This is a genomic window from Marinifilum sp. N1E240, assembly GCF_009295825.1.
Classification (GTDB): Bacteria; Bacteroidota; Bacteroidia; order Bacteroidales; family Marinifilaceae; genus Marinifilum_A; species Marinifilum_A sediminis.
This window is the reverse complement of record NZ_WHKF01000008.1, coordinates 1-115,343: the sequence shown is the minus strand read 5'-3', so window position 1 is coordinate 115,343 and position 115,343 is coordinate 1. Positions and strand designations below refer to the sequence as shown.

Sequence of the window (115,343 nt, the reverse complement as noted above, 5' to 3'; positions counted from 1 at the left end):
GCTGCTTTTTGCTGAGCCTCTTTCTTTGATGTTCCTATTCCTTTGCCCATTTTTACTTCCTCAACTTCAACTTCAGAGATAAATAATGGCAATCGTAAGGCTTTGTCTACACCATCTTCCTGAGTGTCGAAGAAAACATCTTTTTTGTTCTTTTGAGCCCACTCAATTAATTTACTCTTGAAATTGGTTTCAATTGTAACCACTTCTTCAAGATTTATATGCTTTTTAAATACACGATCTTCAATAAAGATACGAGTATTAGCATATCCCTGATCCAGATATATGGCTCCAATTAATGCTTCGAAAGCATCACCATAAATGTGCTTGTTGTTGTTCAAATTTACATTCGAAACAACATGCTTATCTAGGTCAATTTTGCGAGCAAGCTTATTTAAGGATTCTCGACTCACAATTTTAGATCGTATTTGAGTAAGAAATCCTTCGTCCTTATTGGGAAAATATTTGTATAGGATATCTGCAATAATGGCACCTAAAATCGCATCTCCAAGATATTCGAGACGTTCATTATTCATACCATAACCATCTTTTTGAATGGTAGCAGATTTGTGTATGAAAGCTAATTCATACAAGTCAGGTTTGTTTGGATCAAACCCCAAAAAATCTGATAACAATCCATAAAACTCCCTTCTAGGAAAGAATAAAAGTTTTATGGATTGAAATATAGACTTTATCACAAATTATTCAGTGAATGATTTGAAAATTACCGAAGCATTATGACCACCAAACCCAAAAGTATTACTCAAGGCAGCACGAATCTCGCGCTTCTGAGCTTTGTGAAGTGTAAGGTTTAGTTTTTCATCGATGTTAGGATCGTTCTCGCCGTGATTAATTGTAGGAGGAACTGTTTGATTGTTCAATGCCAAAATACAGGCAATTGCTTCAACAGATCCTGCTGCACCTAGCAAGTGACCAGTCATCGATTTAGTTGCACTAATGTTCAGTTTATAGGCGTGTTCGCCAAATACTGTTTGAACTGCTTTTGTCTCTGGAATATCTCCAACAGGTGTAGATGTTCCATGAACATTGATATAATCAATATCTTCAGGAGTCAAACTAGCGTCATTTAACGCCATATTCATAGCGTTAATTGCACCTCTTCCTTCCGGATGAGTTGCTGTTAGGTGATAAGCATCACCAGACATTCCACCACCAACAATTTCAGCGTAAATTTTAGCACCACGTGCTTTAGCATGCTCATATTCTTCAAGAATTAAGCAGCCACCTCCTTCACCCATAACGAAACCGTCACGTGTGTTACAGAAAGGACGAGATGCAGTTTTATACTCTTCATTGTTTGTAGACAATGCCTGCATAGAATTAAATCCACCCAAACCTGCTTCATTAATAGATGCTTCAGAACCTCCGGTGATAAAGATATTAGCTTTACCTAAACGAATGTAATTCATCGCATCAATCATAGCATGTGAAGCCGAAGCGCATGCAGAAACAGTACCATAATTTGGTCCCTGGAATCCATATTTCATAGAAATATGACCGGCGGCAATATCAGAAATCATCTTAGGAATGAAAAAAGGAGAGAAACGAGGAGTTCCATCCCCGTTTGCATATCCTGTTACTTCATCTAAGAAGGTTTTAATTCCGCCAATACCAGAACCCCAGATTACTCCAGCTTTCGTTAAATCTTCCGATTCAAGATCAAGTTTTGAATCCTCAATAGCTTGTTTGGTCGCAACCAAAGCATATTGCGCATACAAATCTAATTTTCTCGCTTCCTTACGATCAAAATGATCACCAGGTACGAAATTTTTAACCTCGCAAGCGAACTGTGTCTTGAACTTTGAAGCATCAAAATGAGTGATTTTATCTGCACCACTCACTCCATTTTCCAAATTTTCCCAAAACTCGGCAATACTATTACCAATAGGGTTAATTGTTCCTAGACCAGTTACTACTACTCTTCTAAATTCCATAAAAAAGGGTCTGGTTAATAATTACTTAGCGTTTTCTTCGATGTAAGAAACAGCGTCACCTACTGTACCGATGTTTTCTGCTTGATCATCTGGAATCGCGATGTTAAATTCTTTTTCGAATTCCATGATTAGCTCAACTGTATCCAATGAGTCAGCTCCTAGATCGTTAGTGAAACTAGCCTCTGGAGTTACTTCAGTTTCGTCTACACCCAACTTATCAACAATGATAGCTTTTACTCTAGATGCAATATCAGACATAACTTTAAATTTTAAATGATTAATATTAAACTAATTAATTTTCAACGGTGCAAAGAAATACATTTACTTGAAATAATTCAAATATTTTTTACAAAGTTGCGCTCAAAGGTAATTCTTTTTCCTTTTCCTGCGAAATTATTTTCCTTGGAATTGCCTTTTGTATACCTTTGAGCAAACTATTTTATAATAAAACACACAAATGAAGAGAGTTGCTGTATTTGCATCAGGATCAGGGAGTAATGCTGAGAATATTGTTCGATATTTTATGGATAAGCCAAATATAGAGGTTTCCATCATATTAACTAATAATCCCAATGCTTTTGTGCTTGACAGAGCTAAAAGCTTAAATATCCCAAGTTTAGTATTTAATAGGGCAGATTTTAGCAAAACAGACAAAATTGTGGATGTTTTAATCGAAAAAAAGATCGATTTAATCGTTTTAGCAGGCTTTTTATTGCTACTTCCACCTCGTCTGATTGATGCTTTTCCGAATAAAATTGTAAATATTCACCCAGCTTTACTCCCTAAATTTGGAGGCAAAGGAATGTATGGAATGAATGTTCACAATGCAGTTGTAGAAAATAAGGAGAAGGAGAGTGGAATTACGATTCACATGGTGAATGAAAAGTTTGATGATGGAAAAATCGTTTTTCAGGCTAAATGTGTAGTAGAGGAGAGTGATACTGCTGAAGATGTTGCGGAAAAAATTCATAAATTAGAATATGAACATTTCCCGAAAATAGTAGAGCAATTACTTTAAAGTAATTGCTCATTATTTATGTGTTGATTTTTATTTATTTGAAACCATAGTATTGGAAATAGAATCCTGTAATAAAGTATTCTGAATTTCATCCTGATCATTCAGTTCTACTAGCAATTTGTTTTTAAGAGCATCAAACTGAGCTAGATTTTCTTTTTTTACCGGAGCTACTGGCGGAGATTTCATCTTTAATGGATTTATAGGAGATCCATTCTTATGAACTCTAAAATCGAGATGAGGTCCTGTTGATAATCCGGATGAGCCAACATAGGCAATAGTTTGCCCTTGTTTCACTCGGACTCCTGAATTCATTCCTTTAGCAAATCTGGAGAGATGCATGTAAGTTGTTGTATAAACACTGTTGTGCTTGATTTTTAGATATCTTCCACCACCATTTTTTTGATAGCCTTTTTTTATAATTACACCATCTCCAATGGTGTGAACCGGTGTTCCTGTTGGAGCCGCATAATCTATACCGTGGTGTGCTCTATATCTTTTTAAAACCGGATGGTATCTTCTATTGGAAAATCGAGAACTGATTCTTGAAAATCGTAAAGGGGCTTTTAAAAAGGCTTTTTGTAAGCTATTTCCTTTTTCATCGAAAAATCCTGGCTTTTCACCTTCTTTAAATGCAAAAGCATAGTTATCGGAATTGTGGTGAATAAAATTTGCAGCTATTACTTTTATATCATGAATTGGCTTATCATCGACAAATGCTTCTTCATATATAATATTAAATTCGTCTCCTTTACCTATTCCAAAAAAATCTATAGTCCAGGCGTAAATTTCCGATAGTTCAATGGATAGAAGGGGATCTGCTTGAGCTTCTACCATGGCATTCCATAAAGATGACTCAACACTTCCTGTGATCTGTTTTCTTCTGAATTCAATTTCTTTTTCCCCCTTATATACGTGTAAAGTATCGCGTAAATCAAAAACAATGTATTCTACCGGTGTATTTTCATAGATAAAATACTCAGGATTCTTTATGCTATCATTTGTGAAAAGTACCGAGTATTCTTTTCCGGATTTTATTTTTCTAACATTGAATACTTTTTTTGCTTTGCGTGCGATTTTATCAATGGATGCAAAGGAAATTTCGTATTGGCGTAAAATGGTAGATAAACTTTGATTTCGCTTGACCTTTTTCGTTTCTACTTTAAAATCGTCAATTGGAAAGCCATATTTTAAATTAACAGGTGCTAATTCAGTTGAATCTATTTCTTGATGTGCTTCAGTTTTAACTTCTTCCGGAATATCTTTGCTTAGAAAATTTAATGCATATACACCTGCAAAAACTAGGACTGCAATTATAAGAGTTTTGTAATTAAAGTACTTTTTCATTGTATGATTTTAATTTAACGACTTAAAGGTATAACTATTTTTATAGTCATACAACATGCAGCTACCGTAAATTCAGTAATTAAGCTTTTTTAATACTTAGGATTTGATTTTGTCGAAACCTTTACCGTAAACACCCATTACGCTTCCCATCGAAATAAATGCATCAGGATCTACCAGTTTAATCATTCTTAGTATTGCTTGAGATTCACGCTTTTTTGCCAACACCATTAAAACCTGAACATCTTTTTTACTATATCCTCCAGAACCATTTAAAACAGTTAATCCCTGATCTAAAGTTCCAATAATTTCATTTCTAATCTCTTCTGGTTTTTGTGTGAAAATAAAGATTTGTACAGACTGCTTACTTCCTTCAATTATCATATCAACACAAAAAGCACTTACTCCCATGGTAACGAATCCATATACAACTTGCTCAATTGAATTTTCAAGAAAATACGAAGATGAAATAATGATAACGTCAATGGTTAGTAATAATTGTCCAGGGCTGTAATTTTTGTATTTGTTAATCATCATGGCAAGAATGTCGGTACCTCCAGTACTCCCACCTCTTGATAATATCATACCAGCACTGGCACCAGCCATTATTCCACCAATAATTGAACACATAAATTTGTCTGATACCAAAGGTTCGGTTATTATGGATTGGAACAGCCAAAGGAAAAAGGAGATTACAAAAATTCCGTATAGTGTTTTAACACCAAAACCAAAACCTAATATTCTTAATGATACCAATAGGAATACGGTATTAATAAGGAATACACTATATCCAACTTTAATGCCAGTCACAAAATATATAATGGTTGCAATTCCACTTACTCCTGAACCTACAATTCCTGATGGAATAATAAATCCAGTCCAGGCAAGTGAACCTATTAACAATCCTAAAGTAATTATCACATAGGAATGGATTGTCGCTTTTAAATCTGTTGTTTGAAATATTTTTTTCATGTTTATGCTCTTATTTCTTCGAATCCTAACCCGTAAACTCCCATAACCGATCCCATTGAAATGAATGCTTTAGGATCAACTTCCTTTATAACTTTAAAAATGTGTTGCGTTTCATGTTTACGTACTACAATCATTAACATTTTATTTTCTTCGCGGGTATACCAACCTGTACTATGCAGCATTGAAATTCCTCTACCTGTTTCTTCACTTACTCGCTCGGCAACTTCCTCGTATTTTGTTGACATGATAAAAAGCTGTGCTGACTGTTTTGAACCAGATATCATCATATCTATGGTATATGCAGCAACTCCCATTTCAACGTATCCATATACAATGGTTGAAATATCCTCAAAGATAATATAGGATGAAGCGATAATGAATATATCGATATAAAGAATGATGCGTCCAGGACTAATATTTTTGTATTTGTTGATCATCATCGCTACAATATCGGTACCTCCGGTACTTCCTCCCTGAGTAATTGTAATTCCAATTCCAACACCAGCCAAAATTCCACCAATAATACTTGCCATGAATTTGTCATCAACTAATGGTTCTGTGATCCATTCTTGTTGGAATGATAAAAGAACGGAACCAACCACAATTCCGAATATGGTTTTAATACCAAATCGACTACCTAATAAACGAAGTGCAATTAATATCAGAAATATATTAATCACAAAAAACGAATAACCAACAGGAATTGATTTACCGGTGGCATAATAAATTAGAGTTCCGATACCTCCAACGCCTCCAGGTACAATTTCAGAAGGAATTAAGAAAGCGGTCCAACCAAGACTGTAAATGCACAATCCTAAGGTGATAATTAAATAGGATTTTGCTTCAGTAATAGAAAATTTCATCTGTAAAATTAGAATTTGATGCATTAAAAAAGGCTTCATTTTCACTGAGAAAACGAAGCCTTTTATTTAAACTTATGTGTTTTCCTTTATACTACTATGTTGATAATTTTTTTAGGAACGATAATCACTTTTTTAGGTGATTTTCCATCTATCCATTTTTGAGCTTGTTCACAATTCAGGACTTCCTGTTCAATTTCATCTTTACTTAGGCTTAATGATAATTCTAATTTAAATCTCATTTTACCATTAAATGATACAGGGTATGAATGTGTATTTTCTGCAACAAAACTTTCATTGAATTCTGGGAAACTTGCTTTGGTAATACTGTTTGTATTTCCACACTTGTTCCACAATTCTTCTGAAATGTGAGGGGCAAAGGGAGCAAGAAGTTTTAATAAATCTTCTAAAACAGCTTTATTATTACATTTTAATGAGCTCAATTCATTCACACAAATCATAAATGCAGAAATAGAGGTGTTGAAAGAGAATCTTTCAATATCATCCTGAATTTTCTTTATGGTTTTGTGAAGAACTTTTAATTCATCTTTACTTCCATTTCCTTCAGAAACTTCAAAAGTTTCACCATTATGGAAAAGTCTCCAAAGTTTTTTCAAGAATTTGTGAACTCCATCGATACCGTTCGTATCCCAAGGTTTGTGAGCTTCCAATGGTCCAAGGAACATTTCGTATAAACGAAGTGTATCCGCTCCATATTCTTCAACAATCACATCAGGATTTACAACGTTAAACATCGATTTCGACATTTTTTCAACAGCCCAACCACAGTTGTATTTACCGTCTTCTAATACGAATTTGGCATCATTAAATTCTGGTCTCCAGGCTTTGAAAGCTTCTGTATCTAAAACATCATTTTTAACAATGTTCACGTCAACATGAATTGTTGTTGTGTCGTATTCTTTTCTTAATCCGTAAGAAACGAATTGGTTTGTATTTTTTACTCTATATACAAAGTTAGAGCGACCTTGAATCATTCCCTGGTTGATCAACTTCTTGAATGGCTCATCTTTACAAACTTCGTTGATATCGAATAAAAACTTATTCCAGAATCTTGAATAGATCAAGTGACCTGTTGCATGCTCAGTTCCTCCGATGTATAAATCAACATCTTGCCAATATTCGTTTGCTTCTTTAGATACCAAAGCATTGTTATTGCGAGGATCCATATAACGTAAGTAATAAGCTGATGATCCGGCAAAGCCAGGCATTGTATTCAATTCAATTTGATGTCCTTCAGAAGTCTTCCAATCCGTTGCACGTCCCAATGGAGGTTCGCCACTTTCAGTTGGTAAATACTTGTCAATTTCAGGTAATTCCAAAGGCAATTGATCCATATCCATCATATATGGCATGTTTTCTTTGAAATATACAGGGAAAGGTTCTCCCCAATATCTTTGACGAGAGAAAATTGCGTCTCTCAATCTATAATTGATTTTTTTCTTACCTAAACCTCTTGCTTCAACTTCTTCGTTGGCTTTTACAATTGCATCTTTCACGTCTAATCCGTTCAAGAAATCCGAATTCATCGATTTTCCTTCTTTTGCATCGTAAGATTCCTCAGAAATATCACCACCAGAAACTACCTGGATAATTGGCAATTCGAATTTTTTAGCAAATGCGTAATCGCGACTATCGTGAGCAGGAACAGCCATAATAGCACCAGTACCATACCCAGCCAAAACGTAATCACTTACCCAAACAGGTATTTCTTCTCCTGTAAATGGATGGATTGCGTAAGCCCCGGTAAATTCACCGCTAACGGTTTTAACATCTGCTAAACGTTCACGTTCCGTTCGTTTCTTGGTAGCCTCAATATAAGCATCAATTTTTTCTCGGCACTCAGGAGTAGTTAACTCATCAACCAAATCACTTTCCGGAGCTAATACCATAAAAGTAACTCCATAGATCGTGTCAGGGCGAGTGGTAAAGATTTCTATTTTGATATCCGAATCTTTAACGCCGAAGTTTACTTCAGCTCCAACAGAACGACCAATCCAGTTTTTCTGAATTTCTTTTAATGAATCTGTCCACTCTAAAGTTTCCATTCCTTCTAAAAGACGTTTTGCATAAGCAGATACACGAAGTGACCATTGGCGCATTTTCTTTTGCTTAACAGGATGACCTCCTCGTTCGGAGAAACCGTCTTTAACTTCATCGTTCGCTAAAACTGTACCTAATTCAGGACACCAGTTTACCATCGTATCGGCTAAATAAGCCAATCGGTAGTTCAAAAGAATTTCTTGTTGTTCGGTATTTGATAATGCTTTCCATTCTTCTGCTGAAAAGGGTTCAGTTTCTGAACAAGCGGCATTAATTTTTGTATTTCCATCTACTTCAAACTCTTTTACCAAATTAGAAATTGGCTGAGCTTTTTCTGTTTCATTATCGAAATAGTGATTGAACATTTGAATAAATGCCCACTGAGTCCATTTGTAATAATCAGGATTGCAAGTACGAACTTCACGATCCCAATCGTAAGAGAAACCAATTTTATCTAATTGTTCTCTGTAACGAGTGATATTTTGTTCTGTTGTAATTGCAGGGTGTTGACCAGTTTGAATGGCATATTGCTCTGCAGGTAAACCATATGCATCGTATCCCATTGGGTGGAGTACGTTAAAACCTTTGAGGGTTTTATAACGAGAATAGATGTCTGAAGCGATATACCCGAGTGGGTGACCAACATGTAGTCCCGCTCCTGATGGATAAGGGAACATATCAAGTACATAAAATTTTGGCTTGTCTGCGTCAACATCCACCTTATAGGTTTTATTGTCGTTCCAGTACTGTTGCCATTTCTGTTCTATTTCTTTAAACGTGTACTCCATTGTAATATTTGATAATATATGGTTATTTCAATGTGTTTAGTTCGCAAAATTAGTAAAAGTTTAGAAATATAACATTGGTTTTCTATTGATCTGAAAATTTATTAAAAATTGGCTTATAGTTCTTTAGCATGAGTTGTATTATTCTGTTGTATATAGAGTAGAAGGGAAGACCTATAGAACCAAATAATTTTTTAAATTTGTGCTCAAAATGGTTCCGTAGTTCAGCTGAATAGAACGTCAGATTCCGGTTCTGAAGGTCGCGGGTTTGAATCCCGCCGGAATCACAAAAGCTTGAAATTTATTTCAAGCTTTTTTTTATGCTCTAAATTTAGAGCATAAAAAAAGGAGTCCTTTTGGACTCCTTTCTATATAATAAACTCGGATTTTTTATTATTCCGCAGCTTGAAGAGCTGAATAGTTCAGTTTTAATGAACTTGCTTTTCTTAGTTCTTGCTTAATGTCAACGATAATACCCATTTTAGTATATCTGTCAACTTTAAGGTTTGTTGTCAACTTGTTACGTAACTCTTCTCTTCTTGCTTCTCTTTCTGAAGCAATAAATTGTTGAATATCATCAACAGTTGCAAACTGGTCGTTCAATTGAATTCTTGGTTCAGTACCAAAAGTTTTTTGAAATTTTCTTAAAGGAACACCAACGTGGATGTTACTTACTAAATCTTTCTTTTCCAACTTTACAATTTCCGTTGCAGTAGGCTGAATATAAGTTACACTTAATTCTGTATCACGCATAGTTGTACTAACCATGAAGAAGAATAGTAGCATAAATACGATATCAGGAAGAGATGCCGTTGAAATTGCAGGAAGTTCTTTCCCACCGTCTTTTCTAAATTTTGACATTATTTTCGTCCTCCCACATTTTTAGGTTCAGCTTCAGAAATCGCCATAGGAACATATTTTCTAATAGCTTTTTGTTGATCTTCATCAAGCTCGCTAAATTTTTTGTTCCATTTCTGCATTGCTTTCGCATCTTTTAGTTCGCGAGAAGCAATAGCTAGCTCATCCTGCACTCTAATATATGTTTCGTAACTAGTACCACGGTCATTTTGTAATGAAACTAATCCTTTTGAAACTGGCACATCACCAAAATATGGGATGGTTTTAATTTCTTTTTCAGGAAGATTTTCATCATTTGTTGGATTTAGAATAAACTCTTTGGTTTTTTCACGCAATTGTGAAATATCCATTAGTTCACCATTTACCAACAACTCGTTGTTGCGGTTCACCAAAATAGCTAATACATTACGTTTGTTAACTTTTGGTGGTTTTACATCTGTTTCTTCTGGAATAGGAGGTAATTTTTTATAAATACCTGTATCCACATCCATTGTTGTAGAAACCAAGAAGAAAATTAACAACAAGAACGCAATATCGGCCATCGAACTAGAATTAATCTCTGGTGTTTTTCTTGCCATAATAATTGTATTGCGATCCAGATTTTTACATCTGGATCATATTGTTAACGGAATCTTCTAAGAATTTCAGTAGCTAATATTGCAACAACAGTACCAACACCTAAAATATACATAGTGTACAATACAGTGTCTGCAAATTGCAATGAAGCAGGATTATTGTCAGTACCTGTATATCCTGGTAGGTCTAGTAATGTTGCATCAGACATACTGTATGATATAAGGATAATCAATCCAAGTACTACCAATCCCATTAAGCCTTTGATTGCACCTTTTGGGTTAACAACCAACTGAATGATTGGGAAAACAATTGCTAATGCAGCAGAAGCAATGAATAGCACTTTAGCCCAGTTGATCAAAAGATCAGTATAAACAGGCGTTGGATGCGCTTGATTTGGGATTTCTCCACCTATGTAAAACATGATCACAAAAATAGCTGTAAGACCAATCATTACATAGGTAAGAATATTTAAATATTTACTCAATGTATTTGACATAGTCTTCAATTATTTTTTCATGTTGTATTTTACAAGGATATCTAATAGAGAGATAGAAGCATCTTCCATATTGTTTACGATGCTATCGATCTTAGCAGTACAGTAGTTATAGAATACCTGAAGGATCATAGCTACGATCAAACCAGATACAGTAGTAATCAAGGCAATTTTAATACCACCTGCTACAGCTGCTGGAGAAATAGTACCCATTGACTGAATTGAATCAAATGCATCAATCATACCGATTACAGTACCCATAAATCCTAACATAGGAGCCAAACCAATCATCAAAGAAATCCAAGAAAGACCTTTTTCTAAAAGACCCATCTGTACAGATCCGTAAGAAACAACAGATTTTTCTACCACTTCGATACCTTCATCGATACGGTCAAGACCTTGATAGAAAATGCTTGCGATAGGACCGCGAGTATTTCTACAAACTTCTTTAGCCGCTTCAACACCACCGTTGTTCAATGCATCTTCAAGATTAGCAATTAACTTTCTAGTGTTGGTTGTTGACATGTTTAAGTAAATGATTCTTTCAATAGAAAGAGCCAAACCTAAGATAAGAGCTAACAATACAAAGCTCATAAACATAGCACCACCTTGGATGAACTGTTTCTTAACCACTTTGTGGAAAGAAGTACTTTCGATAACTTCTTCTTCCATTACTGGAGCAGCTTCCTCTACAACTTCTTCAGTAACTTCTTCAGCAACTTGAGTAGTATCAGTAGTTGTCTCATCCTGAGCAACTGCATAAGATGATGCTCCTAAAGTTAGCATCCCGATAACTGCTATAAATGCAAATAACTTTTTCATAGTCTGTTTTTCAAATTTTAATTAACGAAATTATTTTACAAATTTAAACGATTGCGATCTCATAAACAACTAATTACTTAGTTGTTTCTTTATTATTATTTAAAAAGCCTTTCTTTATCTGTATTTCAAGTACCCTTGCATTAGGGTTTTATGTAATATAGAACGCTTTAAACAGTGCACCAAATTACAAAAAAAATGTGAAAAACAAATATTCTATTGGCTTAATTCGCCCTTTAAGGATTTATTTAAAAGCAATTTGGTTTGTTCTTGGTTTACCTTTTTGCCAAGAATAAACATTAGTTTGGTAATTGCAGCCTCGGTAGTAATATCTCTCCCGCTTACAACTCCCACATTTAGAAGCTCTAAGCTTGTTTCATAAAGCCCCATTTTTACACTTCCTGCAGCACACTGAGTAATGTTGTATATAATAATACCTTTATCGATTGCTTCTTTAATTGTGTTGATAAACCATGGGTCGGTTGGCGCATTTCCTGCTCCATAACTTTCCATTACTACACCTTTTAAGCCTTCAGTATTTAATATTGCATCTACCACCTGTTTGGTAATTCCTGGGAATAGTTTTAGAATAGCAATATTTGGATTCATTTGGGTAGATATCTCCAAATTTCTTGGTTGACTTGGGTAATGTATTGCGGAGTAGTTGTAATTGATATTTATACCGATTTTAGCTAAATCAGGATAATTATACGAGTAGAAGGCATTAAAGTGTTCTGCATTGTGCTTTGTTGTTCGATTTCCTCGGAATAGTTGATTTTCGAATACAATGCATACTTCTGGTACCATTGCTTGTCCATTTTTATAAGCAGCGGCAATTTCTATTGCGGTAATCAAATTTTCTTTCCCATCGGTTCTTAATGTACCAATAGGAAGTTGCGATCCCGTTAAAATGACTGGCTTTTGTAAGTTATCAAGCATGAAACTTAAAGCTGATGCTGAAAAAGACATTGTGTCTGTTCCGTGTAGAACCACAAAACCATCATACCTTTCATAGTTCTCTTTAATTAATTCAGCAATTTTTACCCAAACTTCAGGATTAAGGTTTGAAGAATCAATTAATGGATCGAAGGCAATTGAATTTAATTCGTAACCAAATTCATTTAGCTCTGGTACTTGCTTAATGATATGGTCGAAATCAAATGGAATTAATGATCCTGAAACAGGATCGTTTACCATACCAATTGTACCACCAGTGTAAATTAAGAGTATAGAAGTGTTATTAGTTGTCATTTTTAGAAAGAGTTACAGTTTGAATAAATTTTCTGCATTTCTACCTGTTATTTCAGCTATTTCTGTAATATCCTTTTGAAAGATATCTGCTATTTTTTGTGCTGTATACAATACGTATGAACTTTCGTTTCTTTTTCCTCGTTTAGGAACAGGAGAAAGATAGGGAGCATCGGTTTCCAATAGTAATTTTTCTAAAGGAAGTTGACCAACGGTTTTATCTAAACCTGCATTTTTAAAAGTTACAATTCCATTTATGCCAAGCAAATATCCTAAATCAATTGCTTTCTGTGCTTGTTCAATATTGCCAGTGAAACTGTGGAAAACACCTTTTAATTCTGAGTTTTTGAAATTGTCAAGAACTTCGAATATCTTGTCGAATGAATCTCTTGCGTGAATTACAATGGGTAAATTGTAATGTAATGCCCAATTGATTTGTGTTTCGAAACTTTCTTGTTGTTCTTTTAGGAAGGTTTTGTCCCAATATAAATCAATTCCAATTTCACCTATGGCACAATAATTTACTTTGTCTAGCCAACTTTTACATGTTGCTAATTCTTCTTTAAAGTTTTCTTTTACTGAAGTGGGATGCAATCCCATCATTGGAATACAATAGTTAGGGTATGCTTTTACTAAAGCATGCATTACCTCTATTGATTCAGAATCGATATTGGGTAAAAGAATCTTTTCAATTCCAGCATCTTTTGATCTCTGGATTACTTCATTTATATCTTCCTTAAACTCTTTTGAGTAGATGTGAGAATGTGTATCTATCAATTTCATGTTGATTCTAATTTGATGAACAAACATAGAGAAAGGAAAAAGTATTGGCAAGACTTTTATCCCCCAAAATGATATAAAAAAAGCCGGCATAGCCGGCTTTTCTATATTTAGGCGTGATTGTATATATTATACGCAACCTTGAGCTAGCATAGCTTCAGCAACTTTAACGAATCCACCAACATTAGCACCTTTGATGTAGTTGATGTGACCGTTTTCTTTTCCAAAACGTACACAAGTATCGTGAATATCTTTCATGATACGACCCAATTTCTCGTCAACCTCTTCAGCAGACCAGTTGTAACGCATAGAGTTCTGAGACATCTCTAATCCTGATACCGCAACACCACCAGCGTTAGCAGCTTTACCAGGAGCGAAAGCAGAATTTACAACAAGGTAGTTACATGCATCAGCAGTACAACCCATGTTTGAAGTTTCTACAACATACTTACATCCGTTTTCAACTAATTGCTTAGCATCTTCAAGATTTAATTCGTTCTGAATTGCACAAGGGAATGCTAGGTCAACTTTAGCTTCCCAAGGTTTCTTTCCAGGGAAGAATTCAGCACCATACTTTTCAGCATAAGGAGCTACAACATCGTTGTTAGAAGCACGAAGATCCAATAAGTAGTCAATCTTCTCTGCATCTAAACCTTCTTTATCGTAAACATATCCGTCAGGACCTGAAATAGTAACAACTTTAGCACCAAGCTCAACTAATTTTAGAGCAGCACCCCAAGTTACGTTACCGAATCCTGAAAGAGCAACAGTTTTTCCAGTAAATTCTTCGTTATTTTCAGCTAACATGTGTTGTGCGAAATAAACAGCACCAAAACCTGTAGCTTCAGGACGAATTAGAGATCCACCAAACTCAAGACCTTTACCAGTTAAAACACCAGTAAACTCGTTACGGATTCTCTTGTATTGTCCAAACATGTATCCAATCTCACGACCACCAACTCCGATATCACCAGCAGGTACATCAGTGTTAGGACCAATATGCTTGCAAAGCTCAGTCATGAAACTTTGACAAAAACGCATAATTTCGTTATCTGATCTTCCTTTTGCATTGAAGTCAGAACCACCTTTACCACCACCCATTGGAAGAGTAGTCAAAGAGTTTTTGAAAGTTTGTTCGAAACCTAAGAATTTCAACGCACTTAAGGTTACCGAAGGGTGAAAACGTAATCCACCTTTATATGGTCCTATAGCACTGTTGAATTCAACACGGTAACCGCGATTGATTTCTACTTCACCATTGTCGTTAATCCATGGTACACGAAACATGATTACACGCTCAGGCTCACACATTTTTTCAAGAATCTTAGCAGCTTTGTACTTAGGGTTTGAGTCATAAGTTTCCCAAACTGTTTCTACTACTTCTTGTACTGCCTGATGGAATTCAGCTTCACCTGCAGTTTTAGCCTTAAGGCTATCCATGAATTCATTTATCTTTGCTTCCATATCCAAACTGTTATGAAATTAAAATTGTTTGTTGTGTTTTATTATTAGTTCTTGGTGTCAAATGTATATAAATTTTCATAATCACAAATGAAAAGTCAAAAAATTTTACAACGTTTTCGAAAAACGCAAACCGCTAAAGGTGAGCGCCTTAATAGAGTGTGATTTCTGCTCTACAACATGAACTCTCAAAAAATGATAAAATTCATGAATTTAGGGCGTAGATTTTTCCCGGAAGTGACTTAACGATGCCATCAAATTCTAATTTGAGGAGTAAAGTTGAGACCTTACTCATGGGTAAGGATGTTTTAATGCAGATGATATCGATAGCTGTATTTTTTTCCTTTTTTAAAGAATTAACAATTATCTCCTCTTCTGTTGATAATTCAACAAATAATTTGGGTTGAATTTCTTTAGGAGTTTTGCATGCTTCATCCCAGCCTAAAATATATTCCAAATCTTTAACGCTTTCGATTAAATGTGCCTGATTGGTTTTGATAAGATGGTTGCATCCCATTGAGAATTTGTCTGTTACTCTTCCTGGGAACGCAAAAACATCACGATTGTATGAATTAGCGATATTTGCAGTAACTAATGATCCGCCTTTTTTAGCCGACTCAATTACTATTGTAGCGTCCGACATTCCTGCAATAATTCTATTTCTTCTTACGAAATGTTTGGGATCAAAATTGCTGTTTGAAGTAAATTCACTAATTAATGCTCCATTTTGTGCTATTTCTGAAGCATATTGTTTGTGTTGAGCAGGATACATTTGATGAAAACCATGACCTAAAGCTGCAACGGTTGGTAAATTGTTTCGCAAAGCTGCTTTGTGAGCACAAATATCAACCCCGTAGGCTAAGCCGCTGATAATAGTGGTTTTAATTTTCTTTTCAGCAAGATTTGTAATTAGTTTATTGCAGGTTTCCCGACCATTATCACTTGCATTACGGGTTCCAACTATGCTAATGCTGCGATCAGAATTGAAGTCAATATTTCCCTTATAATATAAGGTACAAGGAGAATCAGAACAATTCAATAATCGTTGCGGATAATCAGGATCTAAATAGGAAGTAAAACGAATGTTGTTATCGGAGATAAAATGCAATTCTTCTTCTGCAGATTTTAAGGCAGATTCTCGATTTAGTTTTTTTGTGAATACTTCGCCAATTCCTGGAATTTTTTGAAGATGATGTGTCTTTTCCTTAAAGAAACCCTCCATACCACCAGTGTAGGCTATGGCTTTTTTAATATTTACAGGACCAAATCCGTTAATAAAACTAAGTGCAACTTTATAAATTTCTTCCATACATTATAAGCTGTTATAATGTATGGAATTTACAAAATATTTATAAAGTAAACGTTGTACCGATTGTAAAAAATCCAGCATTTCCCCATCCAAGTTCAGAGAAAATTCCAAATTGATTTGAAAAATGATATCTGGTGCCTAATAATATGCCTAAATCAACAAGGAGATCATTTGAGCTCTTACTGAAATAAACAGGATTTGAACTGCCATCTAATTTTGATGATTCAGTTTTCTTATTTTCAAGTGAAAGACCTGTTTTTATGCTTGTATACATTTCAATATCGTTTCCCGGAGAAAGATTCATTTCTAATAGCCAGTCGTTTAATTCATATGTAAGAGACGTTCCGAATCTGTAATAATTGTATTTCACTTCCTCGAATCCTAAATTGTATTCATGTTTTTGTCCGGTATAGCCAATATATGCTCCTATGCTTAAATTTTCTTTCCAGGCTTTTTCTAATTGTATGATTACAGAAGGATGATTTGTAGCATCTGCACCAGCAAAACTGTGATCGAATTTTCCATAGTTACCCAATGGAATACCAATATTTAACCTTAGATCGTTATTTTGTGAAAATAAATTTGGCGATAAACTTATTAGAAATAGAAGTAGTATTGAGGTTGTTTTGAAATTCATATTTTTTTATTTTTAATCGAAGAGGTAACGAGAACTTTCTATTGAAAAGTGTGTAGGTTGTATTATTTTTTTAGTTTTCCAAACTTCTTTAAAGAGAGTATTACTTTTTCTCTATCGTTTTTCGAAAGTGCCGAAAGGCAAACACTAGGGTATTTAGCTATTCCTTTTTCGGTTTGCAAATATAGTGTGATTACTGGTTTTAATCCAAATACTTTATTATCCAATTCAAAATAAGCCAAACTTCGTTTTTGTATTTCAATAGATTTAAAATTGTCATGAAAAGGATGCAATGGATAGTATCTGAGAATTAATTTTTCATCGGTCTCTTTAAAGATGATAAAATTAAAATTTAAGGAAAGTGTAAATATGATTACAGATAAGAATACTGCACTCATTATTCCTATTATAAGGTATGGTTTATCTACATTTAAATAAAGTAGTAGAACCATAGTAGCCAAGTAAAGGAAAATAAACAAATAGTATGATAGTTTGATCCAGGCTGATCGGTTTTGATTGTTGATTGTCATATTTTGAATAGTTTGTTGGATCAAAGGTAAAAACTAATGCAGATTTGACCAACCAATCTTGTATATCAATGCATGATAAGGTTTTTATTCGTGTTATTTATATAAAGAATTGAGTGATCAGTAAAAAGAGAGATATATTTTTCCAATTCATAATTGTTATTTGTTCGGACTTTTCTATTTTTACCCGGAATTATCCCACACTTTATCCGTAAATATTTTTTGAATAATTAAGTGACGAGGGGGTGAGTGTTCCACTTCTTCCGGTTTATTGCGTTTTTTAGGCAATAGCGGAGGGTGAAAATATATCACTCGAAAAATTAAAATAAGATGGAAGCAAGACTTCAAGAAGCAAAAGATTCAATTAGAGATGTAATCGATTTTCCTAAAGAAGGAATCGTTTTTAAAGATATTACAACCATGTTAATGAGCGATAAGCATCTGAATACATTGGTTGAAACGTTATACGAGCAGTATAAAGACAGAGGAATTACAAAAATTGTTGGTTTGGAGAGCCGTGGTTTCATTTTAGGAACCGTATTGGCTTACAAATTAGGAGCAGGTTTTGTACCTGTTAGAAAACCTGGGAAATTACCTGCGCCAACTTATTCTGAAAAATATGCCTTGGAGTATGGTGAGGATGAGATTTTCATTCATCAGGATGCCTTAAATAGCGAGGATGTTGTTTTGTTACACGACGATTTGTTGGCAACAGGAGGAACAGCAGCTGCATCTATTAAATTATTAGATCGATTCAATTTAAAGAATGTATATTTAAATTTCTTAGTTGAACTTGATTTCTTAAATGGTCGCGAGAAGTTAGCTACTAATTACGAAATAGATTCTCTTTTTCACTTTTAGATAGACGTTAAATTACAATATTAAGGACCAACAATAGTTTATCTTTTTGTTGGTCTGATTTTTTATACCCGGAAACGATTATCAATATGCAATATTCAGTATCAAAATCGAATACAATTTTGGGAGGAAGAGTAGTTCTTCCAGCATCGAAAAGTATTTCGAACAGAGTACAGATAATAAATGCACTTGCTTATAGTTTTGAACCCATCAAGAATCTTTCAGATTGTGATGATTCGAAAGCAATGCAGAGTATTTTATTTTCGAATACCAACACTTTTGACGTTGGTCATGCTGGAACTACCATGCGATTTTTGACTGCATACCTTGCTAAAGTTGTTGGAGAATGGACTCTTACAGGATCGGATCGAATGAAAGAACGTCCGATTGGAGTGTTGGTTGATGCCTTAAATTCATTAGGAGCACAGATTTCTTATCTTGAAAAAGAGGGATATCCACCTTTAAAGATTTTTGGATCGAATCTTACAGGAGAGGAAGTGGAACTGCAAGGTGATACTAGCTCTCAGTATATTTCAGCTTTGCTTTTAATTGCACCTACACTTGAAAATGGCTTGCGAATTAAGCTAAAAGGAAAAATTGTTTCTCGTTCATATATAGAAATGACTCTTAATATTATGGAGGAATTTGGTGTTAAAGCTGAATTTAAGGGACAGGAAATATTTGTTGCTAATCAGCCTTATAACAGAATTCCATATACAGTAGAGGGAGATTGGTCTGGAGCTTCGTACTGGTGGTCGTTTATGGCTTTGGCTGACGAAGGGAAATTGTACTTGGATGGATTGAAAAAGAATAGTTTTCAGGGAGATTCAGGTTTGGTTCCTGTTTTTGAAAAGTTGGGAGTTAAAACTCAGTTTTCGAAACGTGGAATGTTTATCGAGAAAGTGGCAACTTATTGTAAAAAACTTAAATTTGATTTCAATCAAATGCCAGATTTAGCACAGACCTTTGCAGTTTGCTCTTGTCTTAAGAATATTCCATTTCACTTTAAAGGATTAGAAACTTTAAAAATTAAAGAGACAGATAGAATATTTGCCTTAATAAAAGAGTTGGGAAAGTTGGGCTATGTATTAACAGAGCCAGCCGAAGGTGAGTTAGCTTGGGAAGGTGAGCGTAATGAGGAAGAAGATAATATTGTGATTGAAACGTATCATGATCATAGAATGGCTATGGCATTTGCACCAATAGCAATGCTTCGTTCAAATATTGTCATTGATTCTCCAGATGTGGTAAAGAAATCATATCCTAACTTTTGGGAACAGTTGAAAGAAATAGGCTTTTCGGTAGAAAAGAAATAAGATAAAATTATATTCTAAAACTAGTATCACATTAGATACGAGTTTTTTTGTGCAAATAGCAGTGGTAATTGTAATCAATTTAATTGTTATGTAACTAATTGAAAAGGACAGGCGTCTAACAGGAAAATCATAAAAAATAATAATATGAGAAGAAATTTAGTACTCCCAATCTTGTTACTCTGTATTTTTAGTTTGAGTGTGAATGCACAGAATGATTCAATTGTAATTTCGGGTATCGTATCGGACTTTGAAGGAAATCCTGCTGATAGCGCATTTGTTGAATTGAAAGGAAAGAACTTTGGAAGAGAATCAAAATATGAAACCCATACAGATAATAATGGAAGATACTCTTTGAGAGTGAAAAAAGGTAGATATCTTGCTTTGGCTTCAATGAAAATGTGTGAGTATCCCAAATCCAATACTCAGTTAGCACCAGAAGATCAACGATTAGAATTTTGGGCATGGAATGTTATTGCCGATGTCGATCAGGAAATAAATATTCATTATCACAGGTTAGAGGTGTACGGGTTAAATGTGTTTAGAATAGAAGGAGCGACTCCCGGTTATACCATCTATTGCAGACCAATGAGTCTATCCAAATATTATGCGAATCCTGATAAGCCTGTTAGCGAAACTGATATTTGTACAGATCCCGATCAACTTAAAGTTGAAGTTGAGATAAATGGTGTTCCTACAAAAGTGAATATGAAACAAAAGGTTAAGGAGTATGTTTCAAGCGGAAATTGCAATGGATATTTGTTGCACGTAAATCTACCTAAGAATAAAAGTTCAAAGCCTTACGATATTTTTCGCGTGGTAATGACTGATCTTGAAAATGGAGATAAAGGGGAGGCGATGTATTATCTTGAAAAAAAGCAATACGAATAAAAGGAGTTTTACTAATGTATGGATAAAAAGAAAGAGGAACCTCTGAAAGTTCCTCCATCCCATACATAAATGTATCTGATCTAAATTATTGCCTAATTGCAGTTTCCAAACCAATCTCTATCATTGTGTTTAAAGTGGTTTGGCGTTCTTCAGCACTTGTTTCTTCACCTGTAAGAATGTGATCGCTTACAGTCATAATAGCTAGTGCTTTTGCGTTGTGGCGAGCAGCTAATGTATATAATGCAGTAGCTTCCATTTCTACAGCTAATACGCCATAGTCAGCCCAAAGTTTGAATGGTTCTGGATTGTTTTCAAGGTCGTGATAGAAAATGTCAGAAGTTAAAGTACCACCAACTTTTACGTTTACACCTTTTTCAACAGCAGCTTTATGTGCATCGCTTAGTAAACCAAAATCAGCACAAGGAGCGTAATCCATTCCTTTAAATAAATTCTTATTAATAGCAGAATCAGTATTGGAAGTCATTGCTAAAATAACGTCGCGTACATGAACATCTTTATTAAAAGATCCACAAGTTCCGATTCTGATTAAGTTTTTCACACCATACTGGTTGATCAACTCATGAGCATAGATAGAAATTGAAGGAACACCCATTCCTGTACCTTGAACCGAAATACGTTTCCCTTTATAGGTACCGGTAAAACCTAGCATGTTTCTTACTTTGTTGTAACATACAACATCTTCTAAGAAGTTGTCAGCAATGTATTTTGCTCTTAAAGGATCACCTGGTAAAAGAATAGTTTCGGCGATGTCGCCCATTTTGGCTTCGTTATGTGCGCTCATGATATATTTAATTTTATAATTTACTAATAAAGATAATGTAATTCTGTCGAACTAAATCGCAGAAAATGCATTACGCATTACATGTTTCCAAAAAAGAGAATGGATTATAAAATTGGTTGGATGGTAGTTCTTATACTTACCTGTTAATCAGATGAAACTAGTTTGACAAAAAAGCCAATATTCCTTCTGATCGTCGGCAAAAGTAATAATTTTTTCTAAATCAATAACTTTAAAAGTATATTTTTTTAATTGTTGATAATAGTTATGCTGTAGTGTTTTCCTCTTGCTTATTTTCTTTTTTTTGCAAAAAAACTTTGAATTAAATCCGCACTTTCTTCCTTCATAATTCCAGAAATCAATTCAGTTCTCGGATGAAGCGGACTTGGCGTAAAACGGCTGAATCCTCTTTTGTCGTCGCTTGCAGCATAAACAATTTTAGTGATTTGCGACCAGGCTAAGGCACCCGCGCACATATTACAGGGCTCTAGAGTAACATATAAAGTACAATCTTTCAGGTATTTTCCTCCAAGATAATTTGCGGCAGCTGTTATTGCCTGCATTTCTGCATGTGCGGTCACATCGTTTAATCGTTCTGTAAGATTGTGTGCTCGTGCAATAATTCTGTTGTTGCTTACAATAATAGCACCTACAGGTATTTCATCAGCCTCAAAAGCCTTATGTGCTTCCTGCATGGCTTGTTTCATAAAATATTCATCGGAAAAAGGTGATATTGGAGACTCTTGATTCATGTAATATCTTTTTTATAAATCTGTTAAAGAAACGTTATTCTGTTTCACAAATTGTTAGTATTTTCGCAAAGTTAAGAAAACCAGTAATAAGAGCTAATAATTCAGGTTCAGCTTTGTAATCTGTAGTAACCTAGATACTGGAAGAAGAGGATATTTTAAAAGCCATAGGCTTGTTAAATCATTAATTTGGTAAAAGATGTACAGAACTCATACTTGTGGAGAATTAAGAATTGAGAATGTAAACAATACAGTAACACTGAGCGGTTGGGTGCAAAAAGCACGCGATTTGGGTGGAATGACTTTCGTCGATCTTCGAGATCGTTACGGAATTACTCAATTTGTTTTCGATATGGAAAACAATGCTGAACTTTGCGAAAAGGCTAGGAAATTAGGTCGCGAGTTTGTGGTTGCTATTACAGGTAAAGTTGCTGAACGACAAAGTAAAAATGGCAAAATACCTACAGGTGATGTGGAGATTATTGCTGAAAAACTAGAGATCTTAAGTCAATCGGCTTTGCCTCCTTTTACCATTGAAGATAACACAGATGGTGGTGATGAGCTGAGAATGAAGTATCGTTACCTTGATTTACGACGTTCTTGCGTTCGTGAAAATTTGGTGATGCGTCACAAAATGGGTATTGAAGTTCGTAATTATTTGGATCAACTTGATTTTATCGAGACAGAAACTCCTGTGTTGATTAAGTCTACTCCGGAAGGAGCTCGTGACTTTATCGTTCCATCACGAATGAATCCGGGTGAGTTTTATGCTTTGCCTCAATCTCCTCAGGTTTTTAAACAATTGTTGATGATTTCTGGTTTCGACCGTTACTATCAAATTGTAAAATGTTTTCGTGATGAAGATTTACGTGCCGATCGTCAGCCTGAGTTTACTCAGATTGATTGCGAGATGTCATTTGTAGAGCAAGATGATATTCTGGATACTTTTGAAGGATTGACTAAGCATTTGTTCAAGAAATTGAAGAATGTTGATATCGATTATAAGTTCCCAAGAATGGATTATGCTGATGCTATGGAATTCTATGGTAACGATAAGCCTGATATCCGTTTTGATATGAAATTTGTTGATCTTAGCGTAGTAGCTAAAGGAAACGATTTTAAAGTTTTTGATGAAGCTGAATACATTGGTGCAATTTGCGCTGAAGGATGTGCAACTTATACTCGTAAACAATTAGATGCTCTTACCAACTTTGTGAAGAAACCACAAATTGGAGCAAAAGGTTTGGTTTACGTGAAATACAACGAGGATGGTTCATTTAAATCATCGGTTGATAAATTTTATGGAGCAGAACAATTGCAGAAATGGGCTGAGGCTTGTAATGCAAAACCAGGTGATTTGATTTTAGTGTTGGTAGGTGAAAAAGCTAAAACTTTACCTCAACTAAGCGAATTGCGATTGGAAATGGGGTCTCAGTTAGGCTTACGCGATAACGATAAGTTCTCTCCGATGTGGGTAGTTGACTTCCCATTATTAGAGTGGGACGAAGATTCAGAACGTTTCCATGCTATGCACCACCCGTTTACTTCTCCTAAAGCTGAAGATTTCCACATGTTGGAAACAGAGCCAGGAAAAGTTCGTGCTAACGCTTACGATTTGGTTATTAATGGTGTTGAAATTGGGGGTGGTTCTATTCGTATTCACGATACAGAATTGCAGGCACAAATGTTCAAGCATCTTGGATTTACCGACGAAGAAGCACAAGCTCAGTTTGGTTTCTTAATGAATGCATTTAAGTATGGAGCACCTCCTCATGGCGGTATAGCTTTTGGATTTGACCGATTGGCATCTCTTTTTGCAGGAATTGAATCAATTCGCGACGTAATCGCATTCCCTAAGAATAATTCAGGACGCGATGTAATGATTGACTCACCTTCAGCTATTGCTGATGAGCAAATGGTTGAGTTAGGTCTTGATTACAGAAAAGAAGAAAAATAAGAAAATACCTTATATAGAAAAACCCGATCATTTGATCGGGTTTTTTTGTTTTATATCGACTCCTTATTTTGTTTCGTCTTTCTCTTCATTTGGTACAGAAGCTTCGCGTTTGATCATGTCTTTATACATGCCTCTCATGTATTTAGTTCCAAATCGAACGGCTTCATCCTTGCTTCTAAAATTGGCTTTAATAAGCTGGTGAACTGTGAATTCATCATCCGGATCTCCGGTGTAGTAATAGATACTTACATTTGGTGAGCCACCTTTTTTCTTAATGTCCATTCCGAACCAGGTTTCGAATACCTGATCATCAACTTTAATATGACGCTTAAACTTTATCATTTTCTGTAATTTTTTCAGCTGTGAAGGTAAGCTAATTTTTTGAAATTGAATAGAGTCGTGTATTCGATTTTAAAAGCACAAAAAAAGAGGATCGTAAAATGATCCTCATTATTTAATGTATTTTAATAGTTAAAATGATAATTGAGGTCTAATTACCTCTGTTACGATTTCGTCATATTTCCCTGAAAAATTTTCGCTACACCAATTTTTTAGAGAAATAATTTCCGAAGGCTGTAGCCACTTGATAGCTTTCACGAGTTCTTTTCTAAAAAGGCCTAAGTCAAAACTGACGTTAGATAAGACGATTTTTGTTTGTTCAAGCATGAGTTTTTGTTTTATTTATTTTAGAGCTTGTGATACGAATCTACCAAAATCTTTCATTAATGTTTAGGAAATTAACAAGCCTTAACATTATTTACGAAATCGTCGGTGTGAATGTTTTAGTTTTTCTTAAACTTATATCTGAATCGAATGCATAAAAAAAGGAGCTATTATAGCTCCTGATCTTGATTCTTTTCTAATTCTTTCATCTTTTTTTCAACGTTATTTAGCAGAACCATTGATAATGTAAGAATGAACATTACAACAAGTTCAATGTAAATTCCGGTTCTGTCTGGAGTTTCTCCATTGGAATTTAAAAGATTAAAAATAGCTGCCACCATTATTAGAAAAGTGGACATGACCAAAAGGAACTTTATTAGCTTCATGATTCTTGTTTTTTCGTTGATTGAAATTATTAAAAAATCGGATGAATAAAAAATTTCAATAAAAAAAGGCTTTCGTAAAAGAAAGCCCTTGAATATATTATTCTTGAATAAAATCTGGTTTTGTTAATTCCAATCTGTTTTTAACCGGATTGGCATAAATTTCAAAAAAGATCTGATTTAACCTTTCTTTATCACCTCTATCTTCAACAGTGGCAATCTTTTTTTCCATATGTTTTAGGAAGAGTTCCTTTTCTTCCATAGTATATTTGTCTAAAAATTCTTTGCTTTTGTTTACAATATCGTAAGCAATATAATTATCGGGCCAAAGTTTATAATTTTTATGAATTCTATAGTCAATTAAATCGGCTAAAGCCTTGTATTTATCTCGACTTTCATCCATTTCTTCAATAATGTTAAGCATGCTGTCAATTGGTTTTCCAATTCGGAAATGAACACGACCTTTTTCGTTAATCATTCCTCTAATCATGCTTCTTAAATCATCCTTTGCCGTTTTCTGATAACCATCTTCAGTTTCTTTTAAATGAACTTCCAGGGTTTTCATAGCATCGCAAGGCTCATACTCGTACGATATAGCAACGGGAACAATTCTCAAATTTTTAAAGTGGTTGGCAAAATCTTTTCCTCCACCCATTTGCAACATCTTTAGCAAACTTTGTTGAGTTCTGTCATCACCATCCTTTGTTCTTCCTTCGCGTTGAGCAATCCAAATCGACGATTTTTTTTCATTCAATGCAAAGTTAATATAGGAAGAGAGTTGCTTAGAACTTGCTAGCATTTGACGAACGGTAACGCTTCTGTTTACAACGAAACTTTTGTTCAGTTTTACCAAATCAGCAATCCAAGGTTGAATCAATAAATTACTTCCAATTGCAATTTCTGTGGTTTCAAATCCATTATCATGCAGCATTACATTAAGTAATGCAGAGTCTAAAATAATATCACGATGGTCAGATATAAAAAGATAGCTTTGTTTAGGATCAAGATTCTCTAGACCTTCTATAGTAATTCCCTTGGTAGTATTAGCAATAATATGCTTTGCCAGGCGAACAATAAAGTTACTTTGAAATTCTTTAATGCTATTTACTTTGCTTAAAGCAACTTCAATCATTTCCCTAGTAAAATCAGGAAATAATTGTTGCGCAAAGCGAATAAATGAGTCTTCTTTTAACAAGCGACCAATAACTTCAACTACTTCAGAATCGTTGTATGGTCGTATGTCATTAAAATCTGATTCGGTGATCATTATTTGGTTGAATTAGTTTTTAAGGAGTGGCAAAAATAAGCAAATTATATGGAAAGTCTAAGAAAATGGCTTTACTTTTTGATTTTGACTTAGGCTAATCTGTCTGAAATTCAAATATTTGGATTTGTCGTTGCTTTCTTTAGAGGTGTGATACTTATTGCGATAGGAGTTACTTGCAATCAATTTAACTGACAAATCGACACGTAAATAAACAAATATCTAGGTTGGCAAAGATTTTGAGAATCTCATTGCAATGCTGTTGAAAAGGCTTGAATATTAATTAAAAGTTAGAAAAGATGAGTATTTGGATCATATTTATAGGTTTTACTGCATTAAGTTGGTTGGTAAGTAGTCAATTAAAATCAAGATTTAAAAAATATTCCCAGATTCCAACCTCGGGTGGGGAAACAGGAAAGGATGTAGCTGAAAGGATGTTGAGAGATAACGGAATTACCGGAGTTAGAATTGGATCAGTTGGTGGGCAACTTTCGGATCATTACAATCCTTCGGAAAAAACCATTAATTTAAGTCAGGAAGTATATCATGGAAGAAATGTTGCCGCAGCTGCTGTGGCTGCTCACGAAACAGGTCATGCAATTCAGCATGCTCAAGCATATTCGTGGTTGCAAATGAGATCGGCATTGGTTCCTGTGGTAAGTTTTAGTTCTAAATGGGTTCAGTGGATATTGCTAGCTGGAATTGTAATGGTGAATTCTTTTCCACAGTTGTTGTTAGCAGGCATTGTAATGTTTGCAGCAACTACTCTTTTTAGTATTGTTACATTACCGGTTGAAATAGATGCTAGTAACAGAGCATTGAAATGGTTAAAGACAACAGGAATTACTACTTACGAAACTCAGAAAAATGCAGATGATGCATTAAGATGGGCAGCCTACACATATATAGTAGCTGCATTATCATCTTTAGCTACATTACTTTATTATGTGATGATGTATATGGGTAGACGTGACTAATAAACTAAGAAACATTTGCAATGAGCTTCTCTATAAGGGAAGCTTATTTTATTTTTAGCATACCGTATTTAAGAATACAATAAATGGCTCGAACTCCATCTTTCCAACTAATTTTTTTACCATCATCATATGTTCGTCCGTAATATGAGATGCCGACTTCGTATAATTTAAGGTTTTTAAATTTTGATATTTTCGCTGTTATTTCAGGTTCGAAACCAAATCTGTTTTCTCTGAGAGGTATTTTTTTTATAATATCAGATCGAAACAATTTGTAACAGGTTTCCATATCTGTTAGGTTGAAATCTGTGAACAAGTTTGATAGTATGGTTAAGAATTTATTTCCTATCGAATGCCAAAAGAATAAAATTCTATGCGGATTTCCACCCATAAATCTTGAGCCATAAACTACATCAGCATCGGCTTTAAAAACCGGTTTAAGCAAATCATTGTATTCTTCTGGATCATACTCTAGATCTGCATCTTGGATTATTAAATATTCTCCGGTAGCTAGTTCAATTCCTTTTCTTATTGCTGCTCCCTTACCTTTATTAACATCTTGTTGATAAAGTGTAATTTCTATTTCGGGATGATTTTTTGCAAAAGTATTGACTACTTGAATGGTATTATCAGTTGATTTGTCATCAATAAAAATGACTTCTTTTGTAATGGAATTGATTAATGAAACGGCATTTATTCTGCTTAGAATTTGATAAACTTGATCGGCTTCATTATAGGCTGGAATAAGTATGCTTAATTTTTTTAGAGTCATATTTTATTTGATTTCCTGAATTAAAGAATCATCTCTCCATATTCCTTGGATACTATCTCCGTTCAATAAAAAGTAGATTCCTTTACCGTTTCGTTTGTTATTTTGCCATTCACCAGAGAAACTTTCTCCATTGTCATAAACAAAGGTACCATTTCCATTTTTCATGTCATTTTTCCATTCACCAGTATATCCCATTTCATTTTTAAATTCAAATAGATAGGTGTCGGGTTTTGTTTGGTGATTTATTGTGATGAATTTTTCTTGATGACGTTGAATGGCAGGATACAAATATCTGGGTGTTGATAGAAATCCCAATTGGTCTAAAACAACATGACTCACTTTTTTAGTGTTTAGATTTTTAATTAATTCCTCTTTGTCCAATGTATTTTTATATCGCACTGTCTTTCGGTTCGAAAAAAGATAAAATAACTGATCTTTTCGACAGCATATTACTGCATCTTCAGGTGTATTGGTTTTTGCCCATTTTGCAATGAATAAATAGTTGTTGTAATTCATTGGATAGGGCAAGTCAGCCATTATTTTAGTAATTCTTAGTTGTGGATATATAATGAATCCAATGATAAGAAAAAATATATAGGGCGAAAAACTTGTTATTCTTTTATTGCTCCATTTCTGATTTTCAAGAATTTTGATCATTGCTATTCCTGTAAAAAGAATTAGAAATGGTATAAGAGGCAATAGAAATCTTACTCCATACCATACTTCTGGCCAAAGCAATAGTATACCAAAATTACCTAGTAAATAACCAATCATTAAAACTTTGTGTCTTTTGATTTTCATTATTCCAAAAATCATTATTGAAATCAATGCCAAACCAATGATCCAATCCGTGGCATGTATTTTACTTTGGTAATCAATTATATTTCTTGGAAATGTGCCGTTAGGAATTTCGTGAACAATGTATCGTTTTATATTGAGGAAAAATCTTTCAAACCAATCGGTGATATCCATTCTTCCCATTTCGGGACGATAAGGATTTTTTTGGAATAGTTGATTTAAATAAGAGTTACCACCCAATAAAAATCCTCTTATTTGCCACGGTAAGATTAGAATAAGGAAACCAGAAATACTGGCAAAAGTAAGTTTGTAATTTTTCTCTAATAGTAATGCCAAAACAACTCCAGAAACTAATGCAATTCCTGCTGTTCTGATATAAAATGAACTTACTAAAAGAACAATGAAAAGGTAAAAGTTTTTGTTTTTGTAGGCAGTTTTTTGTTTGTCAAGTTTTATAAATACCAATAAGCTTAGCGATGAAAATAATAGAAAAGGAATCTCGCTCATTATTAAAGTGGAAAACCGAAGTAAATATGGGTTTAGCAATGTTAATACAGTAATCACAAAGGAGAGATTTCGATTACCTGAAAGTATTTTAAATAAGGAAAATAGTGTTAGCAGACTTAAAAAGAAAAGAACACCATTTACAATTTTTATGGTGTTAATATCAGATCCAATTGTGAGAAAAACGGTACTTATAATAGCAGGATATCCTGGAGGTAGATGATTTGCAGCTTGATATTCAGGGCGATGTATGTTGGTATATCCTTGTCCTGTTGCCAAAGATTTTGCTAAAATGTAATATCCGGCATTGTCTCCATTGGTATCAATTTTACTATCGAATATTGTGCTGTAGACAAATGCAAAAGCAATTGCAAGTATTAGAATATGGAGTATATCACTTTTTAGAGTGATCTTTGATAATAGTTTTTTGATTGTCATGTGTAAGAACTCTTTGGTGCAAATTTAATCTTATCGGTCAATTAATGTCAAGTCAGCTTGAATTTTTTAAGATTAGAGGAAAAAGAGTAGTGAGCTAATTTATCTTTTCCTATTTTTAATGATTCAAAATAAAAAGAGTAATATGAGTAGATTTATAAAATACGGATTTGTTATCACGTTTATCTGGGTAGGATTTATACTTGCCATTAGTTTTATGGAAGCATGGATTAAATTTCGTGCTGAATCATTAGACGTTCCGACAGGATTGGATGTAGGAATGCATGTGTTTGGAGCGCTAAATTTTGTTGAGCGTATTTTTACAACAATTATGCTTGTGTATGTATTTATTCATTACACAGACAGAGTTGTTGTGGTAAGTGCTTTAACCATTTTTACTTTTATTGTAGCGCAATCGGGTTATTTATTGCCCGAATTGAATGAACATGCACAATTGATCATGCAAGGAATGCAACCTGAAAAAAGTTCAGTTCATATAATGTATGTTGTGATAGAGTTTGTTAAACTAATCTGTTTATTCGTACTAGGATTAAGGCAAGTTAAGATTTATAATGCTTAGAGAAATATATATATGAAGTAAAAACACCATAGCTGAAACATTGTTTCAAGCTGTGGTGTTTTTTATTTACGGATTTAAATATTTTATCTTTTTAGAGAATTCTTCTTGGGAGATTTATCAGTTAATTTTTCATCTGTTTCTTCCTTTGTGTAATATCCTTCGCGGGAAAGGAGGTGATTAAGGTTTGCTATTCCATATATTACTACTGCGGTTACTATTGATGAGTGTTCTTGATATTCAGCAATACTCATATTGTAAAGATCTCTTTCGGTATGCCAAATTTCTCGATAGCTAAAATCATATCCAAAATGATCTGTTTTACCAAATTCCATTGTAGGTACACCTGCTACAGCAAATGGTCCGCTATCAGTACCCCATGCTTTTTTAGGTTGTTTTATTGATTTGCGTTTTTTAAGTGTAAATGGGATATCAGGATTAATTGTTTCAAGTGGTTTGCATATTTTCTGCATGTCGCTCCACATTGCTTCTGTTACACTTAGGCTTGTTGTTGCCGTAGGACCACTGTCGCGATTGAACATGTTGGCTATTTTGCCAAGTTTATCTTCATTCCTTTTTATCCAACTTTTTGAGCCAAGTAAGCCAAATTCTTCTCCAGCCCAAAGACAAACAAGAATAGTTCGCTTCGGTTTTCCTCCAGCTTTCATTATCAAACGGGCAGCTTCCATTGCAGGGCTAACTCCCGAACCATTATCAACACCACCTGTTGCAATATCGAATGCATCCAAGTGTCCGCCCATTATTACATACTCATCAGGATATTTGCTTCCACGTATTACTCCAATTACATTGTGATATTTAACTGGTCCCATTCTAAAGTGGTTGCGAATATCAAATTCAAGCTCAAATCGTTGTCTCTCTTTTGTCATTTGAGCTATGATTTTGAATTGATGTTCATTAAGTTTAATGTCAGGAACTTCTGATAAAGTTTCGAATGTCATTTGCATTAGATTTTTACGATCGTACATTGCGACAATAGGAAGTTTAGCAGATTGAATAATGCCTAAAATGCCTGCATCTACCATTTGTTTGTAGAATAATGCAGGTTTTTCATTTAGTGGAATAAGTTCTTCTTGTTTACCATGTCTATTTTTCCAGTTAATTCTCCTAATGCTGTCATTTTTCTTCTCAATTGCTGCATTTTCGATTCGAATTTTTGCTCTTTTTTCTTCGGCATCTTCAGAATAATCAATAGGCCATCCTTTGTTTTCACCACCAATAAGAACCCAGGCACCTTTTAATTTACCTTTCATGCGGTCAAACTGACGTTGAGTTTTCGGTTCTAAAACAACATGTCCCTTTTGGACTCCTTTTGTTCCAGATGTATAGGACGGGGTTGCAAAATGAAGATGCATGTTATTGCCACCTAGCATTCTTCCAAACCAAGGTCCGCGGTTAAATCCTACAGGAATACTTCCTGCTTCATCCATAATAACTTCCATACCCCATTCTGTAAATTTACTTGCGACCCATTCTGCGGAGTTGTCATATGCGTTTGAACCAATTAACCTGCCACCGAAGCGATTACTAAGAATGTCAAGATGGTGCATGCTTCGATTATCAGTTTTCCCAAGTTCAATTATTTTCTTAACAATAGGATCGGTTTGCCCCAAAGAATTACGAATTGAAAGTGATTGGATGGCAATAAAAGCCAGTAATAAGATTCGATACATAAGCGTGTTGTTAGGTTGTTTATTGTGTGTTAAGGTTGATTTAATGAGCTTTAAAAATAATGAAATTAGGAGAGCTTATGTGTTCTTAAAATATGTTGAATAACAATTTGATAATGCTTCAAATACCTTTTGAAAAAATGAGTTTATTAATTGAAATATTAAGCACGTTCATTTTTTTTTTTTTTTAATCAGGGGAGAAGTGTGGAATCTATTCAAGTAAACTATGTTTGTGTAGTTCTGTTCTATAACATGTGTATAGAATGATTCTGTATTGTATGTTTTGCAGCAGGTTCATATTTCGTGTGAATTGCATAGAAAGTATAAAAACCAATCCAAATGTTTAAAAATTCACACGTGATTATGGGTTTTTAACTCAATATTGATCGTTTTTACGACTATTTAGAATTATTTTAAGCAAGTTGAAATCTAGTGATGTCATGTTTAGATTCAGTCTTAATAGACATATTTGCAATCGTTTTCATCAATCGATTATTCAGTTATCTTTGTTTTTGAAAATAAAGTATAAAGCTTCTAATTTTATCTAAATCAGAGGTGTTGGAGTAAAACAGTAAAAATTTTTTCAATGGACAAGATAATCTCAATAGAAGAGGCAGTAGCAAAAGTTAAAGATGGAATGACCATCATGATCGGAGGATTTCTTTCGGTTGGAACTGCAAATAATATTGTTGATCGGGTGGTTGAATCCGGTGTTAAAAATTTAACTATCATTTGTAACGACACTGCTTTTGCAGATAAAGGTCTTGGTAAGCTGATCGCGAATAAGCAAGTGGATAAGGTGATTACATCTCATATCGGAACTAATTCTGCTACTATAGAGCAAATGAATAATGGTGAAATTCAAGTGGAATTTAGCCCACAAGGAACCTTGGCTGAACGAGTACGTTCGGGTGGATATGGCTTGGGTGGAGTATTAACTCCAACAGGTTTGGGAACAATGGTTGCCGAAGGAAAAGAAATTATTACTGTTGATGGTAAAGAATTTTTGTTGGAGAAGCCATTGCGAGCTGACGTAGCTTTAATTGGAGCTAGTAAAAGTGATGCTATGGGGAACCTTATTTATAAAGGAACAACTCAAAATTTTAATCCTTTGATGGCAGCAGCTGCAGATCTTGTAATTGTTGAAACCCAGGAAATGGTTGAGGCTGGAGTTCTTCGTCCTGAAGAAATAAAAACTCCTTCGATTTTCGTAGATTTTATTGTAAACAACTAAACTAATATAGACAAATGGAAAAGGCAATGATTAGAATGCGTATGAGTTCTCATGACGCTCATTATGGTGGAAATCTTGTTGATGGTGCTAAAATGCTTCAGTTATTTGGTGATGTAGCAACTGAGTTGTTGATCCGTCGCGATGGTGATGAAGGCTTATTCGCCGGATACGAAAATGTTGAATTCTTGGCTCCGGTATTTGCAGGTGATTACATCGAAGCAGTTGGGGAAATTGTAAAAGAAGGAAACTCAAGCCGAAAAATGACTTTCGAAGCTCGTAAAGTGATTATTCCTAGAACTGATATTTCAGAGTCAGCTGCTGATTTTCTTGAAGAACCAGTTGTTGTTTGTAGAGCAACAGGAACATGTGTTACACCTAAAGCTAGTCAACGTAAATAAATAGAAGCATGGAAAAATTGATCATCACAGCTGCTATTAGCGGCGCCGAAGTTACCAAAGAGCATAACCCAAATGTTCCTTATACTATTGAAGAATGTGTTCGTGAAGCTGGTTTAGCTTACGAAGCTGGTGCAAGTATTATTCACCTTCATGTTCGTGAAGATGATGGAACACCAACTCAAGATAAAGATCGTTTTAAGGCAGTAATGGATGCAATCCATGCTAAATATCCTGATGTAATTATTCAACCATCAACTGGTGGTGCTGTTGGAATGACCAATGATGAAAGATTACAGCCAACAGAGTTGAATCCTGAAATGGCAACTTTAGATTGCGGAACCTTGAATTTTGGTGGAGATGAGATTTTCGAAAATACCGAAAATACCATCAAATACTTTGGTGAAAAGATGATCGAAAGAGATATCAAACCTGAATTAGAAGTGTTTGATAAATCTATGATTGACATGGCTCTTCGTTTGCACAAAAAAGGATTCATTAAATCTCCTATGCATTTTGATTTTGTAATGGGAGTGAATGGAGGAATTTCTGGTACTCTTCGTGATTTTGTATTCTTAAGAGAGAGTATTCCTGCTGATGCAACTTATACTGTTGCAGGTATTGGTCGTTTCGAATTCCCATTGGCAACAGCTGCTATTATCGATGGTGGTCACGTTCGTGTAGGATTCGAAGATAATACTATGATCGCAAGAGGTGTTGTAGCAGAATCAAATGGTCAGTTGGTAGAGAAAGTAGTTCGTTTGGCTAAAGAATTGGGTCGCGAGATTGCTAATCCTGCTGAGGCAAGAGAAATTTTAGGATTAAAACAAAAATAAGATCAGATAAGGAAAAGAGATCTTACATCTCAAATCTATTATCTCATATCTATATAGAAAATGAATAAAGGAAATAAATACGGAACTCATAGAGTACTTGAACCAAAAGGGACTCTTCCACAGCCAGCTCAAAAGTTGGATAATACAATGTCGATTTACGACAACGAATTGTTGATTGATGTTCAAACTTTGAATATTGATTCGGCGAGTTTTACTCAGATTAAAGGTGCTTGCAATGCTGATACTGCTAAAATGGAAGAAATGATTCTTTCAATTGTTGGCGAAAGAGGTAAAATGCAAAATCCTGTAACTGGTTCTGGTGGAATGTTGATTGGTACCATCAAAGAAGTTGGTCCAAATTTCCCAAATCAAGATTTAAAGGTTGGTGATAAGATTGCAACTTTGGTTTCTTTATCATTAACTCCTTTAAAAATTAATAAGATTAAAAACATCAATACTTCAAACGATCAGGTTGATGTTGATGCAGAAGCAATCTTATTTGAAAGTGGTTTGTATGCAGTTCTTCCTACTGATATTCCTGAAAAATTGGCTTTGGCAGCTTTAGATGTTGCTGGTGCTCCTGCTCAGGTTGATCGTTTGGTAAAAGAAGGCGACACTGTTTGTATCATCGGTGGTGGTGGTAAATCAGGTGTTCTTTGCTGCTACCAGGCAATGGAAAAAGTTGGACCTAAAGGAAAAGTAATCGTTGTAGAATACTCTGAAGAGAATGCGAAGCGTATTTTGGATCTTGGTTTGGCTCACGAAGTACTAATTGGCGATGCTACTGACGTAATGGATGTTTACACTAGAGTGACTGAAATTACTGGTGAAGAAGGTTGCGATGTTGTAATCAACAACGTAAATGTTGCTTCTACTGAAATGTCATCAATTTTGATAACAAAAGATAGAGGATGCGTTTATTTCTTCTCTATGGCAACTTCATTTACCAAAGCAGCTCTTGGAGCTGAAGGTGTTGGTAAAGATGTTGACATGATTGTAGGTAACGGATATGCAATTGGACATGCCGACCTAACTTTAGATATTATTAGAAAATCAGAAGGAATTAGAGAATTGTTCGAAAAACTATACGTGTAATGGTTACTAACAACAGAAGAAAAGAATTATTTCCAGAGGTAACTGACATTCAGTGGAACGATTGGAAATGGCAGGTGAGAAACCGTATTGAAACTATAGATCAGTTAAAAAAATACATTCACCTAACAGCGGAAGAGGAAGAAGGAGTTAAGAAATCATTGGCAACTTTGCGTATGGCAATTACTCCATACTATTTGACATTGATCGATCCTGAAAATGAAAACTGTCCTGTTCGTAAGCAGGCGATTCCTACTGCAGCAGAGGTACATCAAGCAGATGCTGATTTGTTGGACCCATTGCACGAGGATGAGGATTCTCCTGTTCCAGGGCTAACTCACCGTTATCCGGATCGTGTATTGTTTTTGATTACTGATATGTGTTCTATGTATTGTCGTCACTGTACTCGTCGTCGTTTTGCCGGTCAGTCTGATGCTTCAACTCCACAGGATAATATTGAGAAAGCTATCGAGTACATTGCAAATACACCTCAGGTTCGCGACGTTGTTCTTTCTGGTGGTGATGCTTTATTAATCAGTGATGATAAATTAGAGTATATCATTAGCCGATTGAGAGATATTCCTCACGTTGAGATTATTCGTATTGGTAGCCGTACTCCGGTTGTATTGCCACAGCGTATCACTGATAACTTGGTGAATATGCTGAAAAAATATCATCCAGTTTGGTTGAATACTCACTTCAATCACTCTGATGAGATTACTCCTGAGGCTAAAGTTGCTTTAGCTCGTTTGGCTAATGCAGGTGTACCTTTAGGAAACCAGTCAGTATTATTGAAAGGTGTTAACGACTGCGTTCACATCATGAAAAAGTTGATGCACAACTTGGTATTGAACCGAGTTCGTCCTTACTATATTTATCAGTGTGATCTTTCTATGGGTCTTGAGCACTTTAGAACTCCAGTTTCAAAAGGTATTGAGATCATTGAGAATTTACGTGGTCATACTTCTGGTTTTGCAGTTCCAACTTTTGTTGTTGACGCTCCAGGTGGAGGAGGTAAAACTCCGGTTATGCCTCAGTATGTTGTTTCACAAAGCCCGGGGAAAGTGGTGTTGAGAAACTTCGAAGGTGTAATTACAACTTATACAGAGCCTAAGCATTACGATAATAACTGTACTTGTCCTGATTGTACAATGAATGAAAAACACGAAGGTGTTGCTTCATTGTTGAATGGTGAGAAATTATCTATCGAGCCTGATCACTTGGCAAGAAAAGAAAGAAATAAAAAGACGGATGCCCTTTCTTAAGGACATAGAAAAATATAAAAGTCTTTCTATTGTAGGACTTGAAAAGAATACCGGGAAAACCGAGTGTTTGAATTATGTGCTGTCCCGATTAAGGGACAGCCATAAACAAATTGCTTTAACTTCTATTGGTATCGACGGAGAAAACCGTGATCAAGTCACACATACTCATAAACCTGAAATTGAATTGAGTGAAGGAATGATGTTCGTGACTTCGGAAATTCATTATGCGAAACGCAGATTGTTTTCAGAAGTAATTGATGTTTCTTCTCAATCGACCAGCTTAGGACGATTGGTAACAGCAAAAACAATTCATTCAGGAAAAGTAATGTTATCAGGACCTGCAAATAATGCTGAAATTATCAGGTTAATTGCCGATTTAAAAACAAAAGGTGTCGACCTTACCATTGTAGACGGAGCATTGTCGCGTAAGAGTTTGGGATCACCTGCAGTAACTGAAGCCATGATATTGGCAACAGGAGCGGCTTTATCGGCAAACATTCCTCAATTGGTGTTCAAAACACAATATGTGTTTGATTTGATTCAGTTACCAGAAATCGATTTGGAATTGAAAACCAAATTTAGAGGAATAGAAAAAGGAATTTGGGCTATTGATGAGTCAGGAGAAATAAAAGATACAGGTATTGCTTCTGTATTGATGATCAAAAATAAAAAGGACCAACTCTTTCAGTTTGGAACCGATTTTTTTGTGAGTGGAGCAATAACCGATCAGTTTTTAGATTTTCTGAAGAATCAAAAGCAGGTTAATAAAATAAGATTAATCATCAGAGATTTTACAAGAGTCTTTGCAAATCCTGAAACCTATTATGCCTTTATAAAAAGAGGTGGTAGAATTCAGGTATTAGATAAAACCAATTTGTTGGCGATTACCATTAATCCGGTTTCGCCCGATGGTTACAGATTAAATTCAGATGAATTAAAACTGGCTTTGGAAACAAAATTACAAGTGCCGGTTTACGATGTGAAAAGAATTGAGAATGCAGTTTCGTAAAGCTATATCAGAAATAAATGGATTGCAATATCTAACCGAAGAGTTGGATTTGAAATCTCCAATGGGAAAAAGATTCCTGTTGGATACTGAGATGTTTTACTCCGAAACGGAATTGAATATTGAGTATGGTTTGTTGGCGCAGCTTATTCAGTCTGTTAAAACCAATGAAAAGACAATTTCAGATATTCAGAATAAACTTTCTCACTTAAAAGAAATTCGAGGCAGCGTAGACAATTTGAAAGCTAGCTTGGTTTTGGATGATGTAGAGTTATTCGAAATCAAATTTTTTGCGATGAATTGCCAGGGGATTTTAAATCTGCAAAAAGAATTAAAGCAGGTAGTAATTCAATTACCAAATTTAAGTTCTTTGATTGAAATTCTTGATCCTCAAAATTCTGGGATTCCATCTTTTTACATTTACGATGATTATTCATTGGAATTGGCTGAAGCAAGAAAGAATTTGAAAATTGCCAAATCAACGAACGGAGATTCAGAAGAGAAGTTAGAAGACTTGTTCTGCAAAGCTCAGGAAATTGAGTCGAAAGTTCGTGAAGAGATCTGTACCAAGATCCGAAGCTTTGCAAGCGATCTGGCTGTTGCAATAAAGAAACTTGCACATTTGGATTTGTTGATTGCAAAGGCAATGCAGGCAGTTCAATTGAATTTAGTTCAGCCACAATTAACAAAGGTTGATATCAGTTACAAAGGGATGTTCAACCCTTTTATTAAAAATGAACTGGAGAAACAGAAGAAGCAATATCAAGCAATTGATATCGAGCTGCAAAAATCTGTTTGTTTGATTACAGGTGCGAATATGGCAGGCAAAACCGTAGTGTTAAAAACTTTGGCTCTTTGTCAGTATCTGTGTCAATTTGGATTTTATGTTCCAGCTACATCGGCTCAAATTTCTTTGGTTGATAGAATCATGCTTTCTGTGGGCGATGAGCAATCAGAATTGAATGGCTTATCATCCTTTGCATCAGAAATGATGAATGTGAGCAAGATGGTTGAAGAATCGAAAAAGCACAGCAATGTGTTGATTTTGGTTGATGAGTTGGCAAGAACAACAAATCCGGTAGAAGGCTTGGCAATAGTGAATGCTGTTGCAGATATTTTCTATCAAAACAATATCAGAAGTGTTATTACCACTCATTACAGTGGATTAAATTCTTATTTCAGAAAACTACGGGTGAAAGGTCTGGATAAGGATTTGGGTGATAAAATCATTACCCAAAAGAATATAAACAGTTATATGGATTATTCGTTGGTTGAGGACAACACAGGGGAAGTTCCTCACGAAGCACTTCGAATTGCATCTTTATTGGGAATCAATAAGGAGATTGTAGAAGGTGCACAAAACCAATTGAATAAAAAAGCTAGTAAGGAAGAAATTTAATAATGGATAAATTGAATATGCAAAGGAGTAAACTAGGTCTTGACTTTGAAAAAGTTGGACACGCCAAAGAGGTGTCGAAGCGAATTGCAGACGATGTTCAGAAATTCGTAGACAACTACTCAACCGTTGCTGTTGAGCGTACTTTGTGTCGTCTTTTAGGAATCGACGGAGTTGATAACAACGAAGTGCCACTTCCGAATGTTGTGGTTGATGAATTGAAAGACAAAGGAGTATTGAGTGAAGGTGTAATGTTTTTTTTGGGAAATGCTGTTATTGAAACAGGGTTGAACCCACAGCAAATTGCTGAAAAGATTGCTGCTGGTGAATTGGATATCACTACACTCCCTGTTCATACTGCTGAAGAAATTCAGAACGCAATGCAGCCTTTTGTCGAGAAGAGCATTCAGGTAATCAGAGATCGCAAAGCGAAAAGAGACAATTATATTGATACGATAGGTGAAGGACCAAAGCCTTATTTGTACGTGATTGTAGCAACTGGTAACATCTACGAAGATGTTGTTCAAGCTGAAGCTGCTGCTCGTCAGGGTGCTGATATTATTGCTGTAATTCGTACTACTGGTCAGAGTTTGCTTGACTATGTTCCTTACGGAGCAACTACTGAAGGTTTTGGTGGAACCGTTGCTACTCAGGAAAACTTCCGCATTATGCGTACAGCCTTAGATAAGGTTGGCGAAGAAGAAGGTAAATACGTTCGTTTGTGTAATTACTGTTCGGGTCTATGTATGCCAGAAATTGCTGCTATGGGAGCAATTGAAGGATTGGACGTAATGTTGAACGATGCATTGTATGGAATTCTTTTCCGTGATATTAACATGCAACGTACTATTGTTGACCAGTACTTCTCAAGATTATTAAATGGATTTGCTGGTGTAATTATTAACACCGGAGAAGATAACTACCTAACTACGGCTGATGCTTTTGATGAGGCTCACACTGTATTGGCTTCTGATTTTATTAACGAACAGTTGGCTGTGGTAGCAGGTTTACCTGAAGAACAAATGGGATTAGGTCACGCTTTTGAGATGACTCCTGATTTGGAAAATGGTTTCCTTTTTGAACTTGGTCAAGCTCAAATGATTAGAGAGATTTTCCCTAAGGCTCCATTAAAATATATGCCTCCAACAAAATTTATGACAGGTAACATTTTCAAAGGAAATGTTCAGGATGCATTATTCAATCAAATTTCAATCTGGACAGGACAAGGAATTCAATTGCTTGGTATGTTAACCGAAGCTATTCATACTCCTTTCATGTCAGACAGATATCTTTCTATTGAGAATGCCAAGTACATCTTTAACAACATGAAGAGTATTGGCGACGAAATGGAATTCAAAGAAGGTGGTATTATTCGTAAGAGAGCTGCTAAGGTTCTTGATGATGCAACTGAATTGGTTGAAAAAATCGAGAAAGAAGGATTGTTTACTGCCCTTGAAAAAGGAATTTTCGCTGATATCAAGCGCCCAATGGATGGTGGTAAAGGTTTAGATGGTGTTGTGGAAAAAGGAAGCAACTACTTCAATCCTTTCATCGAAATATTGCATAAGAAATAAATTAATTGACATTTCATCCCGATAACTACGGGACTAAATATAGAAGGAGACAATAAAATGAGTGGAGGTCTTTATTCAACTGATTCCAACGATTTTGATAAAACGTTAGATCTTACCAAGATCAAACCTTACGGTGATACCATGAATGATGGTAAAACTCAGGTTAGTTTTACTCTTCCTGTTGCCAAAGGCGAAGAAGCTATTGAAGCAGCCAAGCAGATGATGCGCAAAATGGGTTTTGAAAATCCTCAGGTTGTTATGGTTCAGGAATTGATGGAAGGATTTACTTTTTTCAATTGCTATGGAAACTGTACTCACACTGTTGATTACACGGTAATTGATGTTCCAAAGGTAGAATCAACTACTATGGATATGCACGAAACTGATGATTTCGTAAAAGAAAACATTGGTCGTCCTATTCGTGTCTTGGGTGCTAGTACTGGTACCGATGCACATACAGTAGGTATCGATGCAATTATGAATATGAAAGGTTTTGCAGGTCACTATGGCTTGGAAAGATATGAAATGATGGAAGCCTTGAACATGGGTAGCCAGGTACCAAATGAAGAATTTATTGCGAAAGCTATCGAGTTTGAAGCTGATGTTCTTTTGGTATCACAAACGGTAACTCAAAAAGATGTTCACATTAAAAACTTAACTGAATTGGTTGAGTTGATGGAAGCTGAAGGATTACGCGATAAGGTAATCTTGATTTGTGGTGGGCCACGTATCTCTCACGAACTTGCTAAGGAACTTGGTTACGATGCAGGTTTTGGTATGAACAAATATGCTGATGATGTAGCATCATATGCTGCTCAGGAATTAAGCAGAAGATTAAATGCATAAATAAAGCATTGAGATATGAGAGTAAAAACTCATATCTCACATCTAAATAAATCTCAAATGGATAAAAAAGAAATCAGAGAGGTGATTGCTAAAAGATCTGCTCTCGAATTAAACAACGGAGATGTGGTGAATCTAGGAATTGGTTTGCCTACAATTATCCCTAACTATGTATCAGCTGATGTAAATGTGATTCTACAATCAGAAAACGGAATGCTTGGTATGGGTGCTGCTCCTGCTGAAGGAGAAGAAGATCCTGACTTTATTAATGCTGGTGGTGGATACATTACTTGCAAAGAAGGTGCAAGCAGTTTCGATAGTTCTGTTTCTTTTGGAATCATTAGAGGAGGTCATGTAGATGTTACTTTCCTTGGTGCATTGCAGGTTGATGAAAAAGGAAATCTTGCCAACTGGATTATTCCTGGAAAAAAGACTCCTGGAATGGGTGGAGCAATGGATTTGATCGTTGGTGCCAAGCGTGTGATTCTAGCAATGGAACATACTGCTCGTGGTAACCACAAGATTATGACCGATTGTAATCTTCCTTTAACAGCCGCAGGTCAGGTTGATATGATTATCACAGAAATGGGTGTAATGGAGATCGTTCCTGAAGGTATCTTGTTGAAAGAATTCAATCCAATGTTTACTTTGGAACAAATTCAGGAAGCTACCGATGCCAAACTGATTATTGCCGAGGATTTAATTGAAATGCGTAAGTAAGGACACGACATGTCGTGTCCCTGCCAAAATCATAAAATAAACAAAAATGAGCAAAGTATATATTGTTGCAGCAAAACGTACTGCAATCGGAAAATTTTTGGGAACATTAACTCCTGTTAAAGCTGCAGATTTGGCGGCAACAGTAATGAATAACATCGTTGCAGAAACTGGTATTGATGCAGCTAAATTAGATGAGGTTGTTGTAGGTAATATTCTTTCGGCTGGTCAAGGTCAGGGTGTTGCTCGTCAGGCTTCTATCAAAGCGGGTATTCCTCAGGAAGTTCCTGCTTATGGAATCAACATGATTTGTGGTTCTGGTATGAAGACGATCAATCTTGCTTATGCAAACATTAAGTCAGGAGAAGCAAACATGATTCTTGCCGGAGGTACAGAAAACATGTCGAACTCTGGTTTCGTTATGCCAGGAGCAGTTCGTGGCGGACACAAAATGATGGATTTGAAAGCTGTTGACCATATGGTTTTTGATGGTTTAACTGATGCTTTCGAAGGATATCACATGGGTATTACAGCAGAAAATATTGCTGATAAATATAGCTTGACTCGCGAAGAGCAGGATGCATTTGCATTTGGTTCTCAGCAAAAAGCTGCAGCGGCTCAAGAGAATGGAAAATTTAAAAATGAAATTGTTCCTGTTGAGATCAAATCTCGCAGAGAAACAATCGTTTTTGACGCAGATGAATTCATCAATAAAAGAACCAGCGAAGAAAAACTAGGAGGTTTACGTCCTGCTTTTAAGAAAGACGGAACGGTTACTGCTGGTAATGCATCGGGTATTAACGATGGTGCAGCTTTTGTTTTGGTTGCATCTGAAGAGGCAGTTAAAGAGCATGGTTTAACTCCATTGGCAGAAATCGTAGCTACCGGTCAAGGTGGTGTTGATCCTGCAATCATGGGTATGGGACCAGTTCCTGCTGTTGCTAGTGTATTGAAGAAAGCTGATATGAAATTAGAGCAGATGGAAGTGCTTGAATTGAACGAAGCTTTTGCTGCTCAATCATTAGGAGTTGTGAAGCAATTGTGCGAAGATCACGCTGTAGATGCTGATTTCTTTAAAGAGAGATGCAATGTAAACGGTGGTGCTATCGCATTGGGTCACCCAATTGGTGCTTCAGGAACTCGTATCGCTGTAAGTTTGATTCACGAAATGAAGCGTACTGGTAAAGAGTATGGTTTGGCTTCACTTTGTATCGGTGGTGGTATGGGTACTGCAATTATTTTGAAAAACGTGTAATTAGTACTGAGTAGGTAGAACGCAGTAGTTTTAATGTCTTATTTCAAAGCCTCGGTTTTAGGGGCTTTTTGTAATGAGTTTAGAGGTGTACTGTGTTTTGTCAACTAACATCTAATAAAAAATATGGATTTTAGCTTAACAAAAGAACAAGTGTTATTTCAGCAAATGATTAAAGATTTTGCTGAAAGAGAAGTGAAGCCTTTGGCTGCTGAGGTTGATGAGCAGGAGCGTTTTCCTATCGAAACAGTAGAGAAAATGGCTAAGATTGGAATTATGGGGATTCCAATTCCTAAGCAATATGGTGGTGCTGGTGGTAACAACGTAATGTACTCTATGGCTGTTGAAGAATTATCAGCTGTTTGTGCAACTACAGGAGTTATCGTATCTGCTCATACTTCATTGTGTGCTGCTCCAATTATGGAGAATGGTACCGAAGCTCAAAAGCAGAAATACCTTCCTAAATTGGCTTCAGGTGAGTGGATTGGTGCTTTTGGTTTAACTGAACCTAACGCCGGAACCGATGCTGCAGGTCAGCAGACAACTGCGGTTGAAGACGGTGATAATTATATCATTAATGGTAGTAAGATTTTTATTACCAATGCAGAATTTGCTCACGTTTATGTGATTTTAGCAATGACTGACAAGTCGAAAGGTACTCGTGGTATTACTGCTTTTATTATTGAAAAAGGAACTCCTGGTTTCTCTATTGGTAAAAAAGAGAAGAAAATGGGTATCCGTGGATCGGCAACTTGTGAGTTGATTTTCGAAAACGTAGTTCTTCCTAAAGAGAACATGTTAGGAAAATTGAACAAAGGATTCGGTATCGCTATGAAAACTTTAGATGGTGGTCGTATTGGTATCGCTGCTCAGGCTTTGGGTATTGCTCAGGGAGCTATCAACGAAACTGTGAAATATGTGAAAGAAAGAAAGCAGTTCGGTCGTCCGATTTCTGGTTTCCAGAACACCCAATTCCAGTTGGCTGATATGAATACCAAGACTGAAGCTTCTCGTATGTTAGTTCGTAAAGCAGCTTATAAAAAAGATGCAAAGCAACCTTATTCTGTTGATGCTGCAATGTGTAAACTTTATGCTGCTGAAACAGCAATGGAAGTTACCAATAAAGCAGTTCAACTTCATGGTGGATACGGATATACTAGAGAATATCCTGTTGAGCGTATGATGCGTGATGCAAAGATCACTGAGATCTATGAAGGAACTTCTGAAGTTCAGAAAATGGTGATTTCAGCTAACATGTTGAAGTAAGGATTTAATATGTGTAGGGACACGACATGTCATGTCCGTACTGTTTCAATAAAATCAAAAGAAATGAAAATAGTTGTCTGTATTAAGCAGGTACCGGATACAACCGAAATTAAGATAGATCCAAAAACGGGTACTTTAATCCGTGATGGTGTGCCAAGTATCATGAACCCTGATGATAAAAGTGGTTTGGAAATGGCACTTCAATTAAAAGATGAAAAAGGAGCACACGTTACAGTAATTACCATGGGACCTCCTCAGGCTGATTTAATTCTTCGTGAGGCGTTTGCAATGGGAGTTGATCGTGCAATCCATTTAACAGATAGAAAATTTGCCGGAGCAGATACTTTGGCAACTTCACACGCTTTGGCTGGTGCATTAAGAAAGATCGATTTTGATCTTTTGATCACTGGTCGTCAGGCAATTGATGGTGATACTGCTCAGGTAGGTCCTCAGATTGCTGAGCACCTTGATTTACCACAGGTATCTTACCTTGAAGATTTGAAATTCGACGGAGATAAGACTTTCACTATGAGACGTCATATCGAAGAAGGATACCAAATGCTAGAGGTGGAAGCACCTTGTGTGGTAACTGTTCTTTCATCGGCTAATAATCCACGTTACATGAACGTTGGTGGTATTGTTGATGCTTACCAGAAAGAAGTTGAGGTTTGGGGATTCAACGAAATTGAAGTTGATGAGAAAGATCTTGGTTTAAAAGGATCTCCAACAAGTGTACACAAAGCATTTGCTCGTGGTTTAAAACCAGCAGGAGAACTTTACGAGGTAGAGACTGATGAGGCAGTAGGAATCATCATCAAGAAGTTAAAAGAGAAATTCATTCTAAACTAATATATAGCCATGAATTTAGAAGATTACAAAGGTATATACGTTTTCATTGAACAACGTGAAGGTGTTATTCAAAATGTAGCTTTAGAGTTGTTAGGACAGGCTAGAAAATTAGCTGATGAGTTGAACGACAAAGTGTATGCAATGTTATTGGGACACGGAATTGCTGATCAAGCTCAGAGCTTAATCGCTCGTGGTGCTGATGAGGTAATTGTTGTTGACGCTCCTGAATTGAAAGAGTACACTACAGAACCATATACACAGGCAATTTGCCAGATTATTGAAGACAGAAAACCAGAATCGATGTTGATTGGTGCTACTACTTTAGGTCGTGATTTAGGACCTAGAGTATCGGCTCGTGCAGCTACTGGTTTAACTGCTGACTGTACTAAGATTGAGATTGGTGAAAAAGGCGAAATGTTAATGACTCGTCCTGCTTTTGGTGGTAACCTAATGGCTACTATCGTTTGTAAGAACCACCGTCCTCAAATGGGTACTGTTCGTCCGGGTGTATTGTTTGCAATGGACGCTGATGAAAATCGTACTGGAGACATTGTAAACTACGAAGTGAAATTCAACTCTGCTAAATTTAAAGTAAAGTTGATCGAAACTGTAAAAGAAGAAACAGATTTGATCGATATTACTGAAGCGAGAATTTTGGTTTCTGGTGGTCGTGGTATTGGAAACAAAGAAGGTTTTGAAGCAATGGACGGATTGGCTGAAACATTAGACGCAGAGGTTTCTGCTTCTCGTGCTATGGTTGATGCAGGTTACATTGGTCACGACCGTCAGGTGGGTCAGACAGGTAAAACTGTTCGTCCTGACTTGTACTTTGCATTCGGTATTTCAGGAGCCATTCAGCACGTTGCAGGTATGGAAGATTCTGATTTGATTATTGCAGTAAACAAAGATAAAAATGCTCCAATTTTCCAGGTAGCTGATTTGGGTATCGTAGGTGATGCAAAGCAAATCATTAAAAAGCTTACCGAGCAATTGAACAAATAGCATAGGGTTAACCACTATTTATAGATGAAAAGACCTGCTCGATTAATTTCGGGTAGGTCCTTTTTTATATTCTTATTTTAGCAAGATGATTTGTTATCCAGTTCATATGCTTGCTTTAGCAGAGAGAGATCTTGGGTTGAACTCTTGTCATCTTTTCTAAGTCCCAATTTAATTTGCTTGTAAAAAGTTTGAAGAATACAATACAATTGTAAAGCGTTTTCCTTTGTTTCAGGTATGTTGAAATAGCTGACAAAACTTAAGAAACACTCTCTGGTTATGGTTGCCATGCTTGAAGCTTCTTTATATAAATCATGAATGGATTCTTCGATGCCACTTTCTTGAAATAAATTGCTTCTTATTTCACAAAACCTCTTTACCAGATTGGGATGATAACCATGGTCTAAAAAATAAAAACATAGTAAGGATTCAACCATATTGTTGTATGCTAGAATTACATATATAGAATCTAATTGATAGATATCCAGATCGAAAAGTTTTTCTTCTCCCGTTGGATCAAAGCAAGTATCCAAAGCCATTACTCCATAGAAAAGAAAAACTTGTAATTCTTTATCTTCCTCTGTTAATTCTTTTTCAAGTTTGGCTGGATAATCTAACATTAACCTTTTCCATAGATTCGATTTGCCATTTATCAGGCTTAAATAATCTTTGTGCATAGGGTTATTTATTAAAGGTTAAATAATAGTGTATTTGTTTGGTTAAAAATCAGTCTAATTGTTAAGGTAAATTATCCGGAATGAAAGATAATGTTGACGGAAGATGTCATTTTCTTATTGATTTATAGAGATCTTATTTATTAATATAATAAATATACGTAAGAACAATAATTATAAAAAATATATTGAGAAAAATATGGCAAGCAATATTAAATACTCCCCATCTTGAAATAGTTTCTTATCTGAAATTAGAAAAAATCAGATTATACAATCTCTCTTCTAATTGTTTTGGGCACTCAAAGAAAATATCCTCAAGTATCAAAATTAGGTCCTCCAGTACCAATTTTAGGTCTCTTGGTAGTTAGATTACATCCTGAAGGACCAAAATTACATCCTAAAGGAGTTAAAAGAGATCCTCAAGGATATCCAGAACATCTTACAGTACCATTAAAAGATCCTTAAGGATGTAAAAAATATCCTCGAAGATGTTTCGGAGGTACTAGTTGGGGTTAAAAAGATACCTCTTGGGGATGAATATATCCTAAAGGGAAAAAATCCCCCTAAAAAGTGTGACTAGTACTTTTAGGGGGACTAAAACAATAGATATGAATATCTATTCAACAATTTCTTTATTCTTTTTGTGGTTTGGATACTGTTGCTTTAGTTCTTCGTAGATTGGTTTGGCACTTGGAACGTTATCTTTAGCCGCTTGCTTCACGTTGTTGTAATAGGTGAGCGCTTGACGATAAGCCTCATTTCCACAAAGTGCAATAGTATCATTAAGCAAGCTGTTCAATTCTTTTAATTGAGAATTAATAGGAGCTAAATCGTTCCAGGCTTGCATATCAACACTCCAGTCATTTTGATTTAAGTAACTTGGAATAAACTCTGGGTTCTGATTTGAATACATTAAGTTTTTATTGACAAAACTTAGTGTTTTATCACCCAGAATAAGCATGGACTTTTTCTCGTCGGGAGTTAAACTGATTAGTACTGGACCTAATGTGTCTTTTAGTGATTTTAAAGCTGTATCGATGGTAGCTTTTTGTTCGTCGGTTAATACGATCTTAACTTTATTTTCAATACTCATAGGATGATTTTTTTATAAGTAAATAAAATGATTACAGTCTATAATCACTATTAAAGTTAACAAATAAAAATCAAGACAACCAAATATTATGAATGGAAATGTTAATTAAAATCTAAATAAAGAGACTGTTAGGTGTTGTCAGGTATTATAAATAGTGATTTAGTGCTATTCAAAAAGTAATTGAAAATGCAGGTGTAAGTTTTAGTTTTGATTTGTCATCTCAACTAACTTTTGAATAGAAACTCCATCAATCATTACATCTTTAAGAGTGGCTTTTCCCTTTTTCACATTCACCAATGCATAAGTGATTTTCTTTTGGTCAGCAGTTGATTTCCTATAAAGATCTTCGGCGGCTTTTGCTTTCGATTCTTCCATGTAAAAGCGATCAAAAGGATATTGAATGGAAATCTCAATATTGGTGATATTGTTTTTTTCATCCATAGAAGTTTTTACTCTTTGAATTTTAGCTACAATATAATGTTTGTGTCTAGTTGGTTCTGTTTTTGAAGCATATGTAAGCTGAGCAAATCCATTTTTATCTTCATCAATGTGAGCATAAATTTTATCACCTTGTTTCCATTTTTCATAGAGTGCTACATTTATGGTATTCTCTTTAAAGCGGAGAGCGACGTATTTACCTCGAAAAGGATCGTTGGGATCTACCGGAGCAGTTCGAAACTTAAATTCCTTACCATGAGCAAGAATTTGCTCCTGATCGTAAATGCTTTTAACAGGAATAGCCAATTGAATAAAAGCAATGAGTATAAATATGGGGAATACGTATTTTTTATACATGTTATTTCTTCTTTTTTAGTAGTTGATAATTGGCAATAAAGAAGCCAAATCCGATGGATAGGAAAAGAACACCTCTTATCACAAAGCTTAAATCTGTATCGAAAAAACGACAAATAATTAATGCTGTTATTATTAGTAAGCCAGAGTTCATAAGCATTAAACTTCGTTGATTGGTACCTGAGATAATCGTTAACAGACCAAAAGTGAATAAGAGTAGATTAACCAGAACAAAAGCAAAAGAAGAATGTGAACTTAGAATGTATATCAATAGTAAAACGAAAAATAAGATTTCATTTATTCGTAGTTTGTTCTTTGCAAAAGCTCGGTAAGCAAGAAAAATTGCTGCAATTGAAACTAAGAGGGTAGTGTAAACTTCGGGTGCTGTAATTAGTTCGGAGTTTTGATATATTTCTCTTCTAATGTCTTCCCAAACTGCATCGAAACTAAGAATTAGCAAAATTGTAACACTACCTAGCCAGCCAATTATTCGAAAAGCATTGTTTCTGGCAGGTTGATTTAATAGTGATTCTGTATTTCCAATTTGAGTGAAAATAGCAAACATACTCATGTAAGCCAAAAATAGTATCTCTTCATGATGAATAGAAAAGCTTCCAAGACAAATGGTTAATGATATTGGAATTAACCAATTGTGAAATACAAGGGCATTGCTTTCTGGTTTTTGTTTTTTTAGTTGCAGGTAGAATATTAATGTTACGGCAATAAAAAATAGATACCAATAGGGTGGAGTATCTGGGAATTCCCAATATCCTATGTTAAGGGCATAAAAAGAACTACCAATAAGGAATAGTAATGAACTTACTGAAGATTTCATAACAAATGGTATGGGCAGAAACAAGATCAGCCATAAAAATAGGAAGGATCCCATTTCTCCTGGAATATTATAAATCTGGCTGATAAGAGAAATACAGGAACCAATAGCGAAAAAGAGAAAACTAGTACTTGCTTCTCGCCATGCAGGTGATTCTTTTTTTCTTAAAATTGTATATCCACAAGCTAGTTGTCCAATTATTAGTGGAAGTAAAGCAAATCCTGTTTTTAGGGGTCTTAAAAAATCATCCCAATTGTGTGCGATAATCAGAATAATTCCAAGTCCAACCAGAATGGCACCAATTACTCCAAAAACAAGCATTAGTCTGCTTTGATCAGGAGTTTTTTCTTTCTGGTAATAATTAAAAATGGAATCAGATACTTCTTGTGAAATGACTCCTTCTTTAACCAGTTTAGGAAGTTCTTTGTTTAAATTCATATTTTAACTTTCTATTTTTTGTGGAAGAAATTGGTACTACTGTACAATTAGGGATACCAATTATTTAAAAGTAATCCTTTTATAAAAATAAGTATGTAAAAAAGAATTAAAAATTATTCGGCGATTATTATTGATGGACATTCGAGAAGCTTGGATAGATATTATATGTGCTTTTTTAACCTTTACTGTTAAATATCTTATTATTGGTTATATAGCATATAATATGTGAAAAAAACCGAAAATCTCAATGTCCAATTGACATGTGATCTTCGGTTTATTTTGTTTGCCTCAAAGAGATAAAAGGAAGGAGAGACAAACAATACTTCCAATAAAAATCATTGGAATGGCGTATTTGTTGTTGTTTAAAAAAGAGGACAAAGCCCAAATCATTTGAGGTGAAATGAGGAATATTGAGCTCTGCCTCAAAATATCTTTCATGTAATTGGGATTTCCTGCAGGTACTTTCGGTTTAGGAATAGTACCTAACAGGATATCTTATTTACACAGACTAATTCTTTTCAATTTCGTTCAATAAATGCTCAACTGCTTTTTCAAGCTGCTGATCTTTACCTTCAATTACCTTTTCGTAATCGTTGGTTACTCTGATATCTGGTTCAATTTGCTGGTTTTCGATATAATCTCCTTTCATATCTTTAACACCAACCATTGGCATACCAAAATATAGACTTCTATCCTGTAAGGTTTCCCACCAAACTGCTGTCATGGTTCCTGGAACAGGCATACCAATCAATTTTCCAATTTTTAAGGTTTGGTAAGCATAAGGGAAAGCACAAGCATCTGAATAGTTACTTTCACTAATTAAAACTGCTGATGGTTTCTTCCATTTGTTCATTGGCTCGGTTCCAAAGTCCTGTCCTCGAGGAGATAGGGTTGAGTAAACTTCACCGCTTAATAATGTCACCAAATCATCGTGTAGCCAACCACCGCCATTAAAGCGAGTATCTACCACAATTGCTTCGCAAGTACCATATTTACCAAGCATTTCAGAATAAATTTTACGGTAACTTGGCGAGTTCATACCTCTAACATGAACGTATCCAATTTTGCCATCCGATAAGCGTTTTACTTCTTCCTGACGACTTTTTACCCAACGTTCGTAAAGTAGGTTGTTTATACTTGAAACAGGCTTAACCGTTTCTTCCCATCGTTCTTTTGTGTATGGGCTGTATAAGCTTAAAAGAACTTTTTTACCAGCTTTGTGATTTAATAATGGATAGTGACTCTTATCTTTTGTGATGGTCATACCATCAATTTTTTCGATAACAACACCTGGTTTAATTTTAGAATCCGCTTGGTTCAAAGGACCTTTTTCAAGAATCTCAGCAATTCTTAAACCATCACCTTCATATTTCCAATCGTAAAAAGCTCCAAGTTTCGCCGTACGATCACCGTTTGATGATCTGTATCTGTATCCAGAACCAGTATGTGAAGCATTTAATTCACCTAAAAGTTCGCTTAACATTTCTGCAAAATCAAAATTGTTATTGATATGAGGTAAGAATCGAGTGTATTCAGATTTGTAAAAATCCCAATCCAATTGATGCATTTCAGGATCGTAGAATTTACGCAACATAGTACGCCAAACGTGCTCAAAAAGATATTCTCTTTCCTTGGCTTTGTCAAGATACATTTCTGCAGTATAACTAATGTTTTTGCGCTTATTCGAGGCAACATCCACTTTAATAATACTATTGCCCGACATTAAGAATAAGTTCTTAGCATCTTTATCGAACTGCATAGCGCCACCGCCACCTTTTAAATCCAATATCTTTTTTGTTTCCTTCTTTTCCAGATCATTCACCCAAAGATCGTAACCTTCTTCAAATCTACTTAAGTAGAATAATTTTTTACCATCAGGGGTTAAAATTGCATCGGAAAGATTAGATGGATTTATGGTAAGACAAATCTGACGATCTTCTAATCCTGATAATTCTATGTTAAGATCTTTGTCTTTTTCTTCGTCTTCTTTTTTATCCTTCTTGTCTTTTTTGCTTTTCTTATCTTTTTTATCAGTATCCTCTTCTTTTTTGCTCTCTTTCTTAGCTTTCTCTTCTTCTTTTATTAGCTCTTTCTCCTCTTTAGAAAGTTTAAATTCATCAAGAGTTTTTTGATTGAAAAACTGAACATATACGTCACCTTGTGAACCCCAGCTACCATGAGAACGATAACCACGACGATCGGTATGCCAAATCATAGCATTTCCTTTTAACGACCATTTGGCATTTGAATCGCTATATCCACTTTCAGTAATATTCACAATTTTCTTATTGCCTTGTGCATCCACTAATGCTACATCTGGCATAAAAATAGTATGAGGATAAAAATCAACTAAAAACCATTTGCCATCGTTCGACCAATCGTAATGCTGATCACCATCTGAATAGGAGTAGTTGTATTCTTTTCCAAGAATTTCTCTTACCTTTTTCGATTTAAGGTTAATTACTTTAAGAATTACACGTTCTTCAAGGAATGCAACCTCTTTTCCATCTGGTGAATATTTTGGTTGATAAGTTTCAGCTTCTGTTTCTAAAACCACTTCTTCGTTTAATGTTGTTGCATTTGAAAACTGTGTTTCGCCTTCGCGTACCAATTTGGTTTGATATAAATTCCAACTTCCATTTCTTTCCGAAGCATAAAGTAGAGCTTTACCATCAGGACTGAAGCTAACCGAGCGTTCCTGCTCAGGAGTATTGGTAATTCTTTTTGTTGTTCCATATTCAACAGATGTTACGAATACTTCACCACGTACTATAAATGCAACTTCTTTTCCATTAGGAGCAACGCTCATTTCTTGTGCACCACTTCTTAATTTTTCGTAACTAACTGAATTTTCCTTGTTGTCAACAGCAAGTTTTACATTCAATTTTACATGATCTTTTCCTTTTTCCTGAGTGTAAATTTCTCCATTCCAGAAATAACACAATTTGTCGTTTTCTGAAATGCTTAGGAATCGAACAGGATGATTTTTGAATGAACTAAGCTGACTTAAGTCTGATTTGTTATCGACAGGTGCTTTCCAAATGTTAAAAGAACCAGATTTTTCTGATAGGTAATAAACTTCCTTATTGTCTGAGCTAAAAACAGGATACAAATCCTCACCTTTAAAGGTAGAGAACATACTATGTTTTTTGTTTTTAGTATCGTAAATCCAAATGTCTCGGGTTACTGCTGATGTGTGATGTTTTCTCCAATGATCTTCATATCCTTTGCTATCGCGATAAAGAATGAAATCCATATTTTTACTGTACTGTGCATCTAATGCTGGAGTAGTAAGAATTTGAGAAATTTTTCCTCCTTTTGCTGGAACACTATATAATTCTGGTAACACTCCGGAAGGAAACATTACATTTTTGGAATCATCGCTAATTGATGATGAAAATAAGATGTTTTGACCATCAGGAGTAAAAGAAGATGGAGATTCATTTCCAGAGTGAAAGGTTAATCGTTCTGGAACTCCACCACTTGCCGGAATGGTGTAGATATCAAAATTACCAAATCGATTTGATGCAAAAGCAATTGTTTTGCTATCAGGCGACCAAACAGGCTTGTAATCGTATGATTGATTCATAGTTAATGGTGTTGCTGTTCCTCCTTCTGAGGAAATAGTGAAAAGATCACCACCATATTCAAAAACAATTGTTTGTCCGTCGGGAGAGATTGAAGGATAACGTAACCATAATGGAGTTTCCGAGGCTAGTAAACTTTCTGCAAGAGCAATTAAAAATGTTGTAATAAAAAACAGTTTTTTAAGCATAACGAAATGGACTTGGTTAAAAAATTCTTTTTAATTAATGAATAATTTAATAATTCGATCAAATTATCATATTTCATACCATAAGTGTTAGGGGGTTGATTTTGTGATTGTTTTGATGGGTGTGAGTAAATTGTTGATAAATTTAATGTTCGAATGTGAACAAAATCATGTTCGTTTCCGTACTAGGTAGTTGAAATAGGATCAACTTTAAATAAGTGTTTTAGAATTGCTTTTTAATGAAAATCTATTTTCTTTACACAGTATACATGTTGCTTAAAATCAATCAGAAAGTATGTTAAATTTTCGAATACAAGAACAATCTGTAATTGCTTCCTTAGAAGGGACAAGAAGAATAAATAGTAAGATTTCGGAAATGGTGAAGAAGGAAATCGTTGATTTTATCGAAAAATCGGGTAAACAAGTTGTGCTTGATCTTAATGGAGTCAGTTTTATTGACAGTCAGGGATTTTCGGCTCTTAAAGCCATTGCAGAGTTAGCTAAAGCTAATGAACGAATGTTTTCACTAGCTAATGCATCTGAAGATGTTTTGGAATTAGTGGATCTAGTTGGAATGAATGAATCATTCGTACTGGGGAAAAATTAGCAGAATTGTTGTTTCTTATAAATCATTGAATTCTTTAGGGTATTCAACACATCCCTGAACACAATCTAATGAATTCTTCTCAAGTTCTATTGCCATAAATGCTTGATCGGGTACTTCGAATGGAGCTGTGATATCGAATTTACTTGCAGGTTTAAAACCAAATTTTGGATAATATTTATCGTGCCCCAATACTATTACTGATTGGTGACCTAGTTTTTTTGCTTTAGAAAGTCCTTTTTCCACCAGCTGACTTCCAATTCCTAAAGATTGAAGTTCAGGAATAACTGACATTGGTGCCAGAGCTAAAGATTGAAATTCTTTTTCGTTTGATTTTATAAGGATTGGAAAGAATAAAATATGACCGACGACTTCGTTTCCCATACTTGCAACCAAAGATAATTCCTTAATAAATTTCCGGTTTTTTCTTAATTTTTCAACCAATTTTCCTTCAGCTTCCTGACCAAAAGCCATATCATTAATCATGGTGATTACTGAATAATCATTTTTGTTTTCAGGGCGAATATTAATTTTCATGGCTTTTTTAATTGGTCTAATAACAAAGATAAATAAAAAAGAGTCACACAATTTGCATGACTCTTAATGTTGTTATATCGAAACACCTATTAGTGTTGCAGTAGTACAGCTTGTTGCTTTAACTTGAACTAAATCTCCAACTTTGTAATCTTTCCTTGGAAAAACGATCACTTTATTTTGAGAGGTTCTTCCATACAATTCCTGATCTGATTTTTTCGAAACTCCTTCAACTAAAACTTCGAAAACTTTATCGATATCACGAAGGTTACTTTCATGAGATAATTTACTCTGAACCTCAATCATTTCCGTAAGACGTTTGCTCTTGATATCTTCAGGAACATTATCTTCAAGATTTTTATATGCAAAAGTACCAGGGCGTTCCGAGTATTTAAACATATACGATAAATCGAATTTTGCCCATTTCATCAAATCCAGAGTAGCTTGAAAATCTTCATCGCTTTCGTTATGAAATCCACAAAAAATGTCAGATGAAATCCCACAATCCGGAATAATTGTGCGTATTGCGGTAATTCTATCCATATACCATTCACGTGTGTATTTTCTGCGCATGTCTTTTAAAACAGAATCGCTACCTGATTGAACAGGAAGATGAATATATCTGCAAATATTTGAATATTTGGCAATAACTCTTAGCGTATCGTCACTCATATCTTTAGGATGAGATGTTGCGAAGCGAATTCTCATATTTGGTTCAGCTTTAGCAACCATTTCGAGTAGTTCCGGGAAGCTAACATCCGAAACCGAATTCTTGAATTGGAATGAATTTACATTTTGTCCCAATAGGGTTACTTCCTTATATCCTTTTTCAGATAAATCTTTAACCTCTTTTAATATGCTTTCAGGGTTACGGCTTCTCTCTCTTCCTCTTGTATAAGGAACAATACAGTATGTACAGAAATTATTACAACCTCTCATGATGGATACAAAACCTGAAATGGCAGTTTCATCAATTCGTGAAGGACATATATCTTTATAAGTTTCAGTTAATGATAGGTCAATGTTGATTGCCTTCTCGCCGTTTTCCGCTTTTTTTACAAGCATTGGTAAATCCATATATGCATCAGGACCAACAACAATGTTCACATTTTTCTCCTGTTCGAACAGTTTTTCTCCTAAACGCTCAGCCATACAGCCAATTACACCAACTAAGAGTTTTGGATTTTTCTTTTTTAATTCTTTAAATCCTTGAACTCTACCTCTTACTCTCTGTTCTGCATTTTCTCGAACCGAACAAGTATTTACTAAAATAACATCAGCATCTTCTCTGTTTTTTGTTACTTCATAACCATCGTGTTGCATAATAGCTGCAACAACTTCGCTATCTGCAACATTCATCTGGCAACCATAGGTTTCCAAAAACAATTTTTTGTTGATTTCGCTCATTCTGATATCCTCAGTTTAAAAAATTCCGTGCAAAGTTACATTATCTCAATAGATTGGCAAGAAGTAGAGATGTGATTTAGAATTGATATAAAAACAATATGAAGAAATGAACACATTTTTTGATTTTTGGTGAAATTTATTTGTGTGTTGATTAAAGTATTAATTCGTAAATTTAATTGTATCAGATGTACTTTATTATCCATTTTATTAAAGGCTTGTATTTTGATTTTTTAGGAATGAAAAATTGTGTTTGTTGCTAAAGAAATTTGTGTATTTTTATCTCGCAAATTAAGCTTTTGAAAAGGTGTTGATATTGAGTGGGTTTGGGAATAAATCTCTCTCGGTTGCCTGTTTTGTTTATGTACATTCAAAAATAGGAACTGTTTTTGTATTACAGATTAACTGAAAAACTAAACAACATGAAACGTATTTTGGTCCCCGTAGACTTTTCCGGAGATTCCATAAAGGCTTTGAAATTTGCCATTAACTTGGCTAATAATCTCGGCACGCACCTTCGAATGATACATGTAAAAAAATCTGAGAAATTTGAAATTCCATTTCATTTTGAGGAGCTGAAAGATGAAATCATTCATACAGTACAAGAGTATTTAGAAAAATTGACAGAACTTCATTCGCCTGCCTATGCCGTAGAGAATGGAGTTTTTGATTTTAAAATAAGAAAAGGAAGTGTTTATCGTGAGATTGTGAATCAGGCAAAATACGGAGATTCGTATCTAATTGTGATGGGAGCATATGGTGCCTCGGGTTTCGAAGAGTTTTTTATTGGAAGTAATGCATTTAAGGTAGTAAGTCATGCTTCTTGTCCTGTTGTTACGGTGCATCAGGAGTTAGAAACTCAATCTGTGAAAAGAATTGTAATGCCAATTGATGCGAGTAATCAAACTCGTAAAAAAATTCCAGTTGTTGCTGATTTGGCTATGAATTGTGGAGCAGAAGTGCACGTGTTGGGTGTTTATGAGTCAGCGGATAAAGTTGTTGTTGGTAAAATTGAACATTATATGCGACAGGCTGAAGAATACTTGAATGAGGTGAGTGTAAATGTAATTAAAGAAGTTCGGCAAGGTGAGAATAACACATTTACAGCTCTTGAATATGCAAGAGAAATAGAAGCTGATATTATTGCAATAATGACTGAGCAAGCAGAAACGACATTCAATATGTTTTTCGGATCTTACGCTCAGCAAATGGTAAATAAATCTGAAATTCCAATTCTATCGGTGCCAAACTAAAAGTGGTTATTGATAGGTAGTGAAAGTTGTTAGAAATAAAATAGAAGTGGACATGCAGAATTATAAGTTTTTAATAGTTTTTGTTTTAATTATTGTAGGATTCTCTCTGAATGCTCAAGAGGTAGAACAAAAAGAGGGAATTGTAGATACGCTTGGAGAAGTAAAGGTGATTCAAGATGAGAGAGTGATTGAACTGTTAAAAACAGATAGTATTCTTAATTCGAAAAAGAGAAGTTTTTCTGGTTATAGAGTCCAAATATTTTTTGGAGGAAGTACGGATAAGGAAAGAGCATTCGAAATTAAAAAAGAGTTTAAAGAGTTGTTTCCTGAGGAAAGAGCTTATGTTGTTTACACTGCTCCTGATTTTAGAGTGCGTGTGGGTAACTTTAGAACAAAATTAGAATCAATAGAACTTTATAAAGCATGTTCTGAATATTTTCCAAATTGTTATCCGGTAAAAACCGAAATCATGTTTTCGGATTTAGAACCTGTTGAGGAGGAGGAAGTTGAAGAATTGATTATTGAGGAAGGCGTTGAATAACAGCAATATACTAAATAACCATTTAAGAAGTTAAGAATGAGTGATCAGTTAAAGCATGAGTGCGGAATAGCAATGATAAGATTGCTAAAGCCTCTCGAATACTATCAGGAGAAATATGGAACCTGGAGATATGGTATTCAAAAACTCTATTTGTTGATGGAGAAGCAACACAATAGAGGGCAGGAAGGTGCGGGAGCAGTAAGCTTAAAGTTAGATCAGGCTCCGGGAGAGAAATATATTTCTCGAGAGAGATCTTGTGGCGACCAGCCTATTAAAGATGTATTCGATAAAGTCTATGGTAGACTAAAAGAAGGAGAAGAAAAAAATCCGGAAAGCTTTAATGATCCTGTTTGGGCAAAAGCTAATTTGCCATTTGCAGGGGAGTTGTACATGGGACATCTAAGGTATGGAACTTTTGGTCGTAATAGTATCGATTTTGTACATCCTGTGATGCGTGAAAATAACTGGAAATCTAGAAATCTGGTTTTAGCGGGTAATTTCAATCTTACAAATGTTGATGAACTTTTTGACTTATTAGTGGATTTAGGTCAGCATCCTAAAGATTATACTGATACCGTAACCATATTAGAAAAAGTTGGTCATTATCTTGACGAAGAAAATCAATTGTTGTTCCGTCAGTATAAAAATGATGGATATTCAAATAGAGAAATTTCACCACTTATTGAGAAAAATATAGACATTCAGAAGGTGTTGTCTAGCGCAAGTAGAACCTGGGATGGAGGTTATGCAGTAGCTGGTATGTTCGGGCATGGTGATGCTTTTGTGATGAGAGATCCTTGGGGAATTAGACCTGCATTCTATTATCAGGATGATGAGGTTTTGGTAGTAGCATCAGAGCGTCCTGTGATACAAACTGCATTTAATGTGAAAGCAGATACCATTAAAGAGATTTCTCCTGGTAATGCTGTTGTAGTGAAAAAAAATGGTGTTATTGAAGAAGTACCTGTTCGTGTTCCTCAAAAAAGAAGATCATGTTCTTTTGAGAGAATTTATTTCTCTCGAGGTAGCGATAAAGATATCTACAATGAGAGAAAACGACTGGGTCAATTGCTTACTCCAGCAATTCTAAAATCTATCGATCATGATATTAAAAACACTGTGTTTTCATTTATTCCTAATACTGCCGAAACGGCTTTTTATGGAATGATGGAAGGTGTGCGTCATAGATTAATGGAAGAGAAAAAGGAGAAAATTCATGATTTAAATGGCAGTTGGACAGAAGAAAAGTTAAAAGAGATTATTTCTGTTGAACCTCGTGTAGAGAAAATTGCAATTAAAGATGTAAAATTGAGAACCTTTATTACTAATGATGAAGGTCGTGACGATTTGGTTGGTCATGTTTATGATGTTACTTATGGTATTGTGAAGAATCAAGAAGACAACCTGGTTGTAATTGATGATTCAATTGTTCGAGGAACTACTTTAAAACAGAGTATTTTAAGAATTTTAGATCGCCTACACCCTAAGAAAATTGTAATTGTATCTTCAGCACCACAAATTCGTTATCCTGATTGTTATGGTATTGATATGACAAGAATGGGAGAGTTTATTGCTTTTAATGCAGCTATTGCAATGTTAAAAGAGCAGGGAATGGAAGATGTAATTCAGGAGACTTATAAGAAATGTAAAGCTCAGGAAAATCTACCTAAGGAAGAGGTGATGAATTACGTTAAGGAAATTTACAAGCCTTTTACAGCAGAGCAAATTTCTGGAAAAATTGCTGAACTATTAACTCCTGATAATATGGAGGCAGAAGTTGAGATTGTTTATCAATCAATTGAAAACTTGCATGAAGCTTGTCCTGAGAATAATGGAGACTGGTATTTTACGGGTAATTATCCAACTCCGGGAGGTAACAAGGTTGTGAACACTTCGTTCATTAACTATGTAGAAGGAAACGACAAAAGAGCTTATTAAATAACTTGCAATTATAGATACAAAAAAACCACTTCATCTGAAGTGGTTTTTTTATGAGTTTATTTCTTTTTGAAGATTTTCAAATTTGGTTTCTTCGGTAATTTGATATTTAAAAATGATAGATAAGAAGAGGTGTATCTGTCAATTTTTTTATCGTAAACATCACCAATTGTAATCATTATTCCTGTTTCTTCCACATCTCCAAAATGAGTATTTACGGCAGTTCCGAAACATTTCATAGTTGGCGAAAGCCCCATGTATGCATTAATAAGTGGAGGAATATTTTCTCCGTTACTGCGTACGTTCTGCGATAGCACTTTGTAGTTTTCATCAAATGTATCGAAGCAAAAATCTTTTGCCAATTGCTCTTCATCCATATCAGTTTGAAGAGGAGTTGTTGGTGTGGCAAGTTTATCAGGATCGTTGAACATTTTGTTCATGAAATAGAGAATGTGATTGCGCGCATCTCTATTGTAATCAGGATACATAGTAACCTTACCAAAGAAATATTTAATTTCGGGGTAATCAATAATTAATGCCCCCAGTCCATCCCAAAGGTTGTCCAAAGCATACAAGCTTTTTCTTCCTTTTTTAATCGATTGATAATCTGGCTGAACAAATGATCTTCCAAGTTCAATTGTATGGGGCAGGTAATTTTTCTTAAAATCATCCGAAAAATTAAATAATCTCGAGGTTGCCAAATAAGTTTCACCTTTTTCATTAACAGGTGCGTTGTTGCATAAAATGTATCGGTATCCTCCCAAAATTTCTTTTGCCTTAGGATCCCAAACAATCAGTTGATGATATGGTTTTTCGTCAGTATCAAATTTGTCAACATCAATTTCTTTACCTGTGCCTCCTCCAGCTTTACGAAATGTTATTTCTCTTAATCGACCAACCTCTTTCATTAGATTTGGAGAGTCGTGATGAGTAAAACAATAAATTTCATTAGACCCCTTGTTGGTCTTGCGTACAAATCTCTCTTCAGTCAACTCTTTTTCAAGTTCCTCTCTCGGTACAGGGGGTATGATTTCTTTCATCAGTAAATGGTGTTAAATTCTTAAAATAGAGGATGATATATTATTCGGTTCTCAGTTTGGTTAATCTGTCAAATGAAAATACTAAACAAATGGCTAATTAAAACAGAAATATGATTATATTTTTGATAAATGATAATTAGTTTACTGCTTTGCTAACTTATAGGTTTCTCTTTTCATTTTCTCTGCCCATTTATCATACGATAAGCTTTTATCAAAAGTTTGGTAAGCGATGGGTTTTCCGATTCTAACAGTAAAGGTTTTACCTCTTTGCTTGAATAATTCGTTTGGCAAATATAACATTTCCAAATTAGATTTTAAACCAAAGAATTTTCTCAGGTTTGCTAAATTGTAGAAAAAGTTAGAATTTCTGCCATCTATATGAATGGGTACAATGTCGCGTTTGTGTTTTTTCGATTTTGCGATAAAGCTTTTTTTCCAATCTAAATCTTCAATTTTTCCCTTTTGTTTTCTTGAGACAAGTCCTGCAGGAAAAGTCAGAATTGTAGCATCAGATTGATATGCATCTTCAAGCATTAGAGCTGCTTTTTTAGCTTGTCCTCCATGTTTGTTGATTGGAATAAATATTTCAGATAAATTTTTGATATTCATTAAAATGTCATTTACTAAAAATTTAATTTTACTGAATTCTTTTCCAAAAATGCTAATAAGAATGATTCCATCAGGTCCTCCTAAGGGATGATTAGATGCGAATAAATACCTGCCGTTTTTATCTAAATTTTCAAGCCCTTCAATTTTGAAAGTGATATCAAGTTCTTCCAAAACACTATCAGCAAATTCAATTCCTTGTTTTTGATAATTTCTTGAAAGGAAATCATTAATCTCATCTTGATGAAGAATTCTTTTCAGGTATCGAATAATAAAGCCAGGAAGTAGTTTTGCCATTTTTTCACTTTTACTGGCAAATACTTTTTCTATATCTATTTTAGGATAATTATTTGAATTTTCGTTTTGCATAAAAATCGATGGTCATATTATTTGGAGAGCAAATATCGCAAAAAACTTGGTTTGTTGTTCTAAATTTTAGGGCATAATCAAACTTATTGAGGAATAATTACTTGTGTGTGTAAAGAAAAGTTATCAACAATAACAGAAAAGTGGGGTGAAGTGGTTGAAAGTGGGTAATTTTTTCTCTAATTTTACAAATGTAAATTGATTTTTTTAATGGTAACATTTATAGGCGATTATCAATGTAGATTGGACGCGAAAGGTCGGGTTTTATTGCCTTCTGCGTTTCGGAAACTTCTAAATGGAGATTCTGAAAGTCGTTGTGTGCTTAGAAAAAACTTATACGAAAAATGTCTCGATTTATACCCATTGCAAGAATGGGAACGGCAAACTGAGATGGTAAGAGCCAGATTAAATCCGTTCAATAAAAAGCATGCGGGATTTATGCGAGAATTTTTTAGAGGAACTGCCGAAGTTCAAATTGATGGGAATGGAAGAATTTTATTGCCTAAGAAATTTTTCGATTTTGCTTGCTTTGATAAGGACATTACATTGGCAGGACAGGATGGGAAAATCGAAATTTGGGATTCTAAAACCTACGAAGAATCTGCTTGGAGTCAGGATGGGTTTAGTGATTTGGCTGATGAGATTTTAGGAGGAGATATAAAGCCTGAATAATTGTTGGTTTTGTTAGAAGGGTGTTGTTCCTTTGCGGGCTTAATTCAATTGCATTTAAAAGATTTATAATGAGTGAATATCATATACCAGTTTTGTTAGGAGAAAGCATCGAAGGATTAAATATTAATCCTGAAGGTGTGTATGTAGATTTAACCTTTGGAGGTGGAGGTCATTCGCGTGAGATTCTGAAGCATTTGACTACTGGAAAATTAATTGGATTTGATCAGGATGAGGATGCAGAAGCCAATGTTCCGGATGACGATCGATTTATTTTTGTACGTCACAATTTCAGGTATTTTAAAAATTTTCTAAAATATCTTGGGTACGAAAAAATTGATGGAATATTAGCGGATTTGGGCGTTTCCTCACATGAGTTTGATGTTGCTGAACGTGGGTTTTCATTTCGATTTGATGGTGATCTGGATATGAGGATGAATCAAAGTTCAGAATTTACTGCAGCAGATATCCTTAATGATTACGATGTTGAAGATCTTTTTAAGATTTTTAAAATGTATGGAGAGGTTAAAAATCCAGGAAAACTAGTAAGACTGATTGAAAATTATCGAAAGGAAAATTCTTTTAAAACTATACAGCAATTTAAAGAAGTAATAGCTCCTTGTACACCGAAATTTAAAGATCACAAATATCTGGCTCAGGTGTTTCAGGCTTTAAGAATTGAGGTTAACAAAGAAATGGATGTGCTGAAAGAAATGTTAATGCAGTGTGCTGATGTTTTAAAGCCTGAGGGTCGTTTAGTTGTGATCACCTATCATTCACTGGAAGATCGTTTGGTGAAAAATTACATTCGCGATGGGAAATTTGAAGGTGGAGCTGATAAAGACTTCTTTGGTAACGTTCAAACTCCACTTTTAAGTGTGAATCGAAAAGTGATTTTACCAAATGAGGAAGAGATTGAATTGAACGGAAGAGCACGTAGTGCAAAGTTAAGAATAGCTAAACCTAATTTGAAATAAGAATGTTTAGGTTCAAAAAGAAATATAACGATTTTGTAACTCCTAATCAGGAACAGAAAGAAATTTCGAGTAGTTCGTTTAAGGATTTTATCGATGGGAGTTTTCTTACAAAAACGGCAGTTGTACAACAATTGCCCTTTGTGTTATTTCTTGTTGGATTAGGAATTTTTTATATCAGTAACAGATACAATTCTGAGAAGGTTTATCGAGATATGATTAGGCTTGAAAAAGAGTTGAAAGACCTAAGATTTGAATCCATTACAACAGCTTCGGATTTGATGTACATGAGTAAACAGTCGGAGGTAGTAAAAAGAGTGAAACGAGATGGCTTGGATTTGATTGAATCAACGGAGCCGCCAATAAAAATATATTTAGAGAAGTAGTGCCGATAAAAAAAGATATCATATGGCGAGTTGGTCTAATCTACACAACAGTAATGCTGGTTGCAGCATTGGTAGTTGGTAGAGTTGTGTACTTGCAATTGTTCGAAGGAGACAAGTGGCGTAGTAAAGCCCAGACGATTTCGCAACGAGATGTGATTGTACATGCAAATCGTGGAGATATTTGTGCTGATGATGGACGATTATTAGCTAGCTCGTTGCCTTACTTTCAAATTAGAATGGACTTTCGTGCTTCAGGTTTAACCGATAAGGTATTTAAATCTAAAGTTGACTCTCTTGCATTGTGTTTGTCTCGATTTTTTAAGGATAAATCGGCAAGTGAGTACCGAAGAAAATTATGGAAGGCTAAATACAAGACCAAATCGAACCGTTATATTTTAATTAACCGACGAAAAGTTAATTACAATGAACTTAAAGTACTTAAAACTTTTCCTCTGTTTCGATTGGGGAAAAATAAGGGTGGATTGATTTGTGAACAGGAAAATAAAAGAATCCAACCGCATAAAAATTTAGCAACAAGAACTATTGGATATCTTAATAAAGAAGCTAATAATAAGCGAATTGGTAAGGTTGGAATGGAAGGCGCTTTTGAAAGTGAACTAAAAGGTGTTGATGGGATTAGTGTGATGCAAAAAATGTCTGGGCGTTGGTTACCGGTAAATATGGTTGAACCAAAAGATGGAAATGATTTGATTACAACGATAGATGTCAATTATCAGGATGTTGCCGAATCTGCTTTGCATCAGCAATTGATTAAATACAATGCTGATCATGGTTCTGCTATATTAATGGAAGTTAAAACAGGTGCAATAAAAGCAATTGCTAATTTAGGATACGATCCAGAAAAACAAGCTTATCGCGAAAGGTATAATTATGCAATTGGTGAAGCTACGGAACCTGGTTCTACTTTTAAATTGGCATCGATGATGGCTTTGTTAGAGGATGGTTATATCGGACCAATGGATTCCATAGATACGGGTAATGGAGTATATCGTTTTTACAATGCTAAAATGAGAGATTCTCATCATGGAGGATATGGTAAAATAACCGTGCAGGAAGCTTTTGAGAAATCTTCGAATGTGGGAATTTCAAGATTAGTTGATGAGCATTACAAGAATAAGCCACGATCATTTATTAATAGATTGTATGAGTTTAGATTGAATGTACCATTGGATTTAAATATTAAAGGAGAAGGAAAACCAAAAATTAAATATCCCGATGATCCAACATGGTCAGGAATTTCACTTCCGTGGATGTCGATAGGATATGCCGTGGAACAAACGCCGCTTCAAACCTTAACGTTTTATAATGCTATCGCAAATAATGGTAGAATGATGAAACCAAAATTTGTAGAAGAGATCAAGTACCATGGAGAAGTGATTAAAAAGTTTGATGATGAGGTTTTAGCATCGAAAATTTGTTCTGGACAAACATTAGACATTGTGCAAAGCATGCTGAAAGGGGTTGTTTTAAGAGGAACAGCCAGAAATCTTAGAAATTCAAGTTATTCCATTGCGGGAAAAACTGGTACGGCTCAAATTGCGGATAAAAATAAAGGATACGGAAAGAAAGTGTATCAAGCTTCTTTTGTTGGATACTTTCCAGCTGATGATCCAATGTATTCTTGTGTTGTTGTGATAAATCGTCCTAATAAGACCAAAGGGTTTTATGGAAATCAAGTAGCAGGTCCGGTATTTAAAACCATTGCCGATAAAGTTTATGCAATGAGTTATTCAATGCATCCGGTTAAAGAAGAAGTTGAAGAAGATGGTCCTTTGGTACCAGTATCATTAAACGGGAATAAAGAAGATTTGGATTTGGTTTTTGAAGGTTTAGATATTGAAGTAACGAATAAAGATATACAATCGGAGTGGGTGATGACTTCCCGCAAAGATTCAGTAATTGAATACAAATACAGAAGAGTGAAGAATGCATTGGTTCCTAATGTAAAAGGAATGGGAGTGCAAGATGCATTGTATATTTTAGAGAATGCAGGTTTAAAAGTAAATGTGAAAGGTGTTGGAGCTGTTTCGAAACAATCACTTCGACCTGGATCTTACTTTAGAAGGGGAGATAGAATAACAATAGATTTATCTTAAAGGATGAGTATGAATTTAGACGGACTTTTTGATTCAATAAAGATACAAAGCCTTAAAGGAAATAGAAATGTGGAGGTGAATAACCTACATTTTGATTCCAGAAAGGTTCAGAAAGGTGATTTGTTTGTGGCATGTCGTGGTACAATTAGCGATGGGCACAAATATATTGAGGCTGTGGAGAAACAAGGAGCAAATGTAATAGTTTGCGAAGAATTGCCACAGGTTAGTAATGCGGAAACTACATACATTTTGGTTGAAGATTCATTGGCAACTCTTTCTCAATTGGCACACAATTATTATGGGAAGCCAACTGAGAATATTCAATTGGTAGGTGTAACCGGAACCAACGGTAAAACTACAATTGCAACTTTGCTTTACAAGTTATTTAAGAACTTGGGATATAAAGTAGGGCTGCTGTCAACGGTTTGTAATTATGTAGATGATAAAGTAATTCCATCGACTCATACAACACCAGATCCATTGCAGTTAAATGCATTGTTGGCACAAATGGTTGAGGAAGGATGTGAATATTGCTTTATGGAAGTAAGTTCGCATGCTATAGATCAAAAGAGAATTGGTGCACTTGATTTTAAGGGTGGAATATTTACAAATATCACTCACGACCATTTAGATTATCACAAAACATTTGATAATTACCTAAAAGTAAAAAAGACATTCTTCGATCAATTGGGTAAGAAATCATTTGCGATAACCAATGCAGATGATAAAAATGGTAAATTGATGTTACAGAATACGAAGGCTCATAAATTTTTGTATTCTACCAGATCATTTGCAGATTTTCGTTGTAGAATTCTTGAGAAGCATTTTACAGGCATGCTGTTGGAAATTGATGATGTTGAAATTTGGACCAATTTTATTGGTGATTTCAATGCTCACAATTTATTATCGGTATATGGTGCTGCTCGTTTGTTGAACCAATCGAAAGAAGAAGTTTTAACAGCCATTAGCGAATTAAAATCAGTAGATGGAAGATTCGAAAGCATAATATCACCGGAAGGAGTTATGGCAATAGTTGATTATGCTCACACACCGGATGCTTTGAAAAATGTTCTAGAATCGATAGATGTATTGAGAACCAGAAACGAGCAGGTTATTACTGTAGTTGGTGCTGGAGGCGATCGAGACAAGACGAAGCGACCCTTAATGGCAAAAATTAGTGCTGAATTGAGCGATAAGGTAATACTTACATCTGATAATCCACGTTCGGAAGAACCGGATAAGATAATTTCGGATATGAAAGAAGGTGTAGATGCGAGCAACCAGAGAAAGGTGTTAGCAATTACCGATCGCAAGGAGGCTATTCGAACCGCATGTATGTTGGCACAAAAAAATGATATCATTTTGGTTGCCGGAAAAGGTCATGAAGATTATCAGGAGATAAAAGGAATTAAGCATCATTTTGATGATAAAGAAGTAATACGAGAAATTTTTAAGCTGTAGCTATGTTTTATTATTTATTTAGGTATTTAAATCAATTAGATTTTCCAGGAGCGGGAATGTTCGATTACATTTCATTTCGTGCCGCATTGGCAATAATGATGTCTTTGTTCATTGCTACCGTTTTTGGTAAAAAAATCATTCAGCTTCTTCAGAAGCAACAAATTGGCGAAATTGTTCGCGACTTAGGATTAGCGGGTCAGCTTGAGAAAAAAGGAACTCCTACTATGGGAGGACTTATTATTATCATTTCTATTTTAATTCCTGTATTGCTTTTTGCAAAATTGGATAACACCTATATCATTTTAATGATTATCACAACGGTTTGGTTGGGGTTAATCGGATTTATTGATGATTATATAAAAGTATTTAAAAAAGATAAGGCAGGATTAAAAGGAAGATTTAAGGTTGCCGGTCAAATAGGCTTAGGACTAATTGTTGGATTAACTCTTTTCTTAAGTGATGATGTTGTTGTAAGAGAGAGAGCTGAGATTGATGAAATTGGGATTCAAACAGAATTGGTTGATGAAGGTTTTTCTTCGGAGCAACCAGGTGCAACTCGTTTGACTACCGATGTTAAGTCAACGAAAACAACCATTCCATTCTTTAAAAATAATGAATTTGATTATGAATCATTAGTAAGTTTTGCTGGAGAATATGCTCCTGTGTTGGCTTGGTTGGTGTTCATTATTATTACAATTTTTATTGTTACTGCGGTTTCTAATGGAGCTAATATTACTGATGGATTAGATGGCTTAGCAACAGGATCGTCTGCAATTATTGGTGCAACTCTTGGAATATTGGCTTACGTATCAGGTCACGTTGTTTATGCTGATTATCTGAATATCATGTACATTCCAAATTCTGGTGAATTGGTAGTATTTATTGCTGCGTTTATAGGTTCTACCATTGGATTTATGTGGTACAACTCTTATCCGGCACAAGTGTTCATGGGAGATACAGGAAGTTTATCATTAGGTGGAATTATTGCTGTTTTTGCCATTATTATTCATAAGGAATTGTTGATTCCAATTTTGTGCGGAATCTTCCTGGTTGAGAATATTTCGGTTATGATGCAGGTTTCATGGTTTAAATATACTCGTAAGAAATACGGAGAAGGTAGAAGAATATTTAAAATGGCACCATTACATCATCACTATCAAATGAAAGGATATCCAGAACCAAAAATTGTTACTCGTTTTTGGATTATTGGAATTTTTCTTGCCGTGATAACAATAGTAACACTTAAAATTAGATAAGTCATATGGCAAAAAGACTTGTTGTTTTAGGTGCAGGAGAAAGTGGAGTTGGTGCAGCTGTTTTGGCAAAAGCAAAAGGATTCGAAGTATTTGTTTCCGATTTGGGAAAGATTAGTGAGAAATATAGAAATGCACTAAACAGTTACCAGATTGAGTTTGAAGAGGAACAGCATAGCGAAGATTTGATATTGTCAGCAAGTGAAGTTGTAAAAAGTCCGGGAATTCCTGATACAGCTCCTTTGATACTAAAATTAAAGGAGAAACAGATTCCTGTAGTATCTGAAATCGAATTTGCAGGAAGATATTCCAATGCAAAAATGATTTGTATTACTGGAAGCAATGGAAAAACAACCACAACATTGATGTTACATCACATGTTGAAAAAGGCTGGATTAAACGTCGGTTTGGCAGGTAATGTTGGTGAAAGTTTAGCCTGGCAGGTTGCCGAGAAAAATTACGATCACTATGTGGTTGAATTAAGCAGTTTTCAACTTGATGGAATGTACGAGTTCAAAGCTGATATTGCAATATTATTGAATATTACGCCTGATCATTTAGATCGGTACGATTATAAAATGGAAAACTATGTAGCTTCTAAATTTCGCATAACACAAAATCTTACAAAAAGGGATGCTTTTGTGTTTTGTAGCGACGATGAGATCATCAGCAATGAAATGAAGAATCTAAACTCTAAAGCTCAATTGTTTCCTTTTTCAGTAAAAGAAAAACTGAAAATAGGAGGCTGGATTGAGGATGAACTTATAAAAATTGATTGTAACGAATACAACTTTTCTATGGATAAAAAGGACTTGTCATTGCCCGGAATACATAATGAATATAATTCTTTGGCTTCAGGAATTGCGGGAAGTGTTTTGCGTATCAGAAAGGAAACAATACGCGAAAGTTTGAGCGATTTTCAAGGTGTTGATCATCGATTGGAAAAAGTTGTAAAAGTTAGAGGTATTCAGTTTATCAACGATTCAAAAGCTACAAATATCAACTCAACCTGGTATGCTTTGGAAAGTATGGAAGAACCGGTAGTCTGGATTGTTGGCGGGGTTGATAAAGGTAACGACTATTCTGTCCTTTTTGATTTGGTAGATGAAAAGGTAAAAGGAATTGTTTGTTTGGGAATCGATAATAAAAAGATTCATGATGCGTTTGATGGCAAGGTAGATATTATTGTTGATGCCGGTTCAATGGAACAGGCAGTGAAGTTATCATACGAAATTGCTAACAAAGATGAAATAGTATTGTTATCGCCAGCTTGTGCGAGTTTCGATTTATTTAAATCATACGAAGATCGTGGATTACAATTTAAAGAAGAAGTAAGAAATTTGTAAATGTTCTGATTAATGGGAAGCTTGTTGAAAAAATTAAGTTTGCGTGGAGATAAAGTAATTTGGATCATCATATTGCTTCTATCCATGATTTCCTTACTTGTAGTATATAGTTCTACCGGAACTTTAGCTTACAAGGTAAAAGGGGGAAATACTTCCTATTTTTTCATCAAACAATTGTTTCTATTGGGCGGATGCTTTTGTATCATGTATGTGGTACATAGAATTCCACATCGATTTTATTCAGGATTTGCGAATATAACACTCATAGTTTCTATTGGCTTATTGATACTCGCTAAATTAATAGGAACTAACCTAAATGATGCCTCGCGTTGGATTACCATTCCAGGTATTGGCTTTAACTTTCAACCATCGGAATTGGCTAAGCTTGCGCTGATATTGCATGTTTCCAGAACTTTATCCAGATATCAGGGAAAGGATGGATGTAAAAATGAAGCATTTCTACATTTGATTATACCTATTGGTGTAGTTTGTGGTTTAATTTTCCTGGATGACTTCTCTACATCAGTTTTATTGGGAGGTATTTGTTACTTGCTCATGTTTATTGGTAGAGTTGCTAAGAAATATATGTTGGGAACCGTTGGCGCAGTATTAATTGTTTTAGTGCTTTTAATTGCTGCCGCTCCGTTATTGCCAAGTGTAGGTCGTATTCAAACGGTTCGTTCTCGAATTGAGAATTTTTTTGGCGATGAAAAGAATGTAAATAACAGTCAGAACTATCAGGTTGAGCAATCGAAAATTGCCGTTGTTTCTGGTGGAATAATTGGAAAAGGTCCGGGGAATAGTACGCAACGTAATTTTTTACCACACCCTTATTCCGATTTTATATATGCCATTATTTTGGAAGAAATGGGCTGGACAGGAGGATTCAGTATACTGGCATTCTATCTGTTTTTGCTTTATCGGGGAGGATTGATTGTAAGGAAATGCACCAGAACCTTTCCAGCATTTTTAGTGATAGGATTGACTTTGAGTATCGTTTTTCAGGCATTAACAAATATGGCAGTATCGGTAAATTTAATTCCTGTAACAGGGCAACCATTGCCATTGGTAAGTATGGGAGGAACCTCATTAATTTTTACCAGCGCAGCATTCGGAATGATTTTGAGTGTTAGCAATTGGGCTAACGAAGAAGAAAAGAGATTAAATGAAGCAGAAAATTAAAATAATAGTCAGCGGAGGAGGAACAGGTGGACACATTTATCCAGCCATTTCAATTGCGAATGCTTTAAAACAAAAGCATTCCGATTGTGAGATTCTTTTTGTGGGAGCTGAAGGTAAAATGGAAATGGAAAAAGTTCCTGCTGCTGGATACGATATTATTGGATTACCAATTCGTGGTTTGCAAAGAAGTTTTACAAAAGAGAATTTGAAATTTTTCTCTCGTTTATTAAAAAGTATATGGAAAGCAAAAGCAATAGTAAAGGGTTTTCAACCCGATGCGGTTGTTGGTGTTGGTGGATATGCCAGTGGACCATTATTGCGTGTTGCTTCTAAATTGGGTGTTCCAGCATTAATTCAGGAACAGAATTCCTACGCAGGAATCACCAATAAGCTTTTGGCAAAAAAGGCAAAGAAGATTTGTGTTGCATACGAAGGTATGGAGCGATTTTTTCCAAAAGATAAAATCATCTTAACTGGCAATCCTGTTCGAAAAGATTTGTTGGAAATAGAATCAAAAAAAGCTGAAGCTCTTGAATATTTTGGCTTGGATACCAATAAAAAAATCATTTTAATTGTTGGAGGAAGCCTTGGAGCCAGAACTATTAATAATAGTGTGTTGAAATCATTGGACGCAGTTTCACAATCGGATGTTCAAATTATCTGGCAAACAGGGAAATTCTACATCGAAAAGGTACAAGAAGAGGTAAAGAATTGGGATCTTCCTAATTTAAAAGTTTCTGACTTTTTAAGCAGAATGGATTTGGCATATGCTGCCGCAGATCTAGTTATTTCCAGAGCTGGTGCGGGAACCATTTCTGAACTTTGTTTGGTTGCAAAACCAAGCATTTTGGTGCCTTCACCTAATGTGTCAGAAGATCACCAAACAAAAAATGCAATGGCTTTGGTAAATAAGGATGCTGCAGTTATGGTAAAAGATATTGATGCAGTGCAAAAGCTAATACCAGAAGCTTTGTCATTGATCACAAATGAGGAAAAGTTGAATCGCTTATCGGTAAATTGTAAGGAATTGGCAAAACCGAATGCGGCTGATGATATAGCGGAACAAATTCTTGCAATGATATAGAATATGCAGATTAAAGATTTTAAAAATATATATTTTGTTGGGATCGGTGGAATCGGAATGAGTGCCATTGCGCGCTATTTTCATTCTATTGGAAAGAATGTGTTTGGGTACGATAGAACTTCTACAAAACTAACAAGTGAGTTGAAGGAAGAGGGACTTAGAATCACGTTTGAGGATGATTTGGATACCATTCCAACTGAGTTTATGAATAAGGAGAATACTTTGGTGGTGTTTACTCCTGCTATTCCTAAAGATCATCAGCAGTTATCCTATTTCCGATTGAACAATTTCACTATCATGAAACGTTCTCAGGTTTTAGGATTACTTTCAGATAATTTAAATGGAGTTGGAATTGCAGGCACACATGGGAAAACTACGGTTTCGACAATTACGGCTCACATTTTTAAAACATCAGCTTTAGGCTGCAATGCTTTTTTAGGTGGGATATCTAGAAATTATCAATCGAATCTATTACTTTCAAAGGATAGTCCTTGGGTAATTCTTGAGGCAGACGAATTTGATCGATCCTTTTTACAGTTACATCCAAAAATAGCTTTGATAACATCAATGGATGCTGATCATTTGGATATTTATGGTGACAAATCGGAATTGGAAAAAAGCTTTTGTGAATTTGCCAGTCAGATCAAAACAGATGGAATTTTAGTTCATAAAAAAGGATTAACTCTTCCTGCCGAAGGAATCAGTACATATTCCTATTCTTTGCAGGAAGAGGCTGATTTCTATGCTAAGAATTTGAATTTGCTTGAAGGATTTTATGAATTCGATTTGATTCATCCAGAAGGTGTAATTGAACGATTGCGTTTTTCTTATCCGGGTAAGATAAATGTGGAGAACGCCATAGCGGCAAGTAGTGTTGCTTTGTTGAGTGGAGTTAATGAGGAGGAATTGAGATTAGCATTGTCTGGATTTGAAGGTGTTCGACGAAGATTTGATTATCAAATCAGACAAAAACATATTGTTTTTATTGACGATTATGCTCACCATCCTAAAGAATTAAAGGAGAGCATTTCATCAGTTCGCGCTATATATCCTCAGAAGAAAATAACCGGGATTTTTCAACCGCATTTGTACACTCGAACTCGTGATTTTGTTGATGGTTTTGCAAAAAGTTTGAATTTATTAGATGAGGTTATTTTATTGGATATTTATCCGGCAAGAGAATTGCCAATCGAAGGTGTAAATTCGAATTTAATTTTGGATAAAATTGAAGTTCCTGCACAATTGTGTGCTAAAGAGGAATTACTAAATATTTTGAAGGATAAAGATCTGGAAGTGCTGTTGACATTAGGTGCTGGTGATATTGACAAAATGGTTGAACCAATTAAAGAAATGCTGATAGAAAAATATTAATATGCTAAGAAAAATTACTGTCATATTGGTTTGGGTATCTTTATTGGGATATTTAATTGTAAGTTTCTCTTTCGTAAGCGATAAGAAAGAAGAACTAACTTTTAGTGCCATTAAAGTTAAGGTACAAGACAGTGTGAGAAGTGGTTTTGTTAGCAATCGTGATGTTGAAAAAATTGTAAAAAAGAAATATCCTAATTGGGAAGGAAATTCGATATCTTCAGTGAATAAAGAGATTCTGGAAGATATGATTGATGAAGTTCCTTACGTAAAAAAGTCAGAAGTATACAGTTCTTTATCTGGAAAATTGATTGTTGAAATTCATCAGCGTAAACCAATTGTTCGAATTTTGAAGGGAAAAGGATACTACATTGATGAAGAAGGTAAGAAAATGCCTTTGTCTACAAAATTTACGTCACGAGTTTTAGTCGTTTCAGGGGCAGTAAATGATATATTGATAAAAGAAGAGCTTTTGGAGCTGGTAAAATTTATTACAAATGATGAATTTTGGAAGTCGCAAATAACCCAAGTACATGTAACAAGTGGAAAAGAGTATATTTTAGTACCACGAGTTGGTGCACATAAAATAGAATTGGGTAGTGTCGAGAATTATCAGAAAAAGTTTCAAAAGCTTTATGCTTTGTACACCAGCGGTTTTTCAAAAACTGGTTGGAACAAATACAAAAGAATCAGCCTGAAGTATGAAAATCAGGTGGTTTGTACAAAAAAGAATTAGAATGACAGGTAGAAACAACATAATCGCTGCTATTGATATTGGTACAACAAAAATTGTTGCCATTATGGGAAAGCTTACTCCAGAAGGGAAGTTAAGAGTTCTTGGAATGGAGAAAACAGGATCGAAGGGAGTAAAGCGGGGAGTAATTCACAGTATCGAAGACACGATTGAGGCGATAAGTGAAGTTGTTGTGCGTTTGAAAGAAAATTCGAATGAAGATATTTCCCGAGTGTATGTCGGAATTGCCGGACAGCACATTCGTAGTATTAAACACAGGCAATTTAAATACATTCAGAACGAAATTGAGGAGATCACTAAAGCAGATGTTGACGAGATTTTAAATGAAAATTTCCGTCTTCCGATTGAGGTTGGAGAGCAAATTTTACATGTTATTCCTCAGGATTTTGTGGTCGACAAGGAAGCTGGTATTCGTAACCCTGTTGGGATGGCAGGCAGACGATTGGATGGTAATTTTAATATTATCATTGGGCGTACCGCATCAGCACGCAATATTGAAAAGTGTGTGAAGGAAGTAGATCTTGAAATTGAAGAATTGGTCTTGGAACCACTTGCATCGTCACTTGCAGTTTTAACCGAAGAAGAGAAGGAAGCTGGAGTTGTTCTTGTTGATATAGGTGGAGGAACTACTGATATTACGGTCCACTTTGATGGTATACTTCGTCATACAGCAGTTATTCCTTTTGGAGGCGATATTGTTACCCGGGATATTAAAGAAGGATGTTCTGTGCTGCTGAAACAAGCTGAAGCTTTGAAAATTCAGTTTGGAGAAGCTGTTGCTGATTTGGCTGATGATGATAAAGTTGTTACCATTCCTAGTGTTGGCGGTTGGGATCCTAAAGAGATTTCTTTTAAAACCTTGGCACAGATTATTCAGTGTCGCATGGAAGAGATTATCGATAGTGTAAAATTTCAGATTGAAATTACCGGATTGCATGATAAAATTGGAGCTGGTATTGTTTTAACAGGAGGTGGTGCATTGTTGAAAAATCTTGATCAATTAGCTCGAGAAAGAACTGGTCTGGATGTAAGACTTGGTTTCCCGGGAAGTTCAAGTAAAATTTTACTTGATGAAAATATGGATCAACCGATGTATTCTACATCAATTGGTCTGTTATTGAAAGGATTGGAAAAACCAGTTAAAAAGAAAGTAGAACAGGCAGTAGAAAATGATAAACCTAAAAAGAAACGAGGATTGAGAACTATTCTTGGTTCATTGTTTGATACCCATGATGTGGATATGTAGAAAAGAGATGTAGTAACCCTAAAACTGTGATATCATGATTGACGAATTATTACCGGTTGATTTTGAACCAAAAGAAAAATCCATTATAAAAGTAATTGGTGTTGGTGGAGGCGGAGGAAACGCTGTAAACCACATGTTAAAAGAAGGAATTACGGGGGTTGATTTTGTAATTTGCAATACTGATGCACAAGCTCTCGAAAATAGCCCGGTGCCAATTAAAGTACAGTTGGGTCGATCTTTAACCGAAGGTCGTGGTGCAGGTAATAAGCCTGAGCGAGGAAGAGAATCAGCTATCGAAAGTTTAGATGATATCAATAAAGTATTGAGTCAGAAAACCAAGATGGTGTTTGTTACTGCAGGAATGGGCGGTGGAACTGGAACAGGTGCAGCACCGGTAATTGCCGAGGCAGCGAGAGAACAAGATGTTCTAACTGTGGGTATTGTTACCATTCCTTTTAGATTTGAAGGAAAAAAGCGTATTCAGCAAGCTTTGGAAGGAATAGAAAATCTGGAAAAACATGTTGATGCACTTCTAATAATAAATAATGAGAAGCTTCGAATGATGTATGGAGACTTGAAATTGTCTGATGCCTTTGCCGAAGCAGATACTGTTTTGTCCGTTGCAGCGAAAAGTATTGCCGAGATTATCACAGTTCCCGGTTATGTAAACGTCGACTTCGCGGATGTTGAAACAGTCATGAGAAATAGTGGTGTTGCGGTAATGGGTTCTGCATCGGCTACTGGTGAGGATCGTTCGATTAGAGCTATTGAAGAGGCTTTAAATTCACCACTTTTAAATAGTAACAACATTGTAGGTGCGCGTAACATTCTTCTTAATATCATATCAGGTAGTGAAGAGGTTACTATGCAGGAAGTAAGTCAGATTACTGATTACGTTCACGATGTGGTGGGTGATGATGTGAGTGTGATTTGGGGTAATGGTTATAACGAAAAAATGGGCGAAGAATTAAGCGTTACCATTATTGCTACTGGTTTTTCTGAGAACCCAATTCCTGAATTAATGATTCAGCCTCGCACAAGACCTGAAGAGGAGTCGAAGTTGGAATTAATCATTGAGAATCCAGCAGCTGAGGAGGAAAAAGCTGCGGCAAAACGCAGAGAAGAAATGCAGCGCAGAGAAGAATTAATGCGCAAAAGATCTGAAGAACAAAAAGTTCAGAGTCATACTCAAACACAACAAGTGCAAGAAAAAGTTGCCGAAGCTGAAATTGAGAATGAAGAGATGGAAGAGGAGGATGATAATCATGGAAGTATTGATGGTTGGTTTAAAAAGAGCTTCTCGAATATTTTTGATAACAAGGATACTCCTATGTAGTGGAGTAACGAATTAAGGAATATATAATGACAGAGGATTTAATGGATTTTAGCTTAGCCGAAAATGAATCATCAATTATTAAGGTAATTGGTGTTGGAGGTGGTGGTGGAAATGCTGTAAACTATATGTATCAACAGGGTATTAAGGATGTGGATTTTGTAATTTGCAATACCGATGCTCAGGCTTTGGAAAATAGCCAGATACCTGTTAAAATTCAATTGGGCGAATCGCTAACCGAAGGTAGAGGAGCTGGTAACAAGCCCGAAAGAGGAGCTCAATCGGCTATTGAAAACCTAGATGATGTAAATGAAGTACTTTCCGATAATACCAAAATGGTTTTTATCACAGCAGGAATGGGAGGCGGAACCGGAACTGGAGCTGCTCCTGTTATTGCTAAAGCCGCTAAGGAAGCAGGAATTTTAACTGTAGGTATAGTTACCATTCCCTTCCGATTTGAGGGTAGAGTACGATTGAATCAAGCGCTTGAAGGTATCAACAAGCTAAAAGAGAATGTTGATTCTTTATTGGTGATCAATAATGAGAAATTAAGTGAGATTTATGGCGATTTAAAGCTGTCAACAGCTTTCTCGAAGGCTGATGATGTTTTGGCAACGGCAGCCAAAGGAATTGCTGAAATTATAACTTTACATGGATACATAAACGTCGACTTTGAAGATGTTAAGACGGTGATGACCGATAGTGGTGTCGCAGTTATGGGATCGGCAAGTGCAGAAGGCGAAGACAGAGCTGTAATGGCAATTCGTGAGGCGCTTACTTCTCCGTTATTGAATAGTAACGATGTTAGAGGTGCTCGAAATATTCTACTGAATATTAGTTCGGGAGGTGAAGAGGTTACCATGGACGAGGTTGGAGAAATTACCGATTACGTGCAGGAAGCTGTTGGTGATAGTGCTTCAATAATCTGGGGTACTGGTCAGGATGAGGCTTTAGGAAACAAGGTTTGTGTTACGATTATCGCAACTGGTTTTGAAAATGGTGGAATAACCGAAGAAGTTGAAAAAACCAGATCAAATGCATTTCGAGCTACTCGTGGATCTGGAAATTCCGCTCAGCAGACAAAAATGAAGTTGAACGAAGAGCCAGAGCCACTTGAAGAGAAGAAAATCATTCTAACTGATTTAAAAGAGTCAGAAATTGATGAAATTGAAAGCATACCTGCATACAAGAGGAAGCAAAAGAATTTAAAAGAGAAGCAATATCGTTCGGGAAATGTAATTAAATTTACATTGGATGACGAATAGATTCAAGCTTGTTGGATGAATTGAAATTGATATTCACTCAAAAAAAATAATAATATGAGCTTATTAGAACAAATTAATGCAGATATGAAATCTGCAATGAAGGCAAAGGATAAAGACAAACTTCAAGCAATACGTTCAGTAAAAAGTGCATTTACAATGGAAATGACGAAGACTGGAGCTTCGGAATTAGAAGATGCTGTTGGTGTTAAGATTATTCAGAAATTGGTAAAGCAACGAAAAGATGCTGCCGAAACGTACAAAACTGGCGGACGTGAAGATTTAGCTGATAAGGAAATTATGGAAATGGGTTTTCTTGAAGTGTATCTTCCAGCTCAAATGAGTGATGAGGAGTTGACTGCAGCTGTTCAGAAAATTATTGCTGATACAGGAGCTACCTCAATGAAAGAGATGGGAAAAGTTATGGGAATGGCTACAAAGCAATTGTCAGGCAAAGCAGATGGTAAATTGGTTGCTGATAAAGTAAAGGCATTGTTGTCTTAATTCCTGATCAAAAAATAGATTCAAGAGCTGTAAAATATACAGCTCTTTTTTTGTGCAATACCATTAAAATTTTAATCCTTCTTAAAGAGAAGAGCATAAAAAAAGCGAGATGAATATTCATCTCGCTTTTCTTTTCGATTTTACTAAACTCTAGTAAAACTTATATCTTTTATCAATAACCTCAGCATTTTCTTTTAATGCCTGGAATGCTTGATAGTTTGTGCGATATTGGTAACCTTGTTCTAGTCTTGCTTTAAAAGCTTTAACAGTTTCATCAGTTACTTCGTCAGTATTTTCGTTGGTTACTACAACCACATAAACACCTTGATTTCCTTCAACAGGTTCAGATATTTTTCCTTTTTCGATTTGAGCTGCTGTACTAATTACATTTGGCTCGATACCTGCTCCAGGAATCTGGAATGATGAGAAGCTAATGGCAGAAGCATTTTTAACTTCTAAGTTCTCTTTTGTAGCAACTGAAAGAAGACTTTGTGCACCTTGACTTGCTTTCTTCAATTCAGCAATCATCATTTCTGCTTTCTTCTCTTTTCTTACTTCGCGACGAATAGTTGAAGCTACATCGTTAACCGATGAGAAACCTTCTTCTTTAATATCAGAAAGAATAGCTACCACAAATTTATCACCAAATTCGAATACTGCTGAGTTATCACCGTTTAATAATACAGTTTCCATTTCATCTGTATTATAAGCAGCTCTAACTAGTTCTCTAGAGTTTTCAAGTCCTGGAATGTTTTTAGTATCCTTCTTTAAGTTAGCAGTTCTTTTTTGCATTCCTTGTTCCGAGCTAGCTTTTAAGAAAGCATCTCTTTCAAGGTTGTTACCTGCAAATGTTCTTGCCAATGCGTAAGCAGCTTGAATTGTTTTGTTACTAGCTTCAACCTTACGATCAACAATAGCAAGTTGTACTTTCTTAACTGCTTTTCCTTTTTTAGTTACCTGAATAACGTGAGCACCAAACTGAGTCAATACAACCACAACCTCGTTCTTTTTAGAATTGAAAGCTGCATCGTTGAATGGCTGAACCATTTTACCTTGAGTAAACCAACCCAAATCACCACCGTTAACAGCAGATCCTTGATCATCAGAATTAGCTTTTGCTAAATCATCAAAACGAGATCCTTTCTCAACCAATGCTTTTAAGCTATCAGCTTTAGCTTGTGCTGCTGCGTAATCTCCGTTAACCGGACGAATTAAGATGTGACGAGCTTTAACCGAATCAGGAAGCATTTTTACTTCGTTGATTTTTGCAAGCTTGTATGTATCATTCTCAGAATAAACATCAGTTACATCGCCTTTAGTACCAGCAAATGCAAATTCAGCTAAATCTTTATTGGTAATTTCGTCTTTCTTGAAATAGTAAGCATTGAAATCGTTATCCGCATTTAACTCAACAAATTGAATGTTGTTTGTTTCAGCAGCAAAATCAGCTTTAATATCAGCTAACGATTTTTCAGTTGCTTTATAGTCATCTGTTGATGGCTCAACAGTGAAAGGAACGTAATCAATTCTTCTTGATTCTGTTTGTTTAAATAGATCTTTGTGCTCGTTGTAATATGCTTTAATTTCAGCATCAGAAACGTTAACTGTACTATCAGGAATTAAGTTGTAATTTTTAACAACATAGTTAATGTCAACTTTTTTGCTTCCTTTTTCAGCTAAATTTTTAACCAATGCGTTTGGCATGTAAAGACCTTTTTGAATCAAGGAATTGTACTTGGTTAAAGTTCTCTGAGTACTCATTGCTTTTTCGATGTTCAGCCAGTACTTTTTTTGTGGAGTTCCTGCTTTAGCATTGATCAAGTTTTGTAGTGTTGCAACAACCTGTGCTCTGTCGATAGTTCCATTTTCGTTTTGGAACATCTGACGGATAGTAGGATCGATGTTTCTACCTTGAACCATATCATATAACTCATCTGAAGAAACTGAAATTCCCAACTCTTCATATTCTTGATTCATCACCATTTCCTGCACCATTTGTTGCCAGGTTTGCTCTCTCATTCTTTCAGTTTGCTCAGAAGGAATTGAAGTTTGACCAGACATCAACTTTGCTACTTCGATATTATGATTAAATCGATTTTGGAAATCACGAATGTTTACCGATTCCCCTGCAATTTCTGCCATTTCATTTCGTGAGTTTGTCAACAAAGAACCACCCGATTTCAGTGCGTCACCTGCAATAAATGCAAACAATGCTCCTCCAATAATGATTCCAATAAATACACCACGGTTTCTTATTTTCTGTAATGTTGCCATCGAAAAAGATTTAAATATTCTTAATTAGGCTACGAATATACAAAAAAATGGGAAATGATTGCTTTTTATTTGTCTCAGTTTATTGGCTTTTATAGTAAAATAAAAGTAGTAGAAATTCTAACTTGCAAAGCTTGTAAATGAGTAGAATTACAGAAATGTGTTTTGCTGATTATTATCGAACATTTAAAAGAGTTGGATTTAGATTTAATTAGCAGATAGTCAACGAGTAGAGGCTAGAGGTTAACGGTTAGTTTAATCTTCTCAACTCTAGTGTTGCTGACCTCAACAATTTTAAAACTAAACTGATCGATACGAATGGTTTCGTTGTATTTTGGGATACTTTCATGATTAAATAGAATGAATCCATTCAATGTTTCGAATTCTTCTGATTCTGGTAAGTTCAATTCATATTTATCGTTCAAGTAATCAATTTCCAATCTGCCCGAAAATAGGAATTCTGTTTCAGATATCACTTGTTCTTCCAAATCGATATTGTCGTGTTCATCCTCAATCTCACCAAAAATCTCTTCCATGATATCTTCAATAGTTACCATGCCTGCTGTACCTCCAAATTCGTCAACCACCACAGCAATGCTTTTTTGTTCTTTAGTAAACAAATTTAAAAGTTTATGTGCAGCCATTGTTTCTGGCACAAAAATTATACGGCTTAGCGCAGACTTAATACTTTGTGGTTTCTTAAATATCAAGGATGAATGAACGTATCCAATAATATTATCAATAGATTCTTTGTAAATCAGGATTCGAGAATATCCTGTTTCGATAAATCGTTGAGTTAAATCATTAATTTCACTAGTGAATTCCATTGCTTCAATCTCGTTCCTAGGGACAATGCATTCGCGTAATTTTACTTTCGAAAAGTCAAGTGCATTACGGAATATTTTGATGTCGTGCATGTCATCTTCGGCAATAGCCTGAGTGTCTTGCCCTTCTTGTACCAGATGATCCAAATCAACTTTCCCAAAAGCTTGTGTTTCCTCGTCTTCGGTAATTTTCGTTTTAAATAATTTGTGAATGATATTTTTGGACAATAGCATGGTGACTATTGTTACCGGATAAAATACAATGTAGAAGAACATCACCGGCATTGCAAAAACATTCAAGGCTAAATTAGGATTAATGCGGAATAGAGTTTTGGGAATAAACTCGGCAGTAACCAATATCAATAGGGTAGAGATGATGGTTTGTATAGTTAAAATTAAGGATTCGGATTCAACCCAAAGAGCAATAGATGGCTTTAGCATGTTTGCCATCACAATACCATAAACAACTAATGCAATATTGTTTCCCACAAGCATGGTACTAATATAATGTCCTGGGAAACGAGAGAAAATGGAAATAATTTTTGAAGAAAGAGTATTCTTACTTCTATCAAGTTCCATTCGTAATTTGTTTGCAGCAATAAAAGCAATTTCCATTCCCGAGAAAAAGGCTGATAAAGCCAGCATAGAAAAAATGATGATCAGATCATTCATTTACTTAGTAGATTGGTTTTTCTCTCTTGATTTTCTCAGATACCTTCTCGAAGTGTACATTAATGCTGCAAGAATTGCGATAACATACAATATAATATTCTCAGAGAAACCATTCTCGAATGTTCTGTATACGGCAGCACTGGCACTACTGATCATCACAATCAGCCAGACAATTTCTAAAATAAAAGGGACTTTTTGATTCACGTTATTTGGATTTTGTAGGCAAGATAATAAAAGCTTTACTGTTTATTGCTCTGTTTTATCCTCTAAATATACTTCTCCTTTTAGATCTTTCATTCTGATTTCGTTCATTTCTTCATCAGAAGTGAAGCTTGTTCCTTCTATCACCTGACCATCTTCGGTTGTAACTGTCGTGTATTGATTCGAATAAATCAATTTCTTTTTTTGGTCCCAAAACAACAATTCGGTATTGATTGTTTTGCCATCATCACTATGAGCAACAACATTATTTCTTAATTCCCACAATTCTTCAGCACCATAATTTTTGGCATAGTTTGCTTCTATTTGCCAGGCTACTGTCTCATCCGTATCATAAGAAATGATTTTACCTCCTCGAGGAAATTCATTGATTTTGCCTTCCTCCGTTTCAGTTTCGATAAATTCTACAGCATATGCTCTGTATTGAATTCTGGTTGAATCGGTAAAAATGTATTCAACTTCTTTACCGGTTTGTAGAGGAATATTCTGATTGCTTGTAAGACTTTGCACTTCTTTCATGCTGTTCTCACAAGACAAAAGCATCGTAATCCCCGAAAGGATTACAATGCTTTTGATAATATTGTATTTACTTTTAGGCGTATTATTCATTCAAACGAGCCTTTGTAGTTTCATTAATCCAATCGCCAATTTTAACAACGTCTCCGTTCTTAATTCCTTCAAAGAAAGCTTCTTCTTTTCCAGGGAAATATTTAGAGTAGGTGTTAATTAATTCTCTTGCCTCTTCAGCACATTCAGAATCTATTGCTTTTGCTTTTAAGAATTTGTCAACCGCAACCCAGTATACTTTCTGATGATCTAAAGATGTTGTACCATATTTTTTACTGTAAGAAGCGTAAGCCTTGCCGATTAATAAATAAGGAGCACCCCATCCAGATTTTAAGCTAGCAGCTTTTAAAGCGTTAGATTTAGAAGCGGATAACTGATTTTGACTTAATAGAATATAAGCTAGTTTATAATGAAGATCAGCTTTAATATCAGCATCTTCTTCCAGTTCAATAGCTTGTTCAAGATATCCTTTACTTTTACCGAACTCTTTCTTCTTGATAAACATCTTAGCTAAGTTGTGTGCCGCATCAGCATTTGGCTCCAACTCGTACTTTCTTTCAGCTACCATTGCATATAAAGCTCCGTCTTCACATTCCTGACGATTCAACATACGAAGGATTTTGTTGATCAAAACCATATCGTCTTTGTTAGCTTCGAATTTAGTAGTAAAGATATTGCTTAGAGTTTCACAATCAGCAACACCAGCCTTGAAGAAAATTCGCTCAACATTTAAACGAGCATTTTCGTAATTATCAATTTTCTTTTGATCGGTAGTAGCTGCTTTTTGCTTAGCTGCCATATCCATGAAAAAAAGATAGTTGTCGATTACCTCTTCAGCTTCAATCTCACCTGCTTTAACCAAAATACCGGACGCATCCATCGTGTTGTTGATTACAGAAGCACCTGACTTTAAACCTTCCAATTCGATAGATTTTTTCATTATGCTATAAGCTTCTTTTACCGAGGCAATGTCCTTTTTCTTGTATTTAAATAAGTCACTACCTTTACGACCTAAAATCCATCCTTCAGGATACTTACGATCTTTACCAAAGTATTTGATTCTTTGATCGTAAACCATCATCAATGTATCTAAATACTTAACGTCTTTAGTTTTGATATACATTCCGCGCATTATAGTTGCGCCTTTGCTATAAGTAGTTTTTTGATATGCAGGTGCATTATTATAAACATATCTCCATCCTGGAAGTGCTTCCACATAATTCTTCTGCTTTACCATCTGAACGTAGAGAGAAGCGTTTGTTATTGTTTGCACACTGTCCAATCCATATTTTGATTCCAAAGTCTGAGCCTTTACGGTAAACAGACTTGAAAACAAAAGAACCATTGTTACGATTGAAAGTTTTGTCTTCATGTTACTAAATTTTTTATAATCAAGTTTATTTGTTGCAAAACTAAAAAAAATGATACATATAATATCATGTGAAAAGTCATATCTGTTTCTCGAAACTAATATAACGAAAGTTTTAGTTTTATACGAACTAAAACTGCAAAACTCATACCAAAGTTTCAGTATAAGTTTTGTTGTCGATCAAAAAAGATCAACTGCTGACCTATTTGTACAGCATCATGCAAAACTATAAATAAATTAGAAATCAGCAAAAAGATTCCTAATTATTAGGCATGTCCGATGAATTAAAATCTAAAATGCGATTCAATCCTATTAGAAGAATATCGATATCGAGAACTGTTTTGTTTTCTATATGTCGATGTAGAAATGGAGCATCTCCTCCTGTTAATACCACCTTCAAATCTGGATAATCTATTTTTAACTTGTTTATATAGGAATCCACTTCGAAAATTATTCCATTCTGAACTCCACCAGAAATGGCATCCTTGGTATTTTTCCCTATTAGTTCGAATTGGTTACTGATGGAAAGTTGTGGTAATTTACTGGTGAAGTGATGTAATGCTTTGTATCGCATATTAATTCCAGGAGAAATGCAACCACCACAATACTGCGCTTTTTCGTTTACAAAATCGAAAGTTATGGCTGTTCCAGCATCAACAACTAAAATGTTTTGATTCTGAAATTTCGTAAAAGCCCCTATACATGCAGCCAATCGATCATAGCCTAAGGTGTTTTTTGTTTCGTACAAATTGTTTAAGGGAATCGGCAATTCGGAATTAAAGAAAAAAACTGTATCACATTTCTTTTTCAAATAGTTTATAAGCGATGCCGGGTATTCCCTAACCGACGATACAATTACATTCTCTACATTATTATATCTTGACAATAAATCCTTCGCGAATAACAATTCTGTTTCTGTTGAAGATTCTAATTGTAACATTATACCTGCATTGAATATTGCAGCTTTTATTTGTGTATTTCCTATATCTATTATCAGATTCAACTTGCTAAATATTGAAGGTTGGAATTTCTTGTAAATATCTTGTAAAATCGCATAAAAATAGCAAACTTTAGGCATATTAATAAAGTGATATTGAGGTTTTTTAAAATCATTTTAAATAGACAATTAGTTCTAATATGTATTTGATTTGATTTAAAACAGTATTACTCTATTTGGTATTGATAATTAGATCGATTAAATATTCAATAATTGCTTAATGAAAAAAAAGATATTAATCGTTGAAGATGATAGCTTAATATCAACCATCTTCAGAATGTTTTTGAAAGAACTGGGATACGATTTACTTGGGATTGTTGAAGACGGAAAAGAAGCCATTCGTTTGTGTGAGAAGTTAGGTCCGGATATTATTCTTATGGATGTTCATTTGGGCGGAGAATTGGATGGAATTCAAACAACTGAATTGATCAAATCCAAATTTGATATTCCTGTTATTTTTCTTTCCAGCGATACCGAAGAATCAACAATTCAGCGTGTAATCAATACACACTCATATGGTTATTTGGTAAAACCAATCGACAAAAAGGAGTTGGGTATTTCAATTGAGTTGGCTTTTTACAAGCATCAGTTCGATTTGGATCAGAAAATGCGAGAGAAGCGTTTTCGAAATTTTATTACCGATTCGCCAGAGGCAATAGTTTTGGTGAATGAGGGTGGACATATTGAGTATTTGAACTGTTTGGGTTTAAAATTATTCAAAACAGCCTACATAGAAGATTTAATGGGATTGCCTCTTCTTTCATTTGTTGGTGATGATTATCAAAATGAGTTTAGAGATAAGCTGGAGCGTTCGGTTGAAATGGGAAAGGGAATTGATTATACTCATATAAAATTCAAAACCATTCACGGGGATCATATTGATGTTGGATTAACAGGTGCTCATATTGAATTTAATGGGAAGAACAATTTGCAGTTAATTATTCGTGATGTAACACAGGAATTTGCTTATCGGGAAATGTTAGCCGAAAAAGCGGATATCATCAATCATTTTCATGATGGTGTGGTTACATTTGATTTAAATGGAATGGTGAAATCATGGAATAAAGGGTGTGAGCGAATTTTCGGAATCGAAGAAAAAGAGATGGTTGGCAAACCTTACAGCGATTTGTCTTTATCAGGAAGGGAAAAATCATTTACCGAAGATATTTTGATTCCGACTGAAAAGGATAATAATTACGAAATAGAACTTTCTTTTGAAATTGATGGAAAAGAGACTTTATTAAGATTGTATTCGTCGATGTTGCGTAATGATGCTGGGATAGATAAAGGTATTGTTTGCTATGTTCGCGAAGTATAAGATGATTAAATGAAAATATTTAGAAATTAGAAAGCCGAGAGTTTTAACTCCCGGCTTTTTCTATTCTATGATTTTATCTAATATTTCACTTGCTGATTTTATATTGGTTACATTTTCGAAGCTTAAGCTTAAACGATTTTTAGCTTCTTTCATTTTACAAGGAATTTTTTGAGATTGCAGGAACTGCAACACCTTACTAAATTGTGGCGATTGATAGAATGGAGATTCCTGATCGGAGATAAAGTATAAGACAAGTTTCTTACTTTTTAGAATCATCTTCTCGATACCTAAATCTAGAGCCAACCAACGCAATTGTACTACATTTAATAATTCAATACTTGCAGCAGGTAACACTCCGAATCGATCTTTCAATTGAAGTTCAAACTTCTCAATTTCTTCTTTGCTTTGAATGTTATCTAATTCGCGGTACAAGCGAACTCGTTCCGAGATGCTTTCCACATATTCTTCAGGAAATAGAATTTCTAGATCGGTATCTATTTGGCAATCGTTAATAAAACGAATGAGTTCTTTTTCTTCCTCTTTCTTTTCATCAGCAAACACATCCTTAAATTCATTCTCTTTCAATTCAAGCATGGCTTCGTTCAAGATTCGCTGATAGGTTTCATATCCTATATCAGTAATAAAACCCGATTGTTCACCACCTAAAAGATTACCTGCTCCTCGAATATCCAAATCTTGCATGGCAATGTTAAAACCACTACCCAGTTCCGAGAAATTTTCGATTGCTTGTAATCTTTGTCGAGCTTCTTGTGTCATGGACTCCATAGGAGGAGTCAATAGGTAACAGAATGCTTTTTTATTTGATCGCCCAACACGCCCACGCAACTGGTGCAATTCACTTAATCCAAAGTTTTGTCCGTTGTTAATAATAATGGTATTGGCATTTGGAATATCGAGTCCCGATTCAATAATAGTTGTAGCAATTAATACATCGTAATCTCCTCGAATAAATTCCAGCATGATTTTCTCCAACTTTGGTCCGTCCATTTGTCCATGTGCCACAACAGTAGAAACTCCAGGAACAGTTCTGTGAATCATATCCTGTACTTCCTTAATATTCTGAACTCGATTGTGAATAAAGAAAACCTGTCCGTTTCGCTCCACTTCGTAAGTAATTGCTTCGCGAATAATATCTTCGTTAAAGTTATGAACTTCGGTTGCAATAGGATAACGGTTTGGTGGCGGCGTATTGATAATTGACAAATCGCGAGCTCCCATTAAGGAGAATTGCAAAGTTCTTGGAATTGGTGTGGCAGTAAGTGTTAAAGTATCAACATTAACTTTTAGTTGTTTTAGTTTTTCCTTAACCGATACACCAAACTTCTGCTCTTCATCAACAATCAGCAATCCCAGATCTTTAAAGTCAATGTCTTTCCCAATAATTCGATGCGTTCCTATTAATATATCGATCTGACCAGCTTTAATATCTTTCAAAATCTCCCTTTGATCTTTTGCTTTTCGCATGCGACTGATATAATCCACTCGACAAGGGAAATTTTTCAGTCGATCGCTAAAGGTTTTGAAATGCTGAAAAGCCAAAATTGTGGTAGGAACCAATATGGCAACTTGCTTATTATCGGCAACAGCTTTGAAAGCAGCTCGAATGGCAATTTCGGTTTTTCCAAAACCAACATCGCCACAAACCAGGCGGTCCATTGGGAATTGCGATTCCATTCCCTCTTTGGTCGCTTTGGTCGCTTTCACCTGATCAGGCGTATCCTCGTAAATAAAAGATGCCTCTAGTTCTTGTTGCATGTAGGAATCAGGACTGAATTGAAAACCACGCTCGGCTTTACGCTTGGCATAAAGTGCAATCAAGTCTTTGGCAATATCTTTAACCTTGCTCTTGGTTTTGTCTTTTAGTTTTTGCCATGCACCAGTTCCCAACTTGTAAATTTTAGGAGCCGATCCGTCTTTTCCTTTGTATTTTGATATTTTGTGTAAGGAGTGCAAACTCACAAACAATATGTCGTTGTCTTTATAAACCAATCGAATTGCTTCCTGATCTTTTCCATTCACATCAATTTTCTGCAAGCCTCCAAAACGACCAATTCCATGATCGGAATGCACAATGTAATCACCAGGATGAAGGCGATTGATCTCTTTTAAGGTGACCGCCTCTTTTGCTTTATGAACGCTTGCCGTTTTTAACTTGAATTTGTGATATCTGTCAAAAATCTGGTGATCGGTAAAACAAGCCAACCTTAAATCCCGATCCGAGAATCCTTCGTGCAGGGTTTGATTTACATCCTGAAATTCAACTTCAATGCCTTTGTCGTCGAAAATATTGTGGATACGTTCTATCTGTTTTGGATTATCCGATAAGATATAATTGGTTTCGGCTTTTGAATTGTTGCTAAGCAGATGCTCTCCAAGCAGATCAAAATTTTTATTGAATGATGGCTGTGGCGTTTGGTTGAATTGAATCTCGTTTGAAGTTGGGAAAAAGAATTTTTGTCCGAATTCTATGCAAGAATAAACATTAAGCTGATCGATAAATTCAACTCCTTGTATCAGGTAATCTTTGGTGGAGACAGCATCATCGCCTAATTGCAAATGCGGCAATTTTTCAATGGTGTTTTCATAGATAGCCTGAATTCGATCACTTATAAATTGTATGTTCTTGCACCAGAATATGGAATTCTTTGGTGTGAAATCTAAAAAAGAGATGCGAGAATTTTTTAGTAGGTTATCCTGAATGTTTGGAATAATATCAACCTGATCCAGCTTTTTTATGGACAATTGGTTCTCTACATCAAACATACGGATGGAATCGATCTCCTCTCCAAAAAAATCAATACGAAATGGATGTTCATCTGAAAAGGAGAAGATATCAATAATGCTACCACGAATAGAGAATTGACCGGGTTCTACTACAAAATCGGCACGCTCAAATTCGTAATCCACCAAAACCTCTTCAACAAATTCGGGTGATAACTTTTCACCAACCTTAATTTTTAGGGTATTCTCGCTTAATTGTTCCTGACTAATAACCTTCTCAACAATTGCCTCGGGGAAAGTGACAATAAAACCAGCTTGTTTATCTGAGTTCAGGCGATTTAAAGTTTCGGCACGAAGAATGATATTGGAATTGTCGGTTTTTTCGTATTGCACCGATCGCTTGTACGATGATGGAAAAAACAAAACGGAACTCTCATCAATAAGATTACATAAATCATTGTAAAAGTAAGCTGCTTCCTCTTTATCGTTTAAAATAAAAAGGTGTGGCTTTTTTTGTTCGCTTATGGCAGATACCAGCAATGAAAGTGAAGAACCAATCAACCCTTTCAAATGAAGATGAAAATTTGATGTTTCTTTTAAATGATTGTCAATGCTGTATCGAGCCGGATGCTCAGAGAATATTTGCGTAAGTTCTTTCAGTTCCAATTTTTACCCCTTATTAAGTTGAATGGCAAATTTAGGGAAAAGATTCAAATTTCAAGCTCCAAATTCCAAGTAACAAGCTTCAAGTCATAAGTTCCTGGCATGAAGTAGAATTATAGCTTTCTCCCTTTTAGGGTAGATCCCGACAGGGAGAGGGGTGTATTGCAATTGAATGGTTCTTACCCTTTAATCTGTTGATTGTTTTCTTATAAGGGAAACATGCTTTTTTAAAAGAATTTGATATTTGTGAACTTGGAGCTTTTCAAAACCCATACCCAACCGGTCCATGCCCCGGCACACTTACATACCCTCGTGTATTTCCCTGGTCGTAATTGCCGGCACTAAATCGGGTAGACCAGAAATTATCGCCACCACTTCCTTGACCCATATATTGGTTTTGCTGAGCTGCATAGTAAAGGTTCACTGTAGGTATAGGATTTCCTTCGTAGCCAGCATTGCCCAAATGATCGAACCAATATCTTCCGGGCTGAATGTAATAGCCCAGTACATAGCTCCAAACCAGCCATTCATTTTGAGGTAACTCACGACCATTAACCACTACATTAGTGTTCCCTTTGGATACATCTTGTTTGATTTCTCCAAAATCGTGACCATGAAACATGAAGCCAAAGGAGGCATAACCAACAACGCCATACAAACCACTTTTTGTATCGTACCAATAATTGCCTGACTCTGGTTTTACACCATAAATATCCTCAAGCTCGTTCATTTGCGATTCGCTCAATTCAATATCATTGATATTTACTTTCTGATTTTGTCCTAAAAGTGGTGCCGAAAGAAATAAGCACAGCAATATAGATAGTATTGTTTTCATGAGTTCAGCTTTTAAATTTTGGTAATGATATGTTTTAAAAATCACCTTAGGTAGAGAAGAAAGAGGAGTTGAGTGTGTTGGATTCTTAAAATTACAACAAAGATTATCCAGTGTCAATATTTTTGGTTTGTTAATGGTCTATTTTGCTGATTTTGTGTATTGTTAGTGAAAATAATATTGCTTATTACTTGTTTGTGAATAATTAACTTGTTAAATTTAATCTACGATCATAATAAAAAGTAGGTCGGGGATGTGTTGGAGTAATGATGTTTATAGAATTTGAAGGGTTGAGAGGAATTTATGATCTATAGTAGTAGACTTATTTACTTGTTATCATAGAGAACTTTTATTCATTTAAATTAAAAATCATGGCAAAATTATTAAACGACAAAATGTCGTCGCAAACACACATTAGTAATAGCAACCGCCACATTCGTTTGAGCAATCAAACGCAGGGAGCAGAATCATTGTCTACTGCAATTGCTCCTAAGGTAAATCTCCTGAAAGAGAAAAATGCTGCAACGCTGGCACAAAAAGAGAATAAAGATGCAGCTTACGACAATCTGGTTTTTAAGGATGCAGTATTGGATGATGTAATCCGTAATATTTCCGATTCGGCAAAGCAGTTCGATAGAATGAATCCGGGACGACCTATTTATACTCAGTTGTTCCCCGATGGGAAATACTCTACCATAGTACGTGCATCTTTTACAAAGGAATTGGGCATGAGCATGCAGCTGAAAGAGCGCTTAACAGCATTGGGCGATACGCACCAATTGTATGCAAACGTAGCTCCACTTACAGCAGCAGCAAACGATGTGCAGGCTGCCTTACAAAAATTGGAAGAAGAGGAAAATAAGGTGAAAGTTGCTGTAGCCAACGAAGAATTGGCACAAGCCGAATTGCGCAAGCAGTACGAATACAACTATTTGGATGCTGCTAAAATGTTTGGCAAGAAATTCGCTGATCGACTGTTCCCAAAAACCGCTAGTAAAGCAAAAGTTGAGGATGCCGTTAGCGAAACAGAAGAGCTAACAGAATAATATTTCAGGAAAATATGCTCTGCAAGCATGCAAAGTACATTTTCTTCTAATAAAATAAGGAGTGCAGGCTTGCAAACTGCACTCTATCCCAGTCGGACATGCTTTTCATGCATGAAAAGTAAACTCTACCAAAATCGAATGAGGCTTGCACGCGTGCAAGGCATATTTTTTTTCGATAGCACATGCTTTGCAGGCTTGCAAACTACACTCCACCATAATAAAATGGGGTTTGCAGGCTTGCAAAGGTGCTTCGATGGAAATGGGGAGGGCTTTGTTGGCTTGGGGAGGGGGTTTTTTGAATAACAAAGTGGCCTGGTGGATGGGTGAAAACATATTTTGTATTAACAAATTTATTGTAATGATGAGATTTTACTTCTTGATTTTCATTGCCTTGCCTTTTGTGTTAAAAGGTGAGACCAATAAACGAACAATTAAAATTAGTGTATTGGATTTTAATAGTGCGCAACCAATATCTTACGCACATGTTGTAATACAAAACAAGAATTTAGGAACAATTACAAATAAGGAAGGAAAAGTTGATTTTAAGATTGATAGCATTCACCGTAACGATACTATAGTGATTTCATCAATTGGTTATCAAGATAAGATTTTGCCTATACGCAGTATGAATTCTAATAATAGAAATCAAATTAAACTATCACAACAAACTTATTCATTAGAAGGAATAGATGTCAATCTTAATGTTAGCAGGAAAATAGTTTTAGATGCGATAAGGAATATCAGTCGAAATTTACCCGCACAGGAATATTATTATAATGGGTATTTTATGACTGCATTTGTGGAAAATGACGGTTTTAAAAGGTTGTTGGAAGCTTCTATTGGAGTTACTGATAATGGAATTGATAAAAGAAATGGAGTAAAGGCGAAAGTGAATTAATTGAGAAAATCACTAGATTTTCGAAACTACAAGTGGGATGAAGGCAATAGCTATTTGGCAGATTGTTTATTTAAGGATCCGATTAGAGCAAGGGATGGTGTTTTAGATTCAACTTATATTGATTTATGGAAATTCAAATTGGATGATATATATAAGATAAATGATGAACAGATATTTAATATTTCCTTTAGTTTAAAAGAAAAGGGAGTATTAAGTTATGATGGCAATATTTCCATAAGGCAATCAGATCATGCCATATTAAAAATGAGATTTAGAAATAATTTTAGTCTTAAGAAAGTAAAGGTAAATGATTCGGTTGACTTTGTTCACCTTTCAACAATTATAGTAGTGGTTTACAAGGATTTTGGAGATAAACTCATTAAAAGTCATCAATCTTTGATACAGAAATGGATAATTAATGATAAGCAAATGGATCAAGCTCAGGAATTAACACTTCTCGAGGATTTTATTACCTATGACCAGGGATATGGCAAGAACAGTAGAAATGGTAAAAGACTAAAGAAGAATATGGATATTTACAGATTGAAAATTCCTTATGACAAAGATTTCTGGAGAGATTTTAATACGCCTGTTGATACTGAATCTTTAAAGTTGGCAAAAGATGAATTGCACTCGAAAATGAATTTAGAGAATCAATTTGAAATTAATAGATGGTAATTGGTATTCGAAAATATTAACGAATATGAATAATATGAGATATCAATTTTTTTTATTGTGAATCTCACAAGGGATTACAATAGAAAAAAACAAAGCCACTTCCCAAATGAGAAGTGGCTTTTGTTTTAGTAGTGTGTTAAATTCTTTTTCTGAAAATCTTGTTTCAGATGTTGTTGAAGAAGTGCAAGAATTCTTCTGTTTTCTTCACCATGTTGGTAGAACCTGTGTAGAAAGGAACTCGTTGGTGAAGCGAATCTGGTTTAATTTCCATAATTCTTCCATTGCCATCGGTAGCTAAGCCACCAGCTTGTTCAGCAATAAAAGCAACAGGATTGCATTCGTAAATCAAACGCAATTTACCGTCGGAGTTTTTGTTGGTTTGCGGATAAATAAAAATTCCACCTTTCAACAAGTTGCGATGAAAATCGGCAACCAAAGAACCAATGTAACGCGAAGTGTAAGGGCGTTTGCTCTTGGCATCTTTTTCCTGGCAATACTTAATGTACTTTTTAACACCGCTAGGGAAATTGATGTAATTTCCTTCGTTAATGGAATAAATGGTTCCGTTTTTTGGTGTTTTAATGTTCGGATGCGACAAACAAAATTCTCCGATTGAAGGATCAAGAGTAAATCCGTTTACGCCATTACCAGTAGTGTACACCAACATGGTTGATGATCCGTAAATAACATAGCCGGCGGCAACTTGTTTGGTTCCTTCTTGCAGGAAATCTTCCATGGTTGCCAATTCTCCTCTTTTCGATACACGCTCAAAAATTGAAAAAATGGTTCCTATCGAAACATTTACATCAATATTTGAAGAACCGTCCAGCGGATCCATACAGAAAATATATTTTCCATTTTTACTCAATTCATCATCAAAAATAATGATGTCTTCGTTTTCCTCAGAAGCAACGGCAGCACATTCGCCACTTGCTTTTAAGGCATCAATAAAGTGTGTGTCGGCAAAAACATCAAGCTTTTGCTGATCTTCCCCCTGTACATTCTGATCTCCATGTTCACCTAAAATATCTACTAATCCGGCTTTATTTACCGCACGGTTTACAATTTTAGACGCAATCCCCACATGATGCAACAAACGAGAAAGCTCTCCCTTGGCACCCGCATGGTCTGATTGACGTTGGATAATGAACTGATTGAGGGTTTGAACATTGTTGTGTTCAGTCATTTTAAATAGGCTTTTGGTTTACATTCATTTGGTGCCCTAAAGTTATGCTTTTTTATTTAATGCCAAACCCTTATTTCAAACGTTTACGAAAAGCAATTTGTCATGTATTTTTTTGATATATTATAGATAAATCGGGGCTTTCAATAATATGCCTTTACATTTGACTTTAATTGTTGATTTAAGTTAATATCTTAAAAAATGTGAAATAGCGCAATTGTTGAAAACTAATTTCGTTAAACACGAGTATTATTTATTACCTTCAATCTTTGTTAAGAAAAGGTGAAAACCAAAAACAATAAAACTAAACAAGAACCCAATGAACATTTTTAAATTTGGTGGGGCTTCGGTAAACAGTGCCGAGGGTGTCAGGAATTTTGTGAAAATTGTACAGTTATATAAGGAGGAAACCATTATTGTTCTTTCAGCAATGGGCAAAACCACAAATGCACTCGAGGAAATTACCAACGATTTTTTTGCAAAAAAGAAGGATTACGAGGCAAAGTTCAGGGCAGTAAAATCGTATCATTACGATATTGTAAATGATTTATTTCCCATTAAGGACAATGCAATATATGAAAAGTTAGAAAAATTATTTCATCAGCTTTATGCTTATTTGGAGAAGGAGCCAAGTTTAGATTATGATTTTGATTACGATCAGATTGTGTCTTTTGGAGAAATGTTGTCGACCACTATTGTATCCGAATTTTTACGTGCCAGCGGATCTCCAAACAAATGGATTGACATACGTACTTGCTTAAAAACTGATGATACCTACAGAGAGGGTAAAGTGGATTGGGAATTGTCGCAAAAACTGGTGCCACAAACCTTTAGTTTTAACAACACATTTGTGTATGTTACTCAGGGATTTTTGGGAGGTACAACTACCAATTTAACCACAACTTTAGGTCGTGAAGGATCCGATTATACTGCGGCTATTCTGTCTTATCTTTTAGATGTTGACAAGCTTTCAATTTGGAAAGATGTTCCGGGAATTATGAATGCGGATCCTAAATGGTTAGATGATGCAGAAAAATTGGAACGGATATCCTATCAGGAGGCAATAGAGTTGGCTTTTTACGGTGCAAAAGTGATTCACCCAAAAACCATACAACCTATTAAGCGAAAGAAGATTCCTTTGCAGGTACGATCTTTCATAGATTACAGCGAAACCGGAACTTTAATTAGCACAGCTTCGAAGAAATTGGAGACCCAATTGCCTGTATACATTCGCAAGGACAATCAGGTGTTGATCTCGATTCGGCCAACAGATTTTTCATTCATTTTAGAAGAAAATTTAAGTCAGTTGTTTTCACTTTTTGCAAAGCATAGGGTAAAGGTGAATCTAACTCAGAATTCAGCCATTAGTTTTTCTGTTTGTGTTGATAACGAAGAGAAAAGATTAAATAGCTTGCTTGGTGATATTGGAGATCTTTATGAGGTGAAATACAACGATGGAGTTGAATTGATTACCATTCGTCATCACAACGATGAAGCGGTTGAAAGAATGACAAAAGGAAGAGATATTCTATTGGAACAAAGAAGTAGAGATACTGCACAATTTGTGATCGTTTAAAAAGTTATATTATTGTCTGGTAGAATTCTTGTATATGGCTCATATTTTCAGACTATACTTCTTTTTAATACGATATCGCCACCTACGGGGCTTTACTTTTGGGATTGCAACATCTCTACCATATTATCGCTCCTAACGGAGCTGTTTTAAATCCCATAGGGATGTAATTATGGTAGCTATCGATCGATAATGAATAAAAAGTACCATTGGTACGAAATTAAGATTTAAGTATTCTTGGTGTTACCAAACAACAATAAAAAAGTCGGAAATAATTTATTAGATCTATCAATAACCCATGAATTTATTCATGGGTTTGTTGTGTCCTATTAATTTTTTTCAAAAAAAATACAGTGCAAAAATCCTATTTGCTATATAAGGTATAGTTCGCACATTCTCAGACTAAAAAATTAAGACAGATTGCTCTTTTAATTTGGAGAATTAAAAAACCTCCCTATCTTTGCTAACGTTATTTAAGGTAAATCTCGCAGGAGAATATCTTTAATTTATACAGAAGAAGTGAGAGAACAGGCTCGTAGACCTTCTGACAACCGCAGTAGAACCAAAAGCTGAAAGGTGTCAAATCCTGACCATTTAATTTGGTGAATATAAATTAAAAGATCATGAAGAAGACAGAAATTCACACACACACGAAGCAGGCTCAACAAGAGCAAAACATTCAGTTGCAATCTTTGGCATCAATTACCACTATGATGCGAATGCAGCGAATGATGCGTATGCTCTAACGCATTCTGTCTGGAATATTTCCCAATTTTTTAGATGCTGGTGCGTATAAAATAACTCCGAACCAGGGAACTCAAATTCGTACTTATTTATTTCAATTGTTTCTGTATGTCAGAAATAGGTATTGATACAATCAAATCTGAATCCATCTAACTATTCGGGTCGATTGTAAATGTGATAAGAACTGAATTTGCGACAATCAGAAGCCTTTCGCTTCTAACCAATTAATCAAATTTTTAAATCAAGGATGTAATCCTAAGTTGCTAATATTTGCATGATATAAATTAAGCATCATGCAAATAGCTGGAAGCTGAAAGCTTGTGGCTGGCAGCTAAAAATAGAATCGCCATGTCAAATAATTTAAGATACGAAACACTACAGATACACGCAGGTCAGGAAATTGATGGAACAACAAACTCTCGCGCAGTTCCATTGTATCAAACCACAGCATATACTTTCAATAATTCAGAGCACGCGGCAAACTTATTCGGATTGAAAGAATTCGGTAATATTTATACACGTTTGACGAATCCTACCAATGATGTTTTCGAGAAGAGAATTGCAGCATTGGAAGGTGGAGTTGCAGCAGTTGCAACCGGATCGGGACAGGCTGCGCAGTTTTTGGCTTTGACCAATATTCTGGAATCGGGAGATAATTTCATAAGTGCGTCTCAGGTATATGGAGGTACATATAACCAATTTAAGGTTCAGTTTAAGCGATTGGGAATTCAGTGTAAGTTTGTTGATATCGATGAACCAGAAACCATTGTGCCTTTAATCGATGATAATACCAAAGCGATTTATGTGGAGGCTTTGCCAAACCCTAAATTCTCAATTCCCGATTTCGATAAAGTATCGGCAATTGCAAAAGAATACGATTTGCCGTTAATAGTAGATAATACTTTGGGAGCTGGTGGATATTTATTCCGTCCATTGGAACATGGTGCAAACATTGTTGTTGAGTCGGCAACCAAATGGATTTGTGGTCATGGTACTGCGGTTGGTGGAGTACTTGTTGATGGAGGAAATTACAATTGGGGAAATGGAAAATTCCCTCAGTTTAGCGAGCCATCGGAAGGTTACCACGGTTTGGTTTTCTCTGATGTGTTTGGAGTTGATGGTCCATTTGGAAACATTGCGTTTGCAATTCGTGCAAGGGTTGAAGGCTTGAGAGATTACGGTTGTAGCCAAAGTCCATTCAATTCGTTTTTGCTTTTACAAGGATTAGAAACACTTTCGCTTCGTTTAGACCGACATATCGAGAACACTATAGCTCTTGCCAAATGGTTAGAGGAACAAGATTGGGTAGAGCAAGTGAATTATCCTGGATTGCCATCGAGTCCTTACTACGAAAGAGCGAAGAAATATTTCAAGAAAGGTGCCGGTTCTGTTTTAACTTTTAAAGTTAAAGGTGGAAAAGAAGTTGCTGATAAGTTGGTTGATGGCGTTGAATTACTTTCGCATGTTGCCAATTTAGGTGATGCCAAAACTCTGATCATTCATCCAAGTTCAACAACTCACGAACAGTTGACATTGGAGGAGCAAAAAGATTCTGGTGTGGAGCCAGGCTTACTTCGTATTTCGGTTGGTATCGAACATATCGAAGATATTAAAGCTGATATCAAACAATCAGTTGAAAAAGCAATTAATGTAGAGACAATCAATTAGTTTTTATTACAGCCCGATTGGAATTTTAACCACAGCACAAGTTCCAATTGGGTACTCTTTCGATTATTCAATCGAAGCTATTATCGCAAAATAACAATACCAATTTGATTAAAGGGTGAGCTAATAAAAATTGAAATATTTTGTGCTTATGCAAGGAGAAAAGTAAGGCATAGCAGAGTTACGGCGAATTTTTTTTAACGAAGCAGAAGCGCAAAAGAAACAATTTTAAGGCTCAATCTTTAGTTAATTTGGTTTAAAAACAAATCAAAATTTTTAATCAGTGAATCCCAATTGTTACATCCATAAAGAAGGTCTTCAACTTGAATCGGGCGAGAGCTTGAAAGAGTTGAATATTGCTTATCACACCTATGGGGAGTACGATCCTTCGCGAAACAATGTGATTTGGGTTTGTCATGCTTTAACTGCCAATTCGGATGTATTCGATTGGTGGGAAGGGCTTTTTGGGGAGAAAGATTTATTTAATCCTAAGGATTATTTTATTGTATGTGCCAACTTTTTAGGTTCGTGCTACGGAACAACAGGTCCTCTTTCTCCAAAACCTACGAACGGACAAGCTTATTATCATGATTTTCCGCAATTGACCGTACGCGACCTGGTGGGAGCCCATGAAATTTTAAGAAAACACTTAAAAATCGATCGCATTCATATGATGATTGGTAGCTCACTTGGAGGCATGCAAGCTTTAGAGTGGGCTTATTTGCTAAACGGTAAGCTTGATAATTTGGTGGTTTTGGCTTCCAATGCCAGGCATTCACCATGGGGGATTGCATTCAACGAATCGCAAAGAATGTCAATTGAAGTTGATCCAACCTGGAAAAAGTCGAACGATGAGGCTGGATTGAACGGAATGCGAGTAGCAAGATCTATTGCCTTATTGAGTTACAGAACTTATGCAACCTACGATCATTCTCAGCAGGAAAATGATGAAGGTAAAACTGATGATTACAGAGCAAGTTCCTATCAAAGATACCAGGGGGAGAAATTGGCAAGAAGATTCAATGCTTATTCATACTGGCATTTGTCAAAAATAATGGATAGTCATGATATAGGACGCAAACGAAATGGATTGGTTGCAGCCTTAAATAATATAAAGTCGAGAACATTGGTAATTGGAGTGAATTCTGATCAGATTTTTCCAATTAACGAACAACGATACCTAGCCGATCACATCCCAAATGCCGAGTTTCTCGAAATAAAATCATTATACGGACATGACGGATTCCTTTTGGAACAAGAACAATTAACCCAAGTTTTAAAAACTTTTTTAACCACAAACAAAATCAATGAGCAATAAACTTAAAATTGGCGTTTTCGGATATGGTGTTGTAGGATCCGGATTGGCTCACGTACTTAAAAACAGTAAAGGATTAGATGCATCTATCGTTAAAGTATGTGTAAGAGATGAAGGTAAAATTAGAGATATCGACCCAGAGGTGATTACGTATGATCCGAACGATATTTTGAATGATCCTGAAATTAATGTTATTGCGGAATTGATTGATGATGCTGATGCGGCATATCAGATTGTGAAAACTGCTTTGCAAAATGGAAAGCATGTGGTTTCAGCAAATAAAAAAATGTTGGCTTATCATATCGAAGAGTTGATACAATTGCAATGGCAACACAAAGTTTCGTTTGTATATGAAGCTTCTGCTTGTGGAAGTATTCCAATTATCAGAAATTTGGAAGAGTATTACGACAATGATTTGTTGCAATCGGTAAGTGGAATATTGAACGGGTCGTCGAATTATATTCTTACTAAAATTTTTAATGAAGGATTGGATTACGATGTTGCACTGCAGCAAGCACAGGATTTGGGTTTTGCCGAGAGCGATCCTACTTCTGATGTAGATGGATTTGATACCTTATATAAGCTGATCATTTTAACGGTTCACGGATTCGGGTTGTTTGTACATCCCGATCAGGTTTTCAATTTTGGAATATCTAATCTCTCTCCAAAGGATATAGAGTTGGCTTCTCAGAAAGGATATAAGATTCGATTGTTGGGTAAGGTGACCAAGGTGAATGGTAATCATGTGAATTTATTGGTTGCTCCAAAATTCGTAAAGGCAGAAGAGCATGCTTACACGGTGGAGAGCCATTACAATGGCGTTTTAATTCAGGGGAATTTCTACGACAATCAGTTCATGTATGGAAAAGGAGCCGGAGCGCATCCAACCGGATCGGCGGTTTTATCTGATATTACAGCATTGGCTTACAACTACAAATACGAATACAAGAAACTGAAATATTACGGTGGATTGGAGTATACCAATAATATGGAAGTTGAAGTGTATTTAAGATATGCAGATGAAAATGATTTGGCACTTTTCGATTTTAAAGATATCAGCGAATCATTAAAAGGTAAAGAATACAATTATGTAATCGGTACACTCAACCTTTCAGATTTGATAAAGATTCGTCATCAAATTAAAGGTAAAGATATCTTCCTGGCATATTTAGGAGACGAATAGATTTCCTGAATTAAATAAAAGAATCAATAGACAATGATTATATACAAATTTGGTGGAGTGTCGGTTAAGGATGCTACCGCTATCAAAAACATCTGCAATATTATTGGTGTGGTAAAACGCCCATTAACAGTAGTGATTTCGGCAATTGGTACAACCACTAATTTGTTGGAGGAGCTTGTAGATGCTTATTTTTCGGGAAGCGATAAAGTTTGGGAGTTTTACAATCAACTGGAGAAGAACCACACTTTGGTGATTGATGATTTATTCGATGAAATTCCTGCAACTGTCGCAACTGATGTAAACGGTCTTTTCATCGAGCTAAAAACCAAAATTTCAAAACCATCATCTGATAAGTTCAATTTTGAATACGATCAGGTGATTGGTTTTGGAGAACTTTTATCCACAACTATCATCTCAGCTTACCTGAATCAGATTGGACAAAAAAACCAATGGGTAGATATTCGAACTTGTTTAGATTCCGATGACAATTACGTTGATGCAAATATTGATTGGGAATCATCGAAAGAGAAAGTAAACACAAAGTTTGTTGACAAATCAACGGCTTTATATATTACTCAAGGTTTTATAGCAAGTGATGATAAAGGAAACACAACATCTCTTGGTAGAGAAGGATCGGATTATACTGCTGCAATTTTGGCGCATTTGCTGAATGCTGATAAAATGATCATTTGGAAAGATGTATTGGGGATTTTAAATGCAGATCCGGATTATTTCGATACTACCACAAAGTTGGATTTGATTCCTTATCATGAAGCAATTGAGTTGTCGTATTACGGAGCCAGAGTTATTCATCCAAAAACAATAAAACCTCTGCAGGCAAAACAGATTCCTTTGTGGGTAAAATCCTTTATCGATCCTTCACAGAAAGGTACTTTAATAACAAAGGGAGAGCAGCCTCAGCCATTATTGCCTAATTATATTGTGAAGAAAAAACAGGTTATGGTGAGTTTGAAACCTCTAAATTTTTCATTTATAGGTGAAAAAGATCTTGTTTTTATCTTTTCTCTCGTGACAAAATTTAGAATAAAGCTTAATTTTACTCAAAACACCGCTGTCAGTTTTGCATTTTGCGCCAACAGTTCGGCAAGAAATATAGAAGATCTGATAGCTGAATTGGGAAAAAAATACGAAGTGGATGTAAGTAATGACCTTGAGTTAATAACCGTTAGGCATTATAATCCGATGACAATTGAAGAAATTCAGTTAAAACATCATATTTTGGTGGAACAGAAGAATACAAATACTGCGATTTATCTAACTGTGGCAAATTAGAATAGAGAATGGAGCAAAAAAACATTAGCATACGAGAAGCTTTACAACAACAAATTTTAGTTCTGGACGGAGCCATGGGAACCATGATTCAGTCCTATGAGTTGAAGGAATCTGATTTTAGAGGAGACCGATTTGCTGATTTCTCTAATGATCAGAAAGGTCACAACGATTTATTGAGTTTAACTCAAGCGCAAATTATAAAAGAGATACATCGCAAATTTCTGGAGGCAGGAGCTAATATTATAGAGACCAATACATTTAATGCAAATGCCATTTCATTATTGGATTATGGTTTAGAGGATGTTGCCTATGAGTTGAATGTGCAATCTGTAAAAATTGCGCGCGAAGCTGTAAATGAAATGAATCAGCTCGATCCGGGTACTCCTCGTTGGGTTGCAGGAGCAATTGGTCCAACTAATAAAACAACCTCTATGTCACCAAAGGTGGAAGATCCGGGTTACAGAGATGTTGGTTTTGATGATTTGGTTCGAATTTATTCTGAACAAATTAGTGGTTTACTTGATGGTGGAGTTGACGTATTATTGATTGAGACTATTTTTGATACATTGAATGCCAAAGCTGCGGTTTTTGCTGCTGATCAGTTGTTGGAAGAAAGAGGTTTGGATATTCCGATCATGATTTCGGGAACCATTACTGATAAAAGTGGAAGGACACTTTCTGGTCAAACATTAGAAGCATTTGTTACTTCGATGAAGAATGACAGATTGTTGAGTATTGGATTGAATTGTGCTTTTGGAGCAAAAGATTTGGTGCCATTTATTCAACAGTTGGATAACTTATTGCCAGTTTATGTGAGTGTATATCCAAATGCCGGATTGCCAAATGAACTAGGAGAATACGATGAAACACCGGAAACCATGCGTGGCGATTTGCGAGAGTTGCTCGATGGTAAAAAAATAAATATTCTAGGTGGCTGTTGTGGAACCAGACCGGAACATATTAAAGCTTTGGCAGAGGCTGTAAAAGATGCTGCTCCAAGAGAATTGCCTAAGGTAGAGAAGGAAACTCGCTTGAGTGGATTGGAATTATTGAGAATTAATTCACTAAGTAATTTTGTGAATATTGGTGAACGAACCAATGTGGCAGGATCAAGAAAATTTGCACGCTTAATTCGAGAAGAAAAATACGAAGAGGCACTTTCTATTGCGCGATCTCAAGTGGAGAACGGAGCACAAATCATCGATATTAATATGGATGATGCTATGTTGGATGCAGAAAAGGAAATGGATGTTTTCATAAAGCTTTTGGTATCCGAACCTGAAATTTCAAGAGTACCGGTCATGATAGACTCTTCTAAATGGTCAGTTTTAGAGACGGGATTGAAATGTGTACAAGGAAAAAGTGTTGTGAATTCCATATCTCTGAAAGAAGGAGAGGGTGAATTTATTGAATATGCTACTAAAATAAAAAGATATGGGGCTGCTGCCGTAGTAATGGCTTTCGACGAAAAAGGTCAGGCTGATACGTACGAGCGCAGAATAGAAATATGTAGTAGAGCCTACAATATATTAACAGAGAAAATCGGCTTTCTTGCTGAAGATATCATTTTTGATCCTAATGTATTGGCAATTGCTACTGGAATAGAAGAGCATAATAACTATGCAGTCGATTTTATAAAGACAGTAAAATGGATAAAAGCCAATCTACCTCATGCTAAAATTAGTGGAGGTATCAGTAACCTATCCTTTTCGTTTCGTGGAAACAATGTAGTTCGCGAAGCAATGCACTCTGTTTTCTTATATCATGCCATTAAAGAAGGTTTGGATATGGGAATTGTAAATCCTGGAATGTTACAGATTTATGATGAAATTGAATCTGAATTACTGGAGAAAATAGAAGATGTTGTCCTAAATAGAAAGCCAGACGCAACTGAAGTACTAATTGAATTTGCCGAAGGTTTAAAATCTGAAGGTAAATCTCAGGCAAAAGTAGATGCCTGGAGAGAAAAATCTTGTGCTGATCGTTTATCCTATTCTTTGGTGAAAGGAATTACCGATCACATTGAAGAAGATGTAGAAGAAGCTCGTCAGAGTTATCCGCGTGCATTGGATGTGATTGAACAACCATTAATGGATGGTATGAATGTGGTAGGAGAGTTGTTTGGTGATGGTAAAATGTTTTTGCCTCAGGTTGTAAAATCAGCAAGAGTAATGAAAAAGGCAGTTGCCTACCTTCAGCCTTTTATAGAGGAAGAGAAAAACACTTTGGCGGATGCGAGTAATTCAGGCAAAATACTAATGGCTACTGTAAAAGGTGATGTTCACGATATTGGTAAAAATATTGTTGATGTTGTTTTGGGTTGCAATAATTTCGAAGTGATCGATTTGGGTGTTATGGTTCCATGTTCTCAAATATTAGAGGTTGCCAAGCGCGAAAATGTTGATGCTATTGGCTTGAGTGGATTAATCACACCTTCGTTGGAGGAAATGTGTTTTGTAGCTGAAGAAATGAAACGCGAAGGATTTGATATTCCTTTGGTGGTTGGTGGAGCAACAACATCGGAATTGCATACGGCAGTTAAAGTAGAGCCTAACTACGGAAATGGGGTGGTTCATGTTGTTGATGCCTCAAAATCTGTTGGAATTTTCAAAAGTTTGTGTGATAAAAACAAGCGTGGAGATTTTTTGGACAATATTAAGGAAGAATATCAGAAAGTTAGAGATGAGCATGCCAATCAAAAATCGGCGGAATATTATAGTCTGACCGAAGCCAGATCAAATCGAGAGGCAATGGATTGGAATGCTTCACCAATTTACAAACCCAATAAAACCGGCTTGCAAGTTCAGAAGAACTTTTCTGTTGGAGAAATCAGAAAATATATCGACTGGACTTTCTTTTTTGTAGCTTGGGAATTGAAATGCATGTATCCCGAAATAATGGAGGATCCTGACTTAAAGGATGAGGCTAAAAAATTATTCGATGATGCCAATCGCATGCTCGATGAGATTGAAAAGGAGAATTTATTAGAGGCAAGTGCAGTTTATGGATTGTTCGCAGCCAATGCGGTTGATGATGATATCGTATTATATTCTGATGAGGATAGAAGTCAGGAATTAACTCGATTTTGCAGCATTCGTCAACAAGAAAAATTTTCGAAAGGATTGAGTAATTTATGCTTGAGCGATTTTGTTGCTCCTATTGAAACTGGAAAAATTGATTATGTAGGTGCATTTGTTGTAACAGCAGGATTGGGAATTGAAGAGAGCTTGAACAAGTTTGCAGATAATCACGATGATTACAATAGTATCATGATTAAGATTTTGGCAGATCGATTAGCCGAAGCTTACACAGAATTACTTCATGAACAAATTCGTAAAGTAGATTGGGGATATGCCAATGGAGAAAATTTAGGAGTTGAAGAAATGCTGAGAGAAAAATATCAGGGAATTCGTCCGGCATTTGGATATCCATCCTTACCAGAGCATTCAGAAAAAAGAGTTCTTTGGGATTTTTTGGATGTTGAAAAGCAAATTGGAGCAACACTTACGGAGAGTTATGCAATGTATCCGGCAGCATCGGTAAGTGGATTGATTTTAGCACATCCCGATGCAATCTATTTTTCAATAGATAAGATTAAGGAGGATCAAGTTAAAGATTATGCTGATCGCAAAGGGATCAATGAAGAAAAAGCAAGAAAACTATTAAGTGCAATATTATAATTTATACGACTTTAAGATTTTAAATATGAGAATTATTAAGCAGATATTTTCTCAAAACTCATATCTAACATCTCACATCTATTAATAACCAATGAAAGTAATCGAACATTTAAATCAAGCAATTGAGAATAAAACCACACATTTCTCTTTTGAACTGTTGCCACCTTTAAGAGGAAACAGTATATATAAGGTTTTCAATACTATTGAAAAGTTAAAAGAATTCGATCCCAAGTACATTAATATTACTGCTCATCGCGATGAGGTGGTATTTGTAGAATCAGGAAATGGAGGATTCGAGAAAAAAATTACCAGAAAACGTCCAGGAACGGTTGCAGTTGCGGCTGCGATTCAAAATAAATACAAACTAACAGTTGTTCCTCATGTAATTTGCAGTGGTTTTACGCCAGAGGAAACTGAAAATGCTCTTTTGGATTTAAATTTTTTGGGCATTTATGATCTTCTTTTACTTAAAGGTGATTCATCGCCTCGTCATGATTTTATTCCTACCGAAGGTGAGCACAAGTATGCCTTGGATTTAATAGGACAAGTAAACGATATCAATCGTGGTCAATTTTTAGACGGAACTCATGTGGATCCTTTCGAAACACCATTTTCTTTTGGTACAGCTGGTTATCCAGAGAAACATGAGGAAGCACCCAATATGGATTCTGATATCTATTGGCTAAAGCAAAAAGTTGATGCCGGTGCTGAATATATCGTAACACAAATGTTCTTCGATAATCAGAAATACTTTGAATTTGAAAAAAGAGTTCGTGATGCTGGAATTACGGTACCTGTTGTTCCTGGAATTAAACCAATATCGGCTTTAAGCCAGTTAACAGTGCTTCCACAGATATTTAAAACAGATATTCCGGAAGCGTTGGCAGCTGAAGTTCGCAAGTGCAAATCCAATAAAGAGGTAAAGCAGGTTGGTGTAGAGTGGGGAATTCAACAATCTAAAGAGTTGATCCAGCATGGTGTTCCTTCTTTGCATTTTTATACTTTAATGGCGTCGAATTGTGTGCGAGATATTGCAAAAGCGGTTTACTAAGAAATTATTTAATTTATAAATAACACCCCTCTTTGTTCATAGCCATAGAGGGGTGTTTTGGTCTTAATTTTTTAGAACTTTGTACTTGCTTAATTCTTCCTTGGTCATCCAGTGGATATCATTTGCTGAAGCAGCATTAATAGTAAAATAGTAGAACGACTCAGATTCTTCCTGAGTAAAACCAATATTCTTGTAGTATGTAATATATGGCAGATGATGTTCGTGACCTTTTGGAAAATCAGTTGCAGTAACCTCTTTTCCATTATCATCTTCTCCTCCCCATGAGTGAACACCAATTTTAGTATCAACACCCACAGTTCTTTTAGTACCAGCCAAAAAGAAATCTGTTCCACCAGAGGCAACCAATCCGCCATTATTAATGTGAATTTCAAATCCAATTTGATGAACTTTTAAAGATAGTTTCAGGTTGGTTTCATCATCCTCTGATCCTTCACATTCTTTAATGTTAATTTTTTTGATGTTTGGGTAAGCTTTATGGAGTGCATTAAAATTTTTCAGCGAATTGCTATTGATAACTCCATTCATCTCAATACTTTCATTATTATCACTCACCTTAAAGATTCCGTAAGATGTTTTATTATTGACTTTATCACTGCTACTGCAAGCAACAAAAGATAAACAAGTAATGATTAAAATAAAGAAAGTGTTTACAGTTGATTTACTCATAATTAAAATATTTAATGATTATTAATTCAATTTGATACAATAAAAAAGACACATACTTCAGTTTTACTCTATTGAGCAAAACTGAAGTATGTGTCTAGCACAGATTAGTAAACAATCAAACCTCCAATTTCTTCTTCAGTGTTGAGATTTAATTGATATGAAAATGTTTAATTTGAAATTAAAGTTTCAAATTTTTTAGCATTATATGAGTAAGACAATTTAAAATAGAATTACACGTATATAGTTTCTTATTTTTTTAGAAAAAATAAGAATTCCTTAGAAATGGAAAGCAATATTTTCCCTTCATTTGCAGTTAAACTAATACTAAAATTGAATAAAATGAAGAAAGGACTAATCTTATTATTGTTAATTTTTGGAGTGATGTTTGCGAAAGCTCAAGTATTCAACACATCAGGAATTTTAAGGAGTGGAGAAGCAGCTATTGGTTTTGAACCATCTTTATTGGTTTATGATGGGACAACCGATTTTCAAATGTTTTTTCATGCCGGAGTTGGTGTAGGTAGAAATATTGATATTGGAGCAAAAGTTGGTGCGTTTGGAGATGAAACCTATTATGGAGGAGATGTAGAATTTGGGATTAGTAAAAACCTGTCTCTATCTGCTGGAGCTCATCATTTTCATGATTTTGGTTTAGACGGATCAGCAAATGTTACAGTTCCACTTGTATCAGGAACAAAATTAATTACGGGATTGGATATGGATGTTATTTTTGGTGATGAAACAAAAATTCCTCTATGGGTTCCAATCGGAATTCGTGTATCTGTTGGCAATGGCTGGTCTTTAATTATGGAATCGGAAATAGAATTAACCGATGAGGCTTATCATTATTTTGGTTTTGGAATGGCTTATGGTTTTTAAAACAATTATTATTTCTGATATAAATCTCCGCTTTTGCTGAGTTTTTTGTTTGGAGTAATTTATTTGAATGTTGATAAATGTTGAATAAACTATTTTGTTTCTTAGTTGTATTTGCAGTAAATTAATAAGCTAGTACACAGAATATAAGATAATAATTTGCTTTATAACCATTCAACCTAAAAACTCACTATGGAAAAAGAAAAAACCACTATCCAGAAATTAAATGATTTTGCCCAAAAAACACATCGAACAATTGAATTAACAGAACAAGCTTATCCTTCTAATGCCTTACACCCGGTAACCTATCATCGCAGATTGGTATATATTCCAGAAAGTGGGTTGGGAAACACATACTTTGCTTGCTTTGGTGATTCTCGTAGATTAGATAAACAAGCAATTTATAGCGGTGTGTTTTTTTCTGTACCTCTTCCTAAATCATTGAAGATTTGCATTCGGAAAAAAGACATTTTAGATAAAATGAGTCTGTTTTCGAAAAAGAAAGGTTATAAAACCGGTAACGTTGATTTTGATTCTCAAGTGGTTTTTGAAGAATTCGATGGAATTGGAACCAGTAAAATTTTTAAGAGTTCTAAAGTTCAAAAGCTGATATTAAAAGCTTTTGCTTTTGATTTAAGACTCCGAATAGGTGTGAACATGATGAATATGGATTATGTGCCAGGATTGAAAGGGGAGTCACATTTTGGAATTTATACAATGCAAGATTGGTTTATTGATTCATCCAAAATAGAAATATTATATGATCTGGCTGAACAGCTTAAAAAACTTACTATTAGAGTTGAAGAAGAGGATTTGGTTGCACAATATTAGAATTGGTTCAATACCAGATAAAAAAAAGCATCATGTCTAAATAGAAATGATGCTTTTGTATTTATTGTGCAAATTCATTTATAATTTTTTGAGCCGTAACTTCTGAAAGCTTTATGTTCGATTCATGCGTCCAACCTCCAACATGAGGACTCAGCAATACATTTTCAGCTTCAATCAAATATTGAAATTCGGCTGGCAATTCCGAAGCATGTAGATCTTCAAAAGATGTTTTTTCGTATTCAAGAACATCCAAACACGCACCTTTTACTTTTCCTGATTTTAAATTTTTAACCAAATCAGCAATTCGAACAACTTTACCTCTTGCTGTATTAATTAGGAAAATTGGCTTCTGGAATTTATTTAGAAACTCATTGTTCACCATAAACATGGTTTCTTCTGTTTGAGGTACATGTAGACTTACTACATCGCATTGTTCGAATAAATCATTCAGTTCTTTTTCTTCACAATTTTCATCCGAATAATCAGTTTTGTATTTGTCGTAAGCAATAACTTTGCAGCCAAAACCTTTCAGTCTTTGAGCGAATGCGCCACCCATATTTCCGTAACCAATAATACCAATAGTTTTACCCATGATTTCGATGCCGCGATTTTCTTCTCTGCGCCATTTCCCATTTCGAACTTCCCAATTGCAACGGCATAAATTATTGAAGAGTGTTAGTAGCATGCCAACCGCATGTTCGCCAACTGCATCTCGGTTTCCTTCAGGAGCATTGAAGCATTTAATGCCTTTGCTTTCGGCATAATCCACATCAATATTTTCTAAACCAGCTCCCACACGACCAATAAATTTAAGATTGGTAGCCAAATCCAGTTCTGTTTTGGTAAGCTTGAATTTGCTGCGAATAATAAAACCATCAAATTCAGGAAAAATAGTTAGTAATTCTTCTTTGTTTTTTTCAGGAGCATAAGTGCAATCAAACCCAGCTTCTTGAAGCATTTCTAATAAGCGAGGGTGAGTGGAGTCTATAAATAATACTTTCATGATTAGCGAATAGAAATTTTGAGTTACAAATGTAGTATTTTCCGGATGGATTGAAATAGGATTATTTCTGCGATAAATTCACAACAAAACTGGCTTTATAGCCTCTTAGTTTTCCTTGTGAATCATAAATTTCATAGCCAAACATTATCTTTTTTACTTCTTTCTTAAGTTGTAACTGATCTTTATCCCAATACCAATCTTCTTCGAATTGAATTTTACCAACTCTATCTTCCAAACTATTTTCAGATATGATTGATTCTATTTCATTAGTTGTTAATTGATGATTGTCGTAGTAGTCAAAAGCTGGAAGTGTTTCATTTTTAACAGCGGCTAAAATATCCGATACAAATTCTTCAGTGTGAGTATTTGCCAAGCACTCCTCAAGCCAATCATCATCAGTATTTGGATTTTTAATTACCACTTCGTAAGTAATTGGATCGGAGATCTTTTTACCAGATGCTACTAATTCTTGTTGAGAATGATCACTTTTACATGAAAACAAAAACAGCCCTGAAAAAATCAGAGCTGCTATAATAGGATAGAATTTATTCATCTTCTATATTATTTTGAAAATCATTTATCGATCAAAAGTCAATCTCATTCCTTTATTACTTTCATCGAAAGTACCATTATCGTATGCCAAATGACCATTAACAAAAGTCTTTTCTACTTTATATTGGAATTTCTGACCATCAAAAGGTGTCCAGCCACATTTATATAAAGTGTTTTCTTTTGTAGCAGTCCAATTGTCTTCGCTTAATAATACCAAATCTGCAAAATATCCTTTTCGGATAAATCCTCGTTTTTCAACCTGGAAAATTTCAGCAGGAGTGTGGCACATTTTTTCTACCACTTTCTCCATTTTAATTTTTCCCATACGAGCTTGTTCCATCATAGCAATTAAAGAATGTTGAACTAATGGACCACCACCTGCAGAGTTCATATAATTACCATCTTTTTCTTCCTCTGTATGTGGAGCATGATCCGTTGCGATAACATCTAATCTGTCATCCAACAAGGCTTTCCAAAGTTTTTCCTGATCATCTTTAGTTTTAACAGCCGGATTCCAACGAATTCTCGATTTTTTGCTCAGGTAATCCTGATCGTTAAACCATAAGTGATGAATACAAACCTCTGTAGTTATTCTTTTTTCTTTAGCTGGAATCGAATTGTCAAACAGATCCATTTCCATACCTGTTGATAAATGAAGAATGTGCAATCTTGTGTTGTATTTTTTTGCTAATTCAACTGCTTTTGATGATGATTTGTAGCAAGCTTCTGCACTTCGAACTTCTCCATGCAATTCAATTGGAATATCATCGCCATATTTTGCTTGATACTCAGCCTGATTCTTATCAATGGTAGGAGTGTCTTCACAATGAGTTGCAATTAATAAAGGAGCCTTCTCAAAAATTTGTGATAAAGTTTCAATATCATCAACCAACATATTACCAGTGGATGAACCCATGAAAATTTTGATTCCGCAAACCGATTTAGGATCCGTTTTAAGTATTTCATCCAAATTGCTATTCGTAGCACCCATATAAAATGAGTAATTAGCCAGCGATTTTTCAGAGCCCAGTTTGTATCGCTCAGTTAGCAATTTTTGGGTAATGGTTTGAGGTTTTACATTAGGCATATCCATAAAAGAGGTGGTTCCACCGGCAACTGCCGCTCTCGATTCTGTATACAAATCTCCCTTATGTGGCATTCCCGGATCACGAAAATGAACCTGATCATCAATAACACCCGGGATTAGTAATTTTCCTCCTGCATCAATCACTTTGCATCCTGATTCAATATTCGCAGGAGTAGTGGTATATATTTCTTCTATTAGTTGATCTTTAATTAGAACACTTCCGGCGAATTTTTTGCCTTCATTAATTAGTAAGGCATTTTTAATAAGATAAGTCGACATTTTGGTTGTTTAGTTGTAAGTTATCGTGAAAATCTATCTTTCGTATTTAGTAATAAAACTTCTCAGCTTCATTTTAATCACTCCCCAAACGGCTTCATTAAAAATTCCACCACTCATTTTCGAGGTTCCTTCTGTACGATCTGTAAATATAATAGGTACTTCAATAATATTATAACCAAATTTCCAGGTCGTAAATTTCATTTCAATCTGGAAAGCATATCCTTTAAATCTGATTTTGTCCAAATTAATGGTCTCCAAAACCTTTTTAGAGTAGCATTTAAAGCCGGCTGTAGCATCGTGAATTTTCATTCCCGTAACTATTCTTACATATTTGGATGCAAAATACGACATCAAAACTCTACCCATAGGCCAATTTACGACATTTACACCGGAAACATAGCGTGAACCTATGGCCATATCACCGCCTTTATTGGCGCAAGCATCATATAAACGAACCAAATCTTCTGGGTTATGCGAGAAATCAGCATCCATTTCAAATATGTATTCGTATTTGTTTGCTAATGCCCACTTAAATCCGGTAATATAGGCAGTACCTAACCCGAGTTTACCTTTTCGTTCTATAATATGAAGTTGCGAAAATTCTTTTTGCAAACCTTTAACGATATCAGCTGTTCCATCTGGAGAGTTGTCTTCAATAACTAAAATATCAAATGCAGTTTCCAGTGAAAATACCTTTCTTATTATGGCTTCAATATTTTCTTTTTCGTTGTAGGTCGGTATAATAACAAGTCTATCTGTCACCTTTAGAGAATTAATGTTTTTACAATTTTGTAACACGAAGATAGTATATCTACCTAAATTCCTTTCTTCACAATTGTTAAAAAGCTTAAAATTGTATTTTTTTGTGGACCATTACCAACCACTTTTTTGAGAAAGTGCTTGGTCGGGCTATTCATTTAATCTTTTTTTCATTTTTCAAAAAAGGATATCGTTACTATCCCTAATGGATGTTTCTAGTAAGTGAGCCATATAATAGCGAATGCTTAAATTGATAAAAAAATAGAAGGACTATTCGCTATTTTTATCTTTCTTGTATTTTTTTTAGTCAGGTAACCAGTGTGTTAAGTTGCGGTAAGGTAAAAGTTTGCAAAATGCATTTGGAAAAATGGAATAGTATAGCTTATCTTTGCACCCGCTTTACAACGGTAGAGTGTTTGAATTTTGAGGAAATAGTCAATGATTGTGAAATTAAAATTCGGATTTAAATTTTTTGAAACTTTTTCAGGTTTGCATTAGGAAATGAGGAATTAAATTCTTTATCTTTGCAGCCGCTTTTAGAGGAAGGAGATCTTGTGAAGTACTAGTATTTATAAGGTTTTTACAAGTATTCGATCTCAAAAAAAAGTTCAAAA

General features: G+C 35.3%; 103 protein-coding genes, 1 tRNA gene and 1 riboswitch (1 of these 105 running past the window's edge). Of the genes, 55 read left to right on the top strand and 49 right to left on the bottom strand.

All coding sequences use genetic code 11. From position 1 onward, the window contains the following. The 3 genes in view from rnc to GCQ56_RS16950 are tightly spaced (at most 21 nt apart) and all read right to left on the bottom strand, a layout consistent with a single transcriptional unit that may run on beyond the window. Positions 1–695 carry the 5' portion of a ribonuclease III gene (gene rnc, locus GCQ56_RS16960; protein ID WP_299994163.1) on the bottom strand. Its footprint begins 46 nt before the window's first position, so 695 of the gene's 741 nt are visible here — the first part of the coding sequence; its start codon is at positions 693–695; its stop codon lies beyond the left edge, outside the window. Between the two features lie 3 nt (positions 696–698). After that, a complete protein-coding gene (gene fabF, locus GCQ56_RS16955) occupies positions 699–1,952 on the bottom strand; it encodes a beta-ketoacyl-ACP synthase II (RefSeq protein WP_152735726.1) in 1,254 nt (417 codons plus the stop codon). A 21-nt stretch (positions 1,953–1,973) separates the two neighbouring features. After that, positions 1,974–2,210, bottom strand: coding sequence for an acyl carrier protein (locus tag GCQ56_RS16950; RefSeq protein ID WP_054718918.1), 237 nt, complete (start codon positions 2,208–2,210; stop codon positions 1,974–1,976). A gap of 199 nt (positions 2,211–2,409) precedes the next feature. Between GCQ56_RS16950 and purN the strand changes: the two genes are divergently transcribed. Beyond that, on the top strand, positions 2,410–2,970 hold the full coding sequence (purN, locus tag GCQ56_RS16945; protein WP_152735725.1) for a phosphoribosylglycinamide formyltransferase: 561 nt from the start codon (positions 2,410–2,412) through the stop codon (positions 2,968–2,970). A gap of 30 nt (positions 2,971–3,000) precedes the next feature. Here purN and GCQ56_RS16940 read toward each other — a convergent pair whose 3' ends face one another. The 4 genes from GCQ56_RS16940 to leuS all read right to left on the bottom strand — a co-directional run bounded on the left by GCQ56_RS16940 (position 3,001) and on the right by leuS (position 8,992). Next, positions 3,001–4,314, bottom strand: a complete 1,314-nt coding sequence (locus tag GCQ56_RS16940; protein WP_152735724.1) for a peptidoglycan DD-metalloendopeptidase family protein — start codon at positions 4,312–4,314, stop codon at positions 3,001–3,003. Between the two features lie 96 nt (positions 4,315–4,410). Continuing rightward, positions 4,411–5,283 (bottom strand): YitT family protein, encoded by an 873-nt coding sequence (locus GCQ56_RS16935; protein ID WP_152735723.1) that lies wholly within the window; start codon positions 5,281–5,283, stop codon positions 4,411–4,413. 2 nt (positions 5,284–5,285) lie between these two features. After that, entirely contained in the window at positions 5,286–6,146 is an 861-nt protein-coding gene (locus GCQ56_RS16930) for a YitT family protein (protein ID WP_227006099.1), read from the bottom strand. An 86-nt stretch (positions 6,147–6,232) separates the two neighbouring features. Beyond that, positions 6,233–8,992 carry a leucine--tRNA ligase gene (leuS, locus tag GCQ56_RS16925; RefSeq protein WP_152735721.1) on the bottom strand — a complete coding sequence of 920 codons (2,760 nt, stop codon included), beginning with the start codon at positions 8,990–8,992 and terminating at the stop codon, positions 6,233–6,235. Positions 8,993–9,202: 210 nt separating this feature from the next. On the opposite strand from leuS, the gene GCQ56_RS16920 reads away from it, so the two are divergent. After that, positions 9,203–9,276 (top strand) — tRNA-Arg (locus tag GCQ56_RS16920). Positions 9,277–9,382: 106 nt separating this feature from the next. Here GCQ56_RS16920 and GCQ56_RS16915 read toward each other — a convergent pair. The 10 genes from GCQ56_RS16915 to GCQ56_RS16870 all read right to left on the bottom strand — a co-directional run bounded on the left by GCQ56_RS16915 (position 9,383) and on the right by GCQ56_RS16870 (position 17,697). Next, positions 9,383–9,850 (bottom strand): biopolymer transporter ExbD, encoded by a 468-nt coding sequence (locus tag GCQ56_RS16915; RefSeq protein ID WP_152735720.1) that lies wholly within the window; start codon positions 9,848–9,850, stop codon positions 9,383–9,385. Further along, positions 9,850–10,425: a biopolymer transporter ExbD gene (locus GCQ56_RS16910; RefSeq protein WP_152735719.1), complete on the bottom strand. Its 576-nt coding sequence runs from the start codon at positions 10,423–10,425 to the stop codon at positions 9,850–9,852. The genes GCQ56_RS16915 and GCQ56_RS16910 overlap by 1 nt, the downstream gene beginning before the upstream one ends. A 44-nt stretch (positions 10,426–10,469) precedes the next feature. Then, positions 10,470–10,919, bottom strand: a complete 450-nt coding sequence (locus tag GCQ56_RS16905) for an ABC-2 transporter permease (protein ID WP_152735718.1) — start codon at positions 10,917–10,919, stop codon at positions 10,470–10,472. Positions 10,920–10,928: 9 nt separating this feature from the next. Next, positions 10,929–11,738: a MotA/TolQ/ExbB proton channel family protein gene (locus tag GCQ56_RS16900; protein ID WP_152735717.1), complete on the bottom strand. Its 810-nt coding sequence runs from the start codon at positions 11,736–11,738 to the stop codon at positions 10,929–10,931. 213 nt (positions 11,739–11,951) lie between these two features. Beyond that, positions 11,952–12,986, bottom strand: a complete 1,035-nt coding sequence (locus GCQ56_RS16895; protein WP_152735716.1) for an asparaginase — start codon at positions 12,984–12,986, stop codon at positions 11,952–11,954. 12 nt (positions 12,987–12,998) lie between these two features. After that, entirely contained in the window at positions 12,999–13,766 is a 768-nt protein-coding gene (locus GCQ56_RS16890) for a TatD family hydrolase (protein WP_227006098.1), read from the bottom strand. A gap of 126 nt (positions 13,767–13,892) precedes the next feature. Next, positions 13,893–15,227 (bottom strand): NADP-specific glutamate dehydrogenase, encoded by a 1,335-nt coding sequence (gene gdhA, locus GCQ56_RS16885; RefSeq protein WP_152735715.1) that lies wholly within the window; start codon positions 15,225–15,227, stop codon positions 13,893–13,895. A 202-nt stretch (positions 15,228–15,429) separates the two neighbouring features. Continuing rightward, positions 15,430–16,533 carry a DNA-processing protein DprA gene (dprA, locus tag GCQ56_RS16880; RefSeq protein WP_152735714.1) on the bottom strand — a complete coding sequence of 368 codons (1,104 nt, stop codon included), beginning with the start codon at positions 16,531–16,533 and terminating at the stop codon, positions 15,430–15,432. Between the two features lie 40 nt (positions 16,534–16,573). Beyond that, complete coding sequence (locus GCQ56_RS16875; protein ID WP_152735713.1) at positions 16,574–17,170, bottom strand: outer membrane beta-barrel protein; 597 nt, start codon at positions 17,168–17,170, stop codon at positions 16,574–16,576. Between the two features lie 62 nt (positions 17,171–17,232). Then, positions 17,233–17,697, bottom strand: a complete 465-nt coding sequence (locus GCQ56_RS16870; protein ID WP_152735712.1) for a hypothetical protein — start codon at positions 17,695–17,697, stop codon at positions 17,233–17,235. A 327-nt stretch (positions 17,698–18,024) separates the two neighbouring features. Between GCQ56_RS16870 and GCQ56_RS16865 the strand changes: the two genes are divergently transcribed. The 3 genes from GCQ56_RS16865 (at position 18,025) to GCQ56_RS16855 (ending at position 20,756) form a co-directional block, all read left to right on the top strand. Continuing rightward, complete coding sequence (locus GCQ56_RS16865; RefSeq protein ID WP_152735711.1) at positions 18,025–18,555, top strand: adenine phosphoribosyltransferase; 531 nt, start codon at positions 18,025–18,027, stop codon at positions 18,553–18,555. An 86-nt stretch (positions 18,556–18,641) separates the two neighbouring features. Beyond that, positions 18,642–19,868 carry a 3-phosphoshikimate 1-carboxyvinyltransferase gene (gene aroA, locus GCQ56_RS16860; protein ID WP_152735710.1) on the top strand — a complete coding sequence of 409 codons (1,227 nt, stop codon included), beginning with the start codon at positions 18,642–18,644 and terminating at the stop codon, positions 19,866–19,868. Positions 19,869–20,012: 144 nt separating this feature from the next. Further along, a complete protein-coding gene (locus GCQ56_RS16855; RefSeq protein ID WP_152735709.1) occupies positions 20,013–20,756 on the top strand; it encodes a carboxypeptidase-like regulatory domain-containing protein in 744 nt (247 codons plus the stop codon). Between the two features lie 85 nt (positions 20,757–20,841). On the opposite strand, the gene deoD is transcribed toward GCQ56_RS16855, so the two are convergent. Together deoD and GCQ56_RS16845 are read right to left on the bottom strand one after the other, a co-directional pair. Then, entirely contained in the window at positions 20,842–21,558 is a 717-nt protein-coding gene (deoD, locus tag GCQ56_RS16850; RefSeq protein WP_152735708.1) for a purine-nucleoside phosphorylase, read from the bottom strand. A 287-nt stretch (positions 21,559–21,845) separates the two neighbouring features. Next, on the bottom strand, positions 21,846–22,307 hold the full coding sequence (locus tag GCQ56_RS16845) for a nucleoside deaminase (RefSeq protein ID WP_152735707.1): 462 nt from the start codon (positions 22,305–22,307) through the stop codon (positions 21,846–21,848). Between the two features lie 196 nt (positions 22,308–22,503). Here GCQ56_RS16845 and aspS point away from each other — a divergent pair, with 196 nt between their 5' ends. Beyond that, the gene (gene aspS / locus GCQ56_RS16840) at positions 22,504–24,261 is read left to right on the top strand and encodes an aspartate--tRNA ligase (protein WP_152735706.1); all 1,758 of its coding nucleotides are present in this window, start codon (positions 22,504–22,506) and stop codon (positions 24,259–24,261) included. Between the two features lie 63 nt (positions 24,262–24,324). Here the strand turns inward: aspS and GCQ56_RS16835 are convergent, their stop codons facing one another. The 4 genes from GCQ56_RS16835 to GCQ56_RS16820 all read right to left on the bottom strand — a co-directional run bounded on the left by GCQ56_RS16835 (position 24,325) and on the right by GCQ56_RS16820 (position 26,574). Then, positions 24,325–24,603 carry a hypothetical protein gene (locus tag GCQ56_RS16835; protein ID WP_152735705.1) on the bottom strand — a complete coding sequence of 93 codons (279 nt, stop codon included), beginning with the start codon at positions 24,601–24,603 and terminating at the stop codon, positions 24,325–24,327. Between the two features lie 129 nt (positions 24,604–24,732). Continuing rightward, positions 24,733–24,927: a hypothetical protein gene (locus GCQ56_RS16830; RefSeq protein WP_152735704.1), complete on the bottom strand. Its 195-nt coding sequence runs from the start codon at positions 24,925–24,927 to the stop codon at positions 24,733–24,735. 167 nt (positions 24,928–25,094) lie between these two features. Continuing rightward, entirely contained in the window at positions 25,095–25,310 is a 216-nt protein-coding gene (locus tag GCQ56_RS16825) for a hypothetical protein (RefSeq protein WP_152735703.1), read from the bottom strand. A gap of 97 nt (positions 25,311–25,407) precedes the next feature. Then, the gene (locus GCQ56_RS16820) at positions 25,408–26,574 is read right to left on the bottom strand and encodes a 1-acyl-sn-glycerol-3-phosphate acyltransferase (RefSeq protein WP_152735702.1); all 1,167 of its coding nucleotides are present in this window, start codon (positions 26,572–26,574) and stop codon (positions 25,408–25,410) included. A 296-nt stretch (positions 26,575–26,870) separates the two neighbouring features. On the opposite strand from GCQ56_RS16820, the gene GCQ56_RS16815 reads away from it, so the two are divergent. Continuing rightward, a complete protein-coding gene (locus GCQ56_RS16815; protein WP_152735701.1) occupies positions 26,871–27,548 on the top strand; it encodes a zinc metallopeptidase in 678 nt (225 codons plus the stop codon). A gap of 43 nt (positions 27,549–27,591) precedes the next feature. Here the strand turns inward: GCQ56_RS16815 and GCQ56_RS16810 are convergent, their stop codons facing one another. Beyond that, a complete protein-coding gene (locus GCQ56_RS16810; protein WP_152735700.1) occupies positions 27,592–28,317 on the bottom strand; it encodes a glycosyltransferase family 2 protein in 726 nt (241 codons plus the stop codon). A 3-nt stretch (positions 28,318–28,320) separates the two neighbouring features. Further along, a complete protein-coding gene (locus GCQ56_RS16805; RefSeq protein WP_152735699.1) occupies positions 28,321–30,057 on the bottom strand; it encodes a glycosyltransferase family 39 protein in 1,737 nt (578 codons plus the stop codon). Between the two features lie 142 nt (positions 30,058–30,199). On the opposite strand from GCQ56_RS16805, the gene GCQ56_RS16800 reads away from it, so the two are divergent. Continuing rightward, entirely contained in the window at positions 30,200–30,634 is a 435-nt protein-coding gene (locus tag GCQ56_RS16800) for a hypothetical protein (protein WP_152735698.1), read from the top strand. 83 nt (positions 30,635–30,717) lie between these two features. Here the strand turns inward: GCQ56_RS16800 and GCQ56_RS16795 are convergent, their stop codons facing one another. Continuing rightward, positions 30,718–32,325, bottom strand: a complete 1,608-nt coding sequence (locus GCQ56_RS16795; protein WP_152735697.1) for a M28 family peptidase — start codon at positions 32,323–32,325, stop codon at positions 30,718–30,720. 583 nt (positions 32,326–32,908) lie between these two features. Here GCQ56_RS16795 and GCQ56_RS16790 point away from each other — a divergent pair. The 14 genes from GCQ56_RS16790 (at position 32,909) to GCQ56_RS16725 (ending at position 47,049) form a co-directional block, all read left to right on the top strand. Continuing rightward, positions 32,909–33,556: a CoA transferase subunit A gene (locus GCQ56_RS16790; RefSeq protein ID WP_152735696.1), complete on the top strand. Its 648-nt coding sequence runs from the start codon at positions 32,909–32,911 to the stop codon at positions 33,554–33,556. A gap of 14 nt (positions 33,557–33,570) precedes the next feature. Continuing rightward, on the top strand, positions 33,571–33,954 hold the full coding sequence (locus GCQ56_RS16785) for a hotdog domain-containing protein (RefSeq protein WP_152735695.1): 384 nt from the start codon (positions 33,571–33,573) through the stop codon (positions 33,952–33,954). 8 nt (positions 33,955–33,962) lie between these two features. Next, entirely contained in the window at positions 33,963–34,787 is an 825-nt protein-coding gene (locus GCQ56_RS16780) for a 3-keto-5-aminohexanoate cleavage protein (protein ID WP_152735694.1), read from the top strand. Between the two features lie 60 nt (positions 34,788–34,847). Then, on the top strand, positions 34,848–35,882 hold the full coding sequence (locus tag GCQ56_RS16775) for a zinc-binding dehydrogenase (RefSeq protein ID WP_152735693.1): 1,035 nt from the start codon (positions 34,848–34,850) through the stop codon (positions 35,880–35,882). Beyond that, positions 35,882–37,144, top strand: a complete 1,263-nt coding sequence (gene ablA / locus GCQ56_RS16770) for a lysine 2,3-aminomutase (protein WP_152735692.1) — start codon at positions 35,882–35,884, stop codon at positions 37,142–37,144. The genes GCQ56_RS16775 and ablA overlap by 1 nt, the downstream gene beginning before the upstream one ends. Further along, positions 37,131–38,153 carry a hypothetical protein gene (locus GCQ56_RS16765; protein WP_152735691.1) on the top strand — a complete coding sequence of 341 codons (1,023 nt, stop codon included), beginning with the start codon at positions 37,131–37,133 and terminating at the stop codon, positions 38,151–38,153. The genes ablA and GCQ56_RS16765 overlap by 14 nt, the downstream gene beginning before the upstream one ends. After that, a complete protein-coding gene (locus GCQ56_RS16760) occupies positions 38,140–39,549 on the top strand; it encodes a MutS-related protein (RefSeq protein ID WP_152735690.1) in 1,410 nt (469 codons plus the stop codon). Before GCQ56_RS16765 ends, GCQ56_RS16760 begins: the two co-directional genes overlap by 14 nt. Positions 39,550–39,551: 2 nt before the next feature. Further along, complete coding sequence (locus tag GCQ56_RS16755) at positions 39,552–41,120, top strand: lysine 5,6-aminomutase subunit alpha (RefSeq protein ID WP_227006097.1); 1,569 nt, start codon at positions 39,552–39,554, stop codon at positions 41,118–41,120. A gap of 57 nt (positions 41,121–41,177) precedes the next feature. Next, on the top strand, positions 41,178–41,966 hold the full coding sequence (locus GCQ56_RS16750; RefSeq protein ID WP_152735689.1) for an OAM dimerization domain-containing protein: 789 nt from the start codon (positions 41,178–41,180) through the stop codon (positions 41,964–41,966). A 57-nt stretch (positions 41,967–42,023) separates the two neighbouring features. Further along, positions 42,024–42,683, top strand: coding sequence for a 3-oxoacid CoA-transferase subunit B (locus GCQ56_RS16745; RefSeq protein WP_152735688.1), 660 nt, complete (start codon positions 42,024–42,026; stop codon positions 42,681–42,683). A 46-nt stretch (positions 42,684–42,729) separates the two neighbouring features. After that, entirely contained in the window at positions 42,730–43,935 is a 1,206-nt protein-coding gene (locus tag GCQ56_RS16740; RefSeq protein WP_152735687.1) for an acetyl-CoA C-acetyltransferase, read from the top strand. Between the two features lie 123 nt (positions 43,936–44,058). Continuing rightward, positions 44,059–45,198, top strand: coding sequence for an acyl-CoA dehydrogenase (locus GCQ56_RS16735; protein WP_152735686.1), 1,140 nt, complete (start codon positions 44,059–44,061; stop codon positions 45,196–45,198). A 63-nt stretch (positions 45,199–45,261) separates the two neighbouring features. Then, entirely contained in the window at positions 45,262–46,047 is a 786-nt protein-coding gene (locus GCQ56_RS16730; protein WP_152735685.1) for an electron transfer flavoprotein subunit beta/FixA family protein, read from the top strand. A gap of 9 nt (positions 46,048–46,056) precedes the next feature. After that, positions 46,057–47,049: an electron transfer flavoprotein subunit alpha/FixB family protein gene (locus GCQ56_RS16725; RefSeq protein WP_152735684.1), complete on the top strand. Its 993-nt coding sequence runs from the start codon at positions 46,057–46,059 to the stop codon at positions 47,047–47,049. Positions 47,050–47,126: 77 nt separating this feature from the next. Here the strand turns inward: GCQ56_RS16725 and GCQ56_RS16720 are convergent, their stop codons facing one another. The 5 genes from GCQ56_RS16720 to GCQ56_RS16700 form a co-directional block, all read right to left on the bottom strand. Further along, positions 47,127–47,723, bottom strand: a complete 597-nt coding sequence (locus GCQ56_RS16720; RefSeq protein WP_152735683.1) for a hypothetical protein — start codon at positions 47,721–47,723, stop codon at positions 47,127–47,129. A gap of 613 nt (positions 47,724–48,336) precedes the next feature. Further along, complete coding sequence (locus tag GCQ56_RS16715; protein WP_152735682.1) at positions 48,337–48,813, bottom strand: hypothetical protein; 477 nt, start codon at positions 48,811–48,813, stop codon at positions 48,337–48,339. A gap of 201 nt (positions 48,814–49,014) precedes the next feature. Continuing rightward, entirely contained in the window at positions 49,015–49,608 is a 594-nt protein-coding gene (locus GCQ56_RS16710; protein WP_152735681.1) for a GDYXXLXY domain-containing protein, read from the bottom strand. Between the two features lies 1 nt (position 49,609). Then, complete coding sequence (locus GCQ56_RS16705) at positions 49,610–50,875, bottom strand: DUF2157 domain-containing protein (RefSeq protein WP_152735680.1); 1,266 nt, start codon at positions 50,873–50,875, stop codon at positions 49,610–49,612. Between the two features lie 508 nt (positions 50,876–51,383). Next, positions 51,384–54,650, bottom strand: a complete 3,267-nt coding sequence (locus tag GCQ56_RS16700; protein ID WP_152735679.1) for a S41 family peptidase — start codon at positions 54,648–54,650, stop codon at positions 51,384–51,386. A 292-nt stretch (positions 54,651–54,942) separates the two neighbouring features. On the opposite strand from GCQ56_RS16700, the gene GCQ56_RS16695 reads away from it, so the two are divergent. After that, positions 54,943–55,254, top strand: a complete 312-nt coding sequence (locus tag GCQ56_RS16695; protein WP_152735678.1) for an STAS domain-containing protein — start codon at positions 54,943–54,945, stop codon at positions 55,252–55,254. Positions 55,255–55,269: 15 nt separating this feature from the next. Here the strand turns inward: GCQ56_RS16695 and GCQ56_RS16690 are convergent, their stop codons facing one another. Further along, positions 55,270–55,788, bottom strand: a complete 519-nt coding sequence (locus GCQ56_RS16690) for a GNAT family N-acetyltransferase (protein WP_152735677.1) — start codon at positions 55,786–55,788, stop codon at positions 55,270–55,272. A gap of 72 nt (positions 55,789–55,860) precedes the next feature. Then, positions 55,861–57,192, bottom strand: a complete 1,332-nt coding sequence (miaB, locus tag GCQ56_RS16685; RefSeq protein WP_152735676.1) for a tRNA (N6-isopentenyl adenosine(37)-C2)-methylthiotransferase MiaB — start codon at positions 57,190–57,192, stop codon at positions 55,861–55,863. A gap of 419 nt (positions 57,193–57,611) precedes the next feature. Here miaB and GCQ56_RS16680 point away from each other — a divergent pair, with 419 nt between their 5' ends. From GCQ56_RS16680 to GCQ56_RS16670, 3 genes are read left to right on the top strand one after another with little or no spacing between them, the layout of a single operon-like run. Beyond that, on the top strand, positions 57,612–58,442 hold the full coding sequence (locus GCQ56_RS16680; RefSeq protein ID WP_152735675.1) for a universal stress protein: 831 nt from the start codon (positions 57,612–57,614) through the stop codon (positions 58,440–58,442). Positions 58,443–58,494: 52 nt separating this feature from the next. After that, complete coding sequence (locus GCQ56_RS16675) at positions 58,495–58,983, top strand: hypothetical protein (RefSeq protein ID WP_152735674.1); 489 nt, start codon at positions 58,495–58,497, stop codon at positions 58,981–58,983. A gap of 36 nt (positions 58,984–59,019) precedes the next feature. Continuing rightward, the gene (locus GCQ56_RS16670; RefSeq protein ID WP_152735673.1) at positions 59,020–60,921 is read left to right on the top strand and encodes an amidophosphoribosyltransferase; all 1,902 of its coding nucleotides are present in this window, start codon (positions 59,020–59,022) and stop codon (positions 60,919–60,921) included. Positions 60,922–60,980: 59 nt separating this feature from the next. Here the strand turns inward: GCQ56_RS16670 and GCQ56_RS16665 are convergent, their stop codons facing one another. After that, complete coding sequence (locus GCQ56_RS16665; protein WP_152735672.1) at positions 60,981–61,961, bottom strand: GNAT family N-acetyltransferase; 981 nt, start codon at positions 61,959–61,961, stop codon at positions 60,981–60,983. A 141-nt stretch (positions 61,962–62,102) separates the two neighbouring features. Continuing rightward, the gene (locus GCQ56_RS16660) at positions 62,103–62,936 is read right to left on the bottom strand and encodes a 1-acyl-sn-glycerol-3-phosphate acyltransferase (protein WP_152735671.1); all 834 of its coding nucleotides are present in this window, start codon (positions 62,934–62,936) and stop codon (positions 62,103–62,105) included. Positions 62,937–63,143: 207 nt separating this feature from the next. Here GCQ56_RS16660 and mraZ point away from each other — a divergent pair, with 207 nt between their 5' ends. From mraZ to GCQ56_RS16585, 15 genes are all read left to right on the top strand, one after another. Next, positions 63,144–63,605: a division/cell wall cluster transcriptional repressor MraZ gene (gene mraZ / locus GCQ56_RS16655; RefSeq protein ID WP_152735670.1), complete on the top strand. Its 462-nt coding sequence runs from the start codon at positions 63,144–63,146 to the stop codon at positions 63,603–63,605. Between the two features lie 68 nt (positions 63,606–63,673). Continuing rightward, entirely contained in the window at positions 63,674–64,579 is a 906-nt protein-coding gene (gene rsmH, locus GCQ56_RS16650; RefSeq protein ID WP_152735669.1) for a 16S rRNA (cytosine(1402)-N(4))-methyltransferase RsmH, read from the top strand. A 2-nt stretch (positions 64,580–64,581) separates the two neighbouring features. Then, a complete protein-coding gene (locus GCQ56_RS16645) occupies positions 64,582–64,962 on the top strand; it encodes an FtsL-like putative cell division protein (protein WP_152735668.1) in 381 nt (126 codons plus the stop codon). After that, complete coding sequence (locus GCQ56_RS16640) at positions 64,962–67,079, top strand: penicillin-binding protein (RefSeq protein ID WP_299994218.1); 2,118 nt, start codon at positions 64,962–64,964, stop codon at positions 67,077–67,079. Before GCQ56_RS16645 ends, GCQ56_RS16640 begins: the two co-directional genes overlap by 1 nt. Before the next feature lie 9 nt (positions 67,080–67,088). Beyond that, positions 67,089–68,540 (top strand): UDP-N-acetylmuramoyl-L-alanyl-D-glutamate--2,6-diaminopimelate ligase, encoded by a 1,452-nt coding sequence (locus GCQ56_RS16635; protein WP_152735667.1) that lies wholly within the window; start codon positions 67,089–67,091, stop codon positions 68,538–68,540. A 2-nt stretch (positions 68,541–68,542) separates the two neighbouring features. Continuing rightward, positions 68,543–69,796, top strand: coding sequence for a phospho-N-acetylmuramoyl-pentapeptide-transferase (gene mraY / locus GCQ56_RS16630; protein ID WP_152735666.1), 1,254 nt, complete (start codon positions 68,543–68,545; stop codon positions 69,794–69,796). A gap of 5 nt (positions 69,797–69,801) precedes the next feature. Then, the gene (gene murD / locus GCQ56_RS16625; protein WP_152735665.1) at positions 69,802–71,139 is read left to right on the top strand and encodes a UDP-N-acetylmuramoyl-L-alanine--D-glutamate ligase; all 1,338 of its coding nucleotides are present in this window, start codon (positions 69,802–69,804) and stop codon (positions 71,137–71,139) included. Positions 71,140–71,163: 24 nt separating this feature from the next. After that, entirely contained in the window at positions 71,164–72,321 is a 1,158-nt protein-coding gene (locus GCQ56_RS16620; protein WP_227006096.1) for an FtsW/RodA/SpoVE family cell cycle protein, read from the top strand. Beyond that, positions 72,305–73,405: an undecaprenyldiphospho-muramoylpentapeptide beta-N-acetylglucosaminyltransferase gene (murG, locus tag GCQ56_RS16615; protein WP_152735663.1), complete on the top strand. Its 1,101-nt coding sequence runs from the start codon at positions 72,305–72,307 to the stop codon at positions 73,403–73,405. The genes GCQ56_RS16620 and murG overlap by 17 nt, the downstream gene beginning before the upstream one ends. Before the next feature lie 3 nt (positions 73,406–73,408). Then, a complete protein-coding gene (gene murC, locus GCQ56_RS16610; protein WP_152735662.1) occupies positions 73,409–74,776 on the top strand; it encodes a UDP-N-acetylmuramate--L-alanine ligase in 1,368 nt (455 codons plus the stop codon). A gap of 1 nt (position 74,777) precedes the next feature. Further along, on the top strand, positions 74,778–75,509 hold the full coding sequence (locus tag GCQ56_RS16605; RefSeq protein ID WP_152735661.1) for a cell division protein FtsQ/DivIB: 732 nt from the start codon (positions 74,778–74,780) through the stop codon (positions 75,507–75,509). Position 75,510: 1 nt separating this feature from the next. After that, complete coding sequence (gene ftsA / locus GCQ56_RS16600; RefSeq protein ID WP_193323821.1) at positions 75,511–76,773, top strand: cell division protein FtsA; 1,263 nt, start codon at positions 75,511–75,513, stop codon at positions 76,771–76,773. Positions 76,774–76,807: 34 nt separating this feature from the next. Continuing rightward, positions 76,808–78,109 (top strand): cell division protein FtsZ, encoded by a 1,302-nt coding sequence (gene ftsZ, locus GCQ56_RS16595; protein ID WP_152735659.1) that lies wholly within the window; start codon positions 76,808–76,810, stop codon positions 78,107–78,109. A gap of 26 nt (positions 78,110–78,135) precedes the next feature. Next, positions 78,136–79,371 carry a cell division protein FtsZ gene (ftsZ, locus tag GCQ56_RS16590; protein ID WP_152735658.1) on the top strand — a complete coding sequence of 412 codons (1,236 nt, stop codon included), beginning with the start codon at positions 78,136–78,138 and terminating at the stop codon, positions 79,369–79,371. Between the two features lie 54 nt (positions 79,372–79,425). Then, complete coding sequence (locus GCQ56_RS16585) at positions 79,426–79,872, top strand: GatB/YqeY domain-containing protein (protein WP_152735657.1); 447 nt, start codon at positions 79,426–79,428, stop codon at positions 79,870–79,872. 150 nt (positions 79,873–80,022) lie between these two features. On the opposite strand, the gene GCQ56_RS16580 is transcribed toward GCQ56_RS16585, so the two are convergent. From GCQ56_RS16580 to GCQ56_RS16555, 6 genes are all read right to left on the bottom strand, one after another. After that, entirely contained in the window at positions 80,023–82,146 is a 2,124-nt protein-coding gene (locus tag GCQ56_RS16580) for a peptidylprolyl isomerase (protein ID WP_152735656.1), read from the bottom strand. A 233-nt stretch (positions 82,147–82,379) separates the two neighbouring features. After that, positions 82,380–83,639 carry a hemolysin family protein gene (locus GCQ56_RS16575; protein WP_152735655.1) on the bottom strand — a complete coding sequence of 420 codons (1,260 nt, stop codon included), beginning with the start codon at positions 83,637–83,639 and terminating at the stop codon, positions 82,380–82,382. After that, positions 83,640–83,843 carry a hypothetical protein gene (locus GCQ56_RS16570; RefSeq protein ID WP_152735654.1) on the bottom strand — a complete coding sequence of 68 codons (204 nt, stop codon included), beginning with the start codon at positions 83,841–83,843 and terminating at the stop codon, positions 83,640–83,642. Between the two features lie 42 nt (positions 83,844–83,885). Continuing rightward, positions 83,886–84,467: an LPS export ABC transporter periplasmic protein LptC gene (gene lptC, locus GCQ56_RS16565; protein ID WP_152735653.1), complete on the bottom strand. Its 582-nt coding sequence runs from the start codon at positions 84,465–84,467 to the stop codon at positions 83,886–83,888. Next, complete coding sequence (locus GCQ56_RS16560; RefSeq protein WP_152735652.1) at positions 84,460–85,797, bottom strand: hypothetical protein; 1,338 nt, start codon at positions 85,795–85,797, stop codon at positions 84,460–84,462. Before GCQ56_RS16560 ends, lptC begins: the two co-directional genes overlap by 8 nt. Positions 85,798–86,053: 256 nt before the next feature. After that, entirely contained in the window at positions 86,054–86,872 is an 819-nt protein-coding gene (locus GCQ56_RS16555; protein ID WP_152735651.1) for a type III pantothenate kinase, read from the bottom strand. A gap of 139 nt (positions 86,873–87,011) precedes the next feature. Between GCQ56_RS16555 and GCQ56_RS16550 the strand changes: the two genes are divergently transcribed. Then, complete coding sequence (locus tag GCQ56_RS16550; protein WP_152735650.1) at positions 87,012–88,109, top strand: PAS domain S-box protein; 1,098 nt, start codon at positions 87,012–87,014, stop codon at positions 88,107–88,109. Between the two features lie 60 nt (positions 88,110–88,169). On the opposite strand, the gene mfd is transcribed toward GCQ56_RS16550, so the two are convergent. Beyond that, a complete protein-coding gene (mfd, locus tag GCQ56_RS16545; RefSeq protein ID WP_152735649.1) occupies positions 88,170–91,517 on the bottom strand; it encodes a transcription-repair coupling factor in 3,348 nt (1,115 codons plus the stop codon). A 259-nt stretch (positions 91,518–91,776) separates the two neighbouring features. Further along, complete coding sequence (locus GCQ56_RS16540) at positions 91,777–92,349, bottom strand: hypothetical protein (protein ID WP_152735648.1); 573 nt, start codon at positions 92,347–92,349, stop codon at positions 91,777–91,779. A gap of 368 nt (positions 92,350–92,717) precedes the next feature. Between GCQ56_RS16540 and GCQ56_RS16535 the strand changes: the two genes are divergently transcribed. From GCQ56_RS16535 to GCQ56_RS16525, 3 genes are all read left to right on the top strand, one after another. Further along, positions 92,718–93,392 (top strand): hypothetical protein, encoded by a 675-nt coding sequence (locus GCQ56_RS16535; protein WP_152735647.1) that lies wholly within the window; start codon positions 92,718–92,720, stop codon positions 93,390–93,392. Positions 93,393–93,750: 358 nt separating this feature from the next. Continuing rightward, positions 93,751–94,290 (top strand): carboxypeptidase-like regulatory domain-containing protein, encoded by a 540-nt coding sequence (locus tag GCQ56_RS16530; protein WP_193323819.1) that lies wholly within the window; start codon positions 93,751–93,753, stop codon positions 94,288–94,290. Beyond that, complete coding sequence (locus tag GCQ56_RS16525; protein WP_152735645.1) at positions 94,291–94,968, top strand: hypothetical protein; 678 nt, start codon at positions 94,291–94,293, stop codon at positions 94,966–94,968. Positions 94,969–95,131: 163 nt separating this feature from the next. Here GCQ56_RS16525 and fbp read toward each other — a convergent pair whose 3' ends face one another. Next, positions 95,132–96,154 (bottom strand): class 1 fructose-bisphosphatase, encoded by a 1,023-nt coding sequence (fbp, locus tag GCQ56_RS16520; RefSeq protein WP_152735644.1) that lies wholly within the window; start codon positions 96,152–96,154, stop codon positions 95,132–95,134. A 316-nt stretch (positions 96,155–96,470) separates the two neighbouring features. On the opposite strand from fbp, the gene GCQ56_RS16515 reads away from it, so the two are divergent. The 8 genes from GCQ56_RS16515 to GCQ56_RS16485 all read left to right on the top strand — a co-directional run bounded on the left by GCQ56_RS16515 (position 96,471) and on the right by GCQ56_RS16485 (position 108,655). After that, positions 96,471–97,727, top strand: coding sequence for an aspartate kinase (locus GCQ56_RS16515; protein ID WP_152735643.1), 1,257 nt, complete (start codon positions 96,471–96,473; stop codon positions 97,725–97,727). A 500-nt stretch (positions 97,728–98,227) separates the two neighbouring features. Next, positions 98,228–98,339, top strand: a riboswitch (SAM riboswitch). Positions 98,340–98,347: 8 nt separating this feature from the next. Beyond that, positions 98,348–98,470, top strand: a complete 123-nt coding sequence (locus GCQ56_RS20660; RefSeq protein ID WP_255473236.1) for a hypothetical protein — start codon at positions 98,348–98,350, stop codon at positions 98,468–98,470. 346 nt (positions 98,471–98,816) lie between these two features. After that, positions 98,817–100,136, top strand: coding sequence for an O-acetylhomoserine aminocarboxypropyltransferase/cysteine synthase family protein (locus GCQ56_RS16510; RefSeq protein ID WP_152735642.1), 1,320 nt, complete (start codon positions 98,817–98,819; stop codon positions 100,134–100,136). Positions 100,137–100,416: 280 nt separating this feature from the next. After that, positions 100,417–101,451, top strand: coding sequence for a homoserine O-acetyltransferase (metX, locus tag GCQ56_RS16505; protein WP_299994239.1), 1,035 nt, complete (start codon positions 100,417–100,419; stop codon positions 101,449–101,451). After that, a complete protein-coding gene (locus tag GCQ56_RS16500; protein WP_152735641.1) occupies positions 101,441–102,631 on the top strand; it encodes a homoserine dehydrogenase in 1,191 nt (396 codons plus the stop codon). The genes metX and GCQ56_RS16500 overlap by 11 nt, the downstream gene beginning before the upstream one ends. 33 nt (positions 102,632–102,664) lie before the next feature. Beyond that, positions 102,665–103,924, top strand: coding sequence for an aspartate kinase (locus GCQ56_RS16495; protein WP_152735640.1), 1,260 nt, complete (start codon positions 102,665–102,667; stop codon positions 103,922–103,924). Between the two features lie 8 nt (positions 103,925–103,932). Further along, the gene (metH, locus tag GCQ56_RS16490) at positions 103,933–107,604 is read left to right on the top strand and encodes a methionine synthase (protein ID WP_152735639.1); all 3,672 of its coding nucleotides are present in this window, start codon (positions 103,933–103,935) and stop codon (positions 107,602–107,604) included. 91 nt (positions 107,605–107,695) lie between these two features. Then, entirely contained in the window at positions 107,696–108,655 is a 960-nt protein-coding gene (locus tag GCQ56_RS16485) for a methylenetetrahydrofolate reductase (RefSeq protein WP_152735638.1), read from the top strand. Between the two features lie 63 nt (positions 108,656–108,718). Here the strand turns inward: GCQ56_RS16485 and GCQ56_RS16480 are convergent, their stop codons facing one another. Then, positions 108,719–109,342: a hypothetical protein gene (locus tag GCQ56_RS16480; protein ID WP_152735637.1), complete on the bottom strand. Its 624-nt coding sequence runs from the start codon at positions 109,340–109,342 to the stop codon at positions 108,719–108,721. Positions 109,343–109,681: 339 nt separating this feature from the next. Here GCQ56_RS16480 and GCQ56_RS16475 point away from each other — a divergent pair, with 339 nt between their 5' ends. Next, a complete protein-coding gene (locus tag GCQ56_RS16475; protein WP_152735636.1) occupies positions 109,682–110,221 on the top strand; it encodes a hypothetical protein in 540 nt (179 codons plus the stop codon). 189 nt (positions 110,222–110,410) lie between these two features. After that, positions 110,411–111,049, top strand: coding sequence for a hypothetical protein (locus GCQ56_RS16470; RefSeq protein ID WP_152735635.1), 639 nt, complete (start codon positions 110,411–110,413; stop codon positions 111,047–111,049). Positions 111,050–111,110: 61 nt separating this feature from the next. On the opposite strand, the gene GCQ56_RS16465 is transcribed toward GCQ56_RS16470, so the two are convergent. From GCQ56_RS16465 to GCQ56_RS16450, 4 genes are all read right to left on the bottom strand, one after another. Beyond that, entirely contained in the window at positions 111,111–112,052 is a 942-nt protein-coding gene (locus GCQ56_RS16465) for a 2-hydroxyacid dehydrogenase (protein WP_152735634.1), read from the bottom strand. Positions 112,053–112,113: 61 nt separating this feature from the next. Then, positions 112,114–112,605, bottom strand: a complete 492-nt coding sequence (locus GCQ56_RS16460; RefSeq protein WP_152735633.1) for a hypothetical protein — start codon at positions 112,603–112,605, stop codon at positions 112,114–112,116. Between the two features lie 24 nt (positions 112,606–112,629). Further along, positions 112,630–113,970, bottom strand: a complete 1,341-nt coding sequence (locus tag GCQ56_RS16455; RefSeq protein WP_152735632.1) for a dihydroorotase — start codon at positions 113,968–113,970, stop codon at positions 112,630–112,632. A gap of 33 nt (positions 113,971–114,003) precedes the next feature. Beyond that, positions 114,004–114,732, bottom strand: coding sequence for a polyprenol monophosphomannose synthase (locus tag GCQ56_RS16450; RefSeq protein WP_299994250.1), 729 nt, complete (start codon positions 114,730–114,732; stop codon positions 114,004–114,006). Positions 114,733–115,343: the final 611 nt, after the last annotated feature.

Excerpts from the sequence above, each read along its gene's own strand:
- fabF (WP_152735726.1), bottom strand. The coding sequence starts at position 1,952 with ATGGAATTTAGAAGAGTAGTAGTAACTGGTCTAGGAACAATTAACCCT.
- GCQ56_RS16950 (WP_054718918.1), bottom strand. The coding sequence starts at position 2,210 with ATGTCTGATATTGCATCTAGAGTAAAAGCTATCATTGTTGATAAGTTG.
- purN (WP_152735725.1), top strand. The coding sequence starts at position 2,410 with ATGAAGAGAGTTGCTGTATTTGCATCAGGATCAGGGAGTAATGCTGAG.
- GCQ56_RS16940 (WP_152735724.1), bottom strand. The coding sequence starts at position 4,314 with ATGAAAAAGTACTTTAATTACAAAACTCTTATAATTGCAGTCCTAGTT.
- GCQ56_RS16935 (WP_152735723.1), bottom strand. The coding sequence starts at position 5,283 with ATGAAAAAAATATTTCAAACAACAGATTTAAAAGCGACAATCCATTCC.
- GCQ56_RS16930 (WP_227006099.1), bottom strand. The coding sequence starts at position 6,146 with ATGAAATTTTCTATTACTGAAGCAAAATCCTATTTAATTATCACCTTA.
- leuS (WP_152735721.1), bottom strand. The coding sequence starts at position 8,992 with ATGGAGTACACGTTTAAAGAAATAGAACAGAAATGGCAACAGTACTGG.
- GCQ56_RS16915 (WP_152735720.1), bottom strand. The coding sequence starts at position 9,850 with ATGTCAAAATTTAGAAAAGACGGTGGGAAAGAACTTCCTGCAATTTCA.
- GCQ56_RS16910 (WP_152735719.1), bottom strand. The coding sequence starts at position 10,425 with ATGGCAAGAAAAACACCAGAGATTAATTCTAGTTCGATGGCCGATATT.
- GCQ56_RS16905 (WP_152735718.1), bottom strand. The coding sequence starts at position 10,919 with ATGTCAAATACATTGAGTAAATATTTAAATATTCTTACCTATGTAATG.
- GCQ56_RS16900 (WP_152735717.1), bottom strand. The coding sequence starts at position 11,738 with ATGAAAAAGTTATTTGCATTTATAGCAGTTATCGGGATGCTAACTTTA.
- GCQ56_RS16895 (WP_152735716.1), bottom strand. The coding sequence starts at position 12,986 with ATGACAACTAATAACACTTCTATACTCTTAATTTACACTGGTGGTACA.
- GCQ56_RS16890 (WP_227006098.1), bottom strand. The coding sequence starts at position 13,766 with ATGAAATTGATAGATACACATTCTCACATCTACTCAAAAGAGTTTAAG.
- gdhA (WP_152735715.1), bottom strand. The coding sequence starts at position 15,227 with ATGGAAGCAAAGATAAATGAATTCATGGATAGCCTTAAGGCTAAAACT.
- dprA (WP_152735714.1), bottom strand. The coding sequence starts at position 16,533 with ATGGAAGAAATTTATAAAGTTGCACTTAGTTTTATTAACGGATTTGGT.
- GCQ56_RS16875 (WP_152735713.1), bottom strand. The coding sequence starts at position 17,170 with ATGAATTTCAAAACAACCTCAATACTACTTCTATTTCTAATAAGTTTA.
- GCQ56_RS16870 (WP_152735712.1), bottom strand. The coding sequence starts at position 17,697 with ATGACAATCAACAATCAAAACCGATCAGCCTGGATCAAACTATCATAC.
- GCQ56_RS16865 (WP_152735711.1), top strand. The coding sequence starts at position 18,025 with ATGGAAGCAAGACTTCAAGAAGCAAAAGATTCAATTAGAGATGTAATC.
- aroA (WP_152735710.1), top strand. The coding sequence starts at position 18,642 with ATGCAATATTCAGTATCAAAATCGAATACAATTTTGGGAGGAAGAGTA.
- GCQ56_RS16855 (WP_152735709.1), top strand. The coding sequence starts at position 20,013 with ATGAGAAGAAATTTAGTACTCCCAATCTTGTTACTCTGTATTTTTAGT.
- deoD (WP_152735708.1), bottom strand. The coding sequence starts at position 21,558 with ATGAGCGCACATAACGAAGCCAAAATGGGCGACATCGCCGAAACTATT.
- GCQ56_RS16845 (WP_152735707.1), bottom strand. The coding sequence starts at position 22,307 with ATGAATCAAGAGTCTCCAATATCACCTTTTTCCGATGAATATTTTATG.
- aspS (WP_152735706.1), top strand. The coding sequence starts at position 22,504 with ATGTACAGAACTCATACTTGTGGAGAATTAAGAATTGAGAATGTAAAC.
- GCQ56_RS16835 (WP_152735705.1), bottom strand. The coding sequence starts at position 24,603 with ATGATAAAGTTTAAGCGTCATATTAAAGTTGATGATCAGGTATTCGAA.
- GCQ56_RS16830 (WP_152735704.1), bottom strand. The coding sequence starts at position 24,927 with ATGCTTGAACAAACAAAAATCGTCTTATCTAACGTCAGTTTTGACTTA.
- GCQ56_RS16825 (WP_152735703.1), bottom strand. The coding sequence starts at position 25,310 with ATGAAGCTAATAAAGTTCCTTTTGGTCATGTCCACTTTTCTAATAATG.
- GCQ56_RS16820 (WP_152735702.1), bottom strand. The coding sequence starts at position 26,574 with ATGATCACCGAATCAGATTTTAATGACATACGACCATACAACGATTCT.
- GCQ56_RS16815 (WP_152735701.1), top strand. The coding sequence starts at position 26,871 with ATGAGTATTTGGATCATATTTATAGGTTTTACTGCATTAAGTTGGTTG.
- GCQ56_RS16810 (WP_152735700.1), bottom strand. The coding sequence starts at position 28,317 with ATGACTCTAAAAAAATTAAGCATACTTATTCCAGCCTATAATGAAGCC.
- GCQ56_RS16805 (WP_152735699.1), bottom strand. The coding sequence starts at position 30,057 with ATGACAATCAAAAAACTATTATCAAAGATCACTCTAAAAAGTGATATA.
- GCQ56_RS16800 (WP_152735698.1), top strand. The coding sequence starts at position 30,200 with ATGAGTAGATTTATAAAATACGGATTTGTTATCACGTTTATCTGGGTA.
- GCQ56_RS16795 (WP_152735697.1), bottom strand. The coding sequence starts at position 32,325 with ATGTATCGAATCTTATTACTGGCTTTTATTGCCATCCAATCACTTTCA.
- GCQ56_RS16790 (WP_152735696.1), top strand. The coding sequence starts at position 32,909 with ATGGACAAGATAATCTCAATAGAAGAGGCAGTAGCAAAAGTTAAAGAT.
- GCQ56_RS16785 (WP_152735695.1), top strand. The coding sequence starts at position 33,571 with ATGGAAAAGGCAATGATTAGAATGCGTATGAGTTCTCATGACGCTCAT.
- GCQ56_RS16780 (WP_152735694.1), top strand. The coding sequence starts at position 33,963 with ATGGAAAAATTGATCATCACAGCTGCTATTAGCGGCGCCGAAGTTACC.
- GCQ56_RS16775 (WP_152735693.1), top strand. The coding sequence starts at position 34,848 with ATGAATAAAGGAAATAAATACGGAACTCATAGAGTACTTGAACCAAAA.
- ablA (WP_152735692.1), top strand. The coding sequence starts at position 35,882 with ATGGTTACTAACAACAGAAGAAAAGAATTATTTCCAGAGGTAACTGAC.
- GCQ56_RS16765 (WP_152735691.1), top strand. The coding sequence starts at position 37,131 with ATGCCCTTTCTTAAGGACATAGAAAAATATAAAAGTCTTTCTATTGTA.
- GCQ56_RS16760 (WP_152735690.1), top strand. The coding sequence starts at position 38,140 with ATGCAGTTTCGTAAAGCTATATCAGAAATAAATGGATTGCAATATCTA.
- GCQ56_RS16755 (WP_227006097.1), top strand. The coding sequence starts at position 39,552 with ATGGATAAATTGAATATGCAAAGGAGTAAACTAGGTCTTGACTTTGAA.
- GCQ56_RS16750 (WP_152735689.1), top strand. The coding sequence starts at position 41,178 with ATGAGTGGAGGTCTTTATTCAACTGATTCCAACGATTTTGATAAAACG.
- GCQ56_RS16745 (WP_152735688.1), top strand. The coding sequence starts at position 42,024 with ATGGATAAAAAAGAAATCAGAGAGGTGATTGCTAAAAGATCTGCTCTC.
- GCQ56_RS16740 (WP_152735687.1), top strand. The coding sequence starts at position 42,730 with ATGAGCAAAGTATATATTGTTGCAGCAAAACGTACTGCAATCGGAAAA.
- GCQ56_RS16735 (WP_152735686.1), top strand. The coding sequence starts at position 44,059 with ATGGATTTTAGCTTAACAAAAGAACAAGTGTTATTTCAGCAAATGATT.
- GCQ56_RS16730 (WP_152735685.1), top strand. The coding sequence starts at position 45,262 with ATGAAAATAGTTGTCTGTATTAAGCAGGTACCGGATACAACCGAAATT.
- GCQ56_RS16725 (WP_152735684.1), top strand. The coding sequence starts at position 46,057 with ATGAATTTAGAAGATTACAAAGGTATATACGTTTTCATTGAACAACGT.
- GCQ56_RS16720 (WP_152735683.1), bottom strand. The coding sequence starts at position 47,723 with ATGCACAAAGATTATTTAAGCCTGATAAATGGCAAATCGAATCTATGG.
- GCQ56_RS16715 (WP_152735682.1), bottom strand. The coding sequence starts at position 48,813 with ATGAGTATTGAAAATAAAGTTAAGATCGTATTAACCGACGAACAAAAA.
- GCQ56_RS16710 (WP_152735681.1), bottom strand. The coding sequence starts at position 49,608 with ATGTATAAAAAATACGTATTCCCCATATTTATACTCATTGCTTTTATT.
- GCQ56_RS16705 (WP_152735680.1), bottom strand. The coding sequence starts at position 50,875 with ATGAATTTAAACAAAGAACTTCCTAAACTGGTTAAAGAAGGAGTCATT.
- GCQ56_RS16700 (WP_152735679.1), bottom strand. The coding sequence starts at position 54,650 with ATGCTTAAAAAACTGTTTTTTATTACAACATTTTTAATTGCTCTTGCA.
- GCQ56_RS16695 (WP_152735678.1), top strand. The coding sequence starts at position 54,943 with ATGTTAAATTTTCGAATACAAGAACAATCTGTAATTGCTTCCTTAGAA.
- GCQ56_RS16690 (WP_152735677.1), bottom strand. The coding sequence starts at position 55,788 with ATGAAAATTAATATTCGCCCTGAAAACAAAAATGATTATTCAGTAATC.
- miaB (WP_152735676.1), bottom strand. The coding sequence starts at position 57,192 with ATGAGCGAAATCAACAAAAAATTGTTTTTGGAAACCTATGGTTGCCAG.
- GCQ56_RS16680 (WP_152735675.1), top strand. The coding sequence starts at position 57,612 with ATGAAACGTATTTTGGTCCCCGTAGACTTTTCCGGAGATTCCATAAAG.
- GCQ56_RS16675 (WP_152735674.1), top strand. The coding sequence starts at position 58,495 with ATGCAGAATTATAAGTTTTTAATAGTTTTTGTTTTAATTATTGTAGGA.
- GCQ56_RS16670 (WP_152735673.1), top strand. The coding sequence starts at position 59,020 with ATGAGTGATCAGTTAAAGCATGAGTGCGGAATAGCAATGATAAGATTG.
- GCQ56_RS16665 (WP_152735672.1), bottom strand. The coding sequence starts at position 61,961 with ATGAAAGAAATCATACCCCCTGTACCGAGAGAGGAACTTGAAAAAGAG.
- GCQ56_RS16660 (WP_152735671.1), bottom strand. The coding sequence starts at position 62,936 with ATGCAAAACGAAAATTCAAATAATTATCCTAAAATAGATATAGAAAAA.
- mraZ (WP_152735670.1), top strand. The coding sequence starts at position 63,144 with ATGGTAACATTTATAGGCGATTATCAATGTAGATTGGACGCGAAAGGT.
- rsmH (WP_152735669.1), top strand. The coding sequence starts at position 63,674 with ATGAGTGAATATCATATACCAGTTTTGTTAGGAGAAAGCATCGAAGGA.
- GCQ56_RS16645 (WP_152735668.1), top strand. The coding sequence starts at position 64,582 with ATGTTTAGGTTCAAAAAGAAATATAACGATTTTGTAACTCCTAATCAG.
- GCQ56_RS16635 (WP_152735667.1), top strand. The coding sequence starts at position 67,089 with ATGAATTTAGACGGACTTTTTGATTCAATAAAGATACAAAGCCTTAAA.
- mraY (WP_152735666.1), top strand. The coding sequence starts at position 68,543 with ATGTTTTATTATTTATTTAGGTATTTAAATCAATTAGATTTTCCAGGA.
- murD (WP_152735665.1), top strand. The coding sequence starts at position 69,802 with ATGGCAAAAAGACTTGTTGTTTTAGGTGCAGGAGAAAGTGGAGTTGGT.
- murG (WP_152735663.1), top strand. The coding sequence starts at position 72,305 with ATGAAGCAGAAAATTAAAATAATAGTCAGCGGAGGAGGAACAGGTGGA.
- murC (WP_152735662.1), top strand. The coding sequence starts at position 73,409 with ATGCAGATTAAAGATTTTAAAAATATATATTTTGTTGGGATCGGTGGA.
- GCQ56_RS16605 (WP_152735661.1), top strand. The coding sequence starts at position 74,778 with ATGCTAAGAAAAATTACTGTCATATTGGTTTGGGTATCTTTATTGGGA.
- ftsA (WP_193323821.1), top strand. The coding sequence starts at position 75,511 with ATGACAGGTAGAAACAACATAATCGCTGCTATTGATATTGGTACAACA.
- ftsZ (WP_152735659.1), top strand. The coding sequence starts at position 76,808 with ATGATTGACGAATTATTACCGGTTGATTTTGAACCAAAAGAAAAATCC.
- ftsZ (WP_152735658.1), top strand. The coding sequence starts at position 78,136 with ATGACAGAGGATTTAATGGATTTTAGCTTAGCCGAAAATGAATCATCA.
- GCQ56_RS16585 (WP_152735657.1), top strand. The coding sequence starts at position 79,426 with ATGAGCTTATTAGAACAAATTAATGCAGATATGAAATCTGCAATGAAG.
- GCQ56_RS16580 (WP_152735656.1), bottom strand. The coding sequence starts at position 82,146 with ATGGCAACATTACAGAAAATAAGAAACCGTGGTGTATTTATTGGAATC.
- GCQ56_RS16575 (WP_152735655.1), bottom strand. The coding sequence starts at position 83,639 with ATGAATGATCTGATCATCATTTTTTCTATGCTGGCTTTATCAGCCTTT.
- lptC (WP_152735653.1), bottom strand. The coding sequence starts at position 84,467 with ATGAATAATACGCCTAAAAGTAAATACAATATTATCAAAAGCATTGTA.
- GCQ56_RS16560 (WP_152735652.1), bottom strand. The coding sequence starts at position 85,797 with ATGAAGACAAAACTTTCAATCGTAACAATGGTTCTTTTGTTTTCAAGT.
- GCQ56_RS16555 (WP_152735651.1), bottom strand. The coding sequence starts at position 86,872 with ATGCCTAAAGTTTGCTATTTTTATGCGATTTTACAAGATATTTACAAG.
- GCQ56_RS16550 (WP_152735650.1), top strand. The coding sequence starts at position 87,012 with ATGAAAAAAAAGATATTAATCGTTGAAGATGATAGCTTAATATCAACC.
- GCQ56_RS16540 (WP_152735648.1), bottom strand. The coding sequence starts at position 92,349 with ATGAAAACAATACTATCTATATTGCTGTGCTTATTTCTTTCGGCACCA.
- GCQ56_RS16535 (WP_152735647.1), top strand. The coding sequence starts at position 92,718 with ATGGCAAAATTATTAAACGACAAAATGTCGTCGCAAACACACATTAGT.
- GCQ56_RS16530 (WP_193323819.1), top strand. The coding sequence starts at position 93,751 with ATGATGAGATTTTACTTCTTGATTTTCATTGCCTTGCCTTTTGTGTTA.
- fbp (WP_152735644.1), bottom strand. The coding sequence starts at position 96,154 with ATGACTGAACACAACAATGTTCAAACCCTCAATCAGTTCATTATCCAA.
- GCQ56_RS16515 (WP_152735643.1), top strand. The coding sequence starts at position 96,471 with ATGAACATTTTTAAATTTGGTGGGGCTTCGGTAAACAGTGCCGAGGGT.
- GCQ56_RS20660 (WP_255473236.1), top strand. The coding sequence starts at position 98,348 with ATGAAGAAGACAGAAATTCACACACACACGAAGCAGGCTCAACAAGAG.
- GCQ56_RS16510 (WP_152735642.1), top strand. The coding sequence starts at position 98,817 with ATGTCAAATAATTTAAGATACGAAACACTACAGATACACGCAGGTCAG.
- GCQ56_RS16500 (WP_152735641.1), top strand. The coding sequence starts at position 101,441 with ATGAGCAATAAACTTAAAATTGGCGTTTTCGGATATGGTGTTGTAGGA.
- GCQ56_RS16495 (WP_152735640.1), top strand. The coding sequence starts at position 102,665 with ATGATTATATACAAATTTGGTGGAGTGTCGGTTAAGGATGCTACCGCT.
- metH (WP_152735639.1), top strand. The coding sequence starts at position 103,933 with ATGGAGCAAAAAAACATTAGCATACGAGAAGCTTTACAACAACAAATT.
- GCQ56_RS16485 (WP_152735638.1), top strand. The coding sequence starts at position 107,696 with ATGAAAGTAATCGAACATTTAAATCAAGCAATTGAGAATAAAACCACA.
- GCQ56_RS16480 (WP_152735637.1), bottom strand. The coding sequence starts at position 109,342 with ATGAGTAAATCAACTGTAAACACTTTCTTTATTTTAATCATTACTTGT.
- GCQ56_RS16475 (WP_152735636.1), top strand. The coding sequence starts at position 109,682 with ATGAAGAAAGGACTAATCTTATTATTGTTAATTTTTGGAGTGATGTTT.
- GCQ56_RS16470 (WP_152735635.1), top strand. The coding sequence starts at position 110,411 with ATGGAAAAAGAAAAAACCACTATCCAGAAATTAAATGATTTTGCCCAA.
- GCQ56_RS16465 (WP_152735634.1), bottom strand. The coding sequence starts at position 112,052 with ATGAAAGTATTATTTATAGACTCCACTCACCCTCGCTTATTAGAAATG.
- GCQ56_RS16460 (WP_152735633.1), bottom strand. The coding sequence starts at position 112,605 with ATGAATAAATTCTATCCTATTATAGCAGCTCTGATTTTTTCAGGGCTG.
- GCQ56_RS16455 (WP_152735632.1), bottom strand. The coding sequence starts at position 113,970 with ATGTCGACTTATCTTATTAAAAATGCCTTACTAATTAATGAAGGCAAA.